The sequence below is a fragment of the Pelomonas sp. SE-A7 genome (assembly GCF_030345705.1).
GTDB lineage: Bacteria > Pseudomonadota > Gammaproteobacteria > Burkholderiales > Burkholderiaceae_C > JAUASW01.
Genome location: NZ_JAUASW010000001.1, coordinates 1,473,300 through 1,585,642, shown reverse-complemented (window position 1 = coordinate 1,585,642; position 112,343 = coordinate 1,473,300). Strand labels below are relative to the sequence as shown.

The window sequence follows — 112,343 nt, the reverse complement described above, 5'->3', positions numbered from 1 at the left end:
CACCGATGCGCCGCTGCAGGCCGGACGCATTGATGCGGGCAAGCTGGCGGCCTTCTTTGCCAGCCTGGTGCCGGCGGCCGGCATCGACGAGGCCTATGTCTGCGGCCCCTTCGAGATGAACGAGGCGGCCGAGGCCGTGCTCAAGGCCTCCGGCGTGGCCGAGGAGCACATCCACGTGGAGCGCTTCGGCACCGTGGAGATGCAGACCGGCCGGCCCGTGCCCCACGAGGTGCGCGAGGGCGATGCGGATGCAGCCATCGTCACCGTGATACGCGACGGCGTCAGCCGCGAGATCGAGTTCAGCAAGACCGACCCGAGCATCCTGGATGCCGCCGCCCGCGCCGGCATGGACGTACCTTTCTCCTGCAAGAGCGGGGTCTGCTCGACCTGCCGCTGCAAGCTGCTGGAAGGCGAGGTGCGCATGGACAAGAACTTCGCGCTGGACAAGCACGAGCTGGCGGCCGGCTTCATCCTCAGCTGCCAGGCCCATGCGCTGACCCCGCGCGTGGTGATCTCCTTCGACGAGCGATAAGAAGCCGATGCCAAGAGGACGCGCCCCCGGCTTCGACGCCACCCGCGAACAAATCCTCGAACAGGCGGCGCGCCTGTTCGCGGCCAAGGGCTATCCGGGCACCTCGATGAACGAGGTGGCCGAGGCTTGCGAGGTTTCCAAGCCCACGCTCTACCACTATGTGCGCGACAAGCATGAGCTCCTGATGCAGATCTGCGAGAGCCATGTGCAGAGCCTGGCCTCGCTGGTGGAGGACGTGCGCGAGCAGGGCCTGGCGCCCGAGCCGCATTTGCGCGAGCTGATACGCCGCTTCGTGCAGGAGTACGGTGAGGCCCAGTACCAGCACCGGGTGCTGACCGAGGACGTCAAGTTCCTGCAGGACGAGGACCGGGCGCGGCTGCTGGTGACCGAGCGCCAGGTCGTGGCCGCCTTTGCCGATGCCGTGGCCGCTGTGCGCCCCGAACTGGAGGCGGCCAAGTTGCACAAGCCCCTGACCATGCTGCTGTTTGGCATGATCAACTGGACCTTCACCTGGCTGAGGCCGGATGGAGACCTGAGCTACGAGGCCATGGCGCCCATCGTGGCCGACCTTTTCTTTGGTGGACTGGGCGCGGTCGCGACGACCGCCGCCCGATAACAGGAGACGACGACGATGATGAAGCCGATGATCCGTTCGCTGCTGGCCCTGGCCGCATCCTCCTTGCTGGCCGCTGGCGCGCTGGCCGACATCAACGTGGGCGTGACCGTCTCGGCCACCGGCCCGGCCGCCTCGCTGGGCATTCCCGAAAAGAACACCTTCACCCTGCTGCCGACGACCATCGCCGGCCAGAAGGTCAACTACATCGTCTTGGACGACGCCTCGGACACGACGCAGGCCGTGGCCAACACCCGCAAGTTCCTGACCGAGCACAAGGTCGACGTGGTGATCGGTTCCACCGTCACGCCCAACTCGCTGGCCATGATCGACGTGGTGGCCGAGGGCCAGACGCCGATGATCTCGATGGCCGCCTCGGCCCGCATCGTCGAGCCGGTCGATGCCAAGAAGCGCTGGGTGTTCAAGACGCCTCAGAACGACATCATGATGGCCCTGGCCATCGCCACCCACATGGCGGCCCAGGGCGTCAAGTCGGTGGGTTTCATCGGCTTTGCCGATGCCTACGGCGAGGGCTGGTACGGCGAGTTCAACAAGATCGCCGGCATCAAGGGCCTGAACATCGTGGCCAACGAGCGCTATGCCCGCACCGACACCTCGGTGACCGGCCAGGTGCTCAAGCTGATGGCGGCCAAGCCCGAGGCCATCCTGATTGCCGGCTCGGGCACGCCGGCCGCGCTGCCGCAGAAGACGCTGAAGGAACGCGGCTACTCCGGCAAGATCTACCAGACCCATGGCGTGGCCAACAACGACTTCCTGCGCGTAGGCGGCAAGGACGTGGAAGGCACCTTCCTGCCCTCGGGCCCGGTGCTGGTCGTGGCCCAGCTGCCGGCCGACCATCCGGCCAAGAAGAGCGCCAGCGACTATGTGGCCAAGTACGAAGCCGCCTTCGGCAAGGGCACGGTCTCGACCTTCGGCGGCCATGCCTGGGACGCCGGCCAGTTGCTGGCCGCGGCCATCCCCGCTGCGCTCAAGACCAAGGCCCAGCCGGGCACGCCGGCCTTCCGCGCCGCGCTGCGCGATGCGCTGGAAGGCGTCAAGGAACTGCCGGTCGCCCATGGCGTGTTCAACATGTCGCCCAACGACCACCTGGGCCTGGACCAGCGCGCCCGCGTGATGGTCAAGATCGAAAACGGAACCTGGAAGTACGCACCTTGAGCACCCCCATCCTCCAGAGCTTCATCGCCGACCGCTGGATCGGCGCCACGGCCGGCCGTGCGCTGCACAGTGCGATCAATGGCCGCGAGGTCGCGCTGACCCATGCGGACGAGATCGACTTCGGCGAGAGCCTGGCCTTTGCCCGCGGCATGGCGCTGCCCTCGCTCTTGAAGCTCGACTTCCAGCAGCGGGCCGCCACGCTGAAGGCGCTGGCCAGCTACCTGATGGAGCGCAAGGAAGAGCTCTACGCGATCTCGACCCACACCGGCTCCACTCGCGCCGATTCGTGGATCGACATCGAGGGTGGCATCGGCACCTTGTTCGCCTACGCGAGCACCGGCCGCCGCGAGCTGCCGTCGAGCAATGTGGTGCATGAGGGTCCGGCCGTGCCGCTGGGCCGCGAGGGCCAGTTCATGGGCTCGCATGTGCTGGTGCCCAAGCGCGGCGTGGCGGTGCACATCAATGCCTTCAACTTCCCGATGTGGGGGATGCTGGAGAAGTTCGCGCCCAGCTTCGTGGCTGGCATGCCCTGCATAGTCAAGCCGGCGACGGCGACCTCCTATGTGGCTGAAGCCTGCGTGCGCCTGATCCAGCAGAGCGGCCTGCTGCCGGCCGGCGCGCTGCAGTTGGTGGTCGGCAGCTCAGGTGACCTGCTGGACCGGTTGGAGGAGACCGACGTCGTCACCTTCACCGGCTCGGCCGACACGGCCTCGATGCTGCGCGTGAACAAGAACCTGATCGCCCGCAGCATCCCCTTCAATGCCGAGGCCGACAGCCTGAACTGCGCCATCCTGGCACCCGACGTGACGCCGGACGATCCCGAGTTCGACCTGTTCGTGCGCGAGGTCTTCCGCGAGATGAGCGCCAAGACCGGCCAGAAGTGCACGGCCATCCGCCGCGCCATCGTGCCGGCCAAGCACATCGATGCGGTGGCCGCCAAGCTGCGTGAGCGCCTGCTCAAGGTCAAGGCCGGCGACCCGGCGGTCGAGGGCGTCAAGATGGGCGCGCTGGCCTCCAAGGCCCAGCAGGCCGACGTGGCCGAGCGCGTGGCCATGCTGGCCAAGGGCAACGAGGTCATCCTTGGCGCCGCCGATGGCTTCGCGCCGGTGGGCGAGGGCGTGGCCAATGGTTCCTTCTTCGCGCCCACGCTGCTGCTGTGCCGCGATGCCTTTGCGAACAAGACGGTGCACGAGGTCGAGGCCTTCGGCCCGGTCTCGACGCTGATGCCTTACGACGATTTCGACGGCGCGCTGGAACTGGCCGCCAAGGGCCGCGGCAGCCTGGTCGGCTCGGTGATCACCAAGACGCCTTCGCTGGCCGCGCAAGCGGTGCTGCATGCAGGCGCCTTCCACGGCCGCATCCATGTGCTGGACCGCGAGGCCGCCAAGGAATCGACCGGCCATGGCTCGCCCATGCCGCAGCTCAAGCATGGCGGCCCGGGCCGCGCCGGCGGCGGCGAGGAGCTGGGCGGCATCCGTGCCGTCAAGCACTACCTGCAGCGCTGCGCCGTGCAGGGCTCGCCGACCATGCTGACCGCCATCACCGGCGAGTACCAGCGCGGCGCCAAGGTGAACGAGGACCCGATCCACCCGTTCCGCAAGCACTTCGAGGAGATCCAGGTCGGCGACTCGCTGCTCACGCACCGCCGTACCGTCAGCGAGGCCGACATCGTCAACTTCGGCGGCATCTCGGGCGACTTCTTCTACATGCACTTCGACGAGATCGCGGCCAAGGACACCCAGTTCGGCCAGCGCATCGCGCATGGCTACTTCGTCTTGAGTGCTGCTGCCGGCCTCTTCGTCTCACCGGCCCCCGGCCCGGTGCTGGCCAACTACGGCCTCGACACCCTGCGCTTCGTCAACCCGGTCGCCATCGGCGACACCATCCAGGCCCGCCTGACCTGCAAGCGCCGCATCGACCGCGGCAACCGCCCCGACCAGCCGCCCCAAGGCGTGGTGGCTTGGGACGTGCAGGTGATGAACCAGCGAGGGGAGCTGGTGGCCAGCTATGACATCTTGACCTTGGTGGCGAAGAGGGTGGGGTGAGTCTTGGCGGGAGCGGCCGACCGCCTCGCAGCGGAAGCGGCCTCGCAGCCCGCCTAAAATCCGCTCCCCGCCCGGAAATACCCAGGCATCTCCCCAGCCCGTCCCCGTACCCGCAGTTCATGCCCAAGACCTCTCAAAAACCTTTCGTCATCGGTGTCGCAGGGGGCAGCGGCAGCGGCAAATCGACGGTGACGCGCCAGGTGCTGGCCGCCATCGGGACGGAGAACGTGGCGGTGGTGATGCAGGACGACTACTACCGCGACCAGAGCCACATGGCGCCGGAAGACCGGCGCAAGCAGAACTACGACCATCCCGATGCTTTTGACTGGCCGCTGATGACCCAGCACCTGGCCGCGCTGCGCAAGGGCGAGGCGATAGAGATGCCGGTGTATGACTTCGCGGCCGACAACCGCTCCAGCGAAACCATCACCGTCAAGCCCGCACCGGTGATCCTGGTCGAGGGCCTGTTCGCCCTGTACGACACCAAGCTGCGCAACATGATGTCGCTGAAGGTCTATGTGGACACCGCCTCCGACGTGCGCTTCATCCGCCGGCTGCAGCGCGATATCTCGGAGCGCGGCCGCAGCACCGAGTCGGTGGTGAACCAGTACCTGGAAACCGTGCGCCCCATGCACAAGCAGTTCATCGAGCCGACCAAGCGCAATGCCGACGTGATCCTGCCGCACGGTGCCAACGGCCCGGCGGTGGACATCATCACCACCAAGGTGATGAGTCTGCTGCGCGATATCGCGGGGGGCTGAGCCTCAGACCGCTCATGACCGACGCTCCTCAATACACGACCCTGCCGCCGTGGCCCAAGGCCTATCCGGCCAGCGGCGCCAGCGCCACGCTGAAGCTCCTCAACGAGGATTTCGTGGTGACCGAGCTGCCGCTGCAGCTGCCTTCAGGTAGCGGCGAGCACATCTGGCTGGAGGTCGAGAAGAACGGTGCCAACACCGCCTTCGTCGCCCAGCAGCTGGCCGTGGCCGCCGGCGTGCAGGAATGGGACGTGGGCTATGCCGGCCTCAAGGACCGCTACGCCATCACGCGTCAGTGGTTCAGCATCTATCTACCCAAGGGCGAGACGCCGGACCTGACCCAGCTTCAGCATCCGGAATTCAAGGTGCTGAGCCAGAGCCGCCACGTCAAGAAGCTGCGCCCCGGTGATCTGCAGGGCAACCGCTTCCGCATCGTCTTGCGTGAGGTGAGCGGCGACCGCGAAGCCATCGAGGCCAATCTCAAGGCCGTGGCGTCACAGGGCGTGCCCAACTACTTCGGCGCCCAGCGCTTCGGCCATGACGGCGGAAACGTCGAGCAGGGCAGGGCCATGCTGGCGCGCGAGATCCGCGTGCGCAACCCGAAGAAGAAGGGCATCTACCTGTCGGCGGTGCGCTCCTTTGTTTTCAACGAAGTGCTGGCGCTGCGCATCCAGCAGGGGCTCTGGGGCAAGAGCTTGCCTGGCGATGCGATGGACGATGCGGGCCGGCCCACCGGACCGCTGTGGGGCCGGGGCCGCGTGACCACCACCGACCAGGCGCAGGCGCTGGAAAACGGCGTCGCAGATCGTCACGCCATCTTGTGCGACGGCATGGAGCACGCCGGCCTGGACCAGGAGCGCCGCGCCCTGGTGGCCAGCCCGGCAGAGATGTCATGGGAATGGCCGCAGGCCGATCAGCTGGTGCTGGCGTTCTCCTTGCCGGCAGGAACCTACGCCACGTCCGTGCTGAGCGAGATCCTCAGCACCACCGAGCCTGACCGGCACACGGAGAGCGAAGAGCCTGCAGCTGTCGAATGACGGTGTGCTCAGCTCGGATGTGTTCCGCCGTTCGTTGAGGCGAGCGGGATCAGGGCAGCAGGCCCTGCCGCATCGCAGGCGACAGATGGCGGACCTGCAGACCGCGGTACCAGCCGCTCTCGCGCAGCTGCTCGCTGGCCTTCTCCAGCCGCTCCACGCAGCCGGCCGGCGTCAGTCGCGAGACGTAGGTGCCTTCGTCCACGGCATCGGCCAGGTCCAGATCGAGGATACGAATCTCGTCGGCCCAGCCCTCGGCCTGCAAGGCCGGTTCGAACACGGCCGGCAGCCCGAGTGCGGCGTCGCTGCGGCCGGCCTTGATCATTCGGACGATGGCCAGCTGGTCGCTGACCACGCTGAGCCGGCCGGCGCGTTCCAGCTTTTCGACGAAGCTGTCGAACCGCAGGCCGAAGGCCTGGCCGCGCACCAGGCTCACGGTCAGTGCCTGGTACAGCAGGTCCTCGGGCTTGTGCAGGGCGCCAGCACGGTCCTTGCGCACCAGCAGCATGGCCTTGGCCCTGCCCATGGGCAGCAAGCGGCCCCAGCCTTCGCGCTCGTCGGTGCGAGTGGCCACCGGCACCAGGTCGACCGTGCCGGTCTTGAATTCATTGAAGGCGCGGATACGCGGCATCTCCCGCCGCTCTATGCGCAGGCCGCTGCGATTGGCCAGCTCGGCCATCAGGTCCTCGGCCATGCGTTCCAGCGCCGAAGGCGCCATGCCGGGCCTCGGATTCATCGACGACATGGCCACCACCAGGGGGCGCGGGCAGTCCTGGGCCTGCGCCGCGCCGGGCACGAGCAGCGGCAGGAACAGCAGCGGCAGCAGCAGCCAAGGCAGGCGGAATGGCATGGCGCCATCCTATGCCGGGTCTTGCCTGCCGGGCGTGGCGCCTCAGAAACAGCGAAACAGCGCGACCTGGCGGCCGCGGCTGGCGGCGCGCGTGGCGTGCTGCTCGCAATGGCTGGCCAGATAGGCATCAACGCCTTCGACCAGGCTCACTCGCCCGCTCGGCAGCTGCCAGCCGGGCTCGGACACCACGGCGATATAGGCGGGCGGATTGCGGCCGAAGTCAGCGAACAGGCGCTGCAGATTGCGCTGCTGGACGGCACCCAGCCGATCGGCCAGCGCGCTGCCCGGCCTGGGTGGCGTGTAGGCCCAGGATGCCTGGAAGCCGGGCAGGGCCCAGGGGAAGAGCAGTTCGCTGGACGGCCGCAGCCCGTTGTCCAGGTAGAAGGTGGGATCGGGGAAACCCAGCAGATAGCCGTAGCGTCCCGGGGCTTCGGGCAGCCGCACCGGCGCTGCGGCCGGCAGGCTCTGGCCATGGCCGGCCTGGTTCTGCCAGGTTTGGACCAGGGTCGTCAGCGCGGTGGCGAGCAACAGCAGGCTCGGCAAGGCTGGTGCAGCAGGCCATCGCTTGGCCAGGCTTTGGGTCAGGCCACCGAGTGCGCCGGCCGCCAGCGGTGCGCCCATCGCCCAGATGACGATCAGGTGGTAGGTGAAGAGATTGGGCGCCACCAGCAGCGGCAACAACAGCGCGAGCGTGATCAGCACCAGCAGCAGGCGCAGCCGGTCGGGTGCCGTCGCCGGCCTGCTGCGATCAAGCAGGCCCTGGAGCATGGCGGCGAGCAGGCCCAGGGCCAGCAGGTAGCGCTGCTCGCTGACGCCGATCAGCAGGTCGACCACGCGGTAGGACCAGGCCTGGGCGCCGGCCGGCGGTCCCTGGCCGTAGACGGCGGGGTAGAGGAAGAACGAGGCCAGCAGGTCCTCGCTGCGGCCCTGGCTCCAGCACCAGAACCAGAAGGCGGCAAGCACCAGCAGCGCGACCCCGCCGCAGCAGAGGCCGCCGACGATGGCCCCGCGCAGCCGCAGGCCCGTGCGGGGCTGCGGGTCGGCCAGGTAGAGCCACAGCGGTAGCAGCAGCGGGATCAAGGCATAGGTCTGCTTGGTCAGCACCGCGAGGCCCAGCAGCAGGCCCGCCATTGCCAGTCTCCGTCGGCCGGGCTGATCGGTGCGTGGTGCCAGCAGCAAGGCGGCGGACAACACCAGGCACATGCCCAGGGTCTCGGTCTTGAGCGCATGCAGGCTGCTGTCGGGGGCCAGCGCCAACAGCACCAGGCTGGCACTGACCAGGGCACCGGAACGGCCCGCGAGGCGCTGGCCCAGCGCGGCGCAAAGCCCGGTCAAAACGGCCAGCACCGCATAGGCCGCCAGCTTCAGGACTGGCGGGCTGTAGCCCTGCGCCAGGGTGACCAGGACCTGGTAGACCAGGTAGACCAGCGGCGGCTTGTTGTCGTGGCAGCCGAGGCTGGGCCAACTGCCGGCCGACCAGGCCTGAACGGCGCAATTGGCGAAGTGCAGTTCGTCGACCTGCAGGGCCTGGTCGCGCCAGGGGCCCAGGGCCAGCTGAATGCCATAGCCCAACGCGAGCAGGCTCAGCAACAGCGCGAGCCGCTGCAGGACCGTGGCGGCCCGGGCCGCTGCACCGCTCATGCGCTGGGCGCGGAGGCGATGCTCACCGGTCTCGGCTTGCGGCCCCAGGTATAGACCGAGCTGACCGCGTAGTTCCAGACCGCACCGACCAGGATGCCGGCCAGGGCCGCGATCAGCCAGGTGCCCTGGCTGCTGAAGATGTAGCTCGCGATGCCCACATTGGCGACCGCGCCGACGGCACAGACCAGGACGAACGACAACAGGCCCTTGACCCACTCGGCGCCACGCAGGCGCCGGTCGCGGTAGGTCAGCAGGTTGTTGACGCTGAAATTGCCCAGCATGGCCACGCCGGCCGCGGCCGCCTGACTGAATCCGAACTCCAGGTGGAAGCCATGGAACAGCAGGCTCAGCACCAGCAGGTGCACGAACACGCCCAGGCCGCCTATCAGCGCAAACGAGATGAAGCGGGCCGGCACCACATGGCCCACCAGCTTGTCGAGCAGCAGCAGGCCATAGTCCCAGGCCACCTGATGGTCCAGCTTGCTCTCGCCGGCCACTCGGTTGCGGAAGGTGTAGGGCAGCTCCTTGAAGCGCAGCGGCACCGGCGAGGAGGCAAACAGGTCGATCAGGATCTTGAAGCCCAGGGCCGACAGCTGGCGCACATGGGCATGGAAGGTGTCGGCTCGAAGCATGAAGAAGCCGCTCATCGGGTCGGTCAGCGTCGCCGGCACGACCAGGCGGCTGATGCGCGTGGCGAGGCGGCTGATCTGCTGGCGGCCGCCGTCCCAGTCGCCGACGCTGCCGCCGTCCATGTAGCGACTGCCAACGACGATGTCCAGCGGCTCGCTGCGCAGGGCCATCAGCATGGGCGCCAGCAGGGTTTCGTCATGCTGCAGGTCGGCGTCCATGACCGCCAGGAAGGGCGCACTGCTGGCTAGCAGGCCTTCGATGCAGGCGGAAGACAGTCCGCGCCGCCCGATTCTTTGCAGGCAGCGGATCCGGCCGTCCTGCTGCGCCAGGCGACGTGCCTCGGCGGCCGTGCCATCGGGTGAATCGTCGTCGACGAAGATCAGCTCCCAGGTCACGCCGGCCAGCACTTGCTCCAGGCGCCGCGCCAGTTCGGCCAGGTTCTGGGTCTCGTTGAAAGTGGGGACGACGATGGTGAGCAAGGGAGCTGCCGAGGGGCTCTGCATGTCGGGGATCCTTACATCTGACGGAAATCACCGCCTCCCGACACCTGCGGCAAGATTCGTGCCGGACTGTGGGGCCCCGGGGCCTAGGCGACGCTCAGTGCGCGACTGTCAGCGCCGTGCCGGCCGCTTCGGCGGTAGCCGGCGTGGCGCCGGGCAGGGCGGCGCGACGAGCGCCGGTGAAGCGCTTGGACCAGTAGGCCTCGCGCATGTCCTCGACACGCACCGCACTGCCGGTGCGCGGCGCATGGATGAACTTGCCCTCGCCGACGTAGATGCCCACGTGGGAGAAGGTCTGGCGCATGGTGTTGAAGAACACCAGGTCGCCGGGCTTGAGCTCGTCACGGCGGATCGGCAGCAGGCTGCTCAGTCGGGCCTGTTCGTCCGCGCGATGCGGCAGCACCATGCCCACCGACATCTCGAAGATGTAGCGGGTGAAGCCGCTGCAGTCGAAGCCGTTCTCCTCGGAGTTGCCGCCGCGCTTGTAGGGCACGCCCAGGAAATTCATGGCCGAGAGCACCAGCTCGGAGGCCGTGTCCCGAACCTGGTTCAGCAGCTTGCTGGAGCCGGGGCTGGTGAGCAGCCCGCGTTGCTGCAGGAAGCGGCTGACCGGGTCGTTGGCCACCACGCTGGGACCGGCCAACGGCACGCTCGCGGCGCCGGCCGGCAGCGCCGCCATCATCTGCTCGCCCTGGCCCCAGGCGCCGGTCACCATGCCGGGCGGCGGCACAGGGGCGCTCTGCTGGGCCTGCGCCGCTGCCGCGGCCAGGCACAGCAGGGCCGCACCGGCGAACCGGTGCAGGCAAGCTGTCTGGCGGGGGAGGAGGCGCGCGGCTGCGCGTCGGGAATCAGGCATGGGAGGAGACTTGGCCGCGCAGCTTAAGGAGCCGGTCGCAGCAGTGTCAAGCAAGCCAATGTAAGAGGCGGCTTGAGCGGGGGTAAACCCGCAAAAAACCCGCCATTGGACCACGGCTCGCAAGCCCGCCGGCCTTCAGTGCTTGACCGGACGCAAGTGGCGTGCGTTTGTGCGCAGTCCGGTCAGCCTGTCGTCAGACCGGCTGCCTGAAATGGCGGCAATCCAAGGAGACCCGCCGCCATGAGCCGTACCGTCCGCTACGCCGATTTCTACCGACGCTCGATCAGCGAGCGCGAGGCCTTTTGGGCCGAGCAGGCCCAGGCCATCGAATGGCATTCGCCCTTCACCCAGGTCTGCGATGCCAGCCAGCCGCCATTTGCACGCTGGTTCGTCGGCGGGACCACCAATCTGTGTCACAACGCGGTGGATCGACATGCCCGCGACCATGGGGATCGCCGCGCGCTGATCTGGGTCTCGACCGAGACCCAGCGCGAGGAGGTCTACAGCTTTGCCGAGCTGCAGCGCGAGGTGGAGCGCATGGCCGCCATCCTGCTGGAGCAGGGCGTGCAGCGCGGCGACCGGGTGCTGGTCTACATGCCCATGATTCCCGAGGCTGCCTTTGCCATGCTGGCCTGCGCGCGCATAGGCGCCATCCATTCCGTGGTGTTCGGCGGTTTCGCCAGCGTGAGCCTGGCGCAGCGCATCGACGACGCGAGGCCGACCCTGATCGTCAGCGCCGATGCCGGCAGCCGCTCAGGCAAGGTCGTGCCCTACAAGCATCTGCTGGACGAGGCGATCCAGCTCGCCGCCCACAAGCCGGCGCGGGTGCTGATGGTGAACCGCGGCCTGGCCGAGATGAGCCGGGTCGAAGGCCGCGACCTGGACTACGCGGCCGAGCGCAGCAAGCATCTCGAGGCGCGCGTGCCCTGCACCTGGCTGGAAGCCAACGAGGTCAGTTACACGCTCTACACCAGCGGCACGACCGGCCGGCCCAAGGGCGTGCAGCGCGACGTCGGCGGCTATGCCGTGGCGCTGGCGGCCAGCATGAAGCACATCTTCTGCGGCCAGCCGGGCGAGACCTACTTCTCCACCAGCGACATAGGCTGGGTGGTGGGCCACAGCTACATCATCTACGGCCCGCTGATCGCCGGCATGGCGACCGTGATGTACGAAGGCCTGCCCACGCGGCCCGATGCCGGCGTGTGGTGGGAGCTGGTCGAGCGCTACAAGGTGACGGTGATGTTCAGCGCGCCCACGGCGGTGCGCGTGCTCAAGAAAAGCGATCCGGCGTTTCTCAGCAAGTACGACCTGAGCTCGCTGCGGGCCTTGTACCTGGCCGGCGAGCCGCTGGATGAACCGACGGCCCGCTGGATTGCCGAGGGCATAGGCCGGCCCATCATCGACAACTACTGGCAGACCGAGACCGGCTGGCCCATCCTGACCGTGGCCAACGGCGTCGAGCCCACGGCCAGCAAGTTCGGCTCGCCGGGCAAGGCCATGTACGGCTTCGACATCAAGCTGGTGGATGAGAACACCGGCGAGGACATCCTGAGCGCGGACCAGAAGGGCCTGCTCGCCATCGCCCATCCGCTGCCGCCGGGCTGCCTGCAGACGGTCTGGGGCGACGACGAGCGATTCGTCAAGACCTACTGGTCCAGCATCCCCGGCCGCCAGCTGTACTCGACCTTCGACTGGGGCGTGCGCGATGCCGACGGCTACTACTTCATCCTCGGCCGCAGCGACGACGTGATCAACGTGGCCGGCCACCGCCTGGGCACGCGCGAGATCGAGGAGAGCCTGTCCAGCCATCCCAATGTGGCCGAGGTCGCCGTGGTCGGCGTGGCTGATCAGCTCAAGGGCCAGGTGGCCATGGCCTTTGCCGTGCTCAAGGACCCGGCCAAGGCGGCCACGCCCGAGGAAGCGCTGCGCCACGAGGCCGAGATCATCAAGCGGGTCGATGAACAGCTGGGCGCGGTGGCACGACCGGCTCGTGTGCGCTTCGTCAGCGTGCTGCCCAAGACGCGCTCCGGCAAGCTCTTGCGGCGCGCGCTGCAGGCGGTCTGCGAGGGTCGTGATCCCGGCGACCTGTCCACCATCGAGGACCCGAGCGCGCTCGCGCAGATCAAGGCCTTGCTGGGCAACTAGGCCTTCCCCGAGGTCCCCCACGAACCGGCGCTGACTTCCCGCACCCCTGGGCGAGCGGCGCACAATCGCCGGCGCGCCGACGCAGGGTCGGCGTCTCTCGCGTTGGAGGAGACCTCGATGAAGAACATGTCGCGGGCCGCACTGGCCCTTGTCGCTGTGGCGGCTTCGCTGGCCCAGGCGTCCGAAACCAAGTTGCCCAGCCCGGCCTTTCCGCAGTTCAAGAATGCCGCGGCCGTGAAGGCGGCCTGCGATGGCGGCCTCAAGAGCGCCGCCGGCAAGCTCAAGACCTTGGAGGCCCGTGCGGTCGATGCCGGCTGGCTCGCGGCCTACGACGACTTCTATGCCTTCGTCGAGGACACGCAGAACCCGATCGACTTCCTGCAATACGTGGCGCCGCAGAAGGCGCTGCGCGATGCGGCCCAGGCCTGCGCCCTGCGCTGGGCGGACTTCCTCTCCGGCGTCAACCAGAACGAGAAGCTCTACAAGGCCCTGTCGGCCGCTCCGGCCGCCGATGCCATCGACCAGGAGCTGGTGCGCGTGGCCAAGGGCAGCTTCGAGGACAGCGGCGTGGCCCTGCCACCGGACCGCCGCGCGCGCGCCAAGCAGATCGTCGACCGGCTCACCGAACTGGACCAGCAGTTCAACAAGACCATCCGCGATGCCGGCGTGAAGGTGCTGTTCACCGAGGCCGAGCTCAAGGGCGTGCCCGAGGGCGTGTGGAAGAAGGCCAAGCGCGCGGCCGATGGCCGCATCGAGCTGGGTGTTGACTATCCGAGCTATGTGCCGGTGCTGCAGTCGGCCGAGTCCGGCGCCGCGCGCGAGCGCATGTGGCGGGCCAAGCAGAACGAGGGCGGGGAGGGCAACCTCAAGCTGCTGGCCGAGATCGCCAAGCTGCGCCATGAGTACGCCGGCCTGCAGGGCTTCGGCAACTACGTGGACGTCGCGTTGCGCCGCAAGATGGCGCGCGACGGCGCCAGTGCCTCCAAGTTCCTGGCCGACGTCAAGGCCGCCGTGGCCGATGGCGAGCTCAGCGATCTGGCCGTGGTGCGGGGCGCCAAGGCCAAGCACCTTGGCACGCCCATCGAGCAGACCAAGGTCGAGCGCTGGGACTGGAACTTCTACAGCGAGCTGGTGCGCCGCGAGCGCTACAGCGTGGACCAGAACGCCTTCAAGCCCTATTTCCCGCCGCAGCAGAGCCTGCAGTTCTCGCTGCGCCTGGTCGAGAAGCTGATGGGCGTGAAGTACACGCCGGTCAAGACCACGCTCTGGCATCCGCAGGCCCAGGCCTATGTGGTCAGCGATGCGGCCAGCGGCAAGGCCCTGGGCCAGCTCTACGTGGACCTCTATCCGCGCGAGGGCAAGTACAACCATGCGGCCGTCTGGCCGCTGCGTTCCAGCAGCACCCGCCTCGATCGCACGTCGACCACGGCCCTGGTCGTCAACTTCGACCGCGAGGGCCTGACGCTGGACGAGCTGGAAACGCTCCTGCATGAGCTGGGCCATTCGGTGCACGGCAATCTCTCGCAGACCCGCAATGTGCTGCAGGCCGGCACCAGCACCATGCACGACTTCGTCGAGGCGCCTTCGCAGATGCTGGAGGACTGGGTCTACGACAAGAAGGTGCTCAAGCTGATGCAGGAGGTCTGCCCGAGCTGCAAGCCGGTGCCCGATGCCATGGTGGACCAGGCGATCAAGGCCAGGAAGTTCGCCAAGGCCTCGCAGTTCGGCCGCCAGCACCTGTACGCCAGCTATGACCTGGCCCTGCACGGCGCCGACACGCCCGAGCCCATGGCCCTGTGGGCCAAGCTCGAAGGCGCGACGCCGCTGGGTTACGAGAAGGGCACGATGTTTCCGGCGGGCTTTGCCCACCTGAGCGGCGGCTACGGTGCCGGCTACTACGGCTATCTGTGGAGCCTGGTCGTGGCCATGGACCTGCGCACGCCGTTCAAGGCCGACAAGCTCGATGCCACGGTTGGTGCTCGCTACCGCGCCATGGTCTTGAGCCAGGGCAGCCAGAAGCCGGCGCCGGCCCTGGTCAAGGACTTCCTGGGTCGCGAGTCCAACGCCAAGGCCTTCTTCAACGACCTGGCAGATCGCTGAACTTTCGGGCTCAGCGGCTGGCCGCCGAAGCGGTGGCCGGCTCCTGGGCGCGGGCGATCAAGCGCTCGATGCTGCGCTGGGTCAGCGGGTGGTAGCGCGGCTTGGCCTGCGCGTAGACCGCCAGCGCCCAGTCGCGGTCGGCCGGGCTGCGGAACAGCGCCGCCTCGTAGAGCGGGCTGATCATGCGGATGCGGCCCACGCTGCTCATGAACTGACGCATCGGTTCGCGCAGCTCGTAGCCGGCCTTGATCGCCGAGCGGTAGAAGCGGAAGGCGATTTCCTGGTTGCCGGTGCCGGCCAGCTTGTAGGCCTGGTCCAGTTCCTTCAGCTGGTCAGCCGAGGCCTGGCCGTCAATGTCGTTGAGGAACTTCATCCATTCGTTGGCCTGCCAGGTGCCGGCCTTCAGATCACTGCTGGCCAGCTTGCCGGCGAGCCAGGCTTCACGCTGCCGGTTCAACGCCGACAGCCGGGGTGACTGGCTGCGCCTCGCGCTGGCCGGGATGCCGGGGCCGTGCAGCCAGTCCTCCAGTTCGGCCGGGCTCATCACCTCAGGATGGGCGGCGAGCAGCTGACCCTGCAGGTAGTCCTTGAACTGCTGCGTGGTGACGCTCTGGAAGGCATGCTTGTCGAACCAGCCGCGCAGGAAAGGATCGAACAGCGCGCGGCCGGCCCTCTGCTCCAAGGTGCGCAGGAACCAGGCGCCCTTCGGGTAGGCCAGGCCGCCGTTGGTGTGGAAGGCGGCCGAGGTGTCGGGGTCGCGGGTGATCAAGGCCTGCTTGGGCAGCGCAATGCGCTTCAGCGATTCCAGCGCCTCTTCCTCTTCCAGCTGCAGATGCATGGCCGCGAACTCCGGGCCGTAAAGCGCCTCGACGATGCGCGTGGTCACGTAGGTGGTGAAGCCCTCGTTCAGCCAGCCATGCTTGAAGCTGGCATTGGTGACCAGGTTGCCCGACCAGCTGTGGGCCAGCTCATGGGCGATCAGGTCCACGAGGCTGCGATCGCCGGCAATCATGGTCGGCGTGAGGAAGGTCAGGCGCGGGTTCTCCATGCCGCCATAGGGGAAGGAGGGCGGTAGCAGCAGCATGTCGTAGCGGCCCCAGCGGTAGGGGCCGTAGAGTGACTCGGCGGCCGTGATCATCTGCTCGGTGTCGGCGAACTCGTGGGCGGCGGCCTTGAGCCTTTGCGGCTCGGCATAGACGCCGCTGCGCGGCCCCAGGGCCTGGAACTGCAGTTCGCCGATGGCGATGGCCAGCAGGTAGGACGGAATCGGCTGCGGCATCTGGAATGTCCAGCCGTCTTCGCCGTTCACGTCGGGCCGGTTGTCGGCGCTCATCACCACGCGCAGGCCCTGGGGCGCCTCGATGCGGGCGCTGTAGGTGAAGCGCACGGCCGGCGTGTCCTGCAGCGGCACCCAGGAGCGGGCGTGGATGGACTGTGACTGGCTGAACATGAAGGGCTGCTTGCCCGACACGGTCTGGGCCGGCGTCAGCCACTGCAGGGCGCTGGCCGTCGGCGCCGTGGCGTAGTGGATGCGCACGGCCGTGGGCTGGGCAGCGAGGCCCTGGAGGTCGATGTGCAGGGCGCGGCCCTTGCCGGTCTCCAGCGGGTCGAGCTGGAAGGGCAGGTCGATCCAGGACTTTTTCGCATCCTGGGCCTGGACCTTGGCGATGCTCAGCTCGCTGGTGTCCAGATCCAGCACACGGGCGGCCGGGTCGGCCCATTGAAGCTTCAGCTCCGCGTAGCCGGCCAGGGTCTTGCGCCCGAAATCGGCCTTCAGGTCCAGATGCAGGGACTGGACCCTGACCTGGTCGAAGCGGGCATAGCTCTGCGGGTCCAGCGTGGCGGCCAGCGCATGGATCAGGGGTGCTGCGCTCAGCAGCAGGGCAAGCAGTTTCTTCATGGGGTTCAGCGCAAGCGGCGCCAGTCGGTCTCTATGAAGCGGACGACGCTGTCTTCGTGGTGCGGGCCTATGACCTCATGGGCCACTTGCTTGACCGCGTCAATGGCGTTGCCCACGGCGATGCCGCGGTCGGCCGCGCGCAGCATGGACACGTCGTTCACATGGTCGCCAAAGACCACCAGTTCGCGCTCGTGCAGGCCGTAGCGCTCGGCCAGGGTCTTGATCGCCTGGTCCTTGGTGGCGCGGCGGTCGTGGATGGTCAGCCAGGGCCAGCCGGGCTGGTAGATGTCCTGGTTGATGTGGATCTCCAGCCGGCCGGCGGAGAGTGCCTCGACCTCGGCCATCAGCTCGTTCAGCACCGGCTCTCGATCCACCACGACGATGGTCACCGCCGGGTCGTGCAGCACGTCCTGCAGCCGCTCGGCGCGACGGAAGCGCGGGTCGCGGTTGTGGTGGCGTTCATCGACGAAGCGCTGCTGGGCCTCGTTGTGGATGGACTGCCAGAACAGCTGGTCGCCCTGCGGCCCATGGGTGGACACGAAGGGCATCTTGCCGTGCCGGCGTATCAGCGCGAATACCTCCTGTGCCAGCGAGGGCTCCATCGCATTGACCATCTCGTGGCGGCCGCTGGCGAAGTCGCTCAGGTAGGCGCCGTTCGACGAAATCACCGGCAGGCGCAAGGGCAGCTCGCCCAGCAGCTGCTTGATCGAGACGATGTGGCGGGCACTGGCGACGGTGAAGGTCAGGCCTTCGTCCAGCAGGCGGACCAGGCCGGCCCGCGTGGAATCCGCGAGCCGGCCGGTCGAGTCGAGCAGGGTGCCGTCTAGGTCCGAGACATACAGCGTCACAGCACTTCAGACGCGAAGTCCGCCAAGCGCGAACGCTCGCCGCGGGCCAGCGTCACGTGGCCGCTGTGAGCCCAGCCCTTGAAGCGGTCGACCGCGTAGGTCAGGCCCGAGCTGCCCTCGGTCAGGTAGGGCGTGTCGATCTGCGCCAGGTTGCCCAGGCAGACGATCTTGGTGCCGGGACCGGCGCGGGTGATCAAGGTCTTCATCTGCTTGGGCGTCAGGTTCTGTGCCTCGTCGATGATGACGAACTTGTTCAGGAAGGTGCGGCCGCGCATGAAGTTCAGGCTCTTGATCTTGATCTTGCTGCGCACCAGGTCGTTGGTGGCGGCACGGCCCCATTCGCCGGCCGAGGAATCGCCGCGGGCCAGCACCTCGAGGTTGTCGTCCAGGGCGCCCATCCAGGGGCCCATCTTTTCTTCCTCGGTGCCGGGCAGGAAGCCTATGTCCTCGCCCACAGGCACGGTCACGCGGGTGACGATGATCTCGCTGTAGCGGCGCTCATCCAGCACCTGACTCAGGCCGGCGGCCAGTGTCATCAGGGTCTTGCCGGTGCCGGCCGTGCCGGTCAGCGTGATGAAGTCGACCTCGGGGTCCATCAGCAGGTTGAGGGCGAAGTTCTGCTCGCGGTTGCGCGAGGCAATGCCCCAGACGGCATGCTTCTGGTGGCCGAAGTCCTTGACCGTGCGCAGCACCGCGGTCTTGCCGGTGATCTCGGTGACCTTGGCGTACAGCGGGGCGGCGCCGGGCGCCTCCAGGTAGACGAACTCGTTGACCAGCAGCGTGGGGACCAGCGGGCCGCTGATGCGGTAGAAGGTCAGGCCACCTTGCTGCCAGCTCTCCATGGTCTTGCCGTGGCGCTCCCAGAAATCGCTCGGCAGCGGCTGCACGCCGGTGTAGAGCAGGTCGGCGTCTTCCAGGGCCTTGTCGTTGCGGTAGTCCTCGGCCGGCAGGCCCAGGGCCCGGGCCTTGATCCGCATGTTGATGTCCTTGGACACCAGGACGACCTCGCGCTCCGGCTGGGCCTTCTTCAGCGCCTGGACCACGCCCAGGATCTGGTTGTCGGCCTTGCCCTGGGGCAGACCCTGCGGCAGCGGGGCGTCGATCAGCTGGGTCTGGAAGAACAGCTTGCCGCCGGCTTCGCGCTTGCCGGTGTGGTCCAGCGGCAGGCCCTTGGCCATTTCCTCCAGATTGCTGCTCTTCATGGAAGCCGCCAGTTGGTCCAGCTCGCGGCTGACCTGGCGCACATTGCGGGCGACCTCGGTCATGCCCTTCTTGTGGCCGTCCAGCTCCTCGAGCGTGATCATCGGCAGGTAGACGTCATGTTCCTCGAAGCGGAACAGGCTCATCGGGTCGTGCATCAGCACATTCGTGTCGAGCACGAAGAGCTTGGTGACGCCGGTGCCCTTGGTCTTGGCAGTGCCACGTTTGGAGGCTGCGGCCGGTTTGCCACGTGCGGCCGGCGCCGTGGTGGTTGCCGGGGCGGGTTCTGGGCTGCGCGCCACGATGGGCACGACATTGGCCGCTCGGGCCTCGTTGGCTGCAGGGGGAGCCTGTCGGGCTGCCGGTTTGGCGGCGGGGGGCTTGCTGACGGTCAGCGTGGTGGCGAAGGCGGTGGAGTCGAGTCGGCTGGCGCGCTTGGAGGGGGCTTTGGGCAGAGGCATGAGGCGGTAGGTCAGGGCGGGGCGGCCGCCCTCTCAGGTGAAAGCCAGGGGCGAAACAAGCCACGGGGGCCGATGCCGGGGGTCTGAAAAGCAAAAAGCCGCACAGGCTGCTGTGCGGCTTGGAGCTTGGGCTGTGTCTTGGCGACCCTCGGGCATGGGCTGATTATGCACAAGCCGGGTGACGCTCCCAGCCCTGCCTGCGTCGCCGAAAGGGCTGCTGAGAAAAAAACGACGGGAATGAAAAAAGTCGGCATTCCTCAGGGGAAATGCCGACTCTCTTGGTGGGGGCGGGGCGCTTAGCCTGGAGGCTTCCCCTCGACAAAACTCAGGCCGCTTCCTTCTTCAGCGCCTTGACCGCCTTGAGCACCTCATCCACATGGCCGGCCACCTTGATGCCGCGCCACTCGGCCCGCAGCACGCCGCTGGCGTCGATCAGGAAGGTCGAGCGCTCGATGCCCTTGACCTTCTTGCCGTACATGATCTTGTTCTTGACCACGCCGAACATGTGACAGAGCTTCTCTTCCGTGTCAGCGATCAGCTCGAAGGGCAGTTCCAGGTTCTGCTTGAACTTGTCGTGCGAAACCATGTTGTCACGCGACACGCCCAGCACGACCGCGCCGGCCTTGACGAAGTCCTTGTGGCGATCACGGAACTGCATCGCCTCGGTGGTGCAGCCGGGGGTGTTGTCCTTCGGATAGAAGTACAGCACCACAATCTGGCCATGGAAGGCCTGGGGCGTGAATTTCACGCCGCCGGTGGCGAGAGCTTCAATTTCCGGAAGGGGTTTGTTGAGCGCTGGCGTCATGTGGCGTTCGTAGACTGTTGTGCCCAGGTGGGCATAGCCAGCGATTATACGTTGAACGGCAAGCCCCCTCGCAGCCGCTGCTTCAGGCGTCAATCAACAGGGCTGCCAGCACGGCCCGGCCCTCGGAGGCCAGCACGTTGTAGGTGCGGCAGGCAGCGGCCAGGTCCATGGTTTCGATGCCAATGCGCGCCTCGATCAGCGAGCGGTAAAGCCGCGGCGGCGCGAAGCGGATCCGGCCGCCGCTGCCGAACACCACAAGCTCGGGTCTGAGCGCAAGAATCTGTTCGAAATGTTGTTCGCTCAGGTCTTCGAACCGGGCCAGCGGCCAGGCCTGGACTTCACCCCGCCAGGGCACCAGCAGGCTGGAGCGGTTCGGCTGGTTGTTGACCCAGACACATTGGCCATCGTGCTTGGAGATGCTGTTGCCGCCTTGCGGCTCGTCGAGCTGGAATTTCATCAGTGGGGTCCGCGGCGAAGCGAGCCTGCGTAGTTTGCGAAAGCGGCCTGGGCGACCCTGGGGAAAGCCCTGCTACCCTGTGGTCAAATTCTACTTTTGCCTCCGGAGTCTGCGTCCCGTGATGAAGCCCGTCGCCAAGTCCAGCAAGCTGGCCAATGTCTGTTACGACATCCGTGGACCCGTGCTCGACAAGGCGCGGCAGATGGAGGAAGAAGGCCAGAAGATCATCAAGCTGAACATAGGCAACATTGCTGCCTTCGGCCTGATGCCGCCGGACGAGATCGTCCAGGACATGATCCGCAACCTCCCGGATGCGGCCGGCTACACCGATTCCAAGGGCCTGTTCGCACCGCGCAAGGCAGTCGTCCACTACTGCCAGGAAAAAAACATCAGCGGCGTCACCATTGACGACGTCTACCTCGGCAACGGCGCCTCTGAGCTGATCGTGATGGCGCTCAATGCGCTGCTGGACAACGGCGACGAGGTCTTGCTGCCGGCACCCGACTATCCGCTGTACACGGCTGCCGTGGCCCTTTCGGGCGGTAATCCGGTGCACTACGTCTGCGACGAGAGCAGCGACTGGTTCCCCGACATCGCCGACATCAGGGCCAAGATCACGCCGCGGACCAAGGCCATCGTCGTTATCAACCCCAACAACCCGACCGGCGCGCTCTATCCCGACAGCCTGCTGCTGGAGATCGTCGAATTGGCCCGTCAGCACCAGCTGATCATCATGGCCGACGAGATCTACGACAAGACGCTGTACGACGGCAACGTCCACACCAGCATCGCCTCGCTGGCCGACGACGTGCTGTGCCTGACCTTCAACGGCTTGTCCAAGAATTACCGGTCTTGCGGCTACCGTGCCGGCTGGATGATCGTCTCGGGCGACAAGCGCCATGCCACCGACTACATCACCGGCCTGAACATGCTGGCCTCGATGCGCTTGTGCGCCAACACGCCGGGCCAGCTGGCCATCCAGACCGCCCTGGGGGGCTATCAAAGCATCAAGGACCTGGTCGCTCCCGGCGGCCGCCTGTGCCGCCAGCGCGACCTGGCCTATGAGCTGCTGAGCCAGATCCCCGGCGTTTCGGTCGTCAAGCCCAAGGCCGCGCTCTACATGTTCCCCCGCCTGGACCCCAAGATCTACCCGATCGAGGACGACCAGCAGTTCGCCTACGAGCTGCTGGCCGAGGAAAAGGTGCTGATCGTCCAGGGGACGGGCTTCAACTGGACCGCCCCCGATCACTTCCGCCTCGTCTTCCTGCCCAACTCCGACGACCTCAAGGACGCCGTGGGCCGGATCGAGCGATTCCTTTCTCACTACCGCAAGCGTGCGGGACGTTGAACCCCTTCAAGAGAACAGAGACAGCAAGATGAAAGCGATCAAGGTTGGCCTGCTTGGCATTGGCACCGTGGGCAGTGGCACCTTCAACGTGCTGCGCCGCAACCAGGACGAGATTCGGGGCCGCGCTGGCCGCGGCATCGAGATCGCCATGGTGGCCGACCTGGACAAGGCCCGCGCCAAGAGCATCGTCGGCGATGCCTGCGAGGTGGTGGACGATGCCCGCAAGGTCATCGCCAACCCCGAGATCGACATCGTCGTCGAGTTGATAGGCGGCTACGGCGTGGCCAAGACCCTGGTGCTGGAGGCGATCGCCGCCGGCAAGCATGTGGTCACCGCCAACAAGGCCCTGCTGGCCGTGCATGGCACCGAGATCTTTGCCGCGGCCCATGCCAAGGGCGTGATCGTGGCCTTCGAGGCGGCCGTGGCCGGTGGCATTCCCATCATCAAGGCGCTGCGCGAAGGCCTGACGGCCAACCGCATCGAATGGATCGCCGGCATCATCAACGGTACGACCAATTTCATCCTGTCGGAGATGCGCTCCAAGGGCCTGGACTTCGGCAGCGTGCTGAAGGAAGCCCAGCGCCTGGGCTATGCCGAGGCCGATCCGACTTTCGACATCGAAGGCGTCGACGCGGCGCACAAGGCCACCATCATGTCGGCCATCGCCTTCGGCATCCCGGTGCAGTTCGACAAGGCCCATGTCGAGGGCATCACGCAATTGCAGGCGGCGGACATCAAGTACGCCGAGCAGCTTGGCTACCGCATCAAGCTGCTCGGCCTGACGCGTCGTCGCGAAAACGGCATCGAGCTGCGCGTGCATCCGACGCTGATTCCGGCCAACCGCCTGATCGCCAATGTCGAAGGCGCGATGAACGCCGTGGTGGTGCAGGGTGATGCCGTCGGCACGACGCTGTATTACGGCAAGGGCGCCGGTTCCGAGCCCACGGCCTCGGCCGTGATTGCCGATCTGGTGGACATCACCCGCCTGCATACCGCCGACCCCGAGCACCGCGTGCCGCATCTGGCCTTCCGCCCCGATGCGATGAGCGACACGCCCATCCTGCCGATGGACCAGGTGCTGACCAGCTTCTACCTGCGCCTGCGCGTGGCCGACGAGGCCGGCGTGCTCTCGCGCATCACCACCATCCTGGCCGAGCACGACATCTCCATCGATGCCGTGCTGCAGCGCGAGTCTGCCGAAGGCGAGAAGCAGACCGACCTGATCATCCTGACCCACGAGACCGTGGAGGGCCGCATGAGCAAGGCGCTGGCCCAGATGCAGGCGTTGCCCACGGTGCTGGCGCCCATCGTCCGCCTGCGCAAGGAAGAGCTGGCGTGAAGTACATCAGCACGCGAGGAGACAAGACCGAACGCCGCTTCTGCGAGATCCTGCTCGAAGGCCTGGCGCCGGACGGCGGGCTCTACATGCCGGTCAGCTATCCGCAGGTCGACGGCGCCACGCTGAACCGGTGGCGCAGCCTCTCGTACGCCGACCTGGCCTTCGAGATCCTCAGCCTGTACATAGACGACATCCCGGCTGACGACCTGCGGGCCATCGTGCGCCGCACCTACACCGAGCAGGTGTTCGGCACGCCAGAGATCACGCCGCTGAAGACGTTGGAGCCTGGCCTCGCATTGCAGGCCCTGTCCAATGGCCCGACGCTGGCCTTCAAGGACATGGCCATGCAGCTGCTGGGCCAGCTCTTCGAGTACGAGCTGGGCCGGCGCGGCGAGACGCTCAACATCCTGGGCGCCACCTCGGGCGACACCGGCAGCGCAGCCGAGTACGCGATGCGGGGCAAACAGGGCGTCAATGTCTTCATGCTCTCGCCGCAAGGCCGCATGAGCCCCTTCCAGCAGGCGCAAATGTTCAGCCTGCAGGACGCCAACATCCACAACATCGCCATCGAAGGCGTGTTCGACGACTGCCAGGACATCGTCAAGGCCGTGTCCAACGACCTGGCGTTCAAGCGCCAGTACAAGATTGGCACGGTCAATTCGATCAACTGGGCGCGCTTGCTGGCCCAGGTCGTCTACTACTTCGCCGGCTATCTGCAGGCCACGAAGACGAATGCGGAGAAGGTCAGCTTCTGCGTGCCTTCCGGCAATTTCGGCAACGTCTGCGCCGGCCACGTAGCCCGCATGATGGGCCTGCCGATTGCCAAGTTGGTGGTGGCCACCAACGAGAACGATGTGCTGGACGAGTTCTTCCGCACCGGGGCCTACCGTCCGCGCGGCAGCGCCGAGACGCACGAGACCTCAAGCCCCTCGATGGACATCTCCAAGGCCAGCAATTTCGAGCGTTTCGTCTACGACCTGCTGGGCCGCGACGGCTTCCGGATCAAGACCCTTTTCGGCGCCGGGGGCTTCGTGCTGCGCGGCGAAGAAAAGGCCGGCATGGCCCGCTTTGGCTTCGTCTCGGGCCGCTCCTCCCATGCCGACCGGCTTGCGACCATCAAGCTCTGCCACCAGCGCTATGGCCAGCTGATAGACACCCACACAGCCGACGGCCTCAAGGTCGCCCTGGTGCAACGCGAGCCCGGCGTTCCTATGCTGGTGCTGGAGACGGCGCTGCCGGCCAAGTTCGCCGCGACCATTCGCGAGGCGCTGGACATCGAGCCGCCGCGCCCGGCCGGCCTTGAGCACATCGAAGCCCTGCCCAAGCGCGTGAGCGTGATGAAGGCCGACGCCGCTCAGGTCCAGCAGTTCATCCGCGACCATGTCTGAACCCGTCCGGCCCGCGCTGCGTAGCCTTGACGAGGCGCTGTCCCAGTTGCTGGGCCAGGTGCAGCCGCTGGGTCGAGTCGAGACGCTGTCGACGGCCGAGGCGCTGGGCCGCGTGCTGGCCGAGGAAGTCCGTTCGCAGCTGGATGTGCCACCCGCCGACAACACGGCCATGGACGGCTATGCGCTGCGCGCTGCCGACGTTGCCGAGCTCGGCGCGGTGCTGCCTGTGTCGCAGCGGGTGCCGGCAGGTGTGATCGCTGGTGCGCATCAACCGGGCACGGCGGCCCGCATCTTCACCGGCGCGCAAATCCCGGTCGGCGCCGACGCCGTGGTGATGCAGGAGCAATGCGAAGCCATCGCTGGTGATGGCCTCGGCAGTGTCCGCGTCAACACCGAAGTGCAGAGCGGCCAATGGATACGCCGCCGCGGCGAGGACGTGCAGCAGGGGAGCAGCGTGCTGGCTGCCGGCCATCGCCTGGATGCGGCGGCCTTGGGATTGGCTGCTTCGGTCGGCGCTGCACAGCTCAAGGTGTCGCGACGTGTTCGCGTTGCGCTGTTCTCCACGGGCGACGAGCTGGTGATGCCGGGCGAACCGCTCAAGCCCGGCGCGATCTACAACAGCAACCGCTTCACGCTCCGAGGCCTGCTGCAGGGGCTGGGCTGCGAGGTGATAGACCTGGGCATAGTCCCAGACCAGCTCGACGCCACCCGCGCCGCCTTGCGCGAAGCGACTGTGCAATCGGACCTGATCATCACTTCCGGTGGCGTCTCGGTCGGCGAGGAAGACCATCTGCGGCCGGCCGTGCAGGCCGAAGGCCGGCTCGATCTCTGGCAGATCGCGATCAAGCCCGGCAAGCCGCTGGCCTTCGGTCAGGTCGGCGCCGCGTATTTCGTCGGCCTGCCGGGCAACCCGGTGTCCAGCTTCGTGACCTTCCTGCTGCTGGTGAGGCCGCTGATCCTCAGGCTGCAGGGGGCGGCCCGCCTGGCGCCGCGCAGCCTACCGCTGCGAGCGGAATTCGATTGGCCCAAGGCCGACAAGCGCCGCGAGTTCCTGCGCGTGCGGCTGAACGACGAAGGTGGCCTGGACCTGTTCCCCAACCAGAGTTCGGGCGTGCTCAGCTCGGCGGTCTGGGGTGACGGCCTGGTGGACAACCCGCCCGGCCGGACCATCGCGGCCGGCGATTTCGTGCGCTTCCTGCCTTTCTCCCAGTTGTTGTCATGACCGTCACCGTCCGCTATTTCGCCTCGCTGCGCGAAGCCCTGGGTTCCAGCGAGCAATTCGACGACGCAGCCGGCCTCAGCCTCGGCGAGCTGCGCGACCGCCTGATCGCGCGGGGCGAACCTCATGCCAGCGCCCTGGCCCGCGGTCGCGCCGTTCGCTGCGCGCTGGACAAGCAGATGTGCGACGAAGCGGCGCTCATCGGCGAGGGCGCCGAGGTGGCTTTCTTCCCACCGGTCACCGGCGGTTGATACTCCGCTCGTGAACGGCCTGCACCTGACCGCCGACCTCGTCGGCTGCGATCCCCACCAGCGCCTGATGAGCGACTGCGCCGCACTGCGCGAGCTCTGCGTGGCCACCGTCGCCGAGGCCGGCCTCGGTGCCGTGGCTGAGCTGTTCCACCGTTTCGAACCGGCGCCCGGCGAGACGCAGAGCGGCATCACCGGCGTGGTGCTGCTGGCCGAATCCCACCTGGCCATCCACACCTGGCCGGAGCGGGGCGGGGTGACGCTGGATGTCTATGTCTGCAACCTGGGCCAGGACAACAGCGCCAAGGCCGAGCGGCTGATGCAGCGCCTGTGCGCGGCCTTCGAGCCGGCGCAAGCCCGGCGCCAGGCTCTCCAGCGCGGCCTGCCTGAATAATCAGAACAAAAGTTCTAGACAACGAGTTCTAGAACATCTATTCTGCGGCCCATGCCTCAGGCCACCACTCCCCGTCCCACCGCCGCAGAGCTCGACCTGCTACGCGTGCTCTGGCGCATAGGCGCGGCCGATGCCAAGCAGGTGCATGAAGCCCTGCTGGCCGAGCGACCCGAGGCCAGCTATGCCACCGTGCTGCGCCAGCTGCAGGTGATGAACAGCAAGGGCCTGGTCAACCGTGACGAGAGCCAGCGCCCCCATCTCTACGCCCCGGCGCAAGCCCAGGACAAGCTGCAGACCAAGCTGCTCAAGGACTTGATCGCCAAGGCCTTCGCCGGCTCGGGCAAGGCCCTGGTGCTGGCCGCGCTGAAAGGCCATGTCAGCGCCAAGGAGCGCGCCGAGATCCAGCAGCTGCTGGACCGGGGAGGGCAGTCGTGATCGAGCCGCTGATTCCCGCCCTGGGCTGGGCGCTGCTGAACTTCGTCTGGCAGGGCCTGCTGCTCGGCGGTGCCGCCGTACTGCTGCTCTGGAGCCTGCGCCGTGCCGATCCGCGCTGGCGCTATGCGGTCTGCGGCCTCGCGCTGCTGGCCTGCCTGCTGTTGCCGCTAGTGCATCTGCTGTGGCTGTTGACTCAGGATCCTGGCGAACTGACTGAACTGGTTGAACTGCCGGATTGGCTGCTGCAGATGCAGGAGCTGCTGCCGGCCCTGGTCAACGGCTGGGCCTGCGGCGTAGGTTTGATGGGTGTGCGCTTGGGCCTGGGCCTGGCCTGGGTGGCCCGGTTGCGCCATCAGGCTGCGCCGGCATCGGTCGTCTGGCAGGCGCGCCTCGATGCGCTGGCGCATCGCTTGGGCCTGCGGCGCAGCATTCCGCTTCGCTTGTTCGACGGCATCGGCAGCCCGCTGACCGTGGGTTTCTGGCGCCCGGTCGTTCTGCTGCCGGCGGCCTTGCTGAGCCGCCTTCCCGTGCCCATGCTGGAGGCCCTGCTGGCCCATGAGCTGGCCCATGTGCGGCGCTGGGACTATCTGTTCAATCTGCTGCAGAGCCTGGTCGAGGCCTTGCTGTTCTTCCATCCGGTCGTCTGGTGGCTGTCGTCCCGCATGCGGGATGAACGCGAGCAGGTGGCCGATGCAATCGCCGCCCAGTCCCTGGGCGACTCCCGCCGCGTGGCGCAGGCGCTTGCCGAGCTGTCCTGCCTTGACGAGGCATTGCCCCCCACAGCCAACCTGGCCCTCTCGGCGCGGGGAGGTCGGCTGCTCCAGAGGATAGAAAGACTGATGACACCCCAACCCCATGCCACCGGCTGGAAGCTGGCCCTGCCCGCGCTGGCCCTGGCCTGCGCCAGCGTGCTGGTCCAGGCACAGAACCAGAAGGCCTCCGGCCAGGTGCAGCCAGCGCCTGTCGCCAGCCCCGCGCCGGCCGCCGCGGCTCATCCGGCCGCCTTGGCCAAGCCCGCCGATGCGGCAACGCCGACCGGTGTCATGCGCCTGCCGGTCAATGCTCGCCACGCCCTGGTGCTCGACGACGACAGCGGCAAGGTGCTGATGGCCAAGGACGCCGATGCCGTCGTGCCCATCGCCTCGCTGACCAAACTGATGACGGCCATGGTGGTGCTCGATGCCAAGCAGGATCCGAACGAGAAACTGCGAATCGTCCGAGAGGACGTGGACACGCTGAAGCACAGCCTGTCGCGCGTGCCGGTGGGTGCCGAGATGACGCGCCAGGCGGCCCTGAGCCTGGCCCTGATGGCCTCGGAGAACCGCGCGGCCTCAGCCCTGGCGCGCAGCTTTCCGGGCGGCAGCAATGCCTTCGTCCTGGCCATGCAGGCCAAGGCCCGCAGCCTGGGCCTGACCCGCACCACCCTGGTCGAGCCGACCGGCCTGTCGCCGTCAAATGTCTCGACCGCCAGCGAGGTGGCCAGGATCATGGCCGCCGCGGCACGCTATCCCGAGATCGCCCGCATCACGGCCGACGACAAGACGCGTGTGCCGGTCAATGGCAAGGCCCGCGAGGTGCGCAACACCAACCGCCTGGTCGGCGCCAAGGGCTGGGACATTCGCCTGTCCAAGACCGGCTACACCGAGGAAGCCGGGCGCTGCCTGGCGATGCGGATGAAGAGCGCCGGCAAGGACGTTACCGTGGTGCTGCTGGATGCCGACGGCTCAGCGCAGCGCCTGCGTGATGCCGCAGCGATCCGAAAGCAGCTGGCCAAGCACGGCTGATGCAGCGTCGACAACTCCTCGGTGCGGCTGCGGTCGTGCCGACGCTGCTGGCCCCTTCGCTGGCGACGGCGCAGCCGCCAGCGAGTGTTGCCAAGGTGCGCGCGACCCCCGACCGCCTGATCGACCTTTCGGTCTGTACCCGGCCGTTCCGCCCGCAGGGCCCGCGCCTCGAGGTCGAGCGTCGCTTCGGCAAGCATTTGGTCCACCACTACGGCCACGGCGGCAGCGGCTGGTCCCTGTCCTGGGGATCGGCCCGCGCCGTGCTGCCCCTGATCCTGGCGGCGCGCGAGCGCAGGATCGCGGTCATTGGCTGCGGCGTGATCGGGCTGACCACGGCCCGTGTGGCCCAGCAAGCCGGGCTGAAGGTGCGCATCTATGCCAAGGCGCGGCCGCCCGAGGTGGCATCGTCGGGCGCCACCGGCATGTGGTCGCCGGAGTCGCGCATCTGTACCGAGGCCCATGCGGACGCTGCCTTCGTCGAGCGCTGGGAGGCGATGGCTCGGCACTCGTTCAAGATCCACCAGAGCCTGCTGGGCCTGGCCGCGGCGCCGCTCGAATGGCGCGATGGCTTCGTGCTGTCCGACGTCCCGTTCGACCAGCCGCTGGCGCCCGTCGACGACGGTGAGCCCGATTACCCGGATCTGCAGTCGCGCATCGCCGACCTGCATCCGCACGGGGCGCCGCTGGCGCCGGGTGAACATCCGTTCCGCGTGCCCCATGTGCGCCGATTCACCCAGCTGACCTTCAACATCGGGCACTACCAGCGGCTGCTGCTGGAGGACTTCTTTCGAGAGGGCGGCGAAATCGTTCAGCGTGAATTTGGTAGTCCACGCGAACTGGCAGGACTGAGCGAGCGCTGCCTGGTCAACTGCACCGGCTATGGCGCGCGCGCCCTTTTCGGCGACGACAGCCTGGTGCCGGTGCGCGGCCAGACGGCCCGGCTGATTCCTCAGCCCGAGGTGGACTACCTGCTGCTGTATCGAGGCCATAGGCTCGCCATGGTGCCGCGTCGTGACGGCCTCCTGGTGCAGGTCCAACGGCCTCACGACTTTGGCAATGGCGATGTCCGGGTCGATCGTGAAGAGTCGGCGGCGGCCGTTCGCCTGCTGGCTTCTGTCTACGCCTGAGCTGTCATCGCGGACCGGCAACAAAAAGCCCCGCCTAGGCGGGGCTTAGCATCACCTCGGTCCGAGAACCGGCGTCGGCGGTCAGAAGGCGAAGTTCAGGCCCAGGTTGATCTGGCTGATCTTGGACTCGAGTTCCACGCCGGAAATCTTGACCGTGTTCTTGCCCAGGTTGACGTACTCCAGGCGCAGGCCCAGGTTTTTGTCGATCTGGTAGTCGCCACCGAAACCGAACAGAGCCTTGTTCTTGTGGCCGTCGGCCGAGGCGTTGAGCGCGGTCGAGGTGACCTTGTAGTCCAGCGTGTTGCGGGCATAGCCCAGGCGGCCGAACAGGGAGAACTCCTTGCTCAGCGGGGCGATGCCCAGCACCGAGGCGCTCAGCGAGTTGGCACGCAGGGTGGACTTGTAGGTGATGTTGCCGACCACGTCGGATTGCGTGGCCGAGCCCAGGCGGCGACCTTGCAGTTCGAAGGCAAGGTTCTCGTTCAGCTTGTAGCCCAGCGTGAAGCCGAAGCCGGTCTTGCTGTCCTTTTCGCCATCAGCCTTGAATTCGGTGCGGCCGATGTCGCCACCGATGTACCAGGTCGGCTCGGCGGCCATGGCTTGGCTGGCGGAGATGGCCAGGGCGGCCAGGACGATTGCGTTCTTGATCATTGTGAGTCTCACTTTCATGTACCCCTCCCCGTGAGAGGCGGGCGCATAGTAACAAGGGTTTCCACTACAGAAAAAATACTGTGGTGGTAAACCCTCATCTCACAATTTGTCGCGCATGACTTTCGGCCCTCTGGCCCCAGGCGTGGCCGAGCGTGTAGGCCTCTTCAAACACCGAATACGCAGAGATGTCGCTATGGATGAATGCCATGCGTCCCTGGCCCTGATGCAGGGCTGCGAGTGCCGCCGAGCCTCGCCGACCGGGAACGGGAACGCTCATGGCGTGGCCCCATCGTGCCAGATCGATACGCTGTAGCCGGTCTTCAAGGTCGGGATGCAGGCGGCCGAGTTCAGCCATCACGCGATGGGCCCAGGGACGCCAGTCGTCCTGCAGCAACTGCCTGCGGTCCGTGCCTGGCAGGGCCCAATAGCTGCTGATCACCCTCGGGCCGGCCACCGGCGACAGGCCCTGATGGCCGGCATGGACATAGCCGAGGGCATCGCGACTGCCGTACGCCACGTTGTCCCAGGCCAGCGGCACGCCAGGGCGCTCCAGCAAGGGGCCGTCGAGCAGCAGGTTTGCAACCAGCCAGGGTGACTGGTGCATGCCAGCTGTGGCATGCACCAGCGCGGCCGGCGCCTCGTCACCCAGCAACCGGCGAGCGACCGGCAGTGGTGTGGCAAAGATCAGCTGTGCGGCGGACCAGCGCTCGGGTGAGTCGGCTTGTTCGTTCCAGGCCAGCACCTGCAGTTCATGCTTGCCGGGTTCGACTCGCAGCACGGTGCGACCTGGCAGCAGCTGCTCGCCCAGGCCGGCTGCCAGGCGCTCGCTCAGCCAGCCGTTGCCCTCGGGCCAGGTCAGCACCGGCTCGCGCTCGAATTCCGCGTCGGCATGAACATGGAAGCCGTGGCGGCTGGCGAAATAGTGCAGGCCGGCCCAGGCCGAGACCTCGGCGATGCCGGCGCCGTAGTCGTCGCGGCAGCTGTAGTCCAGGTACCAGCGCAGGTGCGCGTCGTCCAGGCCTTGCTCGTTCAGCCAGCGCTGGAAGGTCTGCGAGTCCAGCCGCTGATGGGCCGGCGTCCAGCCCGCTCGATGCGTGGGCATGGCAAAGCCGATCTCGCGCTGTGCGGCAGCCACGGCGGCCGCAAAGCGGCGGTACTGCTTGGGTCCGCTCAGACCATCGGGCGGTGGCAGCAGGCCCTCCATCCATTGGCCCTCGAAGAACAGTCTTTCCTGCGGGCTGTGACACTGATGACGCTCGTCGTAGACGACGCGACCCGATTCGAGGCGGGCCAGGCCGAAGTCGATCAGCAACTGCTGGACTTCGGGCGCTTGCGGCCCCGGCACCGGCAGGTAATGCGCACCGAGCGGGCAGGGCAAGCCGGCCATGATGTGGCCACGCGCATTGCCGCCTGCCTGGTCCTCCAGCTCGAGCAGGGCGAAATCCTTGCCACGACGTTGCAGCTCGCGGGCACAGGCCAGGCCCGCGATGCCGCCGCCGACGATCAGGAATTCCGTGCGGCGCACCGGGCCGTCGCCGGCCGGCGGCAAGGGTTGGCGCAGCCTGTGGCCGCGGGCCGGCGTGGCGCCGACCCAGCCGCCTTGCAGCTCGGGCGCGGCTTGCTGGCAGCCTGCCAAGGTGGCCGCGCTGGCCAGCAGCAGCGAGCGTCGGCTGAGGCTCAATGGACCTTGCCCCATTCGGCCTCGAATTCATGAACCAGCTGCTGGTTCGACAAGCGATTGGGTTCGAGCTTGTCGGGGCGTTCCATGTCGAGCGGAAAGTCGAACAGCGCCGGCAGGCCCTGCAGCGTCAGAAAGCGCAGGCCCCCAGGCAGTTGCCGCGGCATGGCGAAGGGTCGCCGCGAAGCCAGGATGAAGCCCCATTCGCCAAACGAGGGCACATGGGCGTGGTAGGGCGTGGCCGTCAGTCCGACCGCCTCGACCGTCGCTGCCACGGTCCAGAAGCTGCGCGGCGCCACCAGCGGCGAGGTGGTCTGGATGACCGCGTAGCCCGAGGCGCTGAGTCGCTGGTCGATCAGCTGGTAGAAGCTGGTGGTGTAGAGCTTGCCGAGCGAAAAGTTGGACGGGTCGGGGAAGTCGATCACGATCACGTCATAGTGCTCGTCGGGGGGCTGCTGCTCCAGCCAGCCGAAGGCATCGGCATTGACGATCTTCAGCTTGGGGTTCAGCAGCGCATCGCGGTTCAGCTCGCGCAGCAGCGGCAGCGTGGAAAACAGCCGCGTCATGTGCGGGTCCAGCTCGACCAGGGTCACGCTGTGCACGCTGGGGTACTTGAGCGCCTCGCGCACGGCCATGCCGTCGCCACCTCCGAGCACCAGCACCTTGCGTGGTGCGCCCTGCGCCGCCATGGCCGGATGGACCAGGGCCTCGTGGTAGCGGTATTCGTCGCGCGAATGGAATTGCAGATTGCCGTTGAGGAACAGGCGCACGCCGCTGCGGCCCTGGGTGACGACCACGCGTTGGTAGTCGCTGCTTTCGCGCAGCAGGATGTTGTCGCCGTAGAAGCGCTCCTCGGCCCAGCTGTTCAGCTGCTCGGCGCCCAGCATCGCGGCCGTCAACGTGAGCAGCACCAGGGCGCAACTGGTGGCATGGGCGGCCCAGTTGCGCAACTGCGGGCGGAACAGGAAGAGAGCCCAGACCGCCACCGCCGCGTTGAGCAGACCGAAGGCGATGCCGGTGCGTATCAGTCCCAGCTGCGGCACAAGCAGCAGCGGAAAAGCGAGGGCCACCAGCAAGGCGCCGAGATAGTCGAAGGTCAGAACCTGGGAGACCAGGTCCTTGAGCGCATAGCGATGGCTGAACTGGCGCTTGAGAATGCGCATCACCAGCGGAATCTCCAGCCCGACCAGGGTGCCGACCAGCAACACCAGCGCATAGAGCAGGATGCGGAATTCGGCCAGGTGGCTGGGCGGCAGCAGGCTGTGGGCGCTGAACAGCGCGGCCGGCATCAGGCCGCCAATCAGGCCGACCAGCAGCTCGATCTTGAGGAACTGCGCCACCAGCTGACGCTCGACGTAACGCGACAGCCAGGAGCCCACACCCATCGCGAACAGATAGCTGCCGATGATGGTGGAGAACTGCAGCACCGAGTCGCCCAGCAGGTAGCTCGCCAGCGCACCCGCCGCCAGTTCATAGACCAGGCCACAGGCGGCGACGACAAAGACGCTGGCGAGCAGCAGCAGTTCGGGCAGGGAGACGCGCTCGGCGGGCGGGTCGGCCGTGACCTCAGTGGATGGCGGAGGCAACGATCAGGCCTATCGAAATGCACATCGAGCCGACCACGATGGCCAGCGCCAGGTTCTTGTGCTCGACGATTTCTTCCCACAGCTTGTAGGGAGTGAGCTTGTCGATGATGACGAAGCTGATCCAGAACACCAGCACGCCGATCACGGCGTAAAGGATGGAGCCCAGCACGATGCCGGGCTTGAGCCATTCGAATCCAGTCATTGCGTTCTCCTTGTCGTCTTGCCTGATCTATTTGTGGCCACCGCCACTGCTGCCCGAGCCGCCCCAGGATCCGCCGGTGAAGCCAGGCCGCACCCCGCTGCCGCTGGTGTAGCTGCGCTTGCACTGCTGGTACTCGGCGCTGGCCTCGCCATAGGCGTTCTTGTACTGCTGGCAATCGTCCCGGCTGCAGGCCTTGAGCAGCAGGATCAGCAAGATGATGACGACGGCCACGATGACGATGGTGCGGACCAGGCTGCCGCCATTGCTGAGTGCGCTGCTGTCACGGCGCAGCGCTGCGCTCTTCTCGGGAGCCAGTCTGAAGGCCTTGGCCACTTCGTCGGCATTGAGCTTGCGGCCCAGCGACCAGGTGATCTCGTTGCCGCTGCGCTCGCTGGACAGCAGCTGCATCGGCGTCTCGTAGTCGCCGACCTCCACGATGTCTTCGCGCGCCACGCGCCAATAGAACTCGCCCAGCACGTAGGTGGTCTTGGCCCGGTACTGCCAGCGGCGCTTGAAGCGGTCGCCCTGCCATTCGACATCGCCGACGCCAGTGCGGCTGGGCACGCCGGTGAGCGGTCGCACCAGGCTCCAACCTTCCTCGGTATCGACCAGGAAGGCGAATCCCTCCAGCCGGTTGTAGAGCAGGTACTCGCGCCAGAAAGTCTGTTCTTCGTCGTCGCCCGGCGCCGGCAGGTCGCAGCGCTCCTGGTAGCCGACCACCTGCCAGGGCAGCAGCTTGCTGCTGGGCTTCAGGGCGAGATAGCAGGTCGAGCCCAGCGGCAGCTGCGGCTCCATGCCATTGGCCTGGGCGTAGTGCTCCAGGTCGGCACCGGCACCGCCGGAGATGTCCACCACCGCATGGCATTGGCCGCAGACGATGGACTTGGTGGTCGAAAGCTTGGGCTCCAGCGAGGAGCCGCAGCTGGGGCAGGGCAGGGCACGCGAAGCCAGGGTCGCGCCCTCGTCCTCGCGCAGGCCGCTGAGCTGCAGATCGGCCAGCCGCACCGCACGGCCCACCGACCATTGCGGCGGCTCGTGGGCATAGTCGAGCGTGCCGACTTCGTCCTGGCTGTTGCGCAGGTCGGCCAGCAGGAATTCGCCGGTATCCAGACGCGGCGGTTTCGGCAGCTCGCCTTCGGCCGCGCCCAGCGTCACCAGGGTCAGCGAGGCCACGCGCCAGGCCTGGCCGCCCAGCGGCGCCTGGGCACCGACCACCAGGGTGTGCGAGGCCGGCGGCGATTCGCTCAGTGCTGCATCGAAGGCAAAGACGTAGGCACCGTTGTCCTCGGACAGCCAGCCGCTCTTGCCGCCGTCGAACAGCGCATGCCATTCATTCCAGACGCCGCCCGAGTAGCGAAGCTGCAGCCGGCCAACGAGGGTGAACTCGGCGCCGGCATGCCGGCCACGCACGCCTAGTTGCAGCGGGCTGTGGTCGGCAAACAGCTCGGCGCTCTGGCCTATGCGGCGCAGCGCCTCGCCCTCGCGAAGCAGGGTGCTGCGGCAGAAGCTGCAGATGGCGCTGGCCGAGGCGCTCGACGCGAACTCGACCTGGGCGCCGCAGTTGGGGCAGGCCGCGGTCCAGCGGCGCTGCACTGGGTCGGTCACGCCGGCTTATCCCAGCTTCTTGAGGAGCTCGGCCTTCTTCGCCGCGAACTCCTCGTCGGTCAGGATGCCCTTGGCCTTGAGGTCACCCAGCTTCTCGAGCAGGGCCATGACCTCGTCGGCGCTCTGTGCTGCCGGTGCCGCAGCAGCATGCGGGGCCGAACCAGCCAGGCCAGCCTGCAGCTGCTGGGCCAGCACCTGGCCCATGGCCACGCCGGCGCCCAGGCCCATGGCATCGCCGGCCACGCCGCCACCGGAGCCCACGCCCTTGGCCATCTCGGGCAGGGACTGGGCAGTCTGATACTGCATGAACTGGCCCATGTTCTGGCCGATCATGCCCATGCCAATCTTCTGGTCGAGGATCTTCTGCAGCTCCTCGGGCAGCGAGACGTTCTGCAGCGTCACGCCCTCGAGCTTCAGGCCCAGGGCCTCGAACGAGGGCGCCGTGGCTTCCTGCAGGGCCTTGGCGAACTCGACCTGGTTGGCCGCCAGGTCCAGGAAGGGAATGCCGCTCTGCGCCACCGCGTCGCTGATGTGCTGCAGCATCAGGCCACGCAACTGGCCATCGAGCTCGGCCGTGGTGTAGCGCTCGCGGGTGCCCGAGATCTGCTGGTGGAACAGCTTGGGGTCGACGATGCGATAGGCATAGTTGCCGAAGGCGCGCAGGCGCACCGCACCGAAATCCTTGTCGCGGATCGTCACCGGCTGCTGGGTGCCCCAGCGCTGGTCGATCTGCTGGCGGGTGCTGAAGAAGTAGACGTCGCTCTTGAACGGAGATTCGAACAGCTTGTCCCAGTTCTTCAGATAGGTCAGGACCGGCAGCGTCTGGGTGTTCAGCTTGTACATGCCGGGGCCGAACACGTCGGCCACCTTGCCTTCGTTGACGAAGACGGCCATCTGCGATTCGCGCACGGTCAGCGAGCCGCCGTACTGGATTTCCATGTCGGCCATGGGGAAGCGCCACGCGAGCGTGCCGTCGGCGTCCTCGGTCCAGTGAATGATGTCAATGAACTGTTTCTTGATGAAGTCCATCAGGCCCATGTCGGTGCTCCCGTCGTCAAAGCGGCTCTCTGCCGCGAGGCGCAGTATCCGTCAGGGCGGCCTGTGCGGACACCGTTTGGGACCGGTGGACCGTGGCGTCACATGAATGGCGGACAGGGCTGCATGAAGGGCCAAAATAGCGCCATGCAAGCCAGAGTCAGCATCCAGACAGAGGATTTCGATCTCGGCGCCGAGACAGCCAGCCTGCGCTCGGCGGACGGCGGCATTGGCGCCATCGTGGCCTTCGTCGGCACGGTCAGGGACGCCGCCGACGGCCGGCCAGTCCGCCTGATGGAGCTGGAGCATTACCCCGGCATGACCGAGGCCGCCATCGAGGCCATGATCGACCAGGCCTTCCAACGCTTCGAGATCCGTGCCGCCAAGGTCATCCACCGGGTCGGCCCGCTGGCCGCGCGGGAGCAGATCGTCGCCGTGCTGGTCGCCTCGCGCCACCGCGGCCAGGCCTTCCAGGCCTGCGAGTTCCTGATGGACTACCTGAAGACCCAGGCACCGTTCTGGAAGAAGGAGCATGACGCCGATGGCTCGGCCCAGTGGGTCGATGCCCGGGTCGCGGACGATGCGGCCCTGGCCCGCTGGGGCATCACCGCGGAGAACGCGGCTTGAGCGCCCTGCATGCCGGTGTCGTGGCCGCGGGCGCGGCGGTCGGAGCCCTGGCCCGCTGGCGAGCCGGCCTGCTCTGGAACACCAGCTGGCAGGGCTTCCCGCTGGGCACGCTGGCGGTCAACCTGGTCGGCGGCTTGCTGATCGGCATGGCGCTGGAATGGTTCGGGCGCCAGCCCGACGAGCTGCTCAAGCTGCTGCTGGTGACCGGTTTTCTGGGCGGCCTGACCACCTTCTCGGCCTTCTCGGGCGAGTCGCTGTCGCTCTTGCAGCGCGGGCAGTTCGCCCTGGCCCTGGCCCATGCGCTGACCCATGTGCTGGGAAGTCTTGGTGCGGCTGCCCTGGGCCTCAAGCTGATGCAATTGATGCTGGGCAAGCTGTAGAGACTTGAAATAGCGGACCCTGCGCCCACCTGCTCGCGAACCGGAGGAATCACCCCATGCGAGTCGACAAGCTCACCACCCGTTTCCAAGAAGCCCTGGGCGAGGCATCCAGCCTGGCCGTCACGCGAGACAACCCCTACATCGAGCCTTCTCACCTGCTGCTGGCCATGCTGCAGCAGGAGGACGGTCCGCGCGCCTTGCTGGAGCGGGCCGGCGTCAAGGTGCCGGCGCTGAAAACGGCGCTGGAGACCCTGGTCGACGGTCTGCCCAAGGTGCAGGGCGAGGGTCAGCAGGTCCAGCCCGGCCGCGACCTGGTCAGCCTCCTGCAGGCGGCCGAGAAGGAGGCGTCCAAGCGCGGCGACCACTTCATCGCCAGCGAGATGTTCCTGATCGCCCTGGCCGATGCCAAGACCGACCTGGCCGGCGTGGTGCGGGGCCACGGCCTGACCCGCAAGGCGCTGGAGGCCGCGGTCGAGGCGGTGCGTGGTGGCCAGAAGGTCGATTCGCAGGAGGCCGAGGGCAATCGCGAGGCCTTGAAGAAATACACGCTGGACCTGACCGAGCGGGCCCGGCTGGGCAAGCTGGACCCGGTCATTGGCCGCGACGACGAGATCCGCCGTGCCATCCAGGTCCTGCAGCGCCGCAGCAAGAACAACCCGGTGCTGATAGGCGAGCCGGGCGTGGGCAAGACCGCCATCGTCGAAGGCCTGGCCCAGCGGATCGTCAACGGCGAGGTGCCGGAGTCGCTGAAGGACAAGCGCGTGCTGGTGCTGGACATGGCGGGCCTGCTGGCCGGCGCCAAGTTCCGCGGCGAATTCGAGGAGCGGCTGAAGTCGGTGCTGAAGGAAGTGGCGGCCGACGAGGGCCGCATCATTCTCTTCATCGACGAGATCCACACCATGGTCGGCGCCGGCAAGGCCGAGGGCGCCATCGACGCCGGCAATATGCTCAAGCCCGCCCTGGCGCGTGGCGAGCTGCACTGCATCGGCGCGACCACGCTGGACGAGTACCGCAAGTACGTCGAGAAGGATGCGGCCCTGGAGCGCCGTTTCCAGAAGGTGCTGGTCGACGAGCCCACGGTCGAGGCCACCATCGCCATCCTGCGCGGCCTGCAGGAGAAGTACGAGGTCCACCATGGCGTGGAGATCACCGACCCGGCCATCGTCGCCGCGGCCGAGCTGAGCCACCGCTACATCACCGACCGCTTCCTGCCCGACAAGGCCATCGACCTGATCGACGAGGCTGCGGCCAAGATCAAGATCGAGATCGACTCCAAGCCCGAGGTGATGGACAAGCTGGACCGCCGCATCATCCAGCTCAAGATCGAGCGCGAGGCCGTGCGCAAGGAAAAGGACGAGGCCTCGCAGAAGCGCTTCGAGCTGATCGAGGACGAGATTGCCAAGCTGCAGCGCGAGTATGCCGACCTGGAAGAGATCTGGAAGGCCGAGAAGGCGCAGGCCCAGGGCTCGGCCCATGTAAAGGAAGAGATCGACAAGATCAAGTTCCAGATCGAGGAACTCAAGCGCAAGGGCGACTTCAACAAGGTGGCCGAGCTGCAGTACGGCAAGCTGCCCGAGCTGGAGAAGCGCCTGCACGAGGCCCAGGCCAAGGAGAGCGACAAGGCCGGCAAGGCCAAGGCGGGCTCCGCGCCCCAGCTGCTGCGCACTCTGGTCGGTGCCGAGGAAATTGCCGAGGTGGTCTCGCGCTCGACCGGCATCCCGGTTTCCAAGCTGATGCAGGGCGAGCGCGACAAGCTGCTGCAGATGGAAGCCAAGCTGCATGAGCGCGTGGTCGGCCAGGACGAGGCGATCACCGCCGTGGCCGATGCGATCCGCCGCTCGCGTGCCGGCCTGTCGGACCCGAACCGGCCGCTGGGGTCTTTCCTGTTCCTGGGCCCCACCGGCGTCGGCAAGACCGAGCTGTGCAAGGCCCTGGCCGGCTTCCTGTTCGACAGCGAAGAGCACATGGTGCGCATCGACATGAGCGAGTTCATGGAGAAGCACTCGGTCTCGCGTCTGATCGGTGCGCCCCCGGGCTATGTGGGCTACGACGAGGGCGGCTACCTGACCGAGGCGGTGCGCCGCAAGCCTTATTCGGTGCTCTTGCTCGATGAAGTCGAGAAGGCCCATCCGGACGTTTTCAATGTGCTACTGCAGGTGCTGGACGACGGCCGGCTGACGGATGGCCAGGGCCGCACCGTGGACTTCAAGAACTCCGTGATCGTGATGACCTCGAACCTGGGTTCGCAGCACATCATGCAGCTGGCCGGCGAGCCCGAGGAGATGGTCCGCGAGGCGGTGTGGAGCGAGGTCAAGCAGCATTTCCGCCCCGAGTTCCTGAACCGCATCGACGAGACCGTGATCTTCCATGCGCTGGATGCCAAGAACATCGCCGCCATCGCCAGGATCCAGCTGCGCCAGCTCGATGCACGCCTGGAGAAGCTGGAGATGAAGCTGGACGTCAGCGACGAGGCGCTGGCCGAGCTGGCCAAGGTCGGCTTCGACCCGGTGTTCGGCGCAAGGCCGCTGAAGCGGGCGATCCAGCAGCGCATTGAGAACCCGCTGTCCAAGCTGATCCTGCAAGGCCGCTTCGGCCCCAAGGACCTGATACCGGTCGGCGTCGCGGGCGGCGAGTTCTCGTTCGGGCGGGTGGTGCACTGACTGATCACGGGGCTGAGCGGAGAGGGCGGCCCCGCGTCCTTAGAATCAGCCCACCTTGTGCATGACGCCCCGATGAATCGGGGCGTGACCGAATGACCGTTGCCGCTGCCGCCGCGCCCGCCGCCTCTCCCGTCGTCATCATCGGAGCCGGCTTGGCCGGCCTGACCGTGGCCCTGCATCTGGCCGACAGGCTGCCGGTCGTCGTGCTGGCCAAGCGCGAGTTGACCGAGAGCGCCACGGCCTGGGCCCAGGGCGGCATCGTCGGCGTGCTGGGCAGCGACGACAGCATAGACAGCCATGTGCGCGATACCCAGGATGCCGGCGCTGGCCTGGTGGATGAGGCCACGGCCCGCTTCATCGCCGAGCGCAGCGCGCAGGCTGTGGAGTGGCTGGTGCGCCAGGGCGTGCCTTTCACGCCCGACGACGACGGTCCGCTGGGCCTGCACCTGACCCGCGAAGGCGGCCATGCGGTGCGCCGCATCGCCCACGCAGCGGACGCCACCGGCAAGGCCATCCACGACCAGCTGCTGGCGGCCGCCAAGCGACATCCCAACATCAGCTTGCGCGAACGCTGGATGGCGCTGGACCTGATCACCTCGCGGCATCTTCAACGTGACGAGCAACCGCGCTGCTACGGCGCCTATGCGCTCGACATCGACAGCGGCAAGGTCGAGGCCCTGGCGGCCAGTGCCGTGGTGCTGGCCACCGGCGGCGCCGGCAAGGTCTACCGCTACACCACCAACCCCGATACCTCGACCGGCGACGGCATCGCCATGGCCTGGCGGGCCGGCTGCCGCGTAGCGAACATGGAGTTCATCCAGTTCCACCCGACCTGCCTCTACCACCCGCAGGAACGTAGCTTTCTTATTACCGAGGCGCTGCGCGGCGAAGGCGCGCATCTGAAATTGCCGGACGGCACCCGCTTCATGGCCGCGCACGACGAACGCCTGGAGCTGGCGCCGCGCGACATCGTCGCCCGCGCCATCGACTTCGAGATGAAGAAGCACGGCCTGGACCATGTGTGGCTGGATGCCACGCACCTGGGCGAGGACTTCCTCAAGGAGCATTTCCCCACCATCCACGCCCGTTGTCTGAAGCTCGGCATCGACATCGCCCAGCAGCCGATTCCGGTCGTTCCAGCGGTGCATTTCACCTGCGGCGGCGTGGTGACCGACCTGCGCGGCCGTTGCGACCTGCCGGGCCTCTACGCGGTGGGCGAGACCAGCTACACCGGCCTGCACGGCGCCAACCGGCTGGCCAGCAATTCACTGCTGGAATGCGTGGTGCTGGGCCAGACCTGTGCCGACGACATCCTGGCCGAATCCAGGCCGATCGCCGCGGCCTTGCCGGCCTGGGACGAGAGCCAGGTCGAGGATGCCGACGAGCAGGTGGTGATCGCCCACAACTGGGACGAGCTGCGGCTGCTGATGTGGAACTATGTGGGCATAGTGCGTACCACCAAGCGGCTGGAGCGGGCCCTGCACCGCATCAAGCTGCTGCGCAGCGAGATCGACGACTACTACGCCAACTTCCGGGTCAATCGCGACCTGCTGGAGCTGCGCAACCTGGTGGACTGTGCCGAACTGATCGTGCGCTCGGCGCTGTTGCGGCACGAAAGCCGCGGCCTGCATTTCAGCCGCGACTATCCCGACACCTTGCCGGCCAGCTTCCCGACCGTGCTGATCGCCGAGCGGCGGCGCTGATTTCGGCCGGCGCCGAGGCGCTGCGTCGCTAGCGCGGTGCCAGGTGCCGAGCCAGGAAGGCTTCCATGCGCCTGGCGAAGTCAAGCTGGCTGGCAAGGGTCCAGCTGTCATGAACTTCATCCGGATAGCTGACCCATTCGGGTGGGTTGCCGGCATCCTTTAGAGCGCTACGCATGCGCTTTCCATGGGCCAGCGGCACACGCTTGTCGGCCTCGCCGTAGGCCAGCAGCACTGGCACCTTGATGCGATCGGCCAGCTTGACGGGCGAATTGGCGGCGATCATGGCGGCATCCGTCCTGGGATCACCAACCATCTTCGCCAGGTCTTGCTCGCGCGCGACCTCGGAGATGTCGTCCCGGATCCAGAAGCTACCTTCCACATAGAGACTGAGGTCGGCTACGGCGGCCCGTGCCACAACACAGCGGTACAGGCCGGGATGCCTGACTGTGCCCATCAGGGCGCTGTAGCCACCGTAGCTAGACCCGGCGATGCAAGCACGGTCATCGGCCAGGCCCGCCTGCTGGGCCCAGAGCAAGGCATCCGCGACATCGTCCTGCATCGCTTGCCCATATTGCTTGAAGCCGGCCTCGTGGTGCGCCAGGCCGTAGCCGAGGCTGCCACGCATCTCGGGCTCGATGACCAGGTAGCCGCGCGAAGCCAGGAACTGCTGCAGAGGTTTCCAAAGCCAGTGGCCGCCCCGAACCCATGGGCCGCCATGGACCAGGACCACGGCGGGCAGAGGGCCGGTGGCTTGGTCGGGCCGAGTGATCCAGACAGGGAGGTCGCGCCCATCCCTGGCCTGGATGCGATGGAAGCTGACGCTGGCCATGCGCCCCGGCTCGACCGCTGGCAGCAGACGACCGAGATCCAGCCATCGGTCTTCGGGGCGCTCGGCGCCTGCGCGGTGAACGCGAAGCCGTCCAGGGTCGTGGTCGCTGAATGAAGTCACGAGCGCAACCATGTCCGGTGCGCCGCAGCGGCGGCAGTCGATGCGGTTGACCAGGCCTGGCAGTTGCTGGTCCACGGCGGCCTGGAAGGCGCGCATTTGCTGGCTCTTCCAGATGGTGGCCTCGCGCGCATGGATGACGCGAACACCTTCGGTGTCGCCACTTCCCGTGTTGGCGATGACCGACCCCACGAAATCGAAGCCAGGAACGTCCACCACGGTCGCGAGCTGGTAGCGGGATCCCTGGAATTGCAGCTTGGCGAGCGTCGCGTGCCGGTCCGCGCCGACGTAGCGCCTGGCATAGATGACACCTTTGCCGTCTATGGCGGTAATCTCAGCGTGGCTTTCCTCTGCCCTGACCGACAGCAGCGGGCCCCAAGTTGTGTCCGAAGACGGGCGGTGCATCAACCTCCCCACGCCGCCGGCGTCTTCGACCACGGCCAGTCGGGGTTGACCTTGGCTGTCGACAAAGAAACGGGATGCGGGCGTGGTCAGTCCGAAGTTGTCGAATGAGTGTGTGCGCGTGCGGGTGTTCAGCCAGAACGGCGACAGCTGACCATTGTTTGATACGACGGCCAACAAGACGTCTTCATTGACTTCGCCATCGCGAGCGGCTGGCACTTTCAGGAGGCGCACGCTGACCCCCGAGATCATTGGCGCGATGCCCTTCTCGCCGGCCTCGTTTTCGCCGGCCAGTTGATAGCGATTGCGGCGCACCAGCTGCAGCAGTTCGCTGCCATCTGCATTGACGGCATACAGCCCTGGCATCCCCTGTAGGCGCGGCTGCGGCACCCAGTCGCTTTCGACATTGGACACACCAAAGATCAGACGCCGGTCATTGACCCAGTGCAGGCTGACGATGTCGCCATCTGCGAACTGCGCAATGCGGCTGGCCTTGCCGCCCTTGGTCAGGTCCAGCACAAGCAGTGCCGACTTGGCCCCTGCCTTGTGAAACAGGACGGCCAGCTTGTCGCCGCTGGGCGAAAGCGACGGTTCTGTCAGCGTGGCAGGCGCGAAGAATGTTTCGAGTGGAACTTGGGGACGCTCTTCGGCCCTTGCCACCGGCGCCAGCAAGGATGACGCCACGGAGACCACCGCGGCCAAAGCGCCGCAGCGATTGAAGAATGCGCTCATGGCCCTCCCAGACCGGCTATCAGCCCTCTCTCTGGAGGGTAGATGGCGACTAAGGCTTCAGGTTGCAGCGTTCAACGCCCGGCGGGCCTGGACGAAGTGGAAGGCGTAGCGCACCGATTCGTTGATGGCGGAGTCGATCTCCAGACGCTCGGGCTCGGTCAGGTAGAACGAGAAGTCAACCGCATGGCGGATGTAGCGTGGCGGCAGGCGGTTCAGCGCGACACAGGCCACGTCGACCAGCAGGTCGTTGTTGTCGATCTGGGGGAACTGCGGCGCCAGTTTCTGCACCGTGGCGAAGACCTCGCGTTCGTGGTGGTTGTACAGCGAGCTGAAGTCGGAGGTCTGCATGGTCTTGCTACCCAAGGCTGGCGATAGGCCGACTTTATAGCCTGACTGGACCGGCCGGAACGGCCGGGCAGACCCCTAGGCAAGCCAGGCAACAGCCTAGGCCGCGCCTATGCCGCTCTTCATGCCGGCCGCCTTGAGCTTGTGGGCGGCCACGAAATCCAGCATGCGCTCTATGCAGCCGGCGGCCTGGCCGCGGATCGGCTCCTCGACCTGGATCTCGCCCAGGCCCTGCTCCAGGCAGGCAATGACACCCATCAAGCCGTTCATGGCCATCCAGGGGCAGTGGGCGCAGCTCTTGCATGTGGCGGCATTGCCGGCCGTGGGTGCCTCGATCAGGGTCTTGCCCGGCGCCAGTTGGCGCATGCGGTGCAGGATGCCGTTGTCGGTGGCGACGATGTATTCCCGGGCCTGGCCCTCGACCACGGCCTTGATCAGGGCCGAGGTGGAGCCGACCACATGGGCCTTGTCGACCACGCTCTTGGGCGACTCGGGATGGACCAGGATCATGGCGTCCGGATGCTGCTCGCGCAGCAGGTCCAGCTCCAGGCCCTTGAATTCATCGTGGACTATGCAGGCGCCGTTCCACATCAGCATGTCGGCGCCGGTCTGCTCCTGGATGTAGCGGCCCAGGTGGCGGTCCGGCGCCCAGAGAATCTTCTGCCCCTTGGCATGCAGCTCGGAGACGATGTCCAGCGCGCAGCTGCTGGTCACCATCCAGTCGGCCCGGGCCTTCACGGCGGCGCTGGTGTTGGCGTAGACCACGACCTGGCGGTCCGGATGGGCATCGCAGAAGGCGGCGAATTCGTCGGCCGGGCAGCCCAGGTCCAGCGAGCAGGTGGCGTCCAGGTCGGGCATCAACACCCGTTTTTCGGGGCTCAGGATCTTGGCCGATTCGCCCATGAAGCGCACGCCGGCCACGACCAGGGTCCGGGCCGAATGGTCGCGGCCGAAGCGGGCCATTTCCAGCGAATCGGCGACGCAGCCGCCGGTTTCCAGGGCCAGGTCCTGCAGGTCGCCGTCGACGTAGTAATGGGCCACGAGCACGGCGTTGTGCTGCTTCAGCAAGGCGGCGGCGCGGGTCTTGGCCTGCTGGCACTGGTCGGCATTCAGAGGGGCAGGCACCTTGGCCCAGGCATGGGCGGTGCAGCTCTGGCCGGCGGCGTCCTGGCGGGTGTAGTCGAAGAGAACCTGATCCATGGCCGGCATCCTAGCGCAGGGCCCTAAACTGCCGCCCATGCAGTGGTATTGGGGCAGGGCGTGGGGCGCGGCGTTGTTCGGCCTCGCGATGGGAGTGACGACAGCGGTGCAGGCCGGGCCGGACGAGTTGCGATTCGCCGTCGGCCAGACCTGGGCCATGCCCTTTGCCGACCTGTACGAAGGCAAGCTTCGTGGCGGCATCCTGTATGAATTCATGCAGCGCGTCGCAGTCCATGCCAAGGCCGAGCCCCGTTACGTGCTGCTGCCATCGAAGCGGGTCGATGCGGCCATGGCCGATGGCACGGTGGACCTGCACTGCCTGCTCAGCCCGCGCTGGTATGTGGCCGTGCCACCGCCCGAGCGCTGGAGCGTGCCGCTGCTGCGCATCGACGACGTGCTGCTGGTGCCTCCCGGCCGCAGCACCCGGCCGCCCGATTTCTCCACCTTGAAGAACGCCGGCATCGGCGTGGTGCTGGGCTACCGCTATCCGACGCTGGAGGAATGGTTCGAAGGCGGCCAGCTGCATCGCGAGCAGGCCAACTCGCAGGAGAAGGTGCTGGAGAAGCTGGCGCTGGGCCGCACCGCCTATGGCGTGACCAACCGCTACATCGCCGACTGGTTCAACAAGCAGCGGCCGCCGGAGCAGCGGGTCGGCATCGTCAAGACGGTCGATTCGGTCCAGACCCATTGCCTGCTCGGCGAGAAGACCGGCCTGCCATCGGCCCGCATCCACAAGGCGATTCGCGAGGTCGTCGAGAGCGGCGAACTGGCCGCCATCCTGGCGCGCTATCGCTGAGCGTCCACCGCTATGCTTGGCTCCCCGAACGGAGGTGCCCATGTCCCGAGTCAAGGTGTCGGCCTTTGCGGTGTCCATCGACGGCTACGGTGCCGGGCCTGAGCAGAGCCTGCTGGCGCCGCTGGGCATGGGCGGCCACCAGCTGCACGAATGGATGTTCCACACCCGCACCTTCCAGGAGCGCGTGGTGCAGCAGGGCGGGGCGGCCGGCGATCAGGACCTGGACGACGACTTCGCCCGCCGCAGCTTCGACAACATCGGCGCCTGGATCCTGGGCCGCAATATGTTCGGCCCGGTGCGCGGCCCCTGGCCGGACGAGAGCTGGAAGGGCTGGTGGGGCGACGAGCCGCCGTACCACGTGCCGGTCTTCGTCTTGACCCACCACGAGCGGCCGGATCTGGTGATGGTCGGCGGCACGACTTTCCACTTCGTCACCGGCGGCATCGAAGAGGCCTTGCAGCGGGCCAAGGCCGGTGCGCAGGGGCGCGATGTGCGCATTGGCGGCGGCGTGGCCACGGTGCGCCAGTACCTGCAGGCCGGCCTGATAGACGTGATGCACCTGGTGATGTCGCCGGCCCTGCTGGGTCGCGGCGAGGCGTTGCTGACCGGCATCGATCTCGTCGCCCAGGGCTTCAAGGTCAGCGAGCATGTGCGCTCGGCCCATGCCCAGCATGTGGTGCTGAGGCGCGACTGAGCGGCGGAGCTCAGGCGGCCGCGAAGAAGCGGCTGGGCGGCATGCCCACGGTGCGCCGGACCATGGCCGAGAAGGCGCTGGCATTGGCATAGCCCAGCTCGCTGGCGATGTGGCTCATGGGCCGGCGCCGCGCGGCCAGCGTCAGCGCGTGAGCCAGCAGCACTTGCGAGCGCCACTGGTTGAAGCTGGTGCCCAGTTGCTCGCGGAACAGCCGTGTCACGGTGCGGGCACTGGCCCCAACCTCGGCGGCCCAGGCCTCCAGGCTTTGATGACGCGCCGGCGCGGCCAGCATGGCCTCGCAGAGCTTGCGCAAGCGGGCATCGCTGGGCAAGGCCACGCCCAGGCTCAAGGGCCGGGCGCGGCGCAGCTCATCGACCACCAGTTCGCCGACCAGGGCCTCGCGCCGCGCCTCGACGGCTGAGCTTTCGTCCACCACCTGCAGCACCAGCTCGCGCAGCAGGGGCGAGACCTCCAGCACCCGGCAGCCCGACCAGGCCGGCTCGGTCAGCAGGCCTTGCAGCACATAGAGGGTGCGCAGGTCGGCCTGCTCGATGGCGGTGACCGCATGGACCACGCCGACCGGAATCCACACGGCCCGCGAAGGCGGCACGATGAAGGTGCTTTGCTCCGTGCTCACGCGGACAGCGCCGCTGATCGAGAACACCAGCTGACCCCAGTCGTGGCGGTGCGGCAGGATGTCCATCTGCTGTTCCATGGTCCGCGCCTTGCCGCGCAGCGGGCGCTCCGGGCTGGGCGCGTAGCGCAGCGGGTCGGCGGGCGGGACGGCTTTGCGGGTGGCGGCGGGCTTCATGGCCGGAATTCGACAGCATTTGTCGAACTATCGCAACCAGGCCGAAGCCCTGCTGCCTAAAGTCGCCGCATGAACTCCACCGCCACCCTTGCTCTCGACCCCCGCGCCCAGGCCCGGCGCGACATAGGCACCATCAGCCTGATCGGCCTGGCCCATGGCTGCTCGCATTTCTTCCACATGCTGCTGCCGCCGCTGTTTCCGCAGTTCATTGCCGAATTCGGACTCACCTATTCCCAGCTGGGCCTGCTGGTCACCGTCTTCTTCGTGATCTCGGGTATCGGCCAGGCCATGGCCGGCTTCGTGGTGGACAAGGTAGGCGCCAGGCCGGTGCTGTTCCTGGCGATGAGCTGCTTCGTGCTGGCCTCGATTGCGGCGGGCATGGCGGGTGGCTTCGGCGGCCTGGTGCTGGCGGCGGCGCTGGCCGGGGTCGGCAACTCGCCCTTCCATCCGGTGGACTTCACCATCCTGAACAAGCGGGTCTCGCAGCCGCGCCTGGGCCATGCCTTCTCGGTGCACGGCATCAGCGGCAACCTGGGTTGGGCGCTGGCGCCGGTGTTCTCCATAGGCATCGCCCAGGCCACCGGCAACTGGCGCCTGGCCTACCTCGGCACCGGCCTGGTGGCGGCCATCATCCTGGCCCTTCTGTTCTGGCAGCGCGAGGCCATCGACGACCGGCAAGGCCAATGGGAGCATGCGGCCAAGGCCCAGCCGGGCGCCACGCCGGAGCATCCGATGGCCTTCCTGCGCCTGCCCTCGGTCTGGCTGTGCTTCTCGTTCTTCTTCTGGACCACGGCCGCGCTGTCGGCGATCCAGAGTTTCGCCAGCCCGGCCCTGCAGAAGATGTACGGCCTGCCGGTCAGCCTGACCGCCTACGTGGTGACCGGCTACATGCTCAGCGGCGCGGCCGGCATGGTGGTCGGGGGCTTCCTGGTGGCACGGGTCGAACGACTCGAGCGCAGCATCGCTTTCGCAATGGCCCTGGCTGCCACGCTGCTGGCGCTGACGGCCACCGGCTGGCTGCCTCCGCTGGCCGCGGCGGCGACCGCAGCGCTGGCCGGCTTTGGCACGGGGCTGGCTGGGCCCTCGCGCGACATGCTGATCAAGCGCGCCGCCCCGCCCGGTGCCACCGGCCGGGTCTATGGCACGGTGTATTCGGGCCTGGACGTGGGCTTTGCGCTGGCGGCGCCGGTGTTCGGCGCGCTGCTGGACAGCGGCCATGCCCAGGCGGTGTTCGGCGGTTCGGCCCTGGCCCTGTGCCTGGGCATCGCCTCGGCCGGCCTGGTCGGTTTGGGTCTGGCCCGGCGGCGGCTACAGTCGGCAGCCTGACGATCCGTCAGCCATTCCGGGAGTGTGCCGTGAGCCCCAAGAACACCATCTGCCTCTGGTATGACGGCACGGCCCTGGAGGCCGCCGAGTTCTATGCCCGCACCTTCCCGGACAGCGCGGTCAAGGCGGTCCATGGTGCGCCGGGCGACTATCCCAACGGCACGCAGGGCCAGGTCTTGACCGTGGAGTTCACCGTCATGGGCATTCCCTGCCTGGGCCTGAACGGCGGGCCCATGTTCAAGCACAACGAGGCCTTCTCGTTCCAGGTTGCCACCGACGACCAGGCCGAGACCGACCGGCTGTGGAACGCCATCATCGACAACGGCGGCCAGGCCAGCGCCTGCGGCTGGTGCAAGGACAAATGGGGCCTGTCCTGGCAGATCACGCCGCGCGTGCTGATGGATGCCATCTCCGACCCCGACCCGGCCGCCGCCAAGCGCGCCTTCGAGGCCATGATGCAGATGGGCAAGATCGACATCGCCACCATCGAGGCAGCGCGCCGCGGCTGAGCCGGCTCGCGGCTGCGGCTACAGTCGGCGGCCATGAACAGCACACAAGCTACAGCGGGCGCCCGCCTGGCCGGCCATGCCCTCGTCGAAGCGCTGATCGCGCAGGGCGTGACCGATGTGTTTGGAGTCCCCGGCGAGAGCTATCTCGCCGTGCTGGACGGTTTCCATGAGCACCGCGACAGCATCCGCTTCATCGCCTGCCGGCAGGAGGGCGGGGCGGCCTTCATGGCCGAGGCCCAGGGCAAGCTGACCGGTCGCCCGGGCATCTGCTTCGTCACCCGCGGGCCCGGCGCCACCAATGCCTCGATAGGCCTGCACACAGCCTTCCAGGACTCGACGGCGATGATCCTCTTCATCGGCCAGGTCGCCAGCGACCAGCGCGATCGCGAGGCCTTCCAGGAGGTGGACTACCGCCAGATGTTCGGCCCCGGCACCCTGGGCATGGCCAAGTGGGTGGGCGAGGTGCAGGACGCCGACCGCCTGCCCGAATACGTGGCCCGGGCTTTCCACACCGCTCTGCAGGGCCGTCCCGGCCCGGTGGTGCTGGTGCTGCCCGAAGACATGCTGACGAAGGCGACGCAGGCGCCGGTGCTGCCGCTGGTGCGCGCCGCCGAGGCCGCGCCCACGCCGGCTGCGCTGGCCGAATTGCGCGAGCGCTTGCTGGCGGCGAAGAAGCCGCTGGTCATCGTCGGTGGCGGCGGCTGGACTGCCGACAGCACGGCGGCGCTGCAGCGTTTTGCCGAAGCCTGGCATCTGCCGGTGGGCTGCGCCTTCCGCTTCCAGGACCTGTTCGACAACAGCCATGCCAACTATGCCGGCGACGTGGGTATTGGCATCAGTCCCAAGCTGGCGGCCCGGGTGCGCGAGGCCGACCTGATACTCGCCGTGGGCCCGCGCCTCGGCGAGATGACGACCGGCGGCTACACGCTCTTGCAGGCGCCGCGGCCGGCCCAGCAACTGGTCCACATCCATGGCGGCGCCGAGGAACTCGGCCGCGTCTATGCGGCCGATCTGGCCATCAATGCCAGCATGAGCTGCGCTGCGCAGGCCTTGGCTGCGCTTGAAGTGCCGACCACTGTGCCCTGGAAGGAATGGACCGCCGCGGCCCAGGCCGACTACCAGGCCAACCAGGTGGCTGAGCCGGCCTCGCCGCTGGACATGGCCGAGGTGGTCAGGGGCCTGTCGACGCTGCTTCCCGAGGGCACGGTGTTCACCAATGGTGCCGGCAACTACAGCGGCTGGCTGCACCGCTTCCACCGCTACACGGCCCTGCATCGCTTCGGCCGCACCCAGCTGGCGCCGACCTCGGGTGCCATGGGCTATGGCGTGCCGGCGGCGGTGGCCGCGGCCCTGATCCAGCCCGACCGCTGGGTGGTCAACATCGCCGGCGACGGCGATTTCCTGATGACCGGCCAGGAGCTGGCCACCGCTACCGGCTACGGCGCGAAAAGGCTGATCTCGGTGGTCGTGGACAATGGCACCTACGGCACGATACGCATGCACCAGGAGCGCGAGTATCCGGGCCGGGTCTCGGGCAGCGATCTGTTCAATCCGGATTTCGCAGCCCTGGCCCAGGCCTACGGCTGGCGGGCGGCCCGCATCGAGCGCACGGAGGACTTCGAGCCGGCCCTGCGCGAGGCGCTGGCCAGCCCCGAGCGACCCACGCTGCTCCACCTGCGCCTCGATGCCGATGTTTCCACCAGCCGTACGACCTTGAGCAAGATCCGCGCAGCCGCGCTGCAATCCCAGAACAATGCCTGAGCTGCGCGCCGCAAGGCTGGCGCTGCTGCTGACGACGACGATGCTGGCGGTGCTGCTGCCCGGCACCGCCGCGGCCCAGCAGGCGACCAGCTTCTACACCCACAGCGTCGGCGAGCAGGTGCTTTCCGATGGCGACAGCCTGCGTGGCCGGCCGGGTGGTGGGCGCCGGGCTTTCCAGGTCGAGGTGGTGCGGGCCCTGATGCGCTCGCTCAAGCATCCGCAAGCCATCCAGGCCGTGCCCTATGCCCGCGGCTACAAGCTGCTGCAGGAAGAGCGCGGCGTGGCCTTTTTCAACGTGGTGCGCACGCCGGAGCGGGAGAACAGCTTCCGCTGGGTCGGTCCGCTGCAGGTCGAGACCGACTACTTCTTCGAGAGCGCCAGCCAGGCGCGGCCGGTGCGGACCACCGAGCAGGCGCGCGAGAGCCGGGTCTGCGTGTTGCGCGGCTCGGCCTACGACCAGGTGCTGACGGCCGATGGCTATGGCCGGCTGGAGCGGGCCAATTCCTACGAGTCCTGCCTGCGCATGCTCAAGGCCGGCCGGGTCGACCTGATGCCGGTGTCGGAAGCCAGCATGGCCGAGCTCGTCGAGGCGATCGGCATCCCGGCCGTCGAGATCCGTCGTACCGCCATCGTGGCCGGCTCGACCACCGGCTACATCGCCTTCAGCAAGGACCTGCCCGAGGCCCAGCTGCAGCGCTGGACCCAGGCCTTCGAGGCCCTGCGCAAGAGCCCGCAATGGACCCAGCTGCAGGAGCGCTACCTGAACCCGGTGCGGCCCTAGTGCGGCTGGCGCAGCGACAATTGCGGCCATGAATCAAGAGATCGACTTCCAGCTGCGCGGCGAGTACATCGAGCTGGACAAGCTGCTCAAGGCCGTCGGCATTGCCGACAGCGGCGGCCAGGCCCGCATGATGATCACCGAGGGCCTGGTCCAGGTGGACGGCCAGCCTGAAAGCCGCAAGACCGCCAAGATCCGCGCCGGCCAGCGGGTGACGGCACAAGGCCAGCAGATCCGCGTTCAGGCCGCCTGATCGCCCACCCCCTGATCCCCCCGAGAACGCGGGGCAGGGAATGCCTGCATAGACCCAAGCACTCAAAAACGGAACACTGTTTCGCAACAGTGAGTCCTCCAGCGCGCTGACCGCGCCGGCCTCGCCGCTTGCTCCCCGCAAGCAAGCCATCGACCTGCCTGCCGCGGGTCGATGCGCCGCAAGCTGTCTGCCTGCGCCAGACGCTTGCAACCGCCCCCTCGGCCTGTTGCCGACCCCCATCCACGGCTGTCCTCGACCCGCACGCGCCTCACGCGCCGCGATGGGCCGCGCCATGCCTGGCCAAGACCGAGAACCACCGGCATCGGACCGACGGGCCCACCCGCGGCCATGCCCAGGAGACACGCGCATGAACGCAAGAAAACCCGCCGCGGCCCTGCCGCGGCGTCGCACGCTGCTGGCCACTTCGATCTCGCTGGGGCTGCTGGCCTGCGGCGGCGGAAGCAATGACAACGAAGGCCCGCTGGTGGGCACATCCGCCGCTCCGACGGCCGGTGCCGCCAGTGCCCAGCCCGATGCCGGGCCCACGAGCCAGGCCCAGGCGACGCGGACCCCGCGGCCGCCAACCCCAGCGCCGGTTCCGGTCACCGATGCCATGAGCCTGACCGACACCACGGCGCCGCTGCTGCTCGACGTCGGCAATCGCACCTACTCGGCCCTGGTGCAGGTCAACGGCCTGCATGCGCCCGCCAATTTCCGCAAGGCACCGGTGCTGCCGGCCTGGCAGTTCGCCACCACCGACCCGAGCGGCGGCCAGCTGACGTTCGAGCGCGAGGTCGCGCCCGAGATCGGCTGGCATGGCTGGTCGCGGGCCGGCAAGGTGCTGGTCAGCGGCGGCTCGGCCGCAGCGGCCAACCGGGTCTACACGGTGTTCAACAAGGAACAGCTCTTGGCCGCGATCCGCGAGGCCAGGAACGAGCCCAAGATCATCCGCGTCGTCGGCCACATCGACTTCCGCTGGCGCGACGGCAACACGGTGTTCGAGGAGTACACCAGCTACGAGGACCAGAAGCAGGGCGGCTCGTTCGCCATCCCGTCCAACACCACCCTGGTGGGCATCAACGACGCACAGGGCCGGCCGGCGCGCATCACCGGCACCCAGATCCTGATCGGCATGGAGGCCGCGATCAGCGCCTCGGGTGCCGAGGCCGACTTCAAGAAGTGGGTGGCCGACGGCAAGGACCCGGAGCTTTATCCGACCTGGACCCGCAACATCATCGTCCGCAACCTGTTGATCGACACGCCCTGGGACGTCAACCCCGAGGACAGCGACAACGCCTACATGGACGGCATCGCGATCACGCGGGGCGAGTACATCTGGATCGACCATGTCTCGATCAGCGACGGCGACACGCCCGACTCGCTGGCCACCGACACCCGCCATGACGGCGGCCTCGACATCGTGCGCGGTTCGGACTACGTCACCGTCTCCAACAGCTACTTCAGCAAGCACCACAAGCTGACCCTGGTCGGCAACGGCGACTCGGGCCGGGCCTGGAGCGATGCCGGCCGCCTGCATGTGACGCTGACCGGCAACTGGTGGGACATGACCGGCTCGCGCCTGCCCCTGGTGCGCTTCGGCCAGCTGCACCTGTACAACAACCTGGTCAGCGGCAGCACCACGACCAGCAACCCGGACCTGAAGTTCATGTCGGGCCTGGACGTGCGCTACCAGTCGGACGTGATCTCGGAAAGCAATTTCTACGAGTTCAGCGGCCTCAAGCCCAAGGAGGTCTGCGGCAAGCTGGCCGGCGGCAAGCAGGCGATCAGCTTCCGCAGCTCGGGCCACCGCTTCATCAGCGACAAGGACGACCTGGGCAAGCCCATGGCCGAGCCCATCGACGTGGAACTGCAGGGCTGCGAATCGCTGCCGGTGGCACAGAACTGGGTGCCGCCTTACGCCTACACGCTGCTGCCGACCGACAGCCTGCGCGCCAGCATCAAGCTGAGCGCCGGTGCCGGCCGGCTCGGCCTGTTCGCCCAGCCCGGACCGACGCCGGCTCCGGCGCCTGGAACGCCGGTGCCGGCCCCCACGCCCGCGCCGACGCCCGCTCCCTCGCCAGCGCCCAGTCCGGCGCCGTCTCCGGCTCCTTCGCCCGCACCGTCACCGGCTCCTAGCCCAGCACCGGCTCCGGGCACGGCCTGCACCGTGGCCCTGCCTTGTGCCACCGGCAGCGGTGAGCAGCTGATGAGCTCGGCGGTCACCGCCACCGTGCCTGCGGCCGGCTACAACGCAGCGACCGGCACCTACACGATGAGCGGGGGCGGGCAGATCAACACCGGCTCTGCCTACAACTTCAATTTCAAGTACACCAACCTGACCGGCGACTTCACGTTCACCGCCCGCATCGTCAGCCAGGGAGGCAACAGCGATGCAGGCCGGGCAGGCGTGGCGGCGCTCGATGCGCTGACGGGAGCTCCGAGCTACGCCTGGACCGCGCGCTACTCCAGCAATGGCGACATCCGTCCGGCGATCCAGGGCAACAACAAGTCCAGCCTGAGCGGCTTCGGCACTTCCAGCGTGCCGGTCTGGGTGCGGGTCCAGCGGCGCGGCAACGCGCTGTATTCGGCCGCCTCGAACGACGGCGTGACCTGGGTCGAGAAAACCAATATCAGCGTCACGGCGACCACGCTCTACGTGGGACTGGCGCTCTCTTCAGGCAGCAACAGCACGGCCGTGACGGCCGATTTCGACAACGTGAGCATCGTCGGCGGCGGCCGCTGATGCGATCAGACAAGGAAACCTTTCGATGAAGCGCATTCTCAAGACCCTGCTGGCCAGCGCCCTGCTGAGCGCCGGCCTGGCCCAGGCCGGTCCGGTGCTGAGCACCAGCTATGCCGGCATCGCCGGCACCACCCTGAACTTCGACAACGTCGTGGCCGGTGCGGACGGCCTGATCAACGGCCTGCTCACGAGCGGCGGCGTCAGCTTCGGCGAACGCTTCGCCGGGCAGGTGCTCAGCATGGCCAAGGCGCCGCGGCCGGGTGAGGTGGCCCAGGACTGGTTCGACGACCTGAGCACCGGCGCGCCGACGGCCGGCCTCAGCCTGCTCGCCGGTGCCAGCGGCCACAACCTGGGTGTCTACGACTACGGCGATTCGCGCGGCCAGGCCCTGGCCGGCGTGGGACCGAGCATGGCCGACGGTGCCGACCCGTTCGGCTTCGGCGCCCTCTCGGCCCGTTTCGCCATCGGCCAGTCCTCGCTGGGCTTCTACCTGCGGGATGGCGATGGCGGTGCGGCCACGCTGAACCTCTATCGCACCGATGGCAGCCTGATCCAGTCGCTGGCCCTGGGTCCGGTGGCGGACGGCTACTACGCCTTCGCCCGCGACGGCGGCGTGGCCGACATCGCCGGCTTCTCGCTGTACAACCGCGACAGCTACTACGGCATCAGCATCGACGAGCTGCGCTTTGCTTCCGGCGCGGCCGCTGCGCAGTCGGTGCCGGAGCCCGGCACCGCGGCCTTGCTGGCGCTGGGACTGATGGGCGCGCTTCGCAGCCGTCGCAAGCGCTAGGGCCATCAGCAGGCGCAAGCCAAGGCCGGCCGTGGCTACACTCGGCCGGCCTTTTTTTCTTGCCGAGGAATCGCATGCGCATCAGCTTCCGTTCCGTCGCCGTCGCCGTCGCCGCCAGCCTGCTGCTGGCGGGGGCTGCCTGGTCCGACACCCTGGTCCACGCCGGCCGCCTGATCGACGTGGAGCAGGGCCGGGTGCTGGAGCGCATGTCCATCGTCATCAAGGACGGCCGCATCGCCGAAGTGCGGGCCGGCTACCTCGATCCCAAGGGCTATGCGCCTTATCACGACCTGCGCGAACGCACCGTGATGCCGGGCCTGATCGACATGCATGTGCATGTCTCGGGCGAGAGCAGCGGCATGATCGGCCAGGTCGAGCGGTTCACGCTGAACCCGGCCGACCATGCGCTGCGGGCTACGCAGTACCTGAACCGCACGCTGTTCGCCGGGTTCACCACGGTGCGCGACCTGGGCTCGGGCAACGGCCTGGCGATCAGCCTGCGCGACGCGGTGCGCAAGGGCTGGGTCAAGGGCCCGCGCATCTTTGCGGCCGGCAAGGCCATAGGCACGACCGGCGGTCATGCCGACCCCACCAACGGGCTCAGCCAGGAGCTGATGCACGACCCGGGCCCCGAGGCCGGCGTGATCAACGGCGCCGACGAATCCCGCAAGGCCGTGCGCCAGCGCTACAAGGAAGGCGCCGACCTGATCAAGATCACCGGCACCGGCGGCGTGTTGAGCCAGGCCCGCAACGGCCAGAACCCGCAGTTCATGGAAGACGAGGTCGAAGCCATCGTCAAGACCGCGCGCGACTACGGCTTTGCCGTGGCCGTCCATGCCCATGGCAAAGAGGGCATGCTCCGCGCCGTGAAGGCCGGTGTCGATTCGATCGAGCACGGCACCTTCATGGACGACGAGGTGATGCGCGAGATGAAGGCGCGCGGCACCTGGTACGTGCCCACCATCTCGGCCGGCAAGTTCGTGGCCGAGAAGGCCAAAATCGATGGCTATTACAGCGAGCTGGTGCGGCCCAAGGCGGCCGCCATAGGTCCGCAGATCCAGTCCACCTTTGCCAAGGCCTACAAGGCCGGCATCAAGATCGCCTTCGGCACCGATGCGGCCGTGGCACCGCACGGCAGCAATGCCAAGGAATTCGTCTACATGGTCGAGGCCGGCATGAGCCCCATGGACGCAATCCGCTCGGCCACCATCAATGCCGCCCAGCTCTTGCGCCAGGCCGACCAGCTGGGCTCCATCGCCCCGGGCAAGCTGGCCGACCTGGTGGCCGTGCCCGGCGATCCGCTGAGCGACATCAGCCAGATGCTCAAGGTCGATTTCGTGATGAAAGACGGATTGCTTCAGACCCGACCGTAGGCATACTGGGGGCCATCCGGACCAGGATGGCCGCCATGCAGTCTTCGAGCGAGCCCGCACAGAACCCCCAGAGTCGTTGCGAAGCCCTGCTTGCCCGCGTGAGCGAGGCGATCGTGGCCGACCGCCTGGCGGAGGCGGCCCAGTGGTCGGCCGAAGCCGAGGCCCTGAGCCAGGCCGCCCGGGATCCCCGTCTCGCCGCCCGGGCCACGCATCTGCGTGCCGAGGTCGTCTGGCGGGCCGGTGACTTTGCCAGCGCTTTTGCGACGGCCCTGGAGGCCGGCCGGCGCCACGAGGAGTTGCAGGCCTGGCCCGACAGCATCCGCTGCCTCGAGCTCGCCGCACTGGCGGCCTGCGAGGCCGGCCTGCCGGACGAAGGCCTGCCGCCCGCCGTGCAGGCGGTGGAGCTGGCGGACCGGCATGACCTGTTCGAATCCATGGCTGCGGCCCTGGCCTCGCTGGCCCATGTCCAGGCCTACCTGGGCGAGTACGACGAGGCCGAGCGGCTGCACCTGCAGGCGCTGTCGCGGGCCCGCGAGGCGGCCGACCGCCAGATCCTGGTCCGCAGCTATGCCAATGCGCTGATGGCCGGCGCCTTTGCCCACCAGTCCATGCTGGACAGCGGCCAGTTCGACCGCGCCATGGCCGCGGCCCAGCGCCTGCTGCAGCTGGCCAATCACGCGCGCCGCTACCTGGACGAGTCCTTCATGTCGCCTCGCCAGCGCGCCGTGCTGAGGCTCAACATGGCCCACGGCCTGATGTGCGGCGGCCGGCTGGACGAGGCCGCCCAGCTGTTGAAGCAGGCCGACCAGCTGATGCTGACGCTGGACATCCCGGCGCTGCGGATTGCCGTCACCCATGCCCTGGCCGAGGTGGAACTGCGCCTTGACCGGCTCGACGAGGCCGACGCCCGCATGCCCTGGCTGCTGCAGCAGACCGGTGGCTCCTCGAGCGCGCCGGTGCGTGAGCAGGTGCTGAAGACGGCGCGGGCCCTGGCCCTGCGTCGCGGCAAGGCGGTCTTGGCCGAACAACTGGGCCGGCAGCTGGAGCAGGTGAGGGCCGACCAGCGCCGGCAGCGCGAGCTGGCCGCGACCGAGATCCGCGCGGCTCAGCGCGGCGCGCTGCGCTGAACCTGGTCGTCCAGCCAGCGCTGCAGCTGATCCACCGGCAGGGCGCGGCCTATCAGCCAGCCCTGGGCCACCTCGCAGCCGGCCTCGCGCAGGATGTTCCACTGGCCCTCGGTCTCCACGCCTTCGGCCACCACGCACAGGCCCAGGCCGCGGCCTATGCCGATGACGGCACTGGCCAGCGCCCGGTCGTCGGCATCGGTCTCCAGCTCGGCGACGAAGCTCTTGTCCAGCTTGAGCTCGCTGACCGGCAGCCGCTTCAGGTAGCTGAGGCTGGAATAGCCGGTGCCGAAATCATCGACCGACAGCCGCACGCCCATGCGGTGCAGCTCGTCCAGCTGGGCGCGGGCGCCGGCATCATCGTCCAGCATCAGGCGCTCGGTCACCTCCAGCGTCAGCGCCTCGGCCGCCAGGCCCAGTTGCTGCAAGAGGCGGCGCACATGGCCGGCCACGTCGTCCTGGTAGAAGCGCAGTGGCGAGACATTGACCGAGACCGAGGGCAGGGCACGGCCTTCCGCGCGCCAGCGGGCCAGTTGGTTCAGCGCGGCATCCAGTACCCAGGCGTCCAGTGCGGCGATCAGGCCGGTCTCCTCGGCCACCGGAATGAAGCGGTCGGGTGCGACCCGGCCGAGTTCGGGATCGTTCCAGCGCAGCAGTGCCTCGACGCCGACCAAGTGCCGGTCGGCCAGCCTCAGCTTGGGCTGGTAGTGCAGTGACAGCTGGGAGCCGGTGCTCAGCGCCCGGCGCAGTGCCGTCTCCAGCCGCAGGCGCTCTTCCAAGGCCTGGTTCATCGCGCTCAGGAAGAAGCGGGCGCAGTTGCGGCCGGCGGCCTTGGCCTCGTACATGGCCATGTCGGCATGCTTGAGCAGTTGCTCCAGGTTCTTGCCGTCGGCCGGTGCGGTGCAGACGCCAATGCTGGCCGTCAGGCTGAGCGCGCCATGGCCGGGAGTCTGGAAGGGCTGAGTGAAGGCGGCCAGCAGCAGGTCGGCCCTTTGCATGGCCGACGCCGCATCGCTGCCTGGCAGCAGGGCCACGAACTCGTCGCCGCCCAGGCGCGCCAGCGTGTCGGTCTCGCGCAGGGCCGACTGCAGCCGCCGCGCCACTTCCTGCAGCAGCTGGTCGCCGGCCGCATGGCCCATGGACTCGTTGATCGTCTTGAAGCGGTCTATGTCCAGCAGCAGCAGCGAGCAGGGCAGGCCCAGCCGGGCCGAAACCTGCAGGGCCTGGCCGGCGCGGTCGGCCAGCAGCGTGCGATTGGGCAGGCCGGTGACGCCATCGTAGAAGGCCAGGCGCTCGATGCGGCGCTGGTTCTCCTCATGCTTGAAGGCCACCATGCAGAGATGAATGCAAGCCTCGACCATCAGCCGGTGGAAGGGCGCTGCGCTGCGTGGCTCGCGGTAGTAGAGGGCGAAGGTGGCGACCACGCGGCCGTTGTCCATCAGGATGGGCGAGGACCAGCAGGCAGCAAGCCCGAAGGACTGGGCGAGCGAGCGGTAGTCGTCCCACAGCGGATCGGTGTTGATGTCGCTGACCTCGACGGGCTCGCGCCGCCAGGCGGCCGTGCCGCAGGAGCCGGCCTTGGGGCCGATGGGCGCGCCCTCGATCGCCTGGCTGAAGCCGGCCGGCAGGCTGGGCGCGGCCAGCGGATGGACCAGGCCGACGCTGTCGACAGCCAGCACCGTGCAGAGCACCTCGGGCGCCAGCGCCTCGACCTGGCGGCACAGCAGGTCCATGACTAGGTTCAGCGGACGGCCCAGCGCCACGGCTTCCAGCACGTCGCGCTGCAGTCCTGCGATGGCACGGCCCTGTTCCAGATCCAGCAAGGCCGCCCGGTCCAGCGGGTCTTCTGTCATCCTGGCTCCCTGTCGGCGGTGCCCAAGCCGGGCCGGCCGCCAAGGAGGCCATTCTGCAGCGGGCCCGACCGACCCGCTTGACTTTGCGCAAGCGATCAGGCGCTGACCAGGCGACTGGCGGGCCGCGGGCGCGACCACTGGATGGCCAGGTTGGACAACACGAAGGCCAGCAGCGCGTCGCCCCACAGCGTGTACCAGAGCCAGGCGTCCTTGGACAACCAGCAGGCAATGGCCAGGTTGACGCCGGCCATCACCACGCCCATGCCGCACATGCCGGCCGACAGTCGGCGAGTGTTGAGATCGCGGTAGACCAGGTAGGCCTGCATCTTGCCGCCCAGGCGCCGCCCGCCGAACAGGGCATCGACGCCGAAGCAGGCGGCCACGAGGCCGCCTATGACCGTGGCCTTGAGCTGAACCGCGAACTCCGAATCGAAGACCCAGGAGAAGCCGGCCGACAGCAGGAGGATGAAGATGCCGAACAAGGCCAGGCCGCCCAGCAGATCGACCTTGCGAGCCGCCCAGCGCTTGATCGCCCACTGCAGCGGCACGATGGCCAGGCCGGCGCCGGCCGTGACCAGGGCGGCGGTGCGCAGGTCGCTCAGCTTGCCCAGGATGAAGAACAGCAGGCCCAGCACGATGTCGACCGCCAGCGCGGGCAGCTGCGGCTTGAGGCGACCGAAGTCCACGCCGTTCTCGAAGGCAGCGCGGGCACTGGGCGCGCGCTTGGCGAGCATCTGCTGGATCTTGGGCAGGTACGCGAAGGGCTGGGGATGCGAGCTGTAGACCAGTTCGCCGTTCAGGCGGGCCTGGACGCCGTAGCTCCAGGCGGTGCGCGGGCCCAGCTCGAACTCCAGCCGGCCCTGATCGGTCTCCACGCTCAGGCGGTGCAGCCGGTAGGGATCGTGCAGGTGGCGCTGGCTGTCCTCAAGCAGTTGGCCCTGATGCTCCAGCAGCAGGCGCGACTCGGACATGCCGGCCTCGAGGCGCAACTCGTAGCGGACACCGGCAACGGTGACGGGGTAGCGGTAGGTCCAGACTTTCATGTCGGCGGCCCCTCGGGGTTTGCTTGAAGTGCCGCGAATGTGCCCGCCCTGGCATGGCGGGAGGCCGGTCAATCGGCGACTGGCCGATCCGGCGACATGAATGGCATGCGCTGCGTCAGCGCAGCACTTCGAACAGCCGGTCCAGGCCGCCCTCGTTGATCGCCACCATGGCCTGCTCGCGCACCTTGGGCTTGGCATGGAAGGCCACCGAGAGCCCGGCCGCACCCATCATCGGCAGGTCGTTGGCACCGTCGCCGACGGCGATGCACTGCGAGGGCAGGGCGCCGATCTCGGCCGCGCATTGCAGGAGCATGCGGCGCTTTTCCTCGCCGTCGCAGATCTCGCCCCAGGCCTGCAACACCAGGCCGCCCGTGAGCTGGCCGTCAACGATCTCCAGCTCGTTGCTGCGCACGTAGTCCATGCCCAGCTCGGCCGCAACGAAGCGGGTGAAGAAGGTGAAGCCGCCCGAGACGAGGACCAGCTTGAGCCCGGCCGCCTTCAGCGCCGCGCAGAGCTCGCGGGCACCGGGGTTGAATTGCAGCCGTTCCTTGAGCACCTGTTCCAGCGCCGAAACCGGCACGCCCTTGAGCAGGGTCAGGCGGCGGCGCAGGCTGTCCTTGAAGTCGGTGATCTCGCCACGCATCGCCGCCTCGGTGATGGCCGCGACTTCCTTCTTCTTGCCGGCCGCGGCCGCGATCTCATCGATGCACTCGATGTTGATCAGGGTCGAGTCCATGTCGAAGGCCGCCAGGCGGAAATCCGCCAGGCGCAGCGGCGGCGTGAAGCCTTGAGTGACCAGGGTTGTCATGCTTGTTGTTTCACCGGTTGGCCGAGCAGCCTCAGCACTTCACGAATGGCCTGCGCCCGGTCCTTGGGATCGCTCAGCGCCTTGTCTATGCGCAGCTTGTCGTTGCCGACCAGCTTGATGTTGCGGTTCTTCTGCACCAGCTCGATCACGCGCATCGCGTCGATAGGCGGGTTGGGGCGGAAGTTGATGTTCATCACCGTGGGCGCGGCATCTATCTTCTGCACGCCATAGGGTTTGGCCAGCACGCGCAAGCGGTGGGTGTCGAACAGGGTCTGGCCCTGGGCCGGCAGCTTGCCGAAGCGGTCGGTGATCTCCTCCAGCATGGCGTCGATCTGCTCCGGCTTCTCGGCCGTGGCCAGGCGCTTGTAGAGCGAGAGCCGCACATGCACGTCGCCGCAATAGGCATCGGGCAGAAGCGCCGGCGCATGCAGGTTGATCTCGGTGGTGGCCGACAGCGGGCTCAGCAGGTCCGGCTCGCGGCCGGCCTTCAAGGAGCGCACCGCCTCGGCCAGCATGTCGTTGTAGAGCTGGAAGCCGACCTCCATCATGTTGCCGCTCTGGTTCTCGCCCAGCACCTCGCCGGCACCGCGGATCTCCAGGTCGTGCATGGCCAGGTAGAAGCCCGAACCCAGCTCTTCCATGTTCTGGATCGCCTCCAGTCGCTGGGCCGCCTGCTTGGTCAGGCCTTCCACGTCGGGCACCATCAGATAGGCATAGGCCTGGTGGTGCGAGCGGCCGACCCGGCCGCGCAGCTGGTGCAGCTGGGCCAGGCCGAACTTGTCGGCGCGGCTGATCAGGATGGTGTTGGCGCTGGGCACGTCGATGCCGGTCTCGATGATGGTGGAGCACAGCAGCACGTTGTGCTTGCCGGTCACGAACTCGCGCATCACCCGCTCCAGCTCGCGTTCGGGCATCTGGCCGTGGGCGACGACTATGCGCGCCTCGGGCAGCAGCTCCTCCAGCTTGAGCTTGCGGTTCTCTATGGTCTCGACCTCGTTGTGCAGGAAGTAGACCTGGCCGCCGCGCTTGAGCTCGCGCAGCACGGCCTCGCGGATGGTGCCGCTGTTCTCGCTGCGGACGAAGGTCTTGATCGCCAGACGGCGCTGCGGCGCAGTGGCGATGACGCTGAGGTCGCGCAGGCCTTCCAGCGCCATGCCGAGCGTGCGCGGTATCGGCGTAGCGGTCAGCGTCAGCACGTCCACCTCGGCGCGCATGGCTTTCATCGCCTCCTTGTGGCGCACGCCGAAGCGGTGTTCTTCGTCGATCACCAAGAGGCCCAGACGCGCGAACTTGACCTCGCTGGACAGCAGCTTGTGCGTGCCGATCACGATGTCTATGGTGCCGTCGGCCAGGCCTTCCATCGCGGCCTTGATCTCCTTGGCCGAGCGGAAGCGGCTCATCTCGGCCACCTTGATCGGCCAGCGGCCGAAGCGGTCGGAGATGTTCTGGAAATGCTGTTCGGCCAGCAGCGTGGTCGGCGCCAGCAGGGCCACCTGCTTGCCGCCCATCACCGCCACGAAGGCGGCACGCAGCGCCACCTCGGTCTTGCCGAAGCCCACGTCGCCGCAGACCAGGCGGTCCATGGGCTTGGGGCTGATCATGTCCTGCACCACGGCATGGATGGCGGCGCGCTGGTCGGGCGTTTCCTCGAAGCCGAACGAGGCGGCGAAGGCCTCGTAGTCATGCGGCGAATAGCGGAAGGCATGGCCTTCGCGGGCCGCCCGGCGGGCATAGAGGTTGAGCAGTTCGGCCGCCGTGTCGCGCACCTGCTCCGCGGCCTTGCGCTTGGCCTTTTCCCATTGACCCGAGCCCAGCTTGTGCAGCGGCGCCTCGTCGGGCGAGACGCCGGTGTAGCGGCTGATCAGGTGCAGCTGGGCCACCGGCACGTAGAGCGTGGCCTTGTCGGCGTATTCCAGGTGCAGGAATTCGCTGGGCCCGTCGCCCAGGTCGATGTTGATCAGGCCCTGGTAGCGGCCAATGCCGTGGTTCAGGTGCACGACCGGGTCGCCGACCTTGAGTTCGCTGAGGTCCTTGATCAGCGCATTGACGTCGCTGACCTGCTCCTGCTTGCGGCGCCGGCGTGTGGTCGGCGTGGTGGCAAAGAGCTCGGTCTCGGTGAAGAGCTGCAGCTCTCTGCCTTCCTCCCGCCAGAAGAAGCCGGCCGCGAGTGGCGCCGCCATGATGGCGAACTTCTCGCCCGAGGCCTCGAACTCCGTCAGGTCCTTGACCGAGGGCGGGTCTATCTTGTTGTCGCGCAGCAGCTCCAGAAGGCTCTCGCGCCGGCCTTCGCTTTCGGCCAGCAGCAGCACGCGGTGGGTCGTGGACTTGAGATGGGTCGCGAGGCGGGAAAGAGGCTCCTGCGCGCCGCGCTCGACCGAGACATCGGGCAGGGGCCGTGCATAGTCCACCGGCTCGGCGCCGCGCACGGTCAGCACCGGATGGACATGGGTCAGCGAGAAGAACTCCTCGACCTTGAGGAAGATCTCCTCGGGCGGCAGGATGGGCCGTTCCGGGTCGTGCTGCAGGAAGCGGTGGCGCTCGCGGGTATCAAGCCAGAAGCGCTGGATCGCCTCGTCCACCTCACCATGCAGGGCCAGGCCGCAGTCGTCGTCGAGGAAGTCGAAGATAGACGCGCACTGCTCGAAAAAGATCGGCAGGTAGTACTCGATGCCGGCCGTGGCCAGGCCGGTGTCCAGGTCCTTGTAGATGCGCGAGCGGGTCGGGTCGCCGTCCATCTTCTCGCGCCAGCGGGCGCGGAAGGCCTTGCGCGAGGCCTCGTCCATCGGGAACTCGCGGCCCGGCAGCAGCCGCACCTCGGGCACCGGGTAGAGGCTGCGCTGGGTGTCGGGGTCGAAGGTGCGGATCGAATCGACCTCGTCGCCGAACAGGTCCACGCGGTAGGGCACGCTGGAGCCCATGGGGAACAGGTCGATCAGGCCGCCGCGCACCGCGTATTCGCCGGGCGAGACCACCTGGCTGACGTGGCTGTAGCCGCCCAGGGTCAGCTGCGACTTCAGCGAGGCTTCGTCGAGGCGCTGCTTCTGCTTGAAGTTGAAGGTGGTGGCGGCGAGGAAGGAAGGCGGGGCGAGCCGGGTGAGGGCGGTGGTGGCGGGCAGCAGCACCACGTCCACATCCCGTTGATCGGCCGCCTTGCCCTCGGCCTGCAGCACGCGCCACAGCGTGGCCAGGCGCTCGGAGATCAGGTCCTGGTGGGGGCTGAAGCTGTCGTAGGGCAGGGTTTCCCAGTCCGGGAACACGGCGACGCGCAGCTCGGGGGCGAAGAACTTCAGCTCGTCCTCGAGCCTTTGGGTGTCGCCCGGCTCGGCCGTGATGACGGCGGCCAGGCGGCCGGCCTCGCGCTGCTGCAGGCAGAAGCGGGCCAGCAGCAGGGCGTCGGCCGATCCGGTCGGGCGAGGCTGGGAGAACTTCTTGCCGGGAGCGATCTGGGGCAGCTGCATGGGGCGTAGGCACAAATGACAACAGCCCCGAGACGGGGCCTGGCCGCATTGTAGGGAGGGCGGCCCTTGATCGACCTTTATGATCCGGCCCGCTTGTCCTTCATCCGCCACGAACGGAGTCTTCGCGATGCGCCCTCTGATTGCCGCCCTTCCTTTTGCCCTGACCGCGATTGCGGCCGTTGCCGCCGCGCCGACCGAAGGCGAACGCTTCCACAAATGGCTGGACAGCAGCTGGGAAGAGCAGCTCAAGCGCTCGCCCATCCTCGCGACCTCGCTGGGTGACCCGCGCTACAACGACCAGCTGCCCGACACCACCACGGCCGCCTGGCGCGCCGAGAGCAAGCGCTACACCCAGGCCCAGCTGAAGCAGCTGCAGGGCTTCAAGCGAGCCAAGCTCGACGACAAGGACAAGCTGTCCTACGCCATCCTCGAACGCAACCTGAAGCAGTCGCTGGCCGGTGATCGCTTCCCGGACTGGATGCAGCCGCTGAACCAGTTCGGCTCGACGCCGGGCTTCATCGCCCAGCTCGGCTCGGGCCGGTCCATCCAGCCGTTCAAGACCACCAAGGACTACGAGGACTGGATCAAGCGCCTGGCCAAGGCCACGCCGGTGTTCGACGGCATGATCGCCAATATGCGCACCGGCATGGCCAAGGGCGTGGTGCAGCCGCGCCCGGTGATGGAGAAGGTCGTGCCGCAGCTGGCGGCGCTGGCCAAGGACAAGGCCGAGGACAGCCTGTTCTGGGGCCCGATCAAGAACTTCCCCGAGGGCGTGCCGGCCGCGGACCGCGAGCGTCTGACGAACGAGATGCGTGCCCTGCTGGAGGGCCAGGTCTTGCCGGCCTACAAGCGCCTGCACGACTTCGTCCGCGACGAATACCTGGCCAAGACCCGCAGCAGCACCGCCTGGTCCGACCTGCCCGACGGCAAGGCCTGGTATGCCTATCGGGCGGCCGGCAACACGACCACCAATCTCACGCCTGACCAGATCCACGAGATGGGCTTGAAGGAAGTGGCCCGCATCCTGGGCGAGATGGACGCGGTGCGCCGCGAGGTCAAGTTCCAAGGCGACCTCAAGGCCTTCTTCGTCCACCTGCAGGACGACCCGCGCTACTACTACACCAAGCCCGAAGACCTGCTGGCCGGCTACCGCGAGCTGCAGAAGCGCATCAACGGCCTGATACCCAAACTGTTCGACATCGCGCCCAAGGCCGACTACGAGGTGCGCGAGGTCGAGGCCTTCCGTGCCCAGAGCGCGGCCGGCGCCTCCTATCAAAGCCCCTCGGCCGATGGTTCGCGGCCCGGCGTGTTCTACGTCAACACCTTCAACCTGAAGGCCCAGCCCATCTTCGGCATGGAGACGCTGTCGCTGCACGAGGCCTCGCCGGGCCACCACTTCCAGGTGGCCATAGCTCAGGAGGACAAGGACCTGCCCAAGTTCCGCCGCTTCGGCACCTCGTACACCGCCTATGTGGAAGGCTGGGCCCTGTATGCCGAGAGCCTGGGCAAGGAGCTGGGCCTGTTCACCGATCCCTACCAGTGGTACGGCCGCCTGTCGGACGAGCAGCTGCGCGCCATGCGCCTGGTGGTCGACACCGGCCTGCACCACAAGGGCTGGAGCCGCCAGAAGGCGATTGACTACATGCTGGCCAATTCCTCGATGGCCGAGAGCGACGTGGTGGCCGAGGTCGAGCGCTACATCGTGATGCCGGGCCAGGCCCTGGGCTACAAGATCGGCCAGTTCGAGATCAGCAAGCTGCGCCGCGAGGCCGAGGCTGCGCTGGGCGCCCGCTTCGACATCAAGGCCTTCCACCGCCTGATCCTGACCTCGGGCCAGGTGCCCATGAGCGTGCTGGGCGAGCTGGTGCGCGACTGGGTCGGCAAGCAGAAGGGAAAGGCCGGCTGAGGCTGTGCATTCCAGGCCGCCCATCGTGCGGACTGTCGCAAGCCGTTGGGTGGTCTCGGCGGGCTTGCTTAGAGTCTGTTCATGCCTTCTTTCGTTGAGGAGAACCTGATGAACAAGACTCGATTCCTGACCGCATTGCTGGCCGCCGGCCTGTGCCTGTCGGCCGTGGCCGAAGACAAGGGTTTCAAGCTCGGTGCCGAATTCCGCAAGGACGCGACCCTGGCCGAGATCGGCCTGCCGGACTACCCGGGGGCCGTTCCCCAGCAGGACAAGGAGCAGGACTCGGCGGCGCTGAGCATGGGCCTGTGGGCCGGTGCCTTTGGCGTCAAGCTGCATTTGCGCAAGTTCGCCAGCAACGACAGCCTGGACTCCATCGCCGGTTTCTACCTCAAGGCCATGGCCCAGCACGGCAAGCCGCTGGACTGCGCCACGGCACCACCGGCTCCCACGCGGGCCGATGGCAAGGTCGACGACAAGCAGCTGAGCTGCAGGGATTCCGACCGCACCGCCGGCAAGCGCGTGCTCAAGGTCGGAGCCAACAACAACAACGCCCGCATCGTGGTGCTGAACCAGGCCGGTCAGGCCGTGAACTTCCAGCTGCTGCGTGTGCAGGTCAAGGGCGACTGAACCGTATCGGGTGCGGCTCCGCCTGGCTGCGTGCCCGCAACTGCCCGCAGCCGCCATCCACATCCTGACCGGCCGAGTCGCGCAGCTTGGTGAGCACGCCGCGCTGGTGCAGCCGGCGTGCAATGTCGCGGGCCTTGTCCCAGCTCGGACGGCGGAACGGCATGTCCGGGTTGGTGTTGTACGGAATCATGTTGAGCACGCCGTACTTGCCCTTGAGCAGGGCGACTATGCCGTCCAGTTCGTCGTCACCGTCGTTGATGCCGTCGAGCAAGGTCCACTGGTACTGGATCGGATAGCCGCAGTCGCGGGCATAGCGCTCGCCGGCCTCGACGATCTGGGCCGGCGTCAGCCGAGGGGCGCGCGGCAGCAGTTGCTGGCGCAGCTCGGGCTTGGTGGTGTGCAGCGACAGGGCCAGGGCCGGTCGCACCGGGCCGGCCTCGGCCAGGCGCTCGAAGACGCGCGGGTCGCCCACGGTGGAGAACACCAGGTTCTTGTGGCCGATGTTGCCCAACGTACCCATCAGCTCGATGGCCTCCATCACGTGCTCCAGGTTGTGGGCCGGTTCGCCCATGCCCATGAATACGACCTTGTTGACCGCCCGGCGTTGCCGCGCCAGCACCAGCTGGGCGACGATCTCCGCGCTGGTGACCTGTCGTATCAGGCCGTCGCGGCCGGTCATGCAGAACTGGCAGCCGACCGCACAGCCCACCTGGCTGGACACGCACAGGCCGCCGCGTGGCAGCAGCACGCTCTCGACCGTCTGGCCGTCGTGCAGGCCCACCAGCAGGCGCACCGATTCGCCGTCCTCGCCCGCGTGTTCGGAGATCAGCCGGGTCAGCGCCGACAGCTCGGCGTCGATCTGGGGCAGGGCTTCGCGCACCGCCAGCGGCAGGAAATGCTCGGGCCGGCGCCGGCCGCTGTCATGCGGCCGGGCCATGACCCAGTCGCGCAGCACGCGCTGTTCATGCTTGGGGAGGGCGCCCAGCGCGCGCAGGCGCTGGCGGAGCTGGTCGATTTGCATAGGGAGCCGGCATTTTCGCCCATGGCCTGTTCCTACAATGCGGCCGATGAATCACTACACCATCGGCCAGTTGCCGCGCTGCTATGCGCTGGTGCCGGCCGCCGGCGTTGGCGCACGCTCCGGGGCCGATAGGCCCAAGCAGTACGTGCCGCTGGCCGGCCAGGCCATGATGGCCCACACGCTGGACGCGCTGGAACGGGTCGAGGCCCTGGTGGCGACCCTGGTTGTGCTCTCTCCCGACGACGATCAATACGCCGCAGCCCTGCCGCAGCATGGCGAGGGCGAGCGCCGCTGGATCGCCCGCTGTGGTGGTGCCTCGCGAGCCGAGACCGTGGCCAATGGATTGCAGGAACTTGTGGCCCGCGGCGCCCAGCCGCAGGACTGGGTGCTGGTCCACGACGCGGCGCGCTGCCTCTTGCGGCCGGAATGGGTCGAGCAACTGATAGCGGCCTGTGCCGACGACGAGGTCGGCGGACTGCTGGCCCTGCCATTGGCCGACACGCTCAAGGATGCGGACCAGAACCGAGTTCGTGCCACGCTGGACCGCAGCGGCAAATGGGCGGCCCAGACGCCGCAGATGTTCCGCCTGGGCCTGCTGCGCCCGGCATTGGCGGCTGCAGGCGCTGCCGTCACCGACGAAGCCAGCGCCATCGAGGCCCTGGGCCACCGCCCGCTGCTGGTGGCCGCTCCGCTGGAAAATTTCAAGCTCACCTGGCCGGCCGACTTCGCCCTGGCCGAGCGACTGCTGAGGACGCGCTGAAGATGACGACCCTGAACATCCGTATCGGCGAGGGCTGGGACACCCACCAGCTGGTCACCGGCCGCCCGCTGATCCTGGGCGGCGTGACGATTCCGCATTCGCATGGCCTGCTGGGCCATTCCGACGCCGATGCCCTGGCTCATGCGATCACCGACGCCCTGCTGGGCGCCGCGGCGCTGGGCGACATCGGCAAGCTGTTCCCCGACACGGCGGCCGAGTTCAAGGGTGCCGATTCCATGGTCCTGCTGGCCGAGGCCTATCGCCGTGTGCAGGCCGAGGGCTGGATGCTGGGCAATCTCGACGCCACCATCATTGCCCAGGCACCCAAGATGGCGCCGCATATCCCGGCCATGCGCGAGCGGCTGGCTGCGGTGCTGGGCGTGTCGGTGAGCCAGGTCAACGTCAAGGCCAAGACGGCCGAGAAGATGGGGCCGGTCGGCGAGGGCCGCGCCATCGAGGCGCGAGCCGTCTGCCTGCTGACGGCCTTCAGCTCGCCTGTCTCAGTTTGATCAGGGCGAGCAGGCCGCCTCCCTCGGCGTTGGCCAGCTCCAGCTGGGCGCCTATGCGCTGCAAGGACTTGTCGACGATGGCCAGGCCCAGGCCGGCGCCGGTGGCGGCGGTGCGGGCCTTGTCGCCGCGGTAGAAGGGCGTCGTCAGCGAGTGCAGCTTGTCGGCCGGCACGCCGGGGCCGTGGTCGCGCACCCGGAGCAGCAGCTGGCCGCCCTCGACCACGTAGCAGTCCACGTCGATCTCGGCAGGCTCGCCTTCATGACGTCCATAGCGGCGCGCGTTCTCGAACAGGTTGAGCAGCACCCGACCGAGCTCGGTCTCGTCGGCCCAGGCCTTCATGTCGAGCGGCACGTCGGCGCGGATGCGGATCTGCGTAGGGTCGCGGAAGGCCATGGCCTCGCGCTCCACCAGCTCGGCCAGGTTGACCGGGGTCAGCTTGGTTTCGTTCGGCCGCGCATAGTCCATGAACTTGCTGATGATGGCGTCGAGCTGGTCGATGTCCTGGGCCATGAACTGCCGGGCCTGCTCGTCGCCGACGCTCATCTCGGCCTCGAGCCGCAAGCGGGCCAGCGGCGTGCGCAGGTCATGCGAAATGCCGGCCAGCATCACGGTACGGTCTTCTTCCATGCGGGCCAGCTCGCGGGCCATGCGGTTGAAACCCATGTTGACCTCGCGGATCTCGCTGGTCAGCGTGCTCTCGTCCAGGCGCGAGTCGTACTCGCCCTCGCGGATCCGGCCGGCGGCGATGGACAGCTCGCGCAGCGGCTGGTTGATCAGCCGGGCCACGCCGGCCGAGCCGAGCATGGTGGCCACCAGGGCGATCAGCACCCACCACCAGTTGCCGCTCGAGGAGATGGACAGCGGCGCCGGGCTGGTGCGCAGCCAGTAGGCATCGCCCTCGATACTGAAGCGCACCCACAGGCCGTCGACCTTGTTGACGCTGCGTGCGACTATGGTGTCCGGCCCCAGGCGGCCGCGCAGCTCGGCGGCCAGTTGCTTGGCGAAAGGGTTTTCGTCATAGGGCAGGAAGCGGTCGCCCGGTTCGGCGATCTCGACCTGCACCGCCTCGCTGCGGCGCAGCGACTTGACCACGGCCACGCGGTTGATGCTGTCGGCATCGGCCAGCGCAGCACGGCTGAGGTTGACCAGGCCGGCCAGCTGCTGAGCCGATTCCAGCGCGCGGGGCTCCGCTTCCAGCGCCTTGAAGGTCTGCTGCCAGGCCATCACGCTGCCTATCAGCAGCAGGGCCAGCAGAGCAAAAGTGCGCCAGAAAAGATTGAGGGCCAGCCGGGGCTGGGTCATGTCAGATCAGTCGACCTTAGGCTGCGCCGTCCGGCACGAAGACATAGCCTATGCCCCAGACGGTCTGGATGTAGCGCGGCTGCGAGGGGTCTTCCTCCAGCAGCTTGCGCAGGCGCGAGACCTGCACGTCCAGGCTGCGGTCAAAGGGCTCGAACTCGCGGCCGCGGGCCAGCTGGGCCAGCTTGTCGCGCGACAGCGGCTGGCGCGGATGCCGCACCAGGGCCTTGAGCATGGAGAACTCGCCCGTGGTCAGCGGCAGTTGCTCGCCGTTCTTGCTGAGCTTGCGCAGGGCCAGGTCGAATTCGAACGGGCCGAACTGCACCGTCATCGGTTCCTTGGTCGGCGCGCCCGGCGCTTCCATGGCCGGGCGGCGGCGCAGCACGGCATTGATGCGGGCCAGCAGCTCGCGCGGATTGAAGGGCTTGGCCAGGTAGTCATCGGCGCCAACCTCCAGGCCCACGATGCGGTCCACGTCCTCGACCTTGGCCGTCAGCATGATGATGGGCGTCAGGTCGTTGTTGGCGCGCAGCCGGCGGCAGATGGAGAGGCCGTCCTCGCCGGGCAGCATCAGGTCCAGCACGATCAGGTCGAAGCTCTCGCGGGTCAGCTGCTTGTTCAGCGCACGCGCGTCCTCGGCCAGCAGCACGTCGAAGCCTTCCTGCGTCAGATAGCGGCGCAGCAGGTCGCGGATGCGGGCGTCGTCGTCGACGACCAGGATCTTGTTGGGCTTGGCGTTGGCGGCGTTCATGTCGACGCTCCCGAATTTGTAACAGGCGCATTGTGGCGAGCTTTTGCGCGGCGGCAAGCGGGCGGCGGCCGGCGTTACAGCGCCGTAACAATTCCGTGGCGGCGGGGCGGGGTATCGTCGGCTCTCTCTTTCACGGAGGATGTGATGAAGAACACGATACGTGCCGCCCTGTTGCTCAGCGTCCTGGCCAGCCTGGGCAGCCAGGCCCAGGCGATCGATCCGCCGCGGCGCGACCTGCTGTCGTTCAGCGTCAACGCCAGCACCGAGGTCACCCGCGACGTGATCAGCCTGGCGTTCTCGACCACCCGCGAGGGCAGCGATCCCAACCAGGTCCAGGCGCAGCTCAAGGCCGCGCTCGACGCCGCGTTGACCGAGGCGCGCAAGATCGCCAAACCCGGCCAGGTGGATGTGCAGACCGGCAATTTCTCGCTGTTCCCGCGCTACTCGATCAAGGGTGGCATCAACGGCTGGCAAGGCCAGGCCGAGTTGTTGGTGGAAGGCAAGGACACGGCGGCCATCGCGGCGCTGAGCGGGCGCATCACCAGCATGAGCATTGCGCGCAGCGGCTTCCTGCTCTCCCGCGAGGCGAGGGAGAAGGCCGAACGCCAGGTCTCGGGCGAGGCGATCCAGCGTTTCCGGGCCCAGGCGGCCGACTATGCCAAGCAGTTCGGCTATGCCGGCTACGTGATAGGCGAGGTCAGCGTCAACACCAGCGAGGCAGTGCAGGCCATGCCCATGATGCGCGCCAAGACCCTGGCCATGGCCGAAGAATCCCTGCCCATAGAGTCGGGTCGTGCCACGGTCAGCGTCTCGGTCAGCGGCTCGGTGCTGATGAACCTGGTCAACAAGTGAGGCCCCGGCTTGCGCAACAATGCGCCATCCGTTTCAAGGACCCGAAATGAACCTGCAAAGAAATGCCGCCGAGGACAAGGCGACCAAGCCCGAGGCCGTGGACAAGCTCGAAGAGCAGCTGAGCTTCAAGTCGCGCTTCGTGATGGTGTTCGGCGAGATCGACGACAAGATGGCCCATGCCACCTGCCGCCGCCTGCTGGCTCTGGCGGCCGATTCGGATGCGCCGATCACGCTCTTGATCTCCTCGCCGGGCGGCCATGTGGAATCGGGCGACGCGATCCACGACATGATCCGCTTCATCAAGGCCCCGGTGACCACGCTGGGCACGGGCTGGGTGGCCAGCGCCGGGGCTCACATCTTCCTGGCGCCGCCCAAGGAACGCCGGGTCTGCCTGCCCAATACTCGCTTCATGATCCACCAGCCGGCCGGCGGCGCCGGCGGCCAGGCCAGCGACATCGCCATCATGGCCCGCGAGATCATCAAGACCCGCGAGCGCATCGCCCAGGTGATCGCCACCCAGACCGGCAAGCCGCTGGACACGGTGATGGCCGACATGGAGCGCGACTACTGGATGAGCGCGGACGAGGCCGTTGAATACGGCATCGTCTCGCGCGTCATCGAAAAGCAGTCGGAGCTGAGCTAAGCCTGACTGCGAGTCGTTCGCCGGGCCGCTCCCAAGGACGACTCGCGCCCCCTCGGGGGGCGGACCGAGCGCATTTGGCTCGGACCGGGGGCTCCATCACTGCGCTGTCCAACCGCCATCCAGCGACCAGGCCTGGCCCCGGACGTTGGCGGCGGCATCCGAGCACAGGAACACGGCCAGCTCGCCCAACTGCTCGGGCGTGGTGAACTGCAGCGAGGGCTGCTTCTCGACCAGCAGGCGGCGCTTGGCTTCCTCGTTGTCCACGCCATCGGCCGCGGCGCGAGCGTCTACCTGCTTCTGTACCAGCGGGGTCAGCACCCAGCCGGGGCAGATCGCATTGACGGTCACGCCGGTGGTCGCCGTTTCAAGTGCCGCTGCCTTGGTAAAGCCGACGATGCCGTGCTTGGCGGCCACATAGGCGCTCTTGTTGGCCGAGGCCACCAGGCCGTGGACCGAGGCGATGTTCAAGACCCGGCCCCAGCCGCGCTTCTTCATGCCCGGCAGGGCGAGGCGGGTGGTGTGGAAGGCCGAGCTCAGGTTGATGGCGATGATCGCGTCCCAGCGCTCGACCGGGAACTCATCGACCGGCGCCACATGCTGGATGCCGGCGTTGTTGACCAGGATGTCGCAGCCGCCGAACTCGGCGTCCACATAGGCCATCATGGCCTCGATGTCGGCGGGCTTGCTCATGTCGGCACCATGGAAGCCGACCTTGGCGCCCAGGGCCGCCACCTCGGCCTTGGGGCCCTCATGGTCGCCGAAGCCGTTCAACACGATGTTCGCACCCTCCCTAGCCAGGGTCAGCGCGATTCCGAGGCCGATGCCGCTGGTGGAGCCGGTGACTAGGGCGGTCTTGCCTTTCAACAACATGGTCTGAAGTCCTTCTTGGCTTGCTAGGATGGTCGCGAAGTCTGCAAGGATACAAACAATGTCTGACCCCACCCTGAAGCGCGTGCAGTGCCTGAGCCCCGTGGGCCTGCACCACATGGCCTATTGGGAGTGGGCCGGCCCTTCGCCCGACGCGCCGGTGCTGGTCTGCGTGCACGGCCTGTCGCGCCAGGGGCGGGACTTCGATGCGCTGGCGCGGGCGATGTGCGAACGCTACCGCGTGGTCTGCCCCGACGTGGTCGGGCGCGGCCATTCGGACTGGCTGCCCAATCCGGCCCTGTATCAGATCCCCAGCTATGTGGCCGACATGGTCACCCTGATCGCGCGGTTGGGCACGGACCAGGTCCACTGGGTGGGCACCTCGATGGGCGGCCTGATAGGCCTGGGCCTGGCGGCGCAGAAGCGCAGCCCCATCACCCGCCTGGTGCTGAACGACGTGGGGCCGACCATCGAATTCGCATCCTTGCAGCGCATAGGCCAGTACCTCGGCAAGGGCCCGACCTTTGCGACGCTGGAAGAGGGCGCCGACTACCTGAAGCGGGTCTCGGTCGGCTTCGGGCCGCACAGCAAGGAGGCCTGGTTGGAGCTGTCCAAGCCCATGTTCCGCCAGGCGGGCGAACGGCTGCGCCTGCACTACGACCCGTCCATCGCGATCCCCATGACCGGCATCACGCAGGAGATGGCCACGGCCGGCGAGGCCGCGCTGTGGGCCGCCTGGGATGCTGTGGAAGCACCGACCCTGGTGCTGCGCGGGGCTGATTCCGACCTGCTGTCGCGCGCCACGGCCGAGGCCATGGGCCATCGTGGGCCCTGCGCCCAGCTGGCCGAGTTCGCCGGCGTCGGCCATGCGCCCACGCTGCAGGCCGCCGACCAGATTGCTGCCGTGAGGGCCTTTCTGTTTTCCGCATGAAGACCGCCGCACAGGGCGGCCCCGCAGCGCCCATCGTCACCCTGGATTTCGCGCAGCCGGCCGATGCCGCCGAGGTGCAGCGGGCGCGAGCATTCGCCGAGCCCCTGCTGGGCGGCCAGCTGCTGGACAGCGGCGAGGAGGCGCTGGCCCATGCGGACGGCGTGGCCCAGATCCTGGCCGGCATTGGCGCGGCACCGGCCCTGCAGGCGGCGTCCTACCTGGTCTATGCAGGTGACTTCCTGAACAAGCCCGAGGACATCGTCGCCAAGGCCTTCGGCGAGTCCTATGCGAGCCTGGTCACGCACACGCGCAAGCTGGTGCAGATCCAGCGTGCGGCGCGTGCTGCCAAGGTCGGCGATGAGCAGCGTGCCACCCAGACCGAGCGCGTGCGCAAGATGCTGCTGGCCTTCTCGCATGACCTGCGCGTGGTGCTGCTGCGCCTGGCCTCGCGGCTGCAGACGCTGCGCTTCTTCGCTGCCAGCAAGACCGCCTGCCCGCTGGACCTGGCGGCCGAATCTCAGCAGGTGTTCGCGCCGCTGGCCAACCGGCTGGGCATCTGGCAGATCAAGTGGGAGCTGGAAGACCTGAGCTTCCGCTTCCTGCAGGGCGAGGACTACCGAAGCATCGCCCGTGCGCTGGACGAGAAGCGGGTGGAGCGCGAGCAGCGCATCGAGGAGGCCCGTCGTCTGCTGGAAGCCGATCTGCAGTCGCAAGGCATCACGGCGGAAGTGCAGGGGCGGCCCAAGCATCTCTACAGCATCTGGAAAAAGATGCAGGGCAAGGGCCTGGACATCGAGCGTGTCTTCGACCTGCGGGCGCTGCGGGTGATCGTCGCCGACGTGAAGGAGTGCTACACGGTCCTGAGCCGGCTGCACGAGCTCTACAGGCCGGTAGAAGGCGAGTTCGACGACTACATCGCCAAGCCCAAGCCCAATGGCTACCAGTCGCTGCACACCGTCGTGCTGGGCCCGGGCGGCAAGGCCATGGAAGTGCAGATCCGCACGCGGGCCATGCATGAGCATGCCGAACATGGCGTGGCAGCTCACTGGGCCTACAAGGAGGCTGGGGCGCGAGGCTATGCAGGTGTCAGTGCGGCCGGTGACTTCGAGGAGCAGGTCGCCCAGGCGCGCCGCGCGGTGCTGCACCAGCTCTTGGCCTGGGAGCGCGACACGGCGGCGCAGGAGCCGGCCTTGTTCGACGACAGGCTTTATGTGTTCACGCCGCAGGCGTCAATCGTGGAGCTGAGTGCGGGCGCGACGCCCATCGACTTCGCCTACGCGGTCCACACCAGCCTGGGCCATCGCTGCCGCGGCGCCAAGGTCGACGGTGTGATGGTGCCGCTCAGCACGCGGCTCAAGAGTGGCCAGACGGTCGAGATCACGGCGGCCAAGGAAGGCGGTCCTTCGCTGGACTGGCTCAACGCCGAGCTGGGCTTCCTGCAGAGCCAGCGCTCGCGCGCCAAGGTGCGGGCTTGGTTCAATGCCCTGCAACTGGCCGAGACCGTGGCCAAGGGCCGCGAGCTGGTCGAGAAGCTGCTGCAGCGCGAGGGCAAGACGGCGATGCGGCTCGAGGAACTGGCCGCGCGCCTGGGCTTCAAGAATGCGGATGCGCTGTTCGAGGTGGTCGGCAAGGACGAATACTCGCTGCGCAACATCGAGCTGCTGCTGCGTCCGCCTGAACCCGAGCCCGACGAGGATGAATGGCTGGCGCAACGACGCGTGCGACCAGGCTCCAGCGGCGCGCCCAAGGGTGGCGTGCTGGTGGTCGGCGTCGATTCGCTGCTGACCAATCTGGCCCGCTGCTGCCGGCCCGCGCCGCCCGATGCCATAGGCGGCTACGTCACGCGCGGCAAGGGCGTAGCCATCCATCGCCAGGACTGCAGCAACTTCCGCGAGATCGCCGGCCGCTCGCCCGAACGCGTGATCGCCGTGACCTGGGGCGAGGGCAAGGGCGGGGTCTACCCGACCGACGTACTGGTCGAAGGCAGCGACCGTCCGGGCCTGCTGCGCGACGTGCTCGAGGTGTTCGCCAAGGAGAAGCTCAACGTCACGGCCGTGAACACGCAGTCGGTGAAGGCAGGCGTCGACACGGCCTGGATGAGCTTCACTGTCGAGGTGGCCGATTCCGCCAAGCTGGGTCAGGTCTTGCGCAGCGTCGCGCAGATCAGCGGCGTGCGGGCAGCGCGGCGCAAATGAGGTCCGTGCAGGGCGTGTTTTCTGGAGCCCCAAAAAACCATGCTATAGTGCGAAGCTCTTCAGGCGCGTAGCTCAGTTGGTTAGAGCACCACCTTGACATGGTGGGGGTCGTTGGTTCGAATCCAATCGCGCCTACCAAATTCGGTAGGCCTCGTCTTCGTACGAGGAACCCGCAAAAGCCCGGTAGATCTCAGATCTGTCGGGCTTTTTGCTTTCCGAACCGCGCCGTGCCTCAGTTGCAGCCGTTGGCCGCCAGGAAGTCCGTACCGCGGATGCGGTCGGCGGTGCCATTCGGGCCGCCCCCGTCCACATTGGTGAATTTCATCGTGACCTTGGCACCGTTGCTCTGCTTGGTGATGGTCATGGTGAAGCTCGACGGCACCAGGGCCGAGGCACTGGGATAGGCGACGTCGATGCTGTAGCGCATGGCTCCGGTGGCCAGGCCGCCGCAGGTGGCCATCTTGTTCTCGAGCTGGGCCCAGTTGCCGCGATTGAAGTTGGCGTCCTGCGGCACGATGTTGGCGCGGCCGCCCCAGCCGCCCAGCTGCGAGCCGATCAGGTGGCCGCCGTCATAGTCGTTGCTCGGGTTCTCGGCATCGCCCCATTGGCCGATGCTGGTCTGGCAGCTGTCCTGTCGCGCCTCGGCCTTGATCGGCGGCAGGTCGGCGTAGGCCTTGTTGGGCCGGCCGTTGCTGTCGATGTAGTAGTACTCGCCGTTGAAGTTGTGCCACTTGGTGCGATCGGCCGTGGGGAAGTACTTGACGCAGTCGGTGATCGCCTGCGGTTTGGCTTCCTGGATCTTCGACTTGGTCTCGACCTCGTGCACCTCGTAGCCGATGCCGTACTTGCTCAGCTCGGCGCTGATCTGGGCGGCGCTGTGGGTGTCGAAGAATTGGCGCAATCCGTCGGCACCGCCGTACGCGGCTTCCAGCCTCGCGACCGGCTCCTGCGAGTCGGTCAGGCCACGGTCATCGCCACCCCCGCAGCCGCTGAGCACTTGAAGCATCAGGGCGAGGGCCAGGGTGGGCCGCAGAGCGGCAACAGACGAAGAAATTCGCAGCATGCTGAGGACTCCAATGCGGGTTGAAAACCGGGCCGATTCTTGGATGCTTACCAACCAGTGAGATTCGGCTTTTCCCTGCCTGAGGGCGCTATGCGCACGGGATTCGGGGGGGGGGGGGGCGGGGTTCCCCCGCATACCTGCGGCTAATCCGGAGGGATGGGGCCGGGGGCGGCTGGCAAGATCGCTCTGCATTTCCAAGCGCCCGCGGCTCGCGATGCGGGGCCGTCGCAGCCGCACGCGTCGATCAGAACGGAGACAGGCATGACCGCGATTCGAACCCTGGCCCTGGCCCTGGCCACCGCCGCGCTGGCCTGCCCGGCAGCGCATGCGGCCAAGGTGGGTGTGAGCTGGTCCAACTTCCAGGAGGAACGCTGGAAGACCGACGAGGCCGCGCTGAAAGCACAACTGGCCAGGACCGGCGACAGCTATCTCAGTGCCGACGCCGCCGGCTCGCCCGAGAAGCAGCTGGCCGACATCGACGGCCTGATCGCCAAGGGCGCCCAGGTGCTGGTGATCCTGGCTATGGACAAGGACGCCATCCTGCCGGCCCTGCGCAAGGCAGCGCAGCGCAAGATCCCGGTGATTGCCTACGACCGCCTGATCGAGGCGCCCGGGGTGTTCTACATCAGCTTCGACAACAAGGAGGTCGGCCGCCTGCAGGCCAGGGCCGTGCTGGCGGCCAAGCCCAAGGGGCGCTTCGTGATCATCAAGGGATCGGCATCCGATCCCAATTCGGATTTCCTTCGCGCCGGCCAGCAGGAGGTGCTGGAGCCGGCGATCAAGAAGGGCGAGGTCCAGATCGTCGGCGAGGAATACACCGAGGGCTGGCGGCCCGAGGTGGCGCAGAAGAACATGGAGCAGATCCTCACCCGCACCGGCGGCAAGGTCGATGCGGTGATCGCCGCCAACGACGGCACGGCCGGTGGCGTGGTGGCGGCACTGGCGGCGCGTGGCATCAAGGGCCTGCCCCTGTCCGGCCAAGACGGCGACCATGCGGCGCTGAACCGCGTGGCCCTGGGGCTGCAGACGGTGTCGGTCTGGAAGGATGCGCGCCAGCTCGGCCAGCAGGCGGCGGCCGTGGCCAGCAGCCTCGCGGCGCGCAAGCCGGTCGAGGGCATGGTCAAGTGGACCGGCGGTGACAAGAAGCTGTCGGTGGACGCTCTCTTCCTCAAGCCGGTGCCGGTGACCCGCGAGAACCTGGACCTGGTCGTCGGCTCCGGCTGGATAGGCAAGGCCGAGCTATGCAAGGGCGTGGCCGCAGCCGGCGCGCCGGCCGCCTGCAAATGAAGGGCAGGGCGCCCGGCTGGACCCGGTCGGTGGACTGGCGCATGGCCTGCATGGCCGGCGTGCTGGTGCTGCTGGCCCTGGCCTTCGACGGCTTGTCCGGCGGCCTCTTCCTCACGCCCGAAAACCTCTACAACCTGGTCCAGCAGACGGCGGTCGTGGGCATCCTCGCGACCGTGGTCGTGCTGGTCATCGTGGCCCGCCACATCGACCTGTCCATCGGCTCGGCCCTGGGTTTCGTCGGCGTGCTGATTGCCTGGCTGATCTACACCAAGCAATGGTCCTGGCCGGCCGCGGCCGCCGCGGGGTTGGGCCTGGCCATTGCCGTCGCGGCTTACCAGGGCGCGCTGACCGCCTGGCTGGGCGTGCCCTCGTTCGTGGTCACGCTCGGCGGGCTGATGAGCCTGCGCGGCGCGGCCTTCCTGGTAGCCGACGGCAAGACCCAGCCGATCAGCGACGAATCCTTTCTGATGCTGGGCGGCGGCTACAGCGGCGCCATCGGGCCGCGCTGGAGCTGGTTGCTGTGCGCTCTGCTGTGCACGGCCTTGCTGCTCATCCTTTTCTTGCGCCGGCGGCGGCTGCGGAAGTTCGGTATCGCGCCGCGGCCCTTGACGTTGGACCTGCTGCTGACGCTGCTGCCTTGCGCACTCGCCATCGTCTTCGTGGCCACCATGAACGCCTACCAGATCCCCGACAAAGAGCTCGGCCAGGGCCTGCCGGTGCCGGTGCTGATCTGGATCGCCGTGGCCCTGCTGCTGTCCTTCATCGTGCGGCGCACCCGCTTCGGTCGCTATGTGTTCGCGCTGGGCGGCAATCCGGAGGCGGCGGCCCTGGTCGGCATTCCGGTGCGCCGAGTCACGCTGCAGCTCTACCTGCTGCTGGGCCTGCTGGTCTGCGTGGCTGCCGTGGTCTCGGTGGCGCGGCTCAATGCCGGCACCAATTCGCTGGGCACCGGCATGGAGCTCTATGTGATCGCCGCCGCCGTCATAGGCGGCACCACGCTGGCCGGTGGCAGCGGCAGCATCCTCGGCTCGGTGCTGGGCGCGCTGATCATGCAGACGCTGGACAGCGGCCTGCTGCTGCTAGACGTGTCGGTGGGCCTGCGCATGGTGCTGATGGGCCAGGTGCTGATCATGGCCGTGGTGTTCGACGTGCTGTACCGGCGCTATGCGGGGGAGGGGCTCCAATGATCCCGGCCGTCTCGCTGCGCAACATCCACAAGGCCTTCGGCGGCGTGCATGCGGTCGAGGACGTGAGCCTGGACCTCCATCCCGGCGAGGTGGTCGCCGTGCTGGGCCACAACGGTGCCGGCAAGTCCACGCTGATGAAGCTGCTGGCCGGTGTTCACGCCATCGACAGCGGCGAGGTGTTCATCCAGGGCCGCAAGGTCGAGATCCGCACGCCGGCCGATGCCCAGGCCCTGGGGCTGGAGACCATCCACCAGACGCTGGCCCTGGCCGACAACCTGGACGCCGTGGCCAACCTCTTCCTCGGCCGCGAATGGCTGACGCCGTGGCGCCTGCTCGACGAGTTGCGCATGGATGCCAAGGCCCGCGAAGTGTTTGCCAGGCTCAATCCGCAGTTCAGGAATTTCCATGTGCCGGTGCGCCGCTTGTCCGGCGGCCAGCGCCAGGTGGTGGCGATCTCGCGGGCCCTGCTGTTCAATGCCCGCATCCTGGTCATGGACGAGCCCTGCGCGGCCCTGGGTCCCGAAGAGACGGCCATGGTGGCGCGCCTGATCCGCAGTCTCAAGGCCGAGGGCGTGGCCATCTTCCTGATCAGCCACGACCTTCACGAGGTGTTCGCCCTGGCCGACCGGCTTTGCGTGATGAAGAACGGTCGTCGCGTCGGCACCTATGCCTGTGCCGATGTCACCGAAGACGAGGTGCTGGCCATGATCATCGCCGGCAAGCGGCCCGAGGGCAGAGAGGAATGCCTGGGGTCAGGTCTTGTTCAAGCCGAAACCTGACGCCTGAACAGGCTTCGTTCCGTGCGCACTCCGCATCAAATCGGCGGGCCGCGGCACCCGCCTTTGCCGCTGCCGTTGCGCCCTAGGGGGAAACACCGCAGCAGCGCCTGGCGGGGCCGCTCATGATGGATTCGTAAGCAAGCAGTGCTTGTGTGGCTGGCGCCTCCAGGGGCGTCGGTAGCAGGTGGCCTCATGAAGCACGAACGAGAACAAGACCGCGGACCGGGTTCGCGGCGCAGGAACGGCGTCCGGTATTTCTTCGGCGTCGCGATGGGACTGTTGCTGCTGGCCTTCTTCTGCTGGCACGCCAGGCGCGACTACGAGCGCACGCTCGAGGACGAGCGCGGGCGGCTCGAAGCACTGGCGGTGGCGCTGGCCGGCAACGCCGATGTGGCCTTGCGGGGCGGTGGCTATGTGCTGCGCAGCGTCGAGCTGGCGATGCGCCAGGCCGGAGGTGTCGCCAAGCTCAGCCCCGATCAGCTGGCCGGCCTGTTCCGTCGGCACCTCGACTCGGTACCGACGGTCGATGGCTCACCGTTCCATGCCATGTGGATGGCCGACGCCGAGGGCCAGGTGCTGGCCCATACGAACGAGAACAAGGGCGCCCGCGCCAACGTGGCCGACCGCGAGTACTTCGTCCACCACCGCAGCGTGAAGGGCGCGGACAGCTATCTCAGCCCGCTGACGGTGGAGCGGCTGGGGGGCAACCAGGTGATCTTCCAGACCGTCAGGCTGGAGGATGCAGAAGGGCGCTTCGCCGGCATCCTGGGCATCTCTCTGCGGGTGAAGTACCTGGACAAGCTCTACCGCATGCTGCGCCTGGAAGAAGGCAGCACGGTGCTGCTGCTGCGCATGGACGGCCAGCTGCTGTTCCGCTATCCGCTGGAGCCCCACCATGTGCTGGTGGGCCCCAAGGACATGCGGCACTACCAGGACGTGATCCAGCTGAAGCAGGGCAGCTTCGAGACCGAGCGCAGCGCCTACGACGGCCTGGCCCGGGTGGCCGGCTTCACGCGCAGCGACTACCTGCCGCTGGTCGCCCTGGTCTCGCAGACCCGCGACCGGACGCTGGCGCAATGGCGAGCCAATACCATCACCTATGCGCTGATCGCGCTCAGCATCTACCTGATGCTGCTGGGTCTGTTCCTGCATTCGCAGCGCCAGTGGCGGCGGCTGGATTCCTCGATCCAGGCTTCCCTGCACGATGCGCTCACCGGCCTGCCCAACCGCCGCTACCTGGACCGCATGCTGCCCATCGAATGGCGGCGCAGCGGCCGCGGCCAGCAGTGCTTCTCGGCCCTGTTCATAGACATCGACCACTTCAAGCGCTTCAACGACCGCTATGGCCATGCGGCCGGCGACGCCTGCCTGCGCCAGGTGGCCGAGTGCATGCGCACGGCGCTGCAGCGGCCCGGCGATGCGCTGATCCGTTATGGCGGCGAGGAGTTCCTGTGCCTGCTGCCTGACACCGATGCCGCAGGGGCGCGCAAGGTGGCCGAGGGCCTGCTCGACGCGGTCCGGGCGCTGGCGCTGCGGCATGAGGATTCGCCGACGGCCCAGATCGTCACCCTGTCGATTGGCGTTGCCACCGGCCGGCCGCTGGACGGCTCGCCCGAGGCCTTGCTCAGGGAGGCGGATGCAGCGCTCTATGCCGCCAAGTCCTCGGGCCGCGACCGTGTGGTCGAGGGCGGGGACGCCGGCTAGCTGTCGCTGCTGCGCCGCTGCCGCGCCGACTCGCCGAACGCCTGACGGTGCCAGCGCGAGAAGGCGCTGGCCGATGCAAAGCCCAGCAGGCTGGCCACCTGTTCCAGCGGGCGCTGCCGCTCCTCAACCATGCGGGCCGCGAGCTCGCGTCGCAGCGCTTCGAGCAGGCTGCTGAAGCTGAGGCCTTCCTTGCTCAGCTGTCGGTGCACGGTGCGCCGGTCCACGCCCAGATGCGCCGCCACCGCCTCGACCGTGCAGGCGCCGCCGGGCAGCAGCAGGAGCATGAGCTGACGTGCCTCGACCGACAGGCCGGCCCGGTCGGCGGCGCGTGCCGCTTCCAGCATGCGCCGGGCCTGCTGGGCCATCACCGGGTCGGCTGCGGGGTTGGGCCGGTCCAGCTCGCTGGCCAGACAGACGATGCCGTTGAAGTCGTGGCCGAACTCGACCGGTGCGCCGAACACCCGCCGGTGCACCGAGGCATCGCGCGGGGCCGGGTGGGCGAAGCAGACCCGCCGTGGCCGCCAGTCGCTGCCCAGCAGCAGCTGCATCACGCGCGCGGTCACGCCCAGGGTCAGCTCGGTAGCCTGGCGCACCGAGCCGCCGCGGCCGACGATCAGCTCCTCGCGGACGATGACCATGGGCCCGACCTCTTCGAGGCGGAGCAGCAGGGCCTGGTTGTGGGTATGCAGGTAGCGGACCACCTCGGTCATGGCCTGGCGCAGCGTCGGCTGGTCGCGGATCAAGAGGCCCAGCGGCCCAAGGTTGGACAGGCGCCGGCCCTCGGCCATGCGCAGGCCGAAGTCCGGCCAGCCGCTGCGTTCGGCCGACAGCTCCAGCAGCTGGCGGACCGCCTCGCCGCTGATCATGGCTTCGGGATGCAGGGCCGCATCGGCAGGCAGCCCGGCTTCGGCGAGCAGTGCTACCGGATCCAGGCCGGCCGCGCGGGCGACCTCCAGGTAGTGGGTCAGGGCGGCGCCGCGGGTCAGCCAGCCCGAGGCGCCTGGGGCGGACCCGGGGCTGTCCCGGGATGTCAAGTTCATGTCCCGGATTGTCAAGTATGGAGGGACCCCAAGTCCAACAATCCGCCCCATTCCCAGCAGCGAGGCTCCGATGAACAAACCCTCAGACACCCCCACCTGCGACGCCCTGCGCGCCGGCGGCAACTGGAATCCGAACTGGGAGCCGTTCGCGGCCCTGGACCCGGCCTGGACCGAGAAGTTCCTGTCCATGGGCATCACGCCCATGGTGTCGGGCGTGCTCGATGCCAAGACCATCGAGTTCATCGCCATCGCGGTCGATGCCTCCTGCACCCACATGTACGCCCCCGGCGTGCGCCGCCATGTGCGACGAGCGCTGGAGCTGGGTGCGACCAAGGCGGAGATCACCGCCGTCCTGCAGTGCGTGTCGGTGCTGGGCATCCACAGCATGAGCATGGGCGCGCCCATCCTGCTGGAAGAACTGGCTGCCTTCGAGCAGCGCGAACAAGCCCAAGGAGACTGAGCCATGCAATTCCTCGACGATTCCCTGCTGCCCGAGAACCAGGAAAAGCTGGTCATCCAGGTCGCCCCCTTCGGCCCGCAATACCTGCCGGAGGATTCGAGCGACATCGCCGTCACCATGGACCAGCAGATCCAGAAGGCGGTGGACTGCTGGAATGCCGGCGCCACCGTGCTGCATGTCCATGTGCGCGAGGACGACGGCAAGGGCAGCAAGCGCCTGTCCAAGTTCAACGAGATGCTGGCGCGGCTGCGCGAGGCCGTGCCCGAGATGGTGCTGCAGGTCGGTGGCTCCATCTCCTTTGCGCCCGAGAGCGAAGGGGAGGCCGCCGAGTGGCTGGACGACGACACGCGCCACATGCTGGCCCAGCTCGATCCCAAGCCGGACCAGGTGACGATTGCGATCAACACCAACCAGATGAACGTGACCGAGCTGCTCAGCCCGGCCGACTGCGAGGGCACCATCATCGGCCGCCCGGCGGTGTTCAAGGCCTACAAGGAAATGACCATCCCCTCGGGCCCGGCCTTCGTCGAGGAGCATCTGCGCCGCCTGCAGACGGCCGGCATCCAGCCGCATTTCATGCTGGGCGATGTGGGCCAGCTGGAGTCGGTCGAGCGCCTGATACGCCGCGGCCACTACTGCGGTCCGCTGATCCTGAACTGGGTGGCGATTGGCGGCGGCGCCGATGGTCCAAACCCGCGCAACATGATGGAATTCGTCAACCGCTGCCCGGACGGCGCGGTGCTGACGCTGGAGGGTCTGATGCGCAACTGCCTGCCGCTGAACACGCTGGCCATCGCCATGGGCCTGCATGTGCGCGTGGGCATAGAGGACAACCTGTGGCGCCGCCCCGGCGAGCGCATCAGCTCGGTGGAGCAGATCGAGCAGGTGGTGCGCATCGCCCGCGAGCTGGACCGCGACATCGCCACCGGCCAGGACGCCCGCCGCATCTACAAGCTGGACGAGCACTACGGCAACACCGATGCCACGCTGGCCAAGCTGGGCTATCCGCCCAACCGCAAGCCCGGCCAGCGTGGCCTCATTCCGCAGGCGGCCTGAGCATGGAGTCCGGCATGGCCTGGAAGAAGAGCCCGGCGGCGGTGCTGGCGGCGCTGCTGGTGATCCACCTGCTGGCCCATATTGACCGCAACATCCCGCTGGGCTTCTCGCCGCAGCTGATCGCCGACCTGAAGCTCAGCGGCGCGCAGTACGGCTTTCTGGTCGGTGCGGTCTGGGTCTTGAGCTTCGGCGTGATGGCCCTGGTGCTGGGCGCGCTGGCGGACCGTTTCAGCCGGCCGCGCGTCATCGCCGTCGGCCTGCTGGTCTGGAGCGCCTGCACCGCAGCCTCGGGCCAGGCGCAGAACTTCGAGCAGATGGTTGCGGCGCGCTTCTTTGTGGCGGCCGGCGAAGCGGCCCTGGTGCCGGCGGCTGTGGCCCTGCTTGTGGAGCTGTTCCCCGAGCAGCGGCGCGGTGCGGCCGTGGGCCTGTTCTTCATGGGCATTCCGCTGGGCATTGGCTTTGCCTTTCTGCTGGCCGGCAGCTATGGCGCCAGCCACGGATGGCGCGACACCTTTACCACGCTGGGCGTGATGGGCATGGTCCTGGCCGTGCCGCTGGCCCTGCTGCGTGAGCGGCGCGAGGCGCCGGCTGGCGGCACGCCGGCCCAGGGCCAGCCGTTCGGCCAGCAGCTTCGGGCCGTGCTGCAGCTGCTGCGCAGCCAGCCCCTGGTCTGGCAGGTGATGGCCGGTTTCGTGCTCGTCCATCTGGTGTTTGCCGGCCTGTCCTTCACCCAGCTCTGGATGGTGCGAGAGCGCGGCTTCGATGCCGGCAGCATCGCCCAGAAGATTGGCGCGCTGCAGATCCTGTTCGGCACGCTAGGCTCGGTGGTGGGCGGCGTGCTGGCCGACCGCATCGCCAGGCGCCTGCCGGGCGGCCATGCCGGCTTTGCGGCCCTGCTGGTGCTGATCTGCATGCCGCTGCTGGTGGCCAGCCGCTTTGCCGCGGCCGGGTCGGCGCTGTTCTATGTCGGCCAATGCGCCGGCTATTTCCTGCCGCTGGCGATCTACGGGCCGGCCAACTTGCTGGTCCAGCAGCACACGCCGGCCCAGCTGCGTGCCACGGTCACCGGCGCCGGCATGCTGGTGATCAATGTGTTCGCCATCGCCATCGGCAATGCGGCGCTGGGCTGGGTCGTGGACCGGTTGAGCGAGCAGGGCGCCGCCGAACCGCTGACCCGCATCCTGCTGCTTAGCGATGCAATGGCGGCGCTGGCCCTGCCGTTCTTCCTGCTGGCGGCGCGCCGTTCGCACGGGGCGGCGGCCGCGCTGGCAGTTCGCCCGGGGTAAACCCGTCCGGAGAGATCGGGGGGCGCTCCTAGAATCTGCTGCAATGCAATAAGGAGCGATCGATGGCAACGGCCCGCAGAGGCAAGACGACGGCGGACAAGGCAGCGGCAGGCGAGGCGGCAGCCCCCGAGCTGCGCATCCTCAAGAAGTACCCCAACCGGCGTCTCTACGACACCCAGACCAGCAGCTACATCACGCTGGCCGACGTCAAGAAGATGGTGCTCGACGGCCAGAGTTTCGAGGTGCGCGACGCCAAGACCGGCGAGGACCTGACCCGCTCCATCCTGCTGCAGATCATCCTGGAGGAAGAAACCGGCGGCATGCCCATGTTCACCACCCAGTCGCTGGAGCAGATCATCCGCTTCTACGGCCATGCGATGCAGGGCGTGATGGGCGAATACCTGGAGCGCAACATGCAGGTCTTCTCGGACGCGCAGCAGCGCTTCGCCGAGCAGAGCAAGGGCCTGGCCTTCAGCCCCGAGCAGTGGACCCAGTTCATGGGCACCCAGGCGCCGATGATGCAGACGCTGATGGGCGGCTACATGGAGCAGGGCAAGAGCCTGCTGGAGCAGATGCAGAAGGCTTTCCCGGGAATGCCGGGCATGCCGGGCTTCCCGGCCAAGAAGTAGTCGGTCTTCCGCCGCTACTGCAGCCCGTGGCGGCTGCGGATGGCCTTCAGCGTGCCGTTTTCTTCCAGCCGGCGCAGCGCCTCGTCGATGGCGCGGAACTGCGCCTCGCCGACCGAGCGCTTGCTCAGCATCAGGTGGGCGGCGTCGTGCACCGGCAGGAAGGGCAGCTCGACCAGCTCGATCTTCTGCTGTCGCAGCAGCAGGCGCATCGCGGCGCGGTCGGCCATCACCAGGTCGCCACGGCCGGCCTTGAGCATGCGCAGGGCACTGTCCAGTTCGTCGTAATGCGAGAGCAGGCCGGCCTCGGTCAGGGCCTTCTTGTTCGTCTCGAAGCCCTGGCCGAACCAGCCGAAGCCCTGGCTGACCAGGCTGATCTTGCGCTGGAGCAGGTCCTCGAAGCCGGTGATGCCGCGCAGCGAATCGGCCTTGGCCGGGAGGGCGAACAGGGCGACGGCCTCGCGGTAATAGGGCGCGGTGAACCAGGCGACCTGGCGCCGCTCCTCGTTGATCGAGGCCGAGGGCAGGAGGTCGATCTCGCCCGCCACGAACATGGCATAGCGCCGCTTGCGCGGCAGCTCGGGCCGCAGCTCCAGCTTGCAGCCGGCCTGCTCGAGGATGCGCTGCACCAGCTCGATGTCCGAGCCCTTCAGGCTGCCGTCCGGCGCCTTGTAGACATAGGGTGGGCGCTTCTCCACCGCCATGCGCAGCGGCAGCTCGCAAGCCGGCGCCGCCCGGGCCGGCGCCAGGGCGGTCAGCAGGCCTAGGGCAGCAGCGATGGTCAGTAGGCGCAGCATGGCGGAACGGCCCGATGCTACTGCCGACGGAACCGCTCCAGGCGGGGCGCCGGCACCCGGATGAGGGACAATCGCGCCATGAGTGATTCCGCCGTCCAGAACCCCGCCCCCAAGATCGGCTTCGTGTCGCTGGGCTGCCCCAAGGCCCTGACCGATTCCGAGCTGATCCTCACGCAGCTGCGTGCCGAGGGCTATGAAACTTCCAAGACCTTTGCCGGCGCCGACCTGGTGATCGTCAACACCTGCGGCTTCATCGACGACGCGGTCAAGGAGAGCCTGGACACCATCGGCGAGGCGCTGGCCGAGAACGGAAAAGTCATCGTGACCGGTTGCCTGGGCGCCAAGGCCGGCCATGCCTCGGACAACCTGGTCCGTGAGATGCATCCGAGCGTTCTGGCCGTCACCGGCCCGCATGCGACGCAGGAGGTGATGGACGCAGTCCACATCCACGTGCCCAAGCCGCATGACCCCTTCATCGACCTGGTGCCCGAGGCCCGTGGCGTCGCCGGCATCAAGCTCACGCCCAAGCATTACGCCTACCTGAAGATCAGCGAGGGCTGCAACCACCGCTGCTCGTTCTGCATCATCCCCAGCATGCGCGGCGACCTGGTCTCGCGGCCCATCGGCGATGTGCTGAGCGAGGCCCGCGCGCTGTTCGAATCCGGCGTCAAGGAACTGCTGATCGTCAGCCAGGACACCAGCGCCTATGGCGTGGACGTCAAGTACCGCACCGGCTTCTGGGACGGCAAGCCGGTCAAGACCAAGATGCTGGACCTCGTGGCCCAACTGGGTGAGCTGGCCAAGCAGCATGGCGCCTGGGTGCGCCTGCACTACGTCTACCCGTACCCGCATGTGGACGAGGTGCTGCCGCTGATGGCCGAAGGCCTGATCCTTCCGTACCTCGACGTGCCTTTCCAGCATGCCCATCCCGATGTGCTGAAGCGCATGAAGCGCCCGGCCAACGGCGAAAAGAACATGGAGCGCATCGCGCGCTGGCGCGAGATCTGCCCCGAGATCGTGATCCGCTCGACCTTCATCGCCGGCTTCCCTGGCGAGACCGAGAGCGAATTCCAGTACCTGCTCGATTTCATGAACGAAGCGCGCATCGATCGCGCCGGCTGCTTTGCCTATTCGCCGGTCGAGGGCGCCTCGGCCAACGAGCTGGCCGGCGCGCTGCCGGACGAGGTGCGTGAAGAGCGCCGTGCGCGTTTCATGGCGATTGCCGAGCAGGTCTCGGCCGACAAGCTGCGTTCTCGCATCGGTGCCAGCATGCAGGTGCTGGTCGATTCGGCCCCGGCCATGGGCCGCAAGGGTGGCGTGGGTCGCACCTACGCCGATGCGCCGGAGATCGATGGCACGGTGCGCATCCTGCCGCCGGAGAAGGCCAGCCGCATCCTGAAGGTCGGCGAATTCACGCGCGTGCGCATAGTCGCGGCCGAAGGCCACGACCTGGTCGGCATGCCGATCTGAGGGAGCGCGCCTTGACGAACAAGAAGCGCGCGATTTCCACCGAACAGATCCACCATCCCTACCAGCCGCCCGAGGGCTGGGCCGCGCATCCGGTCGGTGTCTACAAGGCCTCGACCGTGCTGTTCAAGGACACGGCCGACCTGCGCCAACCGCGGCCGCGCGACGGCCTGAGCTACCGCTACGGTCTGCACGGCACGCCCACCAGCTACACCCTGGCCGCGCGCCTGGCCACGCTGGAGGGCGCCGAGCATTGCCTGCTGACGCCCTCGGGCCTGTCGGCCATCACCGTGGTCAACCTGGCCCTGCTGCAGCCCGGCGACGAGGTGCTGCTGCCGGACAACGTCTACGGCCAGAACCGCTGGCTGGCGGTGGACTACCTGCCGCGTATTGGCGTCACGCACAAGTTCTACGACCCGCTGAATGCGGCCGTGCTGCCGCTGTCGGACAAGACCAAGCTGGTCTGGCTGGAAGCTGCCGGCTCGATCACGCTGGAGTTCCCCGACCTGGTCGGCCTGCTCAAGCGATGCAAGGCAGCCGGCGTGCTGACCGCGCTGGACAACACCTGGGGCGCGGGCGTCGCCTTCAATGCCTTCGAGATCGCTCCGGGCCTGGGCGTGGACATCTCCATGCAGGCGCTGACCAAGTACCAGTCCGGCGGCGCCGACGTGCTGATGGGCGGGGTCTACACCCGCGACAAGGCGCTGCGCGACCGCATCGACAACTGCCACGAGCACCTGGGTTACGGCCTGGGCCAGAACGACGTGGAACTGGTGCTGCGCTCGCTGCCCACGCTGGAGCTGCGCTACCGGGCGCAGGACGCGACCACGCGGGCGCTGGCCAGCTGGATGCAGTCTCGGCCCGAGGTGGCTCAGGTGTTGCACCCGGCCTTGCCGGGGTCGCCGGGGCACAAGCACTGGCTGGAGAGCAGCAGCGGCGGCGCCGGCTGCCTGTTCTCGGTGGTGTTCAAGCTCGAGTACACGCAGAAGCAGGTCGACGCCTTCATCGACGGCCTGGAACTGTTCGGCATCGGCTATTCCTGGGCCGGGCCCATGAGCCTGGCCGTGCCCTACAACATGAGCCAGAGCCGCTCGCTGCCGATGCCGCTTGCGGCCGGGCATCTGGTGCGGTTCGCGATCGGGCTTGAGGCGGCCGCGGACCTGCAGGCCGACATTGAGAAGGCGCTGGAATCAGCCTTTGGGGTTTGATGCGACCTTGTGTCGCATCAGGCGCCCCTTCTCGCGCTCCCAGTCCCGCTGCTTCTCGGTCTCGCGCTTGTCGGCCTTGTCCTTGCCCTTGGCCAGGGCGATGTCGCACTTGATGTGGCTGCCCTTGTAGTGCAGGTTCAAGGGCACCATGGTGAAGCCCTTCTGCTCGACCTTGCCGATCAGGCGACGGATCTCGTCCTTCTTCATCAAGAGCTTCTTGGTCCGGTCGGCCAGTGGGCTGACATGGGTGGACGCGGTGCGCAGCGGATTGATGCGGCAGCCGATAAGGAACAGCTCGCCGTTCTTGATCATCACGTGGCCATCGGTCAGCTGGACCTGGCCGGCGCGCACGGCCTTGACCTCCCAGCCTTCGAGCACCATGCCGGCCTCGAACTGTTCCTCGATGTGGTACTCGAAACGAGCGCGGCGGTTTTCTGCAATGGCCATGACAGCGAATCTTGGGGCGGATGCCGCAAATAGAATGGCGCGCATTGTATGAAGCACGTCAAAAAGTCCGTCCTGCTCTGGTACTCGCCGCGCGAGATGTACGACTTGGTGACCGACATCGCCCGCTATCCGGAGTTCCTGCCCTGGTGCGAAAAGGCCGAGTTGCTGGAGCAGCATGAAGGCGGCATGACCGCCCGACTGAGCCTGGCCTATGCCGGCGTGCGCCATGCCTTCACGACGCGCAACAGCCACGAAGCCGAACGCAAGGTCGACATGGAGCTGGTCGACGGCCCGTTCTCCAAGCTGGAGGGCACCTGGCTGTTCCTGCCGCTGGGCAAGCCGGGCGGCGAATTGGGTGGGGGTGGTCCGCAGGCCTGCAAGATCGAGTTCGATCTTTGCTACGCGTTCTCCAGCAAGGCGCTGGAGGCGGTGGTCAGCCCGGTGTTCGACCGCGTGGCCAATACCTTCGTCGACCGCTTCGTCGAGCGGGCCGAGAGCGTCTATGGTCCCCGCTGAAAGGCCGGGGCGAATCCGCGTCGAGCTGGTCTGGAGTCCGGTGGCCGGCGATGTCCGCCATGCCTGGCTGGACCTGGCCGAGGGCAGCACGCTGGAGCAGGGGCTGCGCAGCTGCGAGGCTTTTGCGGATCAGCTCGAACACCTGGGCCAGTTCAAGCTCGGCATCTGGGGGCGGCAGCAGCCACTCTCGTACGGGCTGCGGGATCGGGACCGGATTGAGGTCTACAGGCCCCTGAAGGTCGATCCCAAGGAGGCCCGGCGCCAGCGCTTCCAGGCCCATGGCGGCAAGCGCATCGTGTCGCGGCACAGGCCGCTGGCGGGCAAGGGCGGCTGAGCGGCTCTTTCGCTCAACAGATCAGCGGCACTCGGCGGCGATGACGGCGCGGGTGCGCTGGATCTCGGTGTTGCGGCCCTGTTCGTCCAGGTAGACCTGCTCGCCGCGCTCGTTGGCCTGCCTGACGCGGGCGCCGCTCTCCAGCACTTGCAGCTGGGCGCGGGCATTGCGGCAGTTCTCGGCGCGCACCTCGGCCTGTTTGCGTTCGGCTTCCTTCTGCTTGGCGGCGGCTTGTTCCTGATCTTGCTGGCGTTGGCGCTGTTGCTGGGCATCGGGTCGCGAGGCGGGGGCGGCCGGAGCACTGGCGGTTTCTGCCGGGGCGCTGGCGCCTATGGGCCGCACGGTCACGAACTGGGGCCGCTGCGGCGGCTTCTGCAGGATGTCCTTTTCCGGCGTTCCGGGCGGGGGAGGGCGGTCGCTGTACTGGATGTTGCCGCCGCTGTCGCGCCATTTCCATTGGGATTGCGCTTGGACGCCGCCGGCCAGGGCCAGCAGGAGCAGAAGGCAGAGCGGGGTGGACAGTCGCATCGGTGCGGCGCCCTAGGGCGTACTGCTTGGGGTGCGGTCGAGTTTAGCGGCGACTATGTCCCTGACCAAGCGGGGGCTGTGAACTGCTTCCGTATAATGCCGCTTTGCGTCTGGAGCCTCCCTCATGCGCCTTCTCGGTAAAGCGCTCACCTTCGACGATGTGTTGTTGGTGCCAGCCTTCTCCCAGGTGTTGCCCCGCGACACCAGCCTCGCCACCCAGCTGACCCGCAATATCCGCCTGAACCTGCCCCTGGTGTCTGCCGCCATGGACACGGTGACGGAAGCCCGCCTGGCCATCGCCATGGCCCAGGAAGGCGGCATGGGCATCGTGCACAAGAACCTGACCGCCCAGCAGCAGGCCGCCGAAGTGGCCCGCGTCAAGCGCTACGAATCCGGCGTGCTGCGCGACCCGATCACCATCACCCCCGAAACCACGGTGCGCCAGGTCAAGGCATTGTCCGAGCAGCACGGCATTTCCGGCTTCCCGGTCCTGCAGGGCCCCAAGGTGGTCGGCATCGTCACCGGCCGCGACCTGCGTTTCGAGACCCGCATGGATGCGCCGGTGTCCGAGATCATGACCCCGGCCGAGCGCCTGGTCACGGTTAAGGAAGGCGCCTCGCTGGCCGAGGGCAAGGCCCTGATGCACAAGCACAAGCTGGAGCGCGTGCTGGTCGTCAATGACGCTTTCGAGCTGCGCGGCCTGATGACCGTCAAGGACATCACCAAGCAGACCAACTTCCCCAACGCCGCCCGTGATGCGCAAGGCAAGCTGCGCGTCGGCGCCGCCGTGGGCGTGGGCGAGGGCACGGAAGAGCGCGTCGAGCTGCTGGTGCGAGCCGGCGTCGACGCCATCGTGGTGGACACGGCCCACGGCCACAGCGCCGGCGTGATCGAGCGCGTGCGCTGGGTCAAGCAGAACTATCCGCAGATCGACGTGATCGGCGGCAACATCGCCACCGGCGCAGCGGCCCTGGCCCTGGTCGAGGCGGGGGCCGACGGCGTCAAGGTCGGCATCGGCCCCGGCTCGATCTGCACCACGCGCATCGTGGCCGGCGTGGGCGTGCCCCAGATCACCGCCATCGACTACGTGGCCACGGCACTCAAGGGCACAGGCGTGCCGCTGATCGCCGACGGCGGCATCCGCTACTCGGGTGACATCTCCAAGGCCATCGCCGCCGGCGCCAGCGCCGTGATGATGGGCGGCATGTTCGCCGGTACCGAGGAAGCGCCGGGCGAGGTCGTGCTGTTCCAGGGTCGCTCGTACAAGAGCTACCGCGGCATGGGTTCCATTGGTGCGATGAAGGCAGGCTCGGCCGACCGCTACTTCCAGGAAAACGACGAAACCAGCAACCCCAACGCCGACAAGCTGGTGCCCGAGGGCATCGAGGGTCGCGTGCCCTACAAGGGCTCGCTGGTGGCCATCGTGTTCCAGATGGCCGGCGGCCTGCGCGCCTCCATGGGCTACTGCGGTTGCGCCAGCATCGCCGACATGCAGGACAGGGCGGAGTTCGTCGAGATCACCTCGGCGGGCATCCGCGAAAGCCACGTGCACGACGTGCAGATCACCAAGGAAGCGCCGAACTACCGTTCTGAATAAGGCGGCAGCGGCTTGAAGAACGGGGCCTAGTGCCCCGTTCATCACTTAAGGACTTGAGAACAGTGAGCGACAGCGCAGTTCCCGGTAACCGCAGCAAGTCGGCCGGCATGGCCTTCATCATGATCGCGGTGCTGATCGACATGATCTCGATCGGGCTGATCATCCCGGTGCTGCCGCCGCTGGTCGGCACCTTCACGGCCAGCCAGGCCGACCATGCTTTCTGGTACGGCGCGGTGGCCTTCGCCTTCGGCTTTGCCAACTTCGTGACCTCGCCGGTCTTGGGTGCGCTGTCGGACCGCTACGGCCGCCGCCCGGTGTTGCTGCTGGGCTTCTCCGGCCTGATGCTCAGCTTCTTCGTCACCGCGATGGCAACGGCTCTGTGGATGCTGATCGCGATCCGCCTGGTCAGCGGCGCCATGCAGGCCAACATCGCCGTGGCCAACGCCTACGTTGCCGACATCACGCCGCCCGAGGACCGCGCCAAGCGCTTCGGCATGCTGGGCGCCGCCTTCGGCATGGGCTTCATCCTGGGCCCGGTGATGGGCGGCATCCTGGGCTCCATCGACCTGCACCTGCCGTTCTACGTGGCCGGTTGCATGGCGCTGGTCAACTGGTGCTATGGCTTCTTCGTGTTGCCCGAGTCGCTGAAGCCGGAGAACCGCCGCGCCATCGACTGGCGCAAGGCCAACCCGATCAGCGCCTTCCGCAAGCTCACCGGCCTGCGTGGCGTGGGTCCGCTGGTCTGGGTCATCGCCCTGGCCGGCCTCGCGCAATTCGTGCTGCACACGAGCTGGGTGCTCTACACCGGCTTCAAGTTCGGCTGGGGCCCCAAGGAGAACGGCTGGTCGCTGTTCGCCGTGGGCGTGATGTCGGTGGTCGTGCAGGGCGCTCTGCTGCCGCATCTGCTCAAGCGCTTCGGGCCGCAGCGCCTGGTGCTGCTGGGCCTGGCCTCCAGCACCGTCACCAATTTCGTCTGGGGCGCGGCCACCGAGGGCTGGATGATGATTGCCATCATCTTCGCCAATGTGCTGGGCTTTGCCGCCAATGCCGCGATCCAGAGCCTGATCTCCAACGCCGCCGATGCCAAGACCCAGGGCGAGACCATGGGCGCCGTGTCCTCGCTGAACAGCCTGATGGCCGTGGTCGCTCCCATCCTCGGCGCCTGGCTGCTGCACCTGGTGTCCGGCCTGCCCAAGGGCGACTGGCGCATTGGCGCACCGTTCTACTTCTGCACCGCGCTGCAGGCCGCGGCCCTGTTCTTCGCCTGGCGCCATTTCTCGCGCAAGCAGGCCGCCGAACCGGCCGCCGCCTGAGCCACCGAACCGTCTCCACAAGTCCCCGAGCACACCATGAACCACGACAAAGTCCTGATCCTCGACTTCGGCTCCCAGGTCACCCAGCTGATCGCGCGCCGCGTCCGCGAGGCCCATGTCTATTGCGAGATCCATCCGAACGACGTGTCGGACGAGTTCATCCGCGGCTACGCGCCCAAGGCCATCATCCTGTCCGGCAGCCATGCCTCGACCTACGAGGATCACGAGCTGCGCGCGCCCCAGGCGGTTTGGGACAGCGGCGTGCCGGTACTGGGCATCTGCTACGGCATGCAGACCATGGCCGTGCAACTGGGCGGCAAGGTCGAATGGAGTGACCATCGCGAGTTCGGCTATGCAGAGGTGCGCGCCCATGGCCACACCAAGCTGCTGAACGCCATCGAGGACTTCAGCACCACCGAGGGCCACGGCATGCTCAAGGTCTGGATGAGCCATGGCGACAAGGTCACGGCCCTGCCGCCGGGCTTCAAGCTGATGGCCAGCACCCCGAGCTGCCCCATCGCCGGCATGGCGAACGAGGAGAAGGGCTACTACGCCGTGCAGTTCCATCCCGAGGTGACGCATACGGTGCAGGGCCAGGCGCTCCTGAACCGCTTCGTCCGCGAGATCGCCGGCTGCAAGGGCGACTGGATCATGGGCGACTACATCGAGGAAGCCGTCCAGAAGATCCGCGAGCAGGTGGGTGACGAAGAGGTCATTCTGGGCCTGTCCGGCGGCGTCGATTCCTCGGTGGCCGCGGCCCTGATCCACCGTGCCATCGGCGACCAGCTGACCTGCGTCTTCGTCGACCACGGCCTCTTGCGCCTGAACGAGGGCAAGATGGTGATGGACATGTTTGCCGGCAAGCTGCACGCCCGCGTCGTCCATGTGCAGGCCGAGGAGCAGTTCCTGGGCCATCTGAAGGGCGTCAGCGACCCCGAGCAGAAGCGCAAGATCATCGGCCGCGAGTTCGTCGAGGTGTTCCAGGCCGAGGCCAAAAAGCTGACCAACGCCAAGTGGTTGGCTCAGGGCACGATCTACCCCGACGTGGTCGAGAGTGGCGGCACCAAGACCAAGAAGGCCACGACGATCAAGAGCCACCACAACGTCGGCGGCCTGCCCGAGACGCTGGGCCTGAAGCTGCTGGAGCCGCTGCGCGAGCTGTTCAAGGACGAGGTGCGCGAGCTGGGCGTGGCCCTGGGCCTGCCGCCCGAGATGGTCTACCGCCACCCGTTCCCGGGTCCGGGCCTGGGCGTGCGCATCCTGGGCGAGGTCAAGAAGGACTATGCCGACCTGCTGCGCCGTGCCGACGCGATCTTCATCGAGGAGCTGCGCAACACCCGTGACAGCGCCTCGGGCAAGACCTGGTACGAACTGACCAGCCAGGCTTTCGCCGTGTTCCTGCCGGTCAAGAGCGTCGGCGTGATGGGCGACGGCCGGACCTACGACTATGTCGTGGCCTTGCGCGCCGTTCAGACCAGCGACTTCATGACCGCCGACTGGGCCGAGCTGCCCTACAGCCTGCTCAAGCGCTGCTCGGGCCGCATCATCAACGAGGTGCGCGGCATCAACCGCGTGACCTACGACGTCTCGAGCAAGCCGCCCGCGACGATCGAGTGGGAATGAGAAGCTCGGCGCGCCGGCATGAGCCGGCCGCCGGACCTTCGTGCTACAGCTTCAGCTGCGCAAACGCCGCCTGCAGACCCGCGACACCGCCCAGGCGCTGGTCGTTGATGAAGACCTGCGGCATCGAGCGCACCGAGGGGCCGCACTTCGCGTAGAAGGCGATGCGCTGCTCCTCGTCATCGATCCTGATCTCTTCGTAGGCCAGGTTCTTGGCCTTGAGCAGGTTCTTGACGATGTCGCACTGCGGGCAGGCGGACTTGGAATAGACGACGATGTTGAGTTGCATGGGATCAGTCTACGCGGGCTGGGCAGGGCGCCTTACTTGAAGAACCAGTAGCCGACGACGATGGCGCCCACCAGCCCCACCACGTCGGCGATCAGGCCGCAGGTCAGGGCATAGCGGGTCTTCTTGATGTTGACGCTGCCGAAGTAGACCGCCAGTACATAGAAGGTGGTCTCGGTCGATCCCTGGATGATGGCGGCCAGCTTGCCCTGGAACGAGTCCACGCCATAGGTTTTCATCACGTCGACCATCAGGCCGCGCGCGCCGCTGCCGGAGAGCGTCTTCATCAGGCCCACGGGCAGGGCGGGTACGAAGTCGGTCGGCAGGCCGAGGGCGGACACGCACCACGCGATGCCGCTGACTAAATAGTCCATGCCGCCGGTGGTGCGGAACACCGAGATCGCCACCAGGATGGCGATCAGATAGGGCACGATCTGCACCGCCACGCCGAAGCCTTCCTTGGCGCCTTCGACGAAGGCCTCATAGACATTGATGCGCCGCCAGGCGCCCACCGCGACGAAGGCCACGATGATCGTCATGATCACCAGGCTGCCCAGCAGGCCTATGTAGCGCGACATCTGCTCGGCCGGGTAGTTGTGCAGCCAGCCCCACAGCGCCGCCATCAGCGCCGCGAAGCCGCCGAAGAAGGCCAGCATGGGCGCGCTGTAGAGCTTGATCTTCTGCACCCAGGCCACGGCCACCAGGCCGGCGACGAAGCTGATGAAGGTGCCAATCAGTGTCGGCAGGAAGATGTCGGCGGCATTGAAGCCGACCAGGTGCTGGTCGATGGCCATGGTCTGGCGGATCGCGATCACCGAGGTCGGGATCAAGGTGATGCCGGCGGTGTTCAGCACCAGGAACATGATCATCGCGTTGCTGGCCTGGTCCTTCTCCGGATTGATCTCCTGCAACTCCTTCATGGCCTTGAGGCCGAGCGGCGTGGCGGCGTTGTCCAGACCGAGCATGTTGGCCGAGAAGTTCATCACCATGGACCCGCCGGCCGGGTGGCCCTTGGGCACGTCCGGGAAGATGCGCGAGAAGAAGGGGGCGATGGCGCGGGCGAAGAGCTGGATCACGCCGGCGTTCTCGCCGATCTTCATGATGCCCAGCCACAGGCTCATCACGCCCACCAGACCCAGCGAGATGTCGAAGCCGGTCTTGGCCGTGTCGAAGATGCCGCTCAGCACCTGGCTGAAGATCAGCAGGTCGCCCTGCATCAGGCGCAGCAGGGCCACGCCGAAGCCGGCCAGGAAGAAGGCGATCCAGATGTAGTTGAGCACCATGAGGCTTGGGCGGGCCGGGGCCGGCGGGGAGTGGAGCCGGGATTATTCCGTTTGCGCGGTGCCTGGCGGCTCCCGGTCCACCCTCGGCGGTCATCGCCAATGCACGGCTGGCCATCACCGGAGCTCATGCGCTAGGCTCGCGCGATGGCTGAAACGGAACCCGCCGCCGATCTCCGGCCGGTGCGCACCGACCGTCTGTTCTTCGCCTTGCGGCCGCCCGAGGCGGCGCTGGCGGCCGTGCTGCGGCGGCGCGAGCAACTGGTTCAGCAACTGGGCCTGCCGGGCCGGCCGCTCAAGGCCGAGCATCTGCACATCACCCTGCATCATCTGGGCGACTTCCCGGCGTTTCCGGCCGCCTTGGTTCACAAGCTGACGGCTGCGGCGCACAGCCTGCACGTGCCGGCCGTCGATGTGCGCCTGGATACCGCGATGAGCTTTCCGCGCCGCAGCCGGCGCAACAACCCCTTCGTGCTGCTGGCCGGCGAGCCGCTGGAGCCGCTGCGGGCGCTGCAGCAGAGCCTCAGCGTCAGTCTGCAGGCGGCAGGCGTCGAGATCGACCAAGGGCGTTTCAAGCCGCACCTGACCCTGCTCTACGATGACGCCCTGGTCGACCTGCAGGCCATTGAGCCCCTGGGCTGGACGGCGCGAGAGCTGCTGCTGGTCGATAGCCTGCTGGGTCAGACGCGCCATGTGGTGCTGGGGCGCTGGCCGCTGCACGACTGAACTCGACAACCGTCAATTGTTGCCATCAAGGAGACGCAAGCCATGCGCGCTGTTTTCAGCATCCTCGGTCTGGTGATCGTGTTTGCGATCGTGATGTTCCAGATGAAGAACCAGGCCAAGCAACTGGTGCCGGCACGACCGGCGGCCTCGCAGGCGGCAATGGCGGGCAGTGTCTCCGCGACCGGGCTGCCGGCCCCGGCAGCCGTGGGCACGCAGGTGCAGGGTGCCATCGACCAGGCTGCCGCAAAGGCTTCAGCAGCCCAACCCTGAATTCGGCCGCGATCGGCACAAGTGGCGCGGGCCGGTTGCTACACTGGCCCGCCTGCCATGCTTGATGCCCCGCTCCTGCCTTCCGACGAGTACGCGATGCGCCTGGCGCTCGACCAGGCCCAGAACGCGCTGCTAGTCGGCGAGGTGCCGGTCGGCGCCGTGCTGATGCGCCAGGGCCAGGTCATCGCCACCGGCTACAACCGCCCCATCACCACGCACGACCCGACGGCCCATGCCGAGATCGTGGCGCTGCGCCATGCTGCCACGCTGCTTGGCAACTACCGCTTGCCGGAGTGCGAGCTGTTCGTGACGCTGGAGCCTTGCGCCATGTGCGCCATGGCCATGATGCATGCACGGCTCAAGCGCGTGGTGTTCGCCGCCCATGATCCCAAGACCGGCGTGGCCGGCTCGGTGCTGGACCTATTCGGCCAGCCCCAGCTGAACCACCACACGGCAGTGCAGGGCGGTGTGCTGGCCGACGCCTCGGCCCAGCTGCTGCGCGACTTCTTTGCCGAGCGACGCGAGCTGGCGCGGCGCCGCCGCGACCTGGCCCGTGCCGCCGCGGCGGGCGCCCCTGAACAAATCCCCACCGGGGAAGCCATCCACCTGGACGACTACAAGCCATGAGTTCCCTGACCCTCTACACCCCGGCCGGCGTGCTGGCCCAGGCCCAGCCCCTCAAGCGCGCCGCCAAGCGCCTGGGCGCGCTGGGCTTTGAAGTGAGCATCGACGAAGCTGCGCTGGCCAAGCACCAGCGCTTCGGCGGCGACGACGAGACCCGGCTGGCCGCCCTGCATCGCATCGCCAAGGCCAAGCCCGACGTGGCCCTGGCTTCGCGCGGCGGCTACGGCCTGACGCGGCTGCTGGACGGCATCGACTGGAAGCTGATGCTCAAGAGCGTCGAGCGCGGCACGCGCTGGGTCGGCCAGAGCGATCTGAGCTCCTTGCAGCTGGGCCTGCTGGCCCATGCCAAGAGCGGTCATTCGCCGGTCAGCTGGGCCGGGCCGCTGGCCTGCGACGATTTCGGCCGCAGCGAAGAGGAGGGCGGTGTCGACGAGGTCACCCGCGACTGCTTCGTCGAGGCCATGAGTGGCGCCCTGGAGGCCATCGGCTTTCGCACCGAGGCTGGCTTCGAGGAGCTGGAGGCCCGCGGAACCCTGTGGGGCGGCAACCTGTGCGTGTTGACTTCGCTGCTGGGCACACCGCATTTCCCGCAGATCAAGGGCGGCATCCTGTTCCTGGAAGACGTCAATGAGCATCCCTACCGGGTGGAGCGCATGTTGTTGCAACTGCAGCAAGCGGGCGTGCTCGGGGCGCAGAAGGCGGTCCTCCTGGGTGACTTCGGTGGCTGGCGCAAGTCGCCGCTGGATCGCGGCTATACCCTGAAGTCGGCCATCGAAGCCGTGCGCTCGCGCACCAAGACGCCAATCCTCACCGGCCTGCCGTTTGGCCATGTGCGCACCAAGGTCTGCTTGCCTATCGGCGCTACGGCCGAGCTCTACGTCCAGGGGCGCAATGCCATCGTGGGCTGGGCGGCCGAACACCATCACGATCCTTTGCGCGAGCATGGGCATGAGCACGGACATGGGCATTGAGATCTGCTCAAGCGAGTGATCGTTGCAGGCGCAATCCGCACATCGCACCGTAGTCTAGGTAAAAACCCTTTGGCCGCAGACCCCGGGAGGCCGCTGCGATACCAATAAAATACCAGCAGCTCCTCCTCGTGCGTAGCGCGCATGGGTAGGGGCGACAAGGCCGCTTGACAAGGGCCTGGCCGGTGGAAGCTGGGGAATTCCCCAGGCCTGGGTCAGGGGGTCTCTCATTTATGATGGGAGGCGTTCGAGGGTAGCTGGCGAGTAGTTGAACTACATCGTTCATTGCCTAGCCCCCGGAAGTCGCCCGCAGGTCCTAGGCCAGCGGGCATTTTTGTTGAGTGGTGGCTATCCATCCGATCCAGTGTTTTGAGATTTGATCTTCGTGTTGCCGGCGAAATCGTGGCGCCCCTCTTGTCGATGGGGCTGGGTGGTGCGAAAGTGCCTCTCCCGCATCCACATGCCGGCCACCTGCATGGCCGGCGGTACGCAGTGATTTCAGGCCCAGCTTCGGCTGGGGACGTAAGTGAAGCTTTGGACGCAGGCGCTATGCAGGGTCACAACCCCCCGCCGCTGATGATGGAAAAGATTGGCAGTCTTATGAAGGAGCGCGCATGAACTTTGCGCAGGAACAGAAGAGCACATCGCGCGTTACCGGCTTCGGCATCGTGGTGGTGATCCACGTCCTGATCATCTGGGCGCTGGCGAGCGGTTTGGCTCGCAAGATCGTCAAGGCAGTGTCCGAGCCGATCGAGACCAAGGTGATCGAAGAAAAGGTCAAGCCGCCCGAGGAAATCAAGAAGGTCGAGCCGCCGCCGCCCAAGCTGGACACACCGCCGCCGCCGTTCGTGCCGCCGCCGGAAGTCGTGATCACCGCACCCGCACCGCCGGCCGTGATCAACACTCCGACGACCTCGGTGCCCCCGCCGGCAGCGCCCATCGCGGCAACTCCGGCACCGGCTCCCAAGGCTGCTCCGGCACCGGCACCGCGTACGGGCCCGGTAACCGCTGCCATGGTCTGCACCAAGATGGGCAAGCCTGAAGCGCCGAGCGTGAACTGGAGCGGCGAGGCGCTGCTGAAGGCCGTCGCTACCGTCAAGGCCGGTCGTGTGGTCTCGGTGGAAATCCAGAGCCTGCGCGGTGGCGTGGAGCGCAAGGCCCTCCGTGCCATGAGCGCCGCCGTCACGCAGACGCTGCAGGACACCTACGAATGCCCGGGCGACCACGTGTTCGAGCAGGAATTCCAGTTCCGCATCGAGTAACGCTCGTCACCCATCGCTCGCACGGGGGCGGCCACTGAACAGCAGCGGCCCCCTCGTTCCTCAAAACCGATATCCGATCGATATCCGATTTCTTCCTAGGAGTTGACTCCATGATCTCTCGTATCTCCGGCTTCCTGGCCGCCGTTGCAATGGCCGCGACCCTGGCGCTGTCTTCGCAAGCTTCCTTCGCTCAAGCTGCCGACGCAGCCTCCGCTGCCCCGACGACCACCGAAGCTGCTCCGGCCGCTGCCGCTGCTCCGAAGAGCGAAGAGAACCCCTACGGCCTGGGCCACATGCTGTCGCACGGCGATGCCGTGTCCAAGGGCGTGCTGTTCCTGCTGGCCATCATGTCGATGGGCAGCTGGTACATCCTGATCACCAAGCTGTGGGACACGCAAAAGCTGGCCAACGAAGCCAAGGAAGTGCGCGCCACGTTCTTCAAGAAGGCCAGCCTGGCTGACGGCGTCAAGGGTCTGAAGGACACCGGCGCTTTCCGCTTCATCGCTGCTTCGGCCATCGAGGCTTCTGAGCACCATGAAGGCGCCCTGACCGAGAACATCGACCACAGCAGCTGGGTCACGATGAACGTCGAGCGCGCCGTGGGTGAAGTCAACAGCCGCGTCGGTTCGGGCCTGGGCTTCCTGGCTACCGTCGGTTCGACCTCGCCGTTCATCGGCCTGTTCGGTACGGTGTGGGGCATTCTGCAAGCACTGACCGCCATCGGCGTGGCCGGCCAAGCTTCGATCGACAAGGTCGCAGGCCCGGTGGGTGAAGCACTGATCATGACCGCCATCGGTCTGGGCGTCGCCGTTCCGGCCGTGCTGGGCTACAACTGGCTGGTCAACCGCAACAAGGCTGTGATGGCTCAAGTGCGCGCCTTCGCCGCTGACCTGCACGGCGTCCTGATGGGCAACCGCGCCAAGCGTTAATCCCCGCTTCCCGGAGAACTCATCATGGGAATGAACGTCGGATCCTCTTCCGGCGATGATGAGGTGGTTTCGACCATCAACACCACGCCCCTCGTGGACGTGATGTTGGTGCTCCTGATCATCTTCCTCATCACCATCCCGGTGGTGACGCAATCGGTGAACCTGTCTCTGCCCAAAGAGACGAACATCGTCCGTGTCACCAAGCCGGAGAACATTGAAATCGCAGTGACCAAGGACGGCGACGTCTACTGGAACACTGCCCTGGTGCCCGACATGGAAGCACTGGTCACCCGCCTGAAGGAAAAGTCGGTGCTGAATCCTCAGCCCGAAGTCCACATCCGCGGTGACGACCGGTCGCGTTACGAGTCGGTTGGCAAGGTCATCTATGCCTGCCAGCGCGCAGGCATCATGAAGATCAGCTTCGTCACCGAGCCTCCGGCTCGCAACTGAAGCTAGGAGCCAAGCATGGGAATGAATGTAGGTAGCTCTTCGGGCAGCGACGAGCCCGAAGTCATGATGGACGTCAACACGACGCCCCTGATTGACGTGATGCTGGTGCTGCTGGTGATGCTGATCATCACCATCCCGATCCAGCTGCACTCGGTCAACCTGGACATGCCGCCGCCGAGCAACCAGCAGCCTCCGAAGGAGCCGACGGTGGTCGAGTTGTTCATCGACTTCGACGGCGTCGTCAGCTGGAACGGCGTGCCGGTGGCCAGCATGGCTGAGCTCAATGCCCGCCTCGGCGAGCAGGCACAGATGTCGGTGGCTGATCAGGCCGAAATCCACATCAAGCCGAACAAGCTGGTGGAGTACGGTGTGGTGGCTGCCGTGATGGCCTCGGTGCAGCGCCATGGCCTGACCAAGATGGGCATGGTTGGCAACGAACAGTTCGCCAAGTGATCGCCTGACAAGCCATGATGAACGCGCTGTCCGCGAGGGCCGCGCGTTTTTTTCTTAGGAGAGAGAAAACATGAAACTGAAGACTCTGGCCGCCGCCGCCGTCGGTGCCGCCGCCTTCGTGATCGGCGCTACGCCCGAGGGCGGTCTGGGCTTTGTGCAGGCCCATGCGCAGGCTGACAGCGTGCGCCCCGAAGTTGGCAAGGTGCTGAAGGATGCACAGGCCCTGTTGAAGGCCAACAAGTCCAAGGAAGCCCTCGCCAAGCTGCGCGAGGCCGACGCCATCGGCTCGCGCACCGCGGCGGAAAACAATGCAATCGAAGGCACTCGCTTCTCGGCCGCTCAGCAGGCGGGTGAGGGCGAAGCGATGGCGCATGCCTTTGAAGTGATCAAGCCACGACTGTCCGGAGCCCAGCAGCTCCAGTACACGGAGGCGATCGCCAACATCTACCTGCGCGCCAACAACTCGGCCAAGGCCCTCGAGTGGATCAACCGCTTCTTCGCAGCTGGTGGCAATTCGCCTTCGGCCAAGCAGATCCAGATGGCCGCCCAGTTCAAGTCCGGCGACATGGCCGCGGTGCTCAAGGACCTGATGGCCGACATCGCTGCGGACGAAAAGGCGGGTCGTGCTCCCACCAAGGAGAAGCTTGGCAACGCCCTGTACGCAGCCCAGAAGCAGCGCGATGGCAATGCCGAAGCCCGTATCACTGAAAAGCTGCTCAACTTCTATCCCAGCCCGGACCTTTGGACCCAGGTTCTCGGTGGCTTGACGCAGAAGAAGTACTTCTCGGACAAGTACACGTTGGACGTCTACCGCCTCAAGCTGGTCACGGACAACATCCGCAAGGCTGACGACTACATGGAAATGGCCCAGCTGGCCGCCCAGGCCGGCTACCCGGATGAAGGCAAGAAGATCGTCGACAAGGGCATCGCTGCCGGCGTGCTGGGCCAGGGTACCGAAGGCGCCCGCCACAAGCGCCTGGCCGATCTGCTGGTCAAGAAGATCAATGACGCCAAGGCCGGCGCTGCCGAAGCCGAGAAGGTGGCTGCCGAATCCAAGGACGGCACGCCCCTGGTCTCGCTGGGCCTGGCCACTGCCTTCCGTGGCGACACGCTCAAGGGCACACAGCTGATCAAGGCGGCAATCGAAAAGGGTGTCAAGAGCACCGACGATGCCTACCTGTACCTCGGCCTGGCCTACTACAACGGTGGCGATACGGCCAAGGCCCAGTCGGCCTGGAACCATGCTGCCAAGGGCAACAACGCTGCTGGCGAACTGGCTCGTCTGTGGCAGGTCAAGGCCCGCAGCTCGAAGTAAGCTTCGTACCTTGGCACAAGCTGCCAACCAGAAAAACGGGCCCCGCGGGGCCCGTCTTCAATTGCCGTCAGCGCCGCATCTGCTCATTTCGGCGCCAGGCGGATCGCGCCGTCCAGGCGGATCACTTCGCCGTTGAGCATGTCGTTGGTGACGATCTGGTGGACCAGCTTGGCATAGTCTTCCGGCGTACCCAGTCGCGAGGGGAAGGGCACGTTGGCGGCCAGGGCGTCCTGCACTTCCTTGGGCATGCCGAACAGCATCGGCGTACCGAAGATGCCGGGGGCGATGGTCATGTTGCGGATGCCGTTGCGGGCCAGATCGCGGGCGATGGGCAGCGTCATGCCGACCACGCCACCCTTGGAGGCCGCATAGGCGGCCTGGCCGATCTGGCCGTCATAGGCGGCGACCGAGGCGGTCGAGATCAGCACGCCGCGCTCGCCGGTGCTTTCCGGTTCGTTCTTGGCCATCGCCTCGGCGGCCAGGCGGATCATGTTGAAGCTGCCGATCAGGTTGACCGTGATCACCTTGTTGAAGGTGGCCAGCGGATGGGCGCCGTCCTTGCCGACCGTCTTGACGGCCGGGGCAATGCCGGCGCAGTTGACCAGGCCCATCAGCTTGCCCATGGACACGGCCTTGGCCACCGCGGCCTGGCCGTCGGCCTCCTGGCTCACGTCGCAGCGCACGAAGGCGCCGCCGATTTCCTGGGCCACGACCTCGCCGCGCTCGGCCTGCAGGTCGGCGATCACAACCTTTGCGCCTTCGCGCGCCAGCATGCGCGCCGTGCCCTCGCCGAGGCCCGAGGCCCCGCCGGTGACGATGAATACTTTGCCTGCGATGTCCATGGTGTCTCCTTACGTTGACGTAAACGTCAATTGTGGTTCAAACAAAAGGCCGCCGGAAGGCGGCCTGTGATTCCGGGTGTTCGAGCTCAGCTCAGCGCAGCCAGCGCGCGGCCGGTGATCTCGTCCACCGTGCCAATGCCTTCGATGCGGCGGTACTTGGGGGCCTGGGCATCGCCCGAAGCGGCCCAGCCGGAGTAGTAGTCGACCAGCGGGCGGGTCTGGGCCGAGTAGACATCCAGGCGCTTGCGAACGGTCTCTTCCTTGTCGTCGTCGCGCTGGACCAGGTCTTCGCCGGTCTGGTCATCCTTGCCTTCGACCTTGGGCGGATTGAACTTGACGTGGTAGGTGCGGCCCGAGCCCGGGTGCGAGCGGCGGCCGCTCATGCGCTCGATGATGGCCTCGAAGGGCACGTCGATCTCGAGCACGAAGTCCAGCTTCACGCCAGCGGCCTTCATGGCATCGGCCTGCGGAATGGTTCGGGGGAAGCCGTCGAACAGGAAGCCGTTGGCGCAGTCGGCCTGGGCGATACGTTCCTTGACCAGGCTGATGATTAGATCGTCGCTGACCAGACCGCCGGACTTCATCACGGCATCGGCCTGAAGGCCCAGCGGTGTGCCGGCCTTGACCGCGGCGCGCAGCATGTCGCCGGTGGAAATCTGCGGAATTCCGAACTTTTGGCAGATGAAGGCAGCCTGGGTGCCTTTGCCGGCGCCGGGGGCGCCCAGAAGAATCAGTCGCACGGGGTCTCCTAAATACTCATGAAGGGCGCGCGCGCCCAGGCAAACTGCGCGCGAGGATAGCACGCGCTGTCCTGCGCCAAGCTGACGCGCACCCCGATTGACGTGGGCCTGAAACCGCGTTGTTTCAGGCGCCGGAGGCGATCAGCGCCCGTACTCGTTCCAGGTCTTCGGGCGTGTCGACGCCCGGTCCGGGACGCTCGTCGCTGAGGTGGACGGCGATCTTCTCGCCGTGCCAGAGCACCCGCAGCTGCTCCAGCGATTCGATGCGTTCCAGCGGACTGGCCTGCAGCGTCGGGAAGCGGCGCAGAAAGCCCGCGTGATAGGCGTACAGGCCGACATGACGCAGCGCCGTGCCCGGCAACGGTCCTGGCGCCTGCGGAGCATCGCGCCACCAGGGAATCGGGGCGCGCGAAAAGTACAGGGCCGTGCCACGGGCGTCCGTCACCAGCTTGACCACATTCGGATTGGCGAACTCGGCCGCCTCGTCCAGCGCATGGGCGACCGTGCTCATCACGCAGTCGGGACGGCTCTGCAGCTGCGCTGCGCAGGCGTCGATCATGGCGGGCGCGATCAGCGGCTCGTCGCCCTGCACATTGACCACCAGATCCTGACCGTCGAGACCGAGGATCTCGCAGGCTTCGGCGAGGCGATCACTGCCCGACGGATGGTCGGCTCGCGTGGCGATGGCCTGCACGCCATGGGCCGCACAGGCTTCCAGCACGGATGGAGCATCGGTGGCCACGACCACTCGCGCGGCTTGCGACAGTCCAGCGCGCCGCGCCACGCGCACGATCATCGGCAGGCCGCCTATGTCGACCAGGGGCTTGTTCGGCAGCCGGGTGGAAGCCAGTCGAGCCGGGACGATGACGGTGAAGCTCATCGCGGCGCGCCGCCGTTCATGCCTTCGAGTTCGGCGGCATCGACCGCGCGGGCCTCGTTCTCCAGCATCACGGGAATATCGTCGCGCACCGGGAAGGCGAGTCGATCGGCGTGGCAGACGAGCTCGCGCTGCTCGTCCTTGCGGTGCAGGGTCAGCGGGCCCTTGCAGAGCGGGCAGACCAGCAGTTCCAGCAGTCGGTTATCCATGGGAGGCAATCAGGGGCTTGAGGCGTTCCAGCAGGGCTTGCTCGAACGCAGGATCGGGTCGGAAGTCTAGCGCCACCACCCAGACCCGCGTGCTGCCCACGGCCTCGGGCCGCAGCTTGACCGCGTCCTTCTCGGTCAGCACCAGGTCGGCGGTGTCTGCCGGCCAGGGCAGGGGGCTGAAGTCGGCATGGTCGGGCAGGGATAGGGTGCCGGTGAGGCTCAAGCCCTGGGTCTGCAGCATGTCGAAGAAACGCTGAGGGCGAGCCGTGCCCGCCAGGGCCAGCACAGGCGTACCCCGCAGCGCCTGCAGTGCCGCGTGTTCGGCGGGTCGACCCTGCCACCAGTCCTGCAGGCTAACCGCGCCGGCCAGTGCTCGCGCGGCGAGGTGGCCGGGCAGGGCGGTGGTCGGCGCCGGGGCGTTGTAGAGCACCAGGCTGTCGGGCGGTAGTTTGCGGCTGGCCGGCTGGCGCAGCGGGCCGGCGGGCAGCAGGCGGCCATTGCCTGTGCCGCGCTCATCGAAGACAAGGATGGAAAGCGCGCGTGGCAAACGCCAATGCTGCAGGCCGTCGTCGCTGACCAGCAGCTGGATCTCGGGATGGGCTTGCAATAGCGCTCGCGCCGCGGCCACCCGGTCTCGGCCCACGGCCACCGGCACGCCGCTGCGCAAATGGATCAGCAGCGGTTCGTCGCCGACTTCGCTGGCCAGGCTGTTGCATTGAACGATGCACACCTGTGAGTCGTCGCTGCGGCCATAGCCGCGCGAGATCACGCCGGCACGCAGGCCTTGCCGCTGCAGCAGTTGCAAGAGCGCCAGTGTGGTCGGTGTCTTGCCTGCTCCGCCGACTATCCAGTTGCCGACGACGACGACGGGCACCGGCAGTGCCTCGACCTTCTTCAGGCCCAGGCGATAGAGCAGCTTGCGGAGGGCAAGCAAGGCGCTGTAGACCCAGGCCACCGGCAGCAACAGCAGCGACAGCAGCCCGCCCTTTTGCCAGGCGCGTTGCAGCCGCGCTTCCAGGCTCACTGGTTGTTGCCCTGGGTGGCGAAGCTCAGCCGGTTGAGGCCGGCGCGGCGGGCGCCATCCATCACGTTGATCACCGACTGGTGGGCGGCGGCAGCATCGGCCGAGACGATCACCACCGCCTCGCTGTTGCCATTGGCCGCAGCGCGCAGTGCGGCGGCCAGCAGGTCGGGTGTTCGGCCGTCGACCAACTGCTTGTTGATCGCATAGCGGCCGTCAGCCGCCACGGCCACGATGATCTCGGTCGGCCTGTCCTTGAGCTTCTCGGCATTGGCCGTCGGCAGATTGACCTGCAGCTCGGTGAACTTGCTGTAGGTGGTCGACAGCATCAGGAAGATCAGGATCACCAGCAGCACGTCGATGAAGGGGATCAGGTTGATCTCCGGCTCCTCGGCGCGCCTATGTCTGAACTTCATGGCTCAGACCTTGCTGCTGTTGCCGTTGGCCGCTGCCGGCGGCTGCTGGATCGAGAAGCGCATCAGGTGGCCCAGCATGCGGTCACTGGACTGCTCCAGCTCCAGGATCAGCTCCTCGACTTGGCCGCGGAAGTAGCGATAGAACATCAGCGAGGGGATGGCGATGATCAGGCCGAAGGCGGTGTTGTAGAGCGCGATCGAGATGCCATGGGCCAGCTGGGCCGGGTTGCCGCCGGTGGGGCTCTGACTGCCGAAGATCTCGATCATGCCGACCACCGTGCCCAGCAGGCCCAGCAGTGGGGCGGCCGTGGCGATGGTGCCCAGCGTGTTCAGGTAACGCTCCAGCTGGTGGATGGCGCTGCGGCCGGCCAGCTCGAAGACCTGGCGCAGCTTGGGTTCGGTGATGCGCGGCTCAACGATCACGGCCCGCAGTCCGCTGGCCAGCACTTCGCCGAGCAGGGAGTTGTCGGCCAGCTTCTCGACCACGTCGGCGCTGGGCAGGCTGTGGGAGGTGACGCTCATCACCTCGTCGAGCAGCCGCGGCGGTGCGACGCGCTTGCGGCGCAGGCTGGACATCCTTTCGATGACCAGGGCCAGCGCGACGACCGAGCAGAGCAGAAGCGGCCAGATCGGCCAGCCGGCGGCTTGTATGATCGAAAACAAGGGCGTCCCTCCGAGGCTTGGCAAGCGAGGCGCCAGACGGGTGTCGGCGCACAGCGCGCGATTATGGCCCCAAGCCGCGGCCGCTCTTCTCGGGGTTGTCGGGGCTTCGCGGGGCGCCACTTGCAACAATCCACCGCGGCTGTGGATAACTTTGTGGGCAACTGCCGGCACAGATCGCGCCCAACGCGCAACCATGCGGCCCGGAACAGAATGCCTCATTCTTGAGCAGGAAAAAGGTCTTGAGATTCAAGCAGTTATCGCGTTGTGACAGGCCCGTGACCATGGTCATGGCCCGCCAGCCCAGCATTGGCGCGGCTGTGGAGTTCTGGACCCGCGCCAATCCTGGCTTTGCGCATGATTGAGCCCTTCAAAGGCGCGCCAACACGCGTTGTCTGGAGCGTGGCCGGTCTGCTGGCGGCGGTGTCCGACAGCCTCCAGGCCCGCTTCTCCGTGGTCACGCTGCAGGGCGAGATCTCCGGTTTCACCCGTGCGGCCAGCGGCCACTGCTACTTCAGCCTCAAGGACGCCGAGGGCAATGCGCTGATCCGCTGCGCCCTGTTCCGCCGGGCCGCCAGCATGCTGGGCTTTGCGCCCCGGGACGGCCAACTGGTCGAGCTGCGGGGCCGCCTT

General features: G+C 67.4%; 106 protein-coding genes and 1 tRNA gene (2 of these 107 cut by a window edge). 66 read left to right on the top strand and 41 right to left on the bottom strand.

The window, feature by feature from the left end; all coding sequences use genetic code 11:
* From paaE to truD, 6 genes are all read left to right on the top strand, one after another.
* A protein-coding gene (gene paaE / locus QT382_RS07145) for a 1,2-phenylacetyl-CoA epoxidase subunit PaaE (RefSeq protein WP_289253342.1) crosses the window boundary here: on the top strand, nt 1-532 show its final stretch. It extends 548 nt beyond the left edge of the window; 532 of the gene's 1,080 nt are visible here — the last part of the coding sequence; the start codon falls outside the window, past its left edge; its stop codon occupies nt 530-532.
* Nucleotides 533-539: 7 nt separating this feature from the next.
* Nucleotides 540-1,148: a TetR/AcrR family transcriptional regulator gene (locus QT382_RS07140; protein ID WP_289253341.1), complete on the top strand. Its 609-nt coding sequence runs from the start codon at nt 540-542 to the stop codon at nt 1,146-1,148.
* Nucleotides 1,149-1,166: 18 nt separating this feature from the next.
* Nucleotides 1,167-2,321, top strand: a complete 1,155-nt coding sequence (locus QT382_RS07135; protein ID WP_289254708.1) for an ABC transporter substrate-binding protein — start codon at nt 1,167-1,169, stop codon at nt 2,319-2,321.
* Nucleotides 2,318-4,366 (top strand): phenylacetic acid degradation bifunctional protein PaaZ, encoded by a 2,049-nt coding sequence (paaZ, locus tag QT382_RS07130; protein WP_289253340.1) that lies wholly within the window; start codon nt 2,318-2,320, stop codon nt 4,364-4,366. Before QT382_RS07135 ends, paaZ begins: the two co-directional genes overlap by 4 nt.
* 119 nt (nt 4,367-4,485) lie before the next feature.
* Nucleotides 4,486-5,127, top strand: a complete 642-nt coding sequence (gene udk, locus QT382_RS07125) for a uridine kinase (RefSeq protein WP_289253339.1) — start codon at nt 4,486-4,488, stop codon at nt 5,125-5,127.
* A gap of 14 nt (nt 5,128-5,141) precedes the next feature.
* The gene (gene truD / locus QT382_RS07120) at nt 5,142-6,161 is read left to right on the top strand and encodes a tRNA pseudouridine(13) synthase TruD (RefSeq protein WP_289253338.1); all 1,020 of its coding nucleotides are present in this window, start codon (nt 5,142-5,144) and stop codon (nt 6,159-6,161) included.
* Nucleotides 6,162-6,210: 49 nt separating this feature from the next.
* Here truD and QT382_RS07115 read toward each other — a convergent pair whose 3' ends face one another.
* The 4 genes from QT382_RS07115 to QT382_RS07100 all read right to left on the bottom strand — a co-directional run bounded on the left by QT382_RS07115 (nt 6,211) and on the right by QT382_RS07100 (nt 10,635).
* Entirely contained in the window at nt 6,211-7,008 is a 798-nt protein-coding gene (locus QT382_RS07115; RefSeq protein WP_289253337.1) for a substrate-binding periplasmic protein, read from the bottom strand.
* Between the two features lie 42 nt (nt 7,009-7,050).
* Nucleotides 7,051-8,649, bottom strand: a complete 1,599-nt coding sequence (locus tag QT382_RS07110) for a glycosyltransferase family 39 protein (protein ID WP_289253336.1) — start codon at nt 8,647-8,649, stop codon at nt 7,051-7,053.
* The gene (locus tag QT382_RS07105) at nt 8,646-9,782 is read right to left on the bottom strand and encodes a glycosyltransferase (protein WP_289253335.1); all 1,137 of its coding nucleotides are present in this window, start codon (nt 9,780-9,782) and stop codon (nt 8,646-8,648) included. Before QT382_RS07105 ends, QT382_RS07110 begins: the two co-directional genes overlap by 4 nt.
* Nucleotides 9,783-9,876: 94 nt before the next feature.
* On the bottom strand, nt 9,877-10,635 hold the full coding sequence (locus tag QT382_RS07100) for a C40 family peptidase (RefSeq protein ID WP_353957259.1): 759 nt from the start codon (nt 10,633-10,635) through the stop codon (nt 9,877-9,879).
* 240 nt (nt 10,636-10,875) lie between these two features.
* Here QT382_RS07100 and QT382_RS07095 point away from each other — a divergent pair, with 240 nt between their 5' ends.
* Nucleotides 10,876-12,780, top strand: coding sequence for a propionate--CoA ligase (locus tag QT382_RS07095; RefSeq protein ID WP_289253334.1), 1,905 nt, complete (start codon nt 10,876-10,878; stop codon nt 12,778-12,780).
* Between the two features lie 117 nt (nt 12,781-12,897).
* Complete coding sequence (locus QT382_RS07090; RefSeq protein ID WP_289253333.1) at nt 12,898-14,880, top strand: M3 family metallopeptidase; 1,983 nt, start codon at nt 12,898-12,900, stop codon at nt 14,878-14,880.
* A 10-nt stretch (nt 14,881-14,890) separates the two neighbouring features.
* Here the strand turns inward: QT382_RS07090 and QT382_RS07085 are convergent, their stop codons facing one another.
* The 5 genes from QT382_RS07085 to QT382_RS07065 all read right to left on the bottom strand — a co-directional run bounded on the left by QT382_RS07085 (nt 14,891) and on the right by QT382_RS07065 (nt 20,551).
* Nucleotides 14,891-16,780: a M1 family metallopeptidase gene (locus QT382_RS07085; protein WP_289253332.1), complete on the bottom strand. Its 1,890-nt coding sequence runs from the start codon at nt 16,778-16,780 to the stop codon at nt 14,891-14,893.
* A gap of 5 nt (nt 16,781-16,785) precedes the next feature.
* A complete protein-coding gene (locus QT382_RS07080) occupies nt 16,786-17,628 on the bottom strand; it encodes an HAD family hydrolase (RefSeq protein WP_289253331.1) in 843 nt (280 codons plus the stop codon).
* Nucleotides 17,625-19,289, bottom strand: a complete 1,665-nt coding sequence (locus QT382_RS07075; protein WP_289253330.1) for a PhoH family protein — start codon at nt 19,287-19,289, stop codon at nt 17,625-17,627. Before QT382_RS07075 ends, QT382_RS07080 begins: the two co-directional genes overlap by 4 nt.
* Nucleotides 19,290-19,614: 325 nt before the next feature.
* A complete protein-coding gene (locus QT382_RS07070; protein ID WP_289253329.1) occupies nt 19,615-20,094 on the bottom strand; it encodes a peroxiredoxin in 480 nt (159 codons plus the stop codon).
* Between the two features lie 82 nt (nt 20,095-20,176).
* A complete protein-coding gene (locus tag QT382_RS07065) occupies nt 20,177-20,551 on the bottom strand; it encodes an Mth938-like domain-containing protein (RefSeq protein WP_289253328.1) in 375 nt (124 codons plus the stop codon).
* A 121-nt stretch (nt 20,552-20,672) separates the two neighbouring features.
* Here QT382_RS07065 and QT382_RS07060 point away from each other — a divergent pair, with 121 nt between their 5' ends.
* From QT382_RS07060 to QT382_RS07020, 9 genes are read left to right on the top strand one after another with little or no spacing between them, the layout of a single operon-like run.
* Nucleotides 20,673-21,899, top strand: a complete 1,227-nt coding sequence (locus QT382_RS07060; RefSeq protein ID WP_289254706.1) for a pyridoxal phosphate-dependent aminotransferase — start codon at nt 20,673-20,675, stop codon at nt 21,897-21,899.
* Nucleotides 21,900-21,927: 28 nt separating this feature from the next.
* Complete coding sequence (locus QT382_RS07055) at nt 21,928-23,238, top strand: homoserine dehydrogenase (RefSeq protein ID WP_289253327.1); 1,311 nt, start codon at nt 21,928-21,930, stop codon at nt 23,236-23,238.
* Nucleotides 23,235-24,626 carry a threonine synthase gene (thrC, locus tag QT382_RS07050; RefSeq protein ID WP_289253326.1) on the top strand — a complete coding sequence of 464 codons (1,392 nt, stop codon included), beginning with the start codon at nt 23,235-23,237 and terminating at the stop codon, nt 24,624-24,626. Before QT382_RS07055 ends, thrC begins: the two co-directional genes overlap by 4 nt.
* Nucleotides 24,619-25,848 (top strand): molybdopterin molybdotransferase MoeA, encoded by a 1,230-nt coding sequence (locus QT382_RS07045; RefSeq protein ID WP_289253325.1) that lies wholly within the window; start codon nt 24,619-24,621, stop codon nt 25,846-25,848. The genes thrC and QT382_RS07045 overlap by 8 nt, the downstream gene beginning before the upstream one ends.
* Nucleotides 25,845-26,096 carry a MoaD/ThiS family protein gene (locus tag QT382_RS07040; protein WP_289253324.1) on the top strand — a complete coding sequence of 84 codons (252 nt, stop codon included), beginning with the start codon at nt 25,845-25,847 and terminating at the stop codon, nt 26,094-26,096. Before QT382_RS07045 ends, QT382_RS07040 begins: the two co-directional genes overlap by 4 nt.
* A 10-nt stretch (nt 26,097-26,106) precedes the next feature.
* Entirely contained in the window at nt 26,107-26,487 is a 381-nt protein-coding gene (gene speD, locus QT382_RS07035; RefSeq protein WP_289253323.1) for an adenosylmethionine decarboxylase, read from the top strand.
* A 51-nt stretch (nt 26,488-26,538) separates the two neighbouring features.
* The gene (locus tag QT382_RS07030; protein WP_289253322.1) at nt 26,539-26,922 is read left to right on the top strand and encodes a BlaI/MecI/CopY family transcriptional regulator; all 384 of its coding nucleotides are present in this window, start codon (nt 26,539-26,541) and stop codon (nt 26,920-26,922) included.
* Nucleotides 26,919-28,706, top strand: a complete 1,788-nt coding sequence (locus QT382_RS07025; protein WP_289253321.1) for a M56 family metallopeptidase — start codon at nt 26,919-26,921, stop codon at nt 28,704-28,706. Before QT382_RS07030 ends, QT382_RS07025 begins: the two co-directional genes overlap by 4 nt.
* Nucleotides 28,706-29,833 (top strand): FAD-dependent oxidoreductase, encoded by a 1,128-nt coding sequence (locus QT382_RS07020; RefSeq protein WP_289253320.1) that lies wholly within the window; start codon nt 28,706-28,708, stop codon nt 29,831-29,833. The genes QT382_RS07025 and QT382_RS07020 overlap by 1 nt, the downstream gene beginning before the upstream one ends.
* 81 nt (nt 29,834-29,914) lie before the next feature.
* On the opposite strand, the gene QT382_RS07015 is transcribed toward QT382_RS07020, so the two are convergent.
* The 6 genes from QT382_RS07015 to QT382_RS06990 all read right to left on the bottom strand — a co-directional run bounded on the left by QT382_RS07015 (nt 29,915) and on the right by QT382_RS06990 (nt 36,593).
* The gene (locus QT382_RS07015) at nt 29,915-30,484 is read right to left on the bottom strand and encodes a porin family protein (RefSeq protein WP_289253319.1); all 570 of its coding nucleotides are present in this window, start codon (nt 30,482-30,484) and stop codon (nt 29,915-29,917) included.
* A 94-nt stretch (nt 30,485-30,578) separates the two neighbouring features.
* Nucleotides 30,579-32,165: an FAD-dependent oxidoreductase gene (locus QT382_RS07010; RefSeq protein WP_289253318.1), complete on the bottom strand. Its 1,587-nt coding sequence runs from the start codon at nt 32,163-32,165 to the stop codon at nt 30,579-30,581.
* Nucleotides 32,162-33,748, bottom strand: coding sequence for a polyamine aminopropyltransferase (locus QT382_RS07005; protein ID WP_289253317.1), 1,587 nt, complete (start codon nt 33,746-33,748; stop codon nt 32,162-32,164). The genes QT382_RS07010 and QT382_RS07005 overlap by 4 nt, the downstream gene beginning before the upstream one ends.
* Nucleotides 33,729-33,950 carry a DUF350 domain-containing protein gene (locus QT382_RS07000; RefSeq protein ID WP_289253316.1) on the bottom strand — a complete coding sequence of 74 codons (222 nt, stop codon included), beginning with the start codon at nt 33,948-33,950 and terminating at the stop codon, nt 33,729-33,731. The genes QT382_RS07005 and QT382_RS07000 overlap by 20 nt, the downstream gene beginning before the upstream one ends.
* A gap of 27 nt (nt 33,951-33,977) precedes the next feature.
* Nucleotides 33,978-35,555 (bottom strand): DUF4178 domain-containing protein, encoded by a 1,578-nt coding sequence (locus QT382_RS06995; protein WP_289253315.1) that lies wholly within the window; start codon nt 35,553-35,555, stop codon nt 33,978-33,980.
* Between the two features lie 6 nt (nt 35,556-35,561).
* Entirely contained in the window at nt 35,562-36,593 is a 1,032-nt protein-coding gene (locus QT382_RS06990; protein ID WP_289253314.1) for an SPFH domain-containing protein, read from the bottom strand.
* A gap of 144 nt (nt 36,594-36,737) precedes the next feature.
* Between QT382_RS06990 and QT382_RS06985 the strand changes: the two genes are divergently transcribed.
* The 4 genes from QT382_RS06985 to nadB all read left to right on the top strand — a co-directional run bounded on the left by QT382_RS06985 (nt 36,738) and on the right by nadB (nt 41,960).
* The gene (locus QT382_RS06985; RefSeq protein WP_289253313.1) at nt 36,738-37,217 is read left to right on the top strand and encodes a molybdenum cofactor biosynthesis protein MoaE; all 480 of its coding nucleotides are present in this window, start codon (nt 36,738-36,740) and stop codon (nt 37,215-37,217) included.
* Nucleotides 37,214-37,597: a fluoride efflux transporter CrcB gene (crcB, locus tag QT382_RS06980; protein ID WP_289253312.1), complete on the top strand. Its 384-nt coding sequence runs from the start codon at nt 37,214-37,216 to the stop codon at nt 37,595-37,597. Before QT382_RS06985 ends, crcB begins: the two co-directional genes overlap by 4 nt.
* Nucleotides 37,598-37,653: 56 nt before the next feature.
* Nucleotides 37,654-40,257, top strand: coding sequence for an ATP-dependent chaperone ClpB (gene clpB, locus QT382_RS06975; protein WP_289253311.1), 2,604 nt, complete (start codon nt 37,654-37,656; stop codon nt 40,255-40,257).
* A gap of 92 nt (nt 40,258-40,349) precedes the next feature.
* Complete coding sequence (gene nadB, locus QT382_RS06970; protein WP_289253310.1) at nt 40,350-41,960, top strand: L-aspartate oxidase; 1,611 nt, start codon at nt 40,350-40,352, stop codon at nt 41,958-41,960.
* A gap of 28 nt (nt 41,961-41,988) precedes the next feature.
* On the opposite strand, the gene QT382_RS06965 is transcribed toward nadB, so the two are convergent.
* The 3 genes from QT382_RS06965 to nadA form a co-directional block, all read right to left on the bottom strand.
* Nucleotides 41,989-44,040: a S9 family peptidase gene (locus QT382_RS06965; RefSeq protein WP_289253309.1), complete on the bottom strand. Its 2,052-nt coding sequence runs from the start codon at nt 44,038-44,040 to the stop codon at nt 41,989-41,991.
* Nucleotides 44,041-44,097: 57 nt separating this feature from the next.
* Complete coding sequence (locus tag QT382_RS06960; protein ID WP_289253308.1) at nt 44,098-44,388, bottom strand: late competence development ComFB family protein; 291 nt, start codon at nt 44,386-44,388, stop codon at nt 44,098-44,100.
* Between the two features lie 96 nt (nt 44,389-44,484).
* Nucleotides 44,485-45,585: a quinolinate synthase NadA gene (gene nadA, locus QT382_RS06955; RefSeq protein ID WP_289253307.1), complete on the bottom strand. Its 1,101-nt coding sequence runs from the start codon at nt 45,583-45,585 to the stop codon at nt 44,485-44,487.
* A gap of 88 nt (nt 45,586-45,673) precedes the next feature.
* On the opposite strand from nadA, the gene QT382_RS06950 reads away from it, so the two are divergent.
* Nucleotides 45,674-46,381, top strand: coding sequence for a substrate-binding periplasmic protein (locus QT382_RS06950; protein ID WP_289253306.1), 708 nt, complete (start codon nt 45,674-45,676; stop codon nt 46,379-46,381).
* A 40-nt stretch (nt 46,382-46,421) separates the two neighbouring features.
* On the top strand, nt 46,422-47,075 hold the full coding sequence (locus QT382_RS06945) for a dihydrofolate reductase family protein (RefSeq protein ID WP_289253305.1): 654 nt from the start codon (nt 46,422-46,424) through the stop codon (nt 47,073-47,075).
* 10 nt (nt 47,076-47,085) lie between these two features.
* On the opposite strand, the gene QT382_RS06940 is transcribed toward QT382_RS06945, so the two are convergent.
* Entirely contained in the window at nt 47,086-47,886 is an 801-nt protein-coding gene (locus QT382_RS06940) for an AraC family transcriptional regulator (RefSeq protein ID WP_289253304.1), read from the bottom strand.
* 69 nt (nt 47,887-47,955) lie between these two features.
* Between QT382_RS06940 and QT382_RS06935 the strand changes: the two genes are divergently transcribed.
* From QT382_RS06935 to QT382_RS06895, 9 genes are all read left to right on the top strand, one after another.
* Entirely contained in the window at nt 47,956-49,212 is a 1,257-nt protein-coding gene (locus QT382_RS06935) for an MFS transporter (protein WP_289253303.1), read from the top strand.
* A gap of 29 nt (nt 49,213-49,241) precedes the next feature.
* Nucleotides 49,242-49,721 carry a VOC family protein gene (locus tag QT382_RS06930; protein WP_289253302.1) on the top strand — a complete coding sequence of 160 codons (480 nt, stop codon included), beginning with the start codon at nt 49,242-49,244 and terminating at the stop codon, nt 49,719-49,721.
* A gap of 33 nt (nt 49,722-49,754) precedes the next feature.
* A complete protein-coding gene (locus QT382_RS06925) occupies nt 49,755-51,482 on the top strand; it encodes a thiamine pyrophosphate-binding protein (protein ID WP_289253301.1) in 1,728 nt (575 codons plus the stop codon).
* On the top strand, nt 51,475-52,263 hold the full coding sequence (locus tag QT382_RS06920; protein WP_289253300.1) for a substrate-binding periplasmic protein: 789 nt from the start codon (nt 51,475-51,477) through the stop codon (nt 52,261-52,263). The genes QT382_RS06925 and QT382_RS06920 overlap by 8 nt, the downstream gene beginning before the upstream one ends.
* 28 nt (nt 52,264-52,291) lie before the next feature.
* Entirely contained in the window at nt 52,292-52,513 is a 222-nt protein-coding gene (locus tag QT382_RS06915; RefSeq protein ID WP_289253299.1) for an RNA-binding S4 domain-containing protein, read from the top strand.
* Nucleotides 52,514-52,880: 367 nt separating this feature from the next.
* Nucleotides 52,881-55,256, top strand: coding sequence for a pectate lyase family protein (locus QT382_RS06910; protein ID WP_289253298.1), 2,376 nt, complete (start codon nt 52,881-52,883; stop codon nt 55,254-55,256).
* A gap of 25 nt (nt 55,257-55,281) precedes the next feature.
* Nucleotides 55,282-56,046 (top strand): PEP-CTERM sorting domain-containing protein, encoded by a 765-nt coding sequence (locus tag QT382_RS06905; protein ID WP_289253297.1) that lies wholly within the window; start codon nt 55,282-55,284, stop codon nt 56,044-56,046.
* A gap of 74 nt (nt 56,047-56,120) precedes the next feature.
* Nucleotides 56,121-57,419 carry a metal-dependent hydrolase family protein gene (locus QT382_RS06900; RefSeq protein ID WP_289253296.1) on the top strand — a complete coding sequence of 433 codons (1,299 nt, stop codon included), beginning with the start codon at nt 56,121-56,123 and terminating at the stop codon, nt 57,417-57,419.
* A gap of 35 nt (nt 57,420-57,454) precedes the next feature.
* Nucleotides 57,455-58,546 carry a hypothetical protein gene (locus QT382_RS06895; protein WP_289253295.1) on the top strand — a complete coding sequence of 364 codons (1,092 nt, stop codon included), beginning with the start codon at nt 57,455-57,457 and terminating at the stop codon, nt 58,544-58,546.
* On the opposite strand, the gene QT382_RS06890 is transcribed toward QT382_RS06895, so the two are convergent.
* The 4 genes from QT382_RS06890 to mfd form a co-directional block, all read right to left on the bottom strand.
* Complete coding sequence (locus tag QT382_RS06890; RefSeq protein ID WP_289253294.1) at nt 58,525-60,396, bottom strand: putative bifunctional diguanylate cyclase/phosphodiesterase; 1,872 nt, start codon at nt 60,394-60,396, stop codon at nt 58,525-58,527. The genes QT382_RS06895 and QT382_RS06890 overlap by 22 nt on opposite strands.
* A gap of 95 nt (nt 60,397-60,491) precedes the next feature.
* Complete coding sequence (locus tag QT382_RS06885; RefSeq protein WP_289253293.1) at nt 60,492-61,439, bottom strand: septation protein IspZ; 948 nt, start codon at nt 61,437-61,439, stop codon at nt 60,492-60,494.
* A 115-nt stretch (nt 61,440-61,554) separates the two neighbouring features.
* A complete protein-coding gene (gene serB, locus QT382_RS06880) occupies nt 61,555-62,247 on the bottom strand; it encodes a phosphoserine phosphatase SerB (RefSeq protein ID WP_289253292.1) in 693 nt (230 codons plus the stop codon).
* Nucleotides 62,244-65,705 (bottom strand): transcription-repair coupling factor, encoded by a 3,462-nt coding sequence (gene mfd / locus QT382_RS06875; protein ID WP_289253291.1) that lies wholly within the window; start codon nt 65,703-65,705, stop codon nt 62,244-62,246. The genes serB and mfd overlap by 4 nt, the downstream gene beginning before the upstream one ends.
* 127 nt (nt 65,706-65,832) lie before the next feature.
* Between mfd and QT382_RS06870 the strand changes: the two genes are divergently transcribed.
* Nucleotides 65,833-67,611, top strand: a complete 1,779-nt coding sequence (locus tag QT382_RS06870; protein WP_289253290.1) for a DUF885 domain-containing protein — start codon at nt 65,833-65,835, stop codon at nt 67,609-67,611.
* A gap of 108 nt (nt 67,612-67,719) precedes the next feature.
* A complete protein-coding gene (locus tag QT382_RS06865; protein WP_289253289.1) occupies nt 67,720-68,238 on the top strand; it encodes a hypothetical protein in 519 nt (172 codons plus the stop codon).
* Here QT382_RS06865 and QT382_RS06860 read toward each other — a convergent pair.
* Nucleotides 68,225-69,259 carry an RNA methyltransferase gene (locus QT382_RS06860; protein WP_289253288.1) on the bottom strand — a complete coding sequence of 345 codons (1,035 nt, stop codon included), beginning with the start codon at nt 69,257-69,259 and terminating at the stop codon, nt 68,225-68,227. The genes QT382_RS06865 and QT382_RS06860 overlap by 14 nt on opposite strands.
* 46 nt (nt 69,260-69,305) lie before the next feature.
* Here QT382_RS06860 and ispD point away from each other — a divergent pair, with 46 nt between their 5' ends.
* Entirely contained in the window at nt 69,306-70,019 is a 714-nt protein-coding gene (ispD, locus tag QT382_RS06855) for a 2-C-methyl-D-erythritol 4-phosphate cytidylyltransferase (RefSeq protein WP_289253287.1), read from the top strand.
* A 2-nt stretch (nt 70,020-70,021) separates the two neighbouring features.
* Nucleotides 70,022-70,528 (top strand): 2-C-methyl-D-erythritol 2,4-cyclodiphosphate synthase, encoded by a 507-nt coding sequence (gene ispF / locus QT382_RS06850; RefSeq protein ID WP_289253286.1) that lies wholly within the window; start codon nt 70,022-70,024, stop codon nt 70,526-70,528.
* Here ispF and QT382_RS06845 read toward each other — a convergent pair.
* Complete coding sequence (locus QT382_RS06845) at nt 70,506-71,831, bottom strand: ATP-binding protein (RefSeq protein ID WP_289253285.1); 1,326 nt, start codon at nt 71,829-71,831, stop codon at nt 70,506-70,508. The two genes, ispF and QT382_RS06845, sit on opposite strands and share 23 nt — an antisense overlap.
* 16 nt (nt 71,832-71,847) lie before the next feature.
* Entirely contained in the window at nt 71,848-72,579 is a 732-nt protein-coding gene (gene ompR / locus QT382_RS06840; protein WP_289253284.1) for an osmolarity response regulator transcription factor OmpR, read from the bottom strand.
* A gap of 144 nt (nt 72,580-72,723) precedes the next feature.
* On the opposite strand from ompR, the gene QT382_RS06835 reads away from it, so the two are divergent.
* Both QT382_RS06835 and QT382_RS06830 read left to right on the top strand, forming a co-directional pair.
* Nucleotides 72,724-73,431, top strand: a complete 708-nt coding sequence (locus tag QT382_RS06835) for an SIMPL domain-containing protein (RefSeq protein WP_289253283.1) — start codon at nt 72,724-72,726, stop codon at nt 73,429-73,431.
* Between the two features lie 46 nt (nt 73,432-73,477).
* Nucleotides 73,478-74,074: an ATP-dependent Clp protease proteolytic subunit gene (locus tag QT382_RS06830; RefSeq protein WP_289253282.1), complete on the top strand. Its 597-nt coding sequence runs from the start codon at nt 73,478-73,480 to the stop codon at nt 74,072-74,074.
* Nucleotides 74,075-74,170: 96 nt separating this feature from the next.
* Here the strand turns inward: QT382_RS06830 and QT382_RS06825 are convergent, their stop codons facing one another.
* Nucleotides 74,171-74,941, bottom strand: coding sequence for a 3-hydroxybutyrate dehydrogenase (locus QT382_RS06825; RefSeq protein ID WP_289254705.1), 771 nt, complete (start codon nt 74,939-74,941; stop codon nt 74,171-74,173).
* A gap of 61 nt (nt 74,942-75,002) precedes the next feature.
* On the opposite strand from QT382_RS06825, the gene QT382_RS06820 reads away from it, so the two are divergent.
* The 3 genes from QT382_RS06820 to QT382_RS06810 all read left to right on the top strand — a co-directional run bounded on the left by QT382_RS06820 (nt 75,003) and on the right by QT382_RS06810 (nt 78,205).
* Nucleotides 75,003-75,872 (top strand): alpha/beta fold hydrolase, encoded by an 870-nt coding sequence (locus QT382_RS06820; RefSeq protein WP_289253281.1) that lies wholly within the window; start codon nt 75,003-75,005, stop codon nt 75,870-75,872.
* Nucleotides 75,869-78,067, top strand: a complete 2,199-nt coding sequence (locus QT382_RS06815) for a RelA/SpoT family protein (protein ID WP_289253280.1) — start codon at nt 75,869-75,871, stop codon at nt 78,065-78,067. The genes QT382_RS06820 and QT382_RS06815 overlap by 4 nt, the downstream gene beginning before the upstream one ends.
* Nucleotides 78,068-78,128: 61 nt before the next feature.
* Nucleotides 78,129-78,205 (top strand) — tRNA-Val (locus QT382_RS06810).
* A 94-nt stretch (nt 78,206-78,299) separates the two neighbouring features.
* Here the strand turns inward: QT382_RS06810 and QT382_RS06805 are convergent.
* Nucleotides 78,300-79,130, bottom strand: coding sequence for a DNA/RNA non-specific endonuclease (locus QT382_RS06805; protein WP_289253279.1), 831 nt, complete (start codon nt 79,128-79,130; stop codon nt 78,300-78,302).
* Between the two features lie 261 nt (nt 79,131-79,391).
* On the opposite strand from QT382_RS06805, the gene QT382_RS06800 reads away from it, so the two are divergent.
* From QT382_RS06800 to QT382_RS06785, 4 genes are all read left to right on the top strand, one after another.
* The gene (locus QT382_RS06800; RefSeq protein ID WP_289253278.1) at nt 79,392-80,417 is read left to right on the top strand and encodes a substrate-binding domain-containing protein; all 1,026 of its coding nucleotides are present in this window, start codon (nt 79,392-79,394) and stop codon (nt 80,415-80,417) included.
* 41 nt (nt 80,418-80,458) lie between these two features.
* The gene (locus QT382_RS06795) at nt 80,459-81,604 is read left to right on the top strand and encodes a sugar ABC transporter permease (RefSeq protein WP_502929881.1); all 1,146 of its coding nucleotides are present in this window, start codon (nt 80,459-80,461) and stop codon (nt 81,602-81,604) included.
* Nucleotides 81,601-82,383, top strand: a complete 783-nt coding sequence (locus tag QT382_RS06790; RefSeq protein WP_289253276.1) for an ATP-binding cassette domain-containing protein — start codon at nt 81,601-81,603, stop codon at nt 82,381-82,383. The genes QT382_RS06795 and QT382_RS06790 overlap by 4 nt, the downstream gene beginning before the upstream one ends.
* 192 nt (nt 82,384-82,575) lie before the next feature.
* Nucleotides 82,576-84,087, top strand: coding sequence for a GGDEF domain-containing protein (locus QT382_RS06785; protein ID WP_289253275.1), 1,512 nt, complete (start codon nt 82,576-82,578; stop codon nt 84,085-84,087).
* Here the strand turns inward: QT382_RS06785 and QT382_RS06780 are convergent.
* Nucleotides 84,084-85,127, bottom strand: a complete 1,044-nt coding sequence (locus tag QT382_RS06780; RefSeq protein ID WP_289253274.1) for an AraC family transcriptional regulator — start codon at nt 85,125-85,127, stop codon at nt 84,084-84,086. The two genes, QT382_RS06785 and QT382_RS06780, sit on opposite strands and share 4 nt — an antisense overlap.
* Nucleotides 85,128-85,197: 70 nt before the next feature.
* Between QT382_RS06780 and QT382_RS06775 the strand changes: the two genes are divergently transcribed.
* From QT382_RS06775 to phaR, 4 genes are all read left to right on the top strand, one after another.
* Nucleotides 85,198-85,587 (top strand): carboxymuconolactone decarboxylase family protein, encoded by a 390-nt coding sequence (locus tag QT382_RS06775; RefSeq protein ID WP_289253273.1) that lies wholly within the window; start codon nt 85,198-85,200, stop codon nt 85,585-85,587.
* A gap of 3 nt (nt 85,588-85,590) precedes the next feature.
* The gene (locus tag QT382_RS06770) at nt 85,591-86,643 is read left to right on the top strand and encodes a beta-keto acid cleavage family enzyme (RefSeq protein WP_289253272.1); all 1,053 of its coding nucleotides are present in this window, start codon (nt 85,591-85,593) and stop codon (nt 86,641-86,643) included.
* Between the two features lie 14 nt (nt 86,644-86,657).
* The gene (locus tag QT382_RS06765; protein ID WP_289253271.1) at nt 86,658-87,929 is read left to right on the top strand and encodes an MFS transporter; all 1,272 of its coding nucleotides are present in this window, start codon (nt 86,658-86,660) and stop codon (nt 87,927-87,929) included.
* 62 nt (nt 87,930-87,991) lie between these two features.
* Entirely contained in the window at nt 87,992-88,558 is a 567-nt protein-coding gene (phaR, locus tag QT382_RS06760; protein WP_289253270.1) for a polyhydroxyalkanoate synthesis repressor PhaR, read from the top strand.
* Between the two features lie 14 nt (nt 88,559-88,572).
* Here the strand turns inward: phaR and QT382_RS06755 are convergent, their stop codons facing one another.
* Entirely contained in the window at nt 88,573-89,352 is a 780-nt protein-coding gene (locus QT382_RS06755) for a substrate-binding periplasmic protein (protein WP_289253269.1), read from the bottom strand.
* A gap of 78 nt (nt 89,353-89,430) precedes the next feature.
* Between QT382_RS06755 and rimO the strand changes: the two genes are divergently transcribed.
* Both rimO and QT382_RS06745 read left to right on the top strand, forming a co-directional pair.
* Nucleotides 89,431-90,822 carry a 30S ribosomal protein S12 methylthiotransferase RimO gene (gene rimO, locus QT382_RS06750; protein WP_289253268.1) on the top strand — a complete coding sequence of 464 codons (1,392 nt, stop codon included), beginning with the start codon at nt 89,431-89,433 and terminating at the stop codon, nt 90,820-90,822.
* Nucleotides 90,823-90,833: 11 nt separating this feature from the next.
* On the top strand, nt 90,834-92,027 hold the full coding sequence (locus tag QT382_RS06745; protein WP_289253267.1) for a PLP-dependent transferase: 1,194 nt from the start codon (nt 90,834-90,836) through the stop codon (nt 92,025-92,027).
* Here QT382_RS06745 and smpB read toward each other — a convergent pair.
* Nucleotides 92,010-92,474: an SsrA-binding protein SmpB gene (gene smpB, locus QT382_RS06740; RefSeq protein ID WP_289253266.1), complete on the bottom strand. Its 465-nt coding sequence runs from the start codon at nt 92,472-92,474 to the stop codon at nt 92,010-92,012. The two genes, QT382_RS06745 and smpB, sit on opposite strands and share 18 nt — an antisense overlap.
* A 48-nt stretch (nt 92,475-92,522) precedes the next feature.
* Here smpB and QT382_RS06735 point away from each other — a divergent pair, with 48 nt between their 5' ends.
* Both QT382_RS06735 and QT382_RS06730 read left to right on the top strand, forming a co-directional pair.
* Nucleotides 92,523-92,990 (top strand): type II toxin-antitoxin system RatA family toxin, encoded by a 468-nt coding sequence (locus QT382_RS06735; RefSeq protein WP_289253265.1) that lies wholly within the window; start codon nt 92,523-92,525, stop codon nt 92,988-92,990.
* A complete protein-coding gene (locus QT382_RS06730; RefSeq protein WP_289253264.1) occupies nt 92,977-93,324 on the top strand; it encodes an RnfH family protein in 348 nt (115 codons plus the stop codon). Before QT382_RS06735 ends, QT382_RS06730 begins: the two co-directional genes overlap by 14 nt.
* Before the next feature lie 21 nt (nt 93,325-93,345).
* Here the strand turns inward: QT382_RS06730 and QT382_RS06725 are convergent, their stop codons facing one another.
* Complete coding sequence (locus tag QT382_RS06725; RefSeq protein WP_289253263.1) at nt 93,346-93,852, bottom strand: DUF4124 domain-containing protein; 507 nt, start codon at nt 93,850-93,852, stop codon at nt 93,346-93,348.
* Nucleotides 93,853-93,976: 124 nt separating this feature from the next.
* Here QT382_RS06725 and guaB point away from each other — a divergent pair, with 124 nt between their 5' ends.
* From guaB to guaA, 3 genes are all read left to right on the top strand, one after another.
* Nucleotides 93,977-95,449: an IMP dehydrogenase gene (guaB, locus tag QT382_RS06720; RefSeq protein ID WP_289253262.1), complete on the top strand. Its 1,473-nt coding sequence runs from the start codon at nt 93,977-93,979 to the stop codon at nt 95,447-95,449.
* 62 nt (nt 95,450-95,511) lie between these two features.
* On the top strand, nt 95,512-96,762 hold the full coding sequence (locus QT382_RS06715) for a TCR/Tet family MFS transporter (protein WP_289253261.1): 1,251 nt from the start codon (nt 95,512-95,514) through the stop codon (nt 96,760-96,762).
* A 36-nt stretch (nt 96,763-96,798) separates the two neighbouring features.
* Nucleotides 96,799-98,385: a glutamine-hydrolyzing GMP synthase gene (guaA, locus tag QT382_RS06710; RefSeq protein WP_289253260.1), complete on the top strand. Its 1,587-nt coding sequence runs from the start codon at nt 96,799-96,801 to the stop codon at nt 98,383-98,385.
* A 43-nt stretch (nt 98,386-98,428) separates the two neighbouring features.
* Here guaA and QT382_RS06705 read toward each other — a convergent pair whose 3' ends face one another.
* Together QT382_RS06705 and QT382_RS06700 are read right to left on the bottom strand one after the other, a co-directional pair.
* Nucleotides 98,429-98,671, bottom strand: a complete 243-nt coding sequence (locus QT382_RS06705) for a glutaredoxin family protein (protein ID WP_289253259.1) — start codon at nt 98,669-98,671, stop codon at nt 98,429-98,431.
* 32 nt (nt 98,672-98,703) lie between these two features.
* Nucleotides 98,704-99,951 carry a spore maturation protein gene (locus tag QT382_RS06700; protein ID WP_289253258.1) on the bottom strand — a complete coding sequence of 416 codons (1,248 nt, stop codon included), beginning with the start codon at nt 99,949-99,951 and terminating at the stop codon, nt 98,704-98,706.
* 144 nt (nt 99,952-100,095) lie between these two features.
* On the opposite strand from QT382_RS06700, the gene QT382_RS06695 reads away from it, so the two are divergent.
* The 9 genes from QT382_RS06695 to QT382_RS06655 all read left to right on the top strand — a co-directional run bounded on the left by QT382_RS06695 (nt 100,096) and on the right by QT382_RS06655 (nt 106,945).
* Nucleotides 100,096-100,674 carry a 2'-5' RNA ligase family protein gene (locus tag QT382_RS06695; RefSeq protein WP_289253257.1) on the top strand — a complete coding sequence of 193 codons (579 nt, stop codon included), beginning with the start codon at nt 100,096-100,098 and terminating at the stop codon, nt 100,672-100,674.
* A 42-nt stretch (nt 100,675-100,716) separates the two neighbouring features.
* The gene (locus tag QT382_RS06690) at nt 100,717-100,944 is read left to right on the top strand and encodes a hypothetical protein (RefSeq protein ID WP_289253256.1); all 228 of its coding nucleotides are present in this window, start codon (nt 100,717-100,719) and stop codon (nt 100,942-100,944) included.
* Nucleotides 100,945-101,001: 57 nt separating this feature from the next.
* Nucleotides 101,002-101,571 carry a tRNA adenosine(34) deaminase TadA gene (tadA, locus tag QT382_RS06685; RefSeq protein WP_289253255.1) on the top strand — a complete coding sequence of 190 codons (570 nt, stop codon included), beginning with the start codon at nt 101,002-101,004 and terminating at the stop codon, nt 101,569-101,571.
* Entirely contained in the window at nt 101,568-102,539 is a 972-nt protein-coding gene (locus QT382_RS06680) for an LD-carboxypeptidase (RefSeq protein ID WP_289253254.1), read from the top strand. The genes tadA and QT382_RS06680 overlap by 4 nt, the downstream gene beginning before the upstream one ends.
* A 611-nt stretch (nt 102,540-103,150) precedes the next feature.
* Nucleotides 103,151-103,798 (top strand): energy transducer TonB, encoded by a 648-nt coding sequence (locus QT382_RS06675; RefSeq protein WP_289253253.1) that lies wholly within the window; start codon nt 103,151-103,153, stop codon nt 103,796-103,798.
* Between the two features lie 110 nt (nt 103,799-103,908).
* Nucleotides 103,909-104,727, top strand: coding sequence for a MotA/TolQ/ExbB proton channel family protein (locus tag QT382_RS06670; RefSeq protein WP_289253252.1), 819 nt, complete (start codon nt 103,909-103,911; stop codon nt 104,725-104,727).
* Between the two features lie 24 nt (nt 104,728-104,751).
* Nucleotides 104,752-105,177: an ExbD/TolR family protein gene (locus tag QT382_RS06665; protein WP_289253251.1), complete on the top strand. Its 426-nt coding sequence runs from the start codon at nt 104,752-104,754 to the stop codon at nt 105,175-105,177.
* A gap of 15 nt (nt 105,178-105,192) precedes the next feature.
* Complete coding sequence (locus QT382_RS06660; protein WP_289253250.1) at nt 105,193-105,630, top strand: ExbD/TolR family protein; 438 nt, start codon at nt 105,193-105,195, stop codon at nt 105,628-105,630.
* A gap of 70 nt (nt 105,631-105,700) precedes the next feature.
* A complete protein-coding gene (locus tag QT382_RS06655) occupies nt 105,701-106,945 on the top strand; it encodes a hypothetical protein (RefSeq protein WP_289253249.1) in 1,245 nt (414 codons plus the stop codon).
* Between the two features lie 83 nt (nt 106,946-107,028).
* Here QT382_RS06655 and QT382_RS06650 read toward each other — a convergent pair whose 3' ends face one another.
* The 7 genes from QT382_RS06650 to QT382_RS06620 all read right to left on the bottom strand — a co-directional run bounded on the left by QT382_RS06650 (nt 107,029) and on the right by QT382_RS06620 (nt 111,713).
* Nucleotides 107,029-107,787 carry a 3-hydroxyacyl-CoA dehydrogenase gene (locus QT382_RS06650; RefSeq protein WP_289253248.1) on the bottom strand — a complete coding sequence of 253 codons (759 nt, stop codon included), beginning with the start codon at nt 107,785-107,787 and terminating at the stop codon, nt 107,029-107,031.
* Between the two features lie 86 nt (nt 107,788-107,873).
* Nucleotides 107,874-108,527, bottom strand: coding sequence for an adenylate kinase (adk, locus tag QT382_RS06645; protein WP_289253247.1), 654 nt, complete (start codon nt 108,525-108,527; stop codon nt 107,874-107,876).
* Nucleotides 108,528-108,651: 124 nt separating this feature from the next.
* Nucleotides 108,652-109,407 carry a 3-deoxy-manno-octulosonate cytidylyltransferase gene (kdsB, locus tag QT382_RS06640; RefSeq protein ID WP_289253246.1) on the bottom strand — a complete coding sequence of 252 codons (756 nt, stop codon included), beginning with the start codon at nt 109,405-109,407 and terminating at the stop codon, nt 108,652-108,654.
* Nucleotides 109,404-109,613, bottom strand: a complete 210-nt coding sequence (locus QT382_RS06635; RefSeq protein ID WP_289253245.1) for a Trm112 family protein — start codon at nt 109,611-109,613, stop codon at nt 109,404-109,406. The genes kdsB and QT382_RS06635 overlap by 4 nt, the downstream gene beginning before the upstream one ends.
* The gene (lpxK, locus tag QT382_RS06630) at nt 109,606-110,637 is read right to left on the bottom strand and encodes a tetraacyldisaccharide 4'-kinase (protein ID WP_289253244.1); all 1,032 of its coding nucleotides are present in this window, start codon (nt 110,635-110,637) and stop codon (nt 109,606-109,608) included. Before lpxK ends, QT382_RS06635 begins: the two co-directional genes overlap by 8 nt.
* A complete protein-coding gene (locus QT382_RS06625) occupies nt 110,634-111,050 on the bottom strand; it encodes an ExbD/TolR family protein (RefSeq protein WP_289253243.1) in 417 nt (138 codons plus the stop codon). Before QT382_RS06625 ends, lpxK begins: the two co-directional genes overlap by 4 nt.
* Before the next feature lie 3 nt (nt 111,051-111,053).
* Nucleotides 111,054-111,713 carry a MotA/TolQ/ExbB proton channel family protein gene (locus QT382_RS06620; RefSeq protein ID WP_289253242.1) on the bottom strand — a complete coding sequence of 220 codons (660 nt, stop codon included), beginning with the start codon at nt 111,711-111,713 and terminating at the stop codon, nt 111,054-111,056.
* A gap of 354 nt (nt 111,714-112,067) precedes the next feature.
* Here QT382_RS06620 and xseA point away from each other — a divergent pair, with 354 nt between their 5' ends.
* Nucleotides 112,068-112,343: the start of an exodeoxyribonuclease VII large subunit gene (xseA, locus tag QT382_RS06615; protein ID WP_289253241.1), read on the top strand. It continues 1,029 nt past the right edge of the window; only the first 276 of its 1,305 coding nucleotides appear in the window; its start codon is at nt 112,068-112,070; its stop codon lies beyond the right edge, outside the window.

Bases quoted from the DNA above. Each gene is read 5' to 3' on its own strand.
- QT382_RS07140 (WP_289253341.1), top strand. From the start codon at position 540: ATGCCAAGAGGACGCGCCCCCGGCTTCGACGCCACCCGCGAACAAATC.
- QT382_RS07135 (WP_289254708.1), top strand. From the start codon at position 1,167: ATGAAGCCGATGATCCGTTCGCTGCTGGCCCTGGCCGCATCCTCCTTG.
- udk (WP_289253339.1), top strand. From the start codon at position 4,486: ATGCCCAAGACCTCTCAAAAACCTTTCGTCATCGGTGTCGCAGGGGGC.
- truD (WP_289253338.1), top strand. From the start codon at position 5,142: ATGACCGACGCTCCTCAATACACGACCCTGCCGCCGTGGCCCAAGGCC.
- QT382_RS07115 (WP_289253337.1), bottom strand. From the start codon at position 7,008: ATGCCATTCCGCCTGCCTTGGCTGCTGCTGCCGCTGCTGTTCCTGCCG.
- QT382_RS07110 (WP_289253336.1), bottom strand. From the start codon at position 8,649: ATGAGCGGTGCAGCGGCCCGGGCCGCCACGGTCCTGCAGCGGCTCGCG.
- QT382_RS07105 (WP_289253335.1), bottom strand. From the start codon at position 9,782: ATGCAGAGCCCCTCGGCAGCTCCCTTGCTCACCATCGTCGTCCCCACT.
- QT382_RS07100 (WP_353957259.1), bottom strand. From the start codon at position 10,635: ATGCCTGATTCCCGACGCGCAGCCGCGCGCCTCCTCCCCCGCCAGACA.
- QT382_RS07095 (WP_289253334.1), top strand. From the start codon at position 10,876: ATGAGCCGTACCGTCCGCTACGCCGATTTCTACCGACGCTCGATCAGC.
- QT382_RS07090 (WP_289253333.1), top strand. From the start codon at position 12,898: ATGAAGAACATGTCGCGGGCCGCACTGGCCCTTGTCGCTGTGGCGGCT.
- QT382_RS07085 (WP_289253332.1), bottom strand. From the start codon at position 16,780: ATGAAGAAACTGCTTGCCCTGCTGCTGAGCGCAGCACCCCTGATCCAT.
- QT382_RS07075 (WP_289253330.1), bottom strand. From the start codon at position 19,289: ATGCCTCTGCCCAAAGCCCCCTCCAAGCGCGCCAGCCGACTCGACTCC.
- QT382_RS07070 (WP_289253329.1), bottom strand. From the start codon at position 20,094: ATGACGCCAGCGCTCAACAAACCCCTTCCGGAAATTGAAGCTCTCGCC.
- QT382_RS07065 (WP_289253328.1), bottom strand. From the start codon at position 20,551: ATGAAATTCCAGCTCGACGAGCCGCAAGGCGGCAACAGCATCTCCAAG.
- QT382_RS07060 (WP_289254706.1), top strand. From the start codon at position 20,673: ATGAAGCCCGTCGCCAAGTCCAGCAAGCTGGCCAATGTCTGTTACGAC.
- QT382_RS07055 (WP_289253327.1), top strand. From the start codon at position 21,928: ATGAAAGCGATCAAGGTTGGCCTGCTTGGCATTGGCACCGTGGGCAGT.
- QT382_RS07045 (WP_289253325.1), top strand. From the start codon at position 24,619: ATGTCTGAACCCGTCCGGCCCGCGCTGCGTAGCCTTGACGAGGCGCTG.
- QT382_RS07040 (WP_289253324.1), top strand. From the start codon at position 25,845: ATGACCGTCACCGTCCGCTATTTCGCCTCGCTGCGCGAAGCCCTGGGT.
- QT382_RS07030 (WP_289253322.1), top strand. From the start codon at position 26,539: ATGCCTCAGGCCACCACTCCCCGTCCCACCGCCGCAGAGCTCGACCTG.
- QT382_RS07020 (WP_289253320.1), top strand. From the start codon at position 28,706: ATGCAGCGTCGACAACTCCTCGGTGCGGCTGCGGTCGTGCCGACGCTG.
- QT382_RS07015 (WP_289253319.1), bottom strand. From the start codon at position 30,484: ATGATCAAGAACGCAATCGTCCTGGCCGCCCTGGCCATCTCCGCCAGC.
- QT382_RS07000 (WP_289253316.1), bottom strand. From the start codon at position 33,950: ATGACTGGATTCGAATGGCTCAAGCCCGGCATCGTGCTGGGCTCCATC.
- QT382_RS06990 (WP_289253314.1), bottom strand. From the start codon at position 36,593: ATGGGCCTGATGGACTTCATCAAGAAACAGTTCATTGACATCATTCAC.
- QT382_RS06985 (WP_289253313.1), top strand. From the start codon at position 36,738: ATGCAAGCCAGAGTCAGCATCCAGACAGAGGATTTCGATCTCGGCGCC.
- clpB (WP_289253311.1), top strand. From the start codon at position 37,654: ATGCGAGTCGACAAGCTCACCACCCGTTTCCAAGAAGCCCTGGGCGAG.
- nadB (WP_289253310.1), top strand. From the start codon at position 40,350: ATGACCGTTGCCGCTGCCGCCGCGCCCGCCGCCTCTCCCGTCGTCATC.
- QT382_RS06965 (WP_289253309.1), bottom strand. From the start codon at position 44,040: ATGAGCGCATTCTTCAATCGCTGCGGCGCTTTGGCCGCGGTGGTCTCC.
- QT382_RS06960 (WP_289253308.1), bottom strand. From the start codon at position 44,388: ATGCAGACCTCCGACTTCAGCTCGCTGTACAACCACCACGAACGCGAG.
- nadA (WP_289253307.1), bottom strand. From the start codon at position 45,585: ATGGATCAGGTTCTCTTCGACTACACCCGCCAGGACGCCGCCGGCCAG.
- QT382_RS06950 (WP_289253306.1), top strand. From the start codon at position 45,674: ATGGGAGTGACGACAGCGGTGCAGGCCGGGCCGGACGAGTTGCGATTC.
- QT382_RS06945 (WP_289253305.1), top strand. From the start codon at position 46,422: ATGTCCCGAGTCAAGGTGTCGGCCTTTGCGGTGTCCATCGACGGCTAC.
- QT382_RS06940 (WP_289253304.1), bottom strand. From the start codon at position 47,886: ATGAAGCCCGCCGCCACCCGCAAAGCCGTCCCGCCCGCCGACCCGCTG.
- QT382_RS06935 (WP_289253303.1), top strand. From the start codon at position 47,956: ATGAACTCCACCGCCACCCTTGCTCTCGACCCCCGCGCCCAGGCCCGG.
- QT382_RS06925 (WP_289253301.1), top strand. From the start codon at position 49,755: ATGAACAGCACACAAGCTACAGCGGGCGCCCGCCTGGCCGGCCATGCC.
- QT382_RS06920 (WP_289253300.1), top strand. From the start codon at position 51,475: ATGCCTGAGCTGCGCGCCGCAAGGCTGGCGCTGCTGCTGACGACGACG.
- QT382_RS06915 (WP_289253299.1), top strand. From the start codon at position 52,292: ATGAATCAAGAGATCGACTTCCAGCTGCGCGGCGAGTACATCGAGCTG.
- QT382_RS06910 (WP_289253298.1), top strand. From the start codon at position 52,881: ATGAACGCAAGAAAACCCGCCGCGGCCCTGCCGCGGCGTCGCACGCTG.
- QT382_RS06905 (WP_289253297.1), top strand. From the start codon at position 55,282: ATGAAGCGCATTCTCAAGACCCTGCTGGCCAGCGCCCTGCTGAGCGCC.
- QT382_RS06900 (WP_289253296.1), top strand. From the start codon at position 56,121: ATGCGCATCAGCTTCCGTTCCGTCGCCGTCGCCGTCGCCGCCAGCCTG.
- QT382_RS06895 (WP_289253295.1), top strand. From the start codon at position 57,455: ATGCAGTCTTCGAGCGAGCCCGCACAGAACCCCCAGAGTCGTTGCGAA.
- QT382_RS06890 (WP_289253294.1), bottom strand. From the start codon at position 60,396: ATGACAGAAGACCCGCTGGACCGGGCGGCCTTGCTGGATCTGGAACAG.
- QT382_RS06885 (WP_289253293.1), bottom strand. From the start codon at position 61,439: ATGAAAGTCTGGACCTACCGCTACCCCGTCACCGTTGCCGGTGTCCGC.
- serB (WP_289253292.1), bottom strand. From the start codon at position 62,247: ATGACAACCCTGGTCACTCAAGGCTTCACGCCGCCGCTGCGCCTGGCG.
- mfd (WP_289253291.1), bottom strand. From the start codon at position 65,705: ATGCAGCTGCCCCAGATCGCTCCCGGCAAGAAGTTCTCCCAGCCTCGC.
- QT382_RS06870 (WP_289253290.1), top strand. From the start codon at position 65,833: ATGCGCCCTCTGATTGCCGCCCTTCCTTTTGCCCTGACCGCGATTGCG.
- QT382_RS06865 (WP_289253289.1), top strand. From the start codon at position 67,720: ATGAACAAGACTCGATTCCTGACCGCATTGCTGGCCGCCGGCCTGTGC.
- QT382_RS06860 (WP_289253288.1), bottom strand. From the start codon at position 69,259: ATGCAAATCGACCAGCTCCGCCAGCGCCTGCGCGCGCTGGGCGCCCTC.
- ispD (WP_289253287.1), top strand. From the start codon at position 69,306: ATGAATCACTACACCATCGGCCAGTTGCCGCGCTGCTATGCGCTGGTG.
- ispF (WP_289253286.1), top strand. From the start codon at position 70,022: ATGACGACCCTGAACATCCGTATCGGCGAGGGCTGGGACACCCACCAG.
- QT382_RS06845 (WP_289253285.1), bottom strand. From the start codon at position 71,831: ATGACCCAGCCCCGGCTGGCCCTCAATCTTTTCTGGCGCACTTTTGCT.
- ompR (WP_289253284.1), bottom strand. From the start codon at position 72,579: ATGAACGCCGCCAACGCCAAGCCCAACAAGATCCTGGTCGTCGACGAC.
- QT382_RS06835 (WP_289253283.1), top strand. From the start codon at position 72,724: ATGAAGAACACGATACGTGCCGCCCTGTTGCTCAGCGTCCTGGCCAGC.
- QT382_RS06830 (WP_289253282.1), top strand. From the start codon at position 73,478: ATGAACCTGCAAAGAAATGCCGCCGAGGACAAGGCGACCAAGCCCGAG.
- QT382_RS06820 (WP_289253281.1), top strand. From the start codon at position 75,003: ATGTCTGACCCCACCCTGAAGCGCGTGCAGTGCCTGAGCCCCGTGGGC.
- QT382_RS06815 (WP_289253280.1), top strand. From the start codon at position 75,869: ATGAAGACCGCCGCACAGGGCGGCCCCGCAGCGCCCATCGTCACCCTG.
- QT382_RS06805 (WP_289253279.1), bottom strand. From the start codon at position 79,130: ATGCTGCGAATTTCTTCGTCTGTTGCCGCTCTGCGGCCCACCCTGGCC.
- QT382_RS06800 (WP_289253278.1), top strand. From the start codon at position 79,392: ATGACCGCGATTCGAACCCTGGCCCTGGCCCTGGCCACCGCCGCGCTG.
- QT382_RS06795 (WP_502929881.1), top strand. From the start codon at position 80,459: ATGGCCTGCATGGCCGGCGTGCTGGTGCTGCTGGCCCTGGCCTTCGAC.
- QT382_RS06790 (WP_289253276.1), top strand. From the start codon at position 81,601: ATGATCCCGGCCGTCTCGCTGCGCAACATCCACAAGGCCTTCGGCGGC.
- QT382_RS06785 (WP_289253275.1), top strand. From the start codon at position 82,576: ATGAAGCACGAACGAGAACAAGACCGCGGACCGGGTTCGCGGCGCAGG.
- QT382_RS06780 (WP_289253274.1), bottom strand. From the start codon at position 85,127: ATGAACTTGACATCCCGGGACAGCCCCGGGTCCGCCCCAGGCGCCTCG.
- QT382_RS06775 (WP_289253273.1), top strand. From the start codon at position 85,198: ATGAACAAACCCTCAGACACCCCCACCTGCGACGCCCTGCGCGCCGGC.
- QT382_RS06770 (WP_289253272.1), top strand. From the start codon at position 85,591: ATGCAATTCCTCGACGATTCCCTGCTGCCCGAGAACCAGGAAAAGCTG.
- QT382_RS06765 (WP_289253271.1), top strand. From the start codon at position 86,658: ATGGCCTGGAAGAAGAGCCCGGCGGCGGTGCTGGCGGCGCTGCTGGTG.
- phaR (WP_289253270.1), top strand. From the start codon at position 87,992: ATGGCAACGGCCCGCAGAGGCAAGACGACGGCGGACAAGGCAGCGGCA.
- QT382_RS06755 (WP_289253269.1), bottom strand. From the start codon at position 89,352: ATGCTGCGCCTACTGACCATCGCTGCTGCCCTAGGCCTGCTGACCGCC.
- rimO (WP_289253268.1), top strand. From the start codon at position 89,431: ATGAGTGATTCCGCCGTCCAGAACCCCGCCCCCAAGATCGGCTTCGTG.
- smpB (WP_289253266.1), bottom strand. From the start codon at position 92,474: ATGGCCATTGCAGAAAACCGCCGCGCTCGTTTCGAGTACCACATCGAG.
- QT382_RS06735 (WP_289253265.1), top strand. From the start codon at position 92,523: ATGAAGCACGTCAAAAAGTCCGTCCTGCTCTGGTACTCGCCGCGCGAG.
- QT382_RS06730 (WP_289253264.1), top strand. From the start codon at position 92,977: ATGGTCCCCGCTGAAAGGCCGGGGCGAATCCGCGTCGAGCTGGTCTGG.
- QT382_RS06725 (WP_289253263.1), bottom strand. From the start codon at position 93,852: ATGCGACTGTCCACCCCGCTCTGCCTTCTGCTCCTGCTGGCCCTGGCC.
- guaB (WP_289253262.1), top strand. From the start codon at position 93,977: ATGCGCCTTCTCGGTAAAGCGCTCACCTTCGACGATGTGTTGTTGGTG.
- guaA (WP_289253260.1), top strand. From the start codon at position 96,799: ATGAACCACGACAAAGTCCTGATCCTCGACTTCGGCTCCCAGGTCACC.
- QT382_RS06705 (WP_289253259.1), bottom strand. From the start codon at position 98,671: ATGCAACTCAACATCGTCGTCTATTCCAAGTCCGCCTGCCCGCAGTGC.
- QT382_RS06700 (WP_289253258.1), bottom strand. From the start codon at position 99,951: ATGGTGCTCAACTACATCTGGATCGCCTTCTTCCTGGCCGGCTTCGGC.
- QT382_RS06695 (WP_289253257.1), top strand. From the start codon at position 100,096: ATGGCTGAAACGGAACCCGCCGCCGATCTCCGGCCGGTGCGCACCGAC.
- QT382_RS06690 (WP_289253256.1), top strand. From the start codon at position 100,717: ATGCGCGCTGTTTTCAGCATCCTCGGTCTGGTGATCGTGTTTGCGATC.
- tadA (WP_289253255.1), top strand. From the start codon at position 101,002: ATGCTTGATGCCCCGCTCCTGCCTTCCGACGAGTACGCGATGCGCCTG.
- QT382_RS06680 (WP_289253254.1), top strand. From the start codon at position 101,568: ATGAGTTCCCTGACCCTCTACACCCCGGCCGGCGTGCTGGCCCAGGCC.
- QT382_RS06675 (WP_289253253.1), top strand. From the start codon at position 103,151: ATGAACTTTGCGCAGGAACAGAAGAGCACATCGCGCGTTACCGGCTTC.
- QT382_RS06670 (WP_289253252.1), top strand. From the start codon at position 103,909: ATGATCTCTCGTATCTCCGGCTTCCTGGCCGCCGTTGCAATGGCCGCG.
- QT382_RS06665 (WP_289253251.1), top strand. From the start codon at position 104,752: ATGGGAATGAACGTCGGATCCTCTTCCGGCGATGATGAGGTGGTTTCG.
- QT382_RS06660 (WP_289253250.1), top strand. From the start codon at position 105,193: ATGGGAATGAATGTAGGTAGCTCTTCGGGCAGCGACGAGCCCGAAGTC.
- QT382_RS06655 (WP_289253249.1), top strand. From the start codon at position 105,701: ATGAAACTGAAGACTCTGGCCGCCGCCGCCGTCGGTGCCGCCGCCTTC.
- QT382_RS06650 (WP_289253248.1), bottom strand. From the start codon at position 107,787: ATGGACATCGCAGGCAAAGTATTCATCGTCACCGGCGGGGCCTCGGGC.
- kdsB (WP_289253246.1), bottom strand. From the start codon at position 109,407: ATGAGCTTCACCGTCATCGTCCCGGCTCGACTGGCTTCCACCCGGCTG.
- QT382_RS06635 (WP_289253245.1), bottom strand. From the start codon at position 109,613: ATGGATAACCGACTGCTGGAACTGCTGGTCTGCCCGCTCTGCAAGGGC.
- QT382_RS06625 (WP_289253243.1), bottom strand. From the start codon at position 111,050: ATGAAGTTCAGACATAGGCGCGCCGAGGAGCCGGAGATCAACCTGATC.